Annotated in this window: 107 protein-coding genes, 1 tRNA gene and 1 other annotated feature (2 of these 109 cut by a window edge); of the genes, 67 read left to right on the top strand and 41 right to left on the bottom strand. The window is 66.1% G+C overall.

The annotated features are described in order from the left end of the window. From WFK98_RS09685 to WFK98_RS09650, 8 genes are all read left to right on the top strand, one after another. Nucleotides 1–547 carry the final stretch of an ABC transporter ATP-binding protein gene (locus WFK98_RS09685; RefSeq protein ID WP_266337797.1) on the top strand. It extends 569 nt beyond the left edge of the window, so the window shows 547 of its 1,116 coding nt (coding positions 570–1,116); the start codon falls outside the window, past its left edge; it ends in the stop codon at nt 545–547. Between the two features lie 99 nt (nt 548–646). Beyond that, nucleotides 647–871 (top strand): twin-arginine translocase TatA/TatE family subunit, encoded by a 225-nt coding sequence (locus WFK98_RS09680; protein WP_266337796.1) that lies wholly within the window; start codon nt 647–649, stop codon nt 869–871. 81 nt (nt 872–952) lie between these two features. Continuing rightward, complete coding sequence (gene tatB, locus WFK98_RS09675) at nt 953–1,603, top strand: Sec-independent protein translocase protein TatB (RefSeq protein ID WP_336800067.1); 651 nt, start codon at nt 953–955, stop codon at nt 1,601–1,603. Further along, nucleotides 1,600–2,412: a twin-arginine translocase subunit TatC gene (gene tatC, locus WFK98_RS09670; protein WP_266337794.1), complete on the top strand. Its 813-nt coding sequence runs from the start codon at nt 1,600–1,602 to the stop codon at nt 2,410–2,412. Before tatB ends, tatC begins: the two co-directional genes overlap by 4 nt. Nucleotides 2,413–2,634: 222 nt before the next feature. After that, nucleotides 2,635–3,945, top strand: a complete 1,311-nt coding sequence (serS, locus tag WFK98_RS09665) for a serine--tRNA ligase (RefSeq protein WP_336800066.1) — start codon at nt 2,635–2,637, stop codon at nt 3,943–3,945. A gap of 78 nt (nt 3,946–4,023) precedes the next feature. After that, nucleotides 4,024–4,782, top strand: coding sequence for a 5'/3'-nucleotidase SurE (surE, locus tag WFK98_RS09660; protein ID WP_266337792.1), 759 nt, complete (start codon nt 4,024–4,026; stop codon nt 4,780–4,782). Nucleotides 4,783–4,936: 154 nt separating this feature from the next. Then, nucleotides 4,937–5,629 (top strand): protein-L-isoaspartate(D-aspartate) O-methyltransferase, encoded by a 693-nt coding sequence (locus WFK98_RS09655; protein WP_336800065.1) that lies wholly within the window; start codon nt 4,937–4,939, stop codon nt 5,627–5,629. A gap of 441 nt (nt 5,630–6,070) precedes the next feature. After that, nucleotides 6,071–7,498: a peptidoglycan DD-metalloendopeptidase family protein gene (locus WFK98_RS09650; RefSeq protein ID WP_336800064.1), complete on the top strand. Its 1,428-nt coding sequence runs from the start codon at nt 6,071–6,073 to the stop codon at nt 7,496–7,498. 171 nt (nt 7,499–7,669) lie between these two features. On the opposite strand, the gene WFK98_RS09645 is transcribed toward WFK98_RS09650, so the two are convergent. Further along, complete coding sequence (locus tag WFK98_RS09645) at nt 7,670–8,554, bottom strand: ATP-binding protein (RefSeq protein WP_266337789.1); 885 nt, start codon at nt 8,552–8,554, stop codon at nt 7,670–7,672. A 328-nt stretch (nt 8,555–8,882) separates the two neighbouring features. On the opposite strand from WFK98_RS09645, the gene yajC reads away from it, so the two are divergent. From yajC to WFK98_RS09620, 5 genes are all read left to right on the top strand, one after another. Then, the gene (gene yajC, locus WFK98_RS09640) at nt 8,883–9,221 is read left to right on the top strand and encodes a preprotein translocase subunit YajC (protein WP_266337788.1); all 339 of its coding nucleotides are present in this window, start codon (nt 8,883–8,885) and stop codon (nt 9,219–9,221) included. 64 nt (nt 9,222–9,285) lie between these two features. Further along, the gene (gene secD, locus WFK98_RS09635; protein WP_266337787.1) at nt 9,286–10,887 is read left to right on the top strand and encodes a protein translocase subunit SecD; all 1,602 of its coding nucleotides are present in this window, start codon (nt 9,286–9,288) and stop codon (nt 10,885–10,887) included. Between the two features lie 21 nt (nt 10,888–10,908). Further along, entirely contained in the window at nt 10,909–11,847 is a 939-nt protein-coding gene (gene secF, locus WFK98_RS09630) for a protein translocase subunit SecF (RefSeq protein ID WP_266337786.1), read from the top strand. A gap of 6 nt (nt 11,848–11,853) precedes the next feature. Continuing rightward, a complete protein-coding gene (locus tag WFK98_RS09625) occupies nt 11,854–12,252 on the top strand; it encodes an Mth938-like domain-containing protein (RefSeq protein WP_266337785.1) in 399 nt (132 codons plus the stop codon). A 13-nt stretch (nt 12,253–12,265) separates the two neighbouring features. Beyond that, complete coding sequence (locus tag WFK98_RS09620; RefSeq protein ID WP_336800063.1) at nt 12,266–13,108, top strand: phytoene/squalene synthase family protein; 843 nt, start codon at nt 12,266–12,268, stop codon at nt 13,106–13,108. A gap of 302 nt (nt 13,109–13,410) precedes the next feature. On the opposite strand, the gene WFK98_RS09615 is transcribed toward WFK98_RS09620, so the two are convergent. The 3 genes from WFK98_RS09615 to WFK98_RS09605 all read right to left on the bottom strand — a co-directional run bounded on the left by WFK98_RS09615 (nt 13,411) and on the right by WFK98_RS09605 (nt 17,096). Beyond that, on the bottom strand, nt 13,411–15,165 hold the full coding sequence (locus WFK98_RS09615) for a B12-binding domain-containing radical SAM protein (protein ID WP_336800062.1): 1,755 nt from the start codon (nt 15,163–15,165) through the stop codon (nt 13,411–13,413). A gap of 162 nt (nt 15,166–15,327) precedes the next feature. Continuing rightward, on the bottom strand, nt 15,328–16,740 hold the full coding sequence (trmFO, locus tag WFK98_RS09610) for a methylenetetrahydrofolate--tRNA-(uracil(54)-C(5))-methyltransferase (FADH(2)-oxidizing) TrmFO (protein WP_266337782.1): 1,413 nt from the start codon (nt 16,738–16,740) through the stop codon (nt 15,328–15,330). Nucleotides 16,741–16,937: 197 nt separating this feature from the next. Then, nucleotides 16,938–17,096: a DUF1127 domain-containing protein gene (locus WFK98_RS09605; protein WP_277614172.1), complete on the bottom strand. Its 159-nt coding sequence runs from the start codon at nt 17,094–17,096 to the stop codon at nt 16,938–16,940. A 262-nt stretch (nt 17,097–17,358) separates the two neighbouring features. Between WFK98_RS09605 and WFK98_RS09600 the strand changes: the two genes are divergently transcribed. Continuing rightward, nucleotides 17,359–17,949, top strand: coding sequence for a hypothetical protein (locus WFK98_RS09600; protein ID WP_336800061.1), 591 nt, complete (start codon nt 17,359–17,361; stop codon nt 17,947–17,949). A 397-nt stretch (nt 17,950–18,346) separates the two neighbouring features. On the opposite strand, the gene WFK98_RS09595 is transcribed toward WFK98_RS09600, so the two are convergent. After that, nucleotides 18,347–19,093, bottom strand: coding sequence for a DUF2189 domain-containing protein (locus WFK98_RS09595; protein ID WP_266338188.1), 747 nt, complete (start codon nt 19,091–19,093; stop codon nt 18,347–18,349). A 348-nt stretch (nt 19,094–19,441) separates the two neighbouring features. On the opposite strand from WFK98_RS09595, the gene WFK98_RS09590 reads away from it, so the two are divergent. The 3 genes from WFK98_RS09590 to WFK98_RS09580 are packed head-to-tail and all read left to right on the top strand — an operon-like array spanning nt 19,442 to nt 22,037. Next, nucleotides 19,442–20,839: an NfeD family protein gene (locus tag WFK98_RS09590; RefSeq protein WP_336800060.1), complete on the top strand. Its 1,398-nt coding sequence runs from the start codon at nt 19,442–19,444 to the stop codon at nt 20,837–20,839. Next, nucleotides 20,836–21,597, top strand: coding sequence for a slipin family protein (locus WFK98_RS09585; RefSeq protein ID WP_336800059.1), 762 nt, complete (start codon nt 20,836–20,838; stop codon nt 21,595–21,597). Before WFK98_RS09590 ends, WFK98_RS09585 begins: the two co-directional genes overlap by 4 nt. Before the next feature lie 35 nt (nt 21,598–21,632). Beyond that, nucleotides 21,633–22,037: a VOC family protein gene (locus tag WFK98_RS09580; protein WP_336800058.1), complete on the top strand. Its 405-nt coding sequence runs from the start codon at nt 21,633–21,635 to the stop codon at nt 22,035–22,037. A gap of 7 nt (nt 22,038–22,044) precedes the next feature. Here WFK98_RS09580 and WFK98_RS09575 read toward each other — a convergent pair whose 3' ends face one another. Continuing rightward, complete coding sequence (locus tag WFK98_RS09575; RefSeq protein WP_266338186.1) at nt 22,045–22,815, bottom strand: VOC family protein; 771 nt, start codon at nt 22,813–22,815, stop codon at nt 22,045–22,047. Between the two features lie 183 nt (nt 22,816–22,998). Further along, nucleotides 22,999–23,054, top strand: a sequence feature (sul1 is cis-regulatory element that is thought to sense ions involved in sulfur or methionine metabolism; They are found in Alphaproteobacteria). Between the two features lie 75 nt (nt 23,055–23,129). Between WFK98_RS09575 and WFK98_RS09570 the strand changes: the two genes are divergently transcribed. Beyond that, the gene (locus WFK98_RS09570; protein WP_336800057.1) at nt 23,130–24,611 is read left to right on the top strand and encodes a SulP family inorganic anion transporter; all 1,482 of its coding nucleotides are present in this window, start codon (nt 23,130–23,132) and stop codon (nt 24,609–24,611) included. Between the two features lie 134 nt (nt 24,612–24,745). Further along, complete coding sequence (locus WFK98_RS09565) at nt 24,746–25,081, top strand: hypothetical protein (protein ID WP_266337777.1); 336 nt, start codon at nt 24,746–24,748, stop codon at nt 25,079–25,081. Nucleotides 25,082–25,111: 30 nt separating this feature from the next. Here WFK98_RS09565 and WFK98_RS09560 read toward each other — a convergent pair whose 3' ends face one another. The 3 genes from WFK98_RS09560 to WFK98_RS09550 form a co-directional block, all read right to left on the bottom strand. Continuing rightward, complete coding sequence (locus WFK98_RS09560) at nt 25,112–26,230, bottom strand: winged helix DNA-binding domain-containing protein (protein WP_336800056.1); 1,119 nt, start codon at nt 26,228–26,230, stop codon at nt 25,112–25,114. 43 nt (nt 26,231–26,273) lie between these two features. Beyond that, on the bottom strand, nt 26,274–26,900 hold the full coding sequence (locus WFK98_RS09555) for a LysE family translocator (RefSeq protein ID WP_266337775.1): 627 nt from the start codon (nt 26,898–26,900) through the stop codon (nt 26,274–26,276). Between the two features lie 101 nt (nt 26,901–27,001). Beyond that, nucleotides 27,002–27,784 carry a TIGR00730 family Rossman fold protein gene (locus tag WFK98_RS09550; protein WP_266337774.1) on the bottom strand — a complete coding sequence of 261 codons (783 nt, stop codon included), beginning with the start codon at nt 27,782–27,784 and terminating at the stop codon, nt 27,002–27,004. A 131-nt stretch (nt 27,785–27,915) separates the two neighbouring features. Between WFK98_RS09550 and WFK98_RS09545 the strand changes: the two genes are divergently transcribed. From WFK98_RS09545 to WFK98_RS09520, 6 genes are all read left to right on the top strand, one after another. Continuing rightward, nucleotides 27,916–28,749 (top strand): aminoglycoside phosphotransferase family protein, encoded by an 834-nt coding sequence (locus tag WFK98_RS09545; protein WP_336800055.1) that lies wholly within the window; start codon nt 27,916–27,918, stop codon nt 28,747–28,749. A 225-nt stretch (nt 28,750–28,974) separates the two neighbouring features. Continuing rightward, complete coding sequence (locus WFK98_RS09540) at nt 28,975–29,934, top strand: substrate-binding domain-containing protein (RefSeq protein WP_266337771.1); 960 nt, start codon at nt 28,975–28,977, stop codon at nt 29,932–29,934. A gap of 356 nt (nt 29,935–30,290) precedes the next feature. Beyond that, nucleotides 30,291–31,853 carry a sugar ABC transporter ATP-binding protein gene (locus WFK98_RS09535; protein WP_336800054.1) on the top strand — a complete coding sequence of 521 codons (1,563 nt, stop codon included), beginning with the start codon at nt 30,291–30,293 and terminating at the stop codon, nt 31,851–31,853. Nucleotides 31,854–31,872: 19 nt separating this feature from the next. Continuing rightward, the gene (locus tag WFK98_RS09530) at nt 31,873–32,892 is read left to right on the top strand and encodes an ABC transporter permease (RefSeq protein WP_266337769.1); all 1,020 of its coding nucleotides are present in this window, start codon (nt 31,873–31,875) and stop codon (nt 32,890–32,892) included. A gap of 171 nt (nt 32,893–33,063) precedes the next feature. Continuing rightward, nucleotides 33,064–33,951, top strand: a complete 888-nt coding sequence (locus WFK98_RS09525) for a DUF2092 domain-containing protein (RefSeq protein WP_336800053.1) — start codon at nt 33,064–33,066, stop codon at nt 33,949–33,951. Beyond that, nucleotides 33,948–34,274: a hypothetical protein gene (locus tag WFK98_RS09520; RefSeq protein ID WP_336800052.1), complete on the top strand. Its 327-nt coding sequence runs from the start codon at nt 33,948–33,950 to the stop codon at nt 34,272–34,274. Before WFK98_RS09525 ends, WFK98_RS09520 begins: the two co-directional genes overlap by 4 nt. A 257-nt stretch (nt 34,275–34,531) precedes the next feature. Here the strand turns inward: WFK98_RS09520 and uvrA are convergent, their stop codons facing one another. After that, complete coding sequence (gene uvrA, locus WFK98_RS09515; RefSeq protein WP_336800051.1) at nt 34,532–37,459, bottom strand: excinuclease ABC subunit UvrA; 2,928 nt, start codon at nt 37,457–37,459, stop codon at nt 34,532–34,534. Nucleotides 37,460–37,747: 288 nt separating this feature from the next. Between uvrA and WFK98_RS09510 the strand changes: the two genes are divergently transcribed. Continuing rightward, nucleotides 37,748–38,248, top strand: a complete 501-nt coding sequence (locus WFK98_RS09510) for a single-stranded DNA-binding protein (protein WP_266337765.1) — start codon at nt 37,748–37,750, stop codon at nt 38,246–38,248. A gap of 237 nt (nt 38,249–38,485) precedes the next feature. Here WFK98_RS09510 and WFK98_RS09505 read toward each other — a convergent pair whose 3' ends face one another. Then, nucleotides 38,486–39,613, bottom strand: coding sequence for an iron-containing alcohol dehydrogenase (locus WFK98_RS09505; RefSeq protein ID WP_336800050.1), 1,128 nt, complete (start codon nt 39,611–39,613; stop codon nt 38,486–38,488). Nucleotides 39,614–39,751: 138 nt separating this feature from the next. Here WFK98_RS09505 and WFK98_RS09500 point away from each other — a divergent pair, with 138 nt between their 5' ends. From WFK98_RS09500 to WFK98_RS09490, 3 genes are all read left to right on the top strand, one after another. Continuing rightward, complete coding sequence (locus WFK98_RS09500; RefSeq protein WP_266337763.1) at nt 39,752–40,282, top strand: mismatch-specific DNA-glycosylase; 531 nt, start codon at nt 39,752–39,754, stop codon at nt 40,280–40,282. A 63-nt stretch (nt 40,283–40,345) separates the two neighbouring features. Beyond that, nucleotides 40,346–41,113 carry an MOSC domain-containing protein gene (locus WFK98_RS09495; RefSeq protein WP_336800049.1) on the top strand — a complete coding sequence of 256 codons (768 nt, stop codon included), beginning with the start codon at nt 40,346–40,348 and terminating at the stop codon, nt 41,111–41,113. A gap of 13 nt (nt 41,114–41,126) precedes the next feature. Further along, nucleotides 41,127–41,903, top strand: coding sequence for a glycosyltransferase family 25 protein (locus WFK98_RS09490; RefSeq protein WP_336800048.1), 777 nt, complete (start codon nt 41,127–41,129; stop codon nt 41,901–41,903). Between the two features lie 7 nt (nt 41,904–41,910). Here the strand turns inward: WFK98_RS09490 and WFK98_RS09485 are convergent, their stop codons facing one another. The 3 genes from WFK98_RS09485 to WFK98_RS09475 all read right to left on the bottom strand — a co-directional run bounded on the left by WFK98_RS09485 (nt 41,911) and on the right by WFK98_RS09475 (nt 43,995). Beyond that, entirely contained in the window at nt 41,911–42,228 is a 318-nt protein-coding gene (locus WFK98_RS09485; RefSeq protein ID WP_266337760.1) for a hypothetical protein, read from the bottom strand. Between the two features lie 121 nt (nt 42,229–42,349). Beyond that, nucleotides 42,350–43,273: a CHAD domain-containing protein gene (locus WFK98_RS09480; RefSeq protein ID WP_336800047.1), complete on the bottom strand. Its 924-nt coding sequence runs from the start codon at nt 43,271–43,273 to the stop codon at nt 42,350–42,352. 68 nt (nt 43,274–43,341) lie between these two features. Then, entirely contained in the window at nt 43,342–43,995 is a 654-nt protein-coding gene (locus tag WFK98_RS09475; protein ID WP_266337758.1) for a MarC family protein, read from the bottom strand. A 194-nt stretch (nt 43,996–44,189) separates the two neighbouring features. Between WFK98_RS09475 and WFK98_RS09470 the strand changes: the two genes are divergently transcribed. Next, the gene (locus WFK98_RS09470) at nt 44,190–45,059 is read left to right on the top strand and encodes a hypothetical protein (protein ID WP_336800046.1); all 870 of its coding nucleotides are present in this window, start codon (nt 44,190–44,192) and stop codon (nt 45,057–45,059) included. Between the two features lie 179 nt (nt 45,060–45,238). After that, nucleotides 45,239–48,010: a DNA gyrase subunit A gene (gene gyrA, locus WFK98_RS09465; RefSeq protein ID WP_442907393.1), complete on the top strand. Its 2,772-nt coding sequence runs from the start codon at nt 45,239–45,241 to the stop codon at nt 48,008–48,010. A gap of 100 nt (nt 48,011–48,110) precedes the next feature. Here gyrA and WFK98_RS09460 read toward each other — a convergent pair whose 3' ends face one another. Beyond that, complete coding sequence (locus WFK98_RS09460; RefSeq protein ID WP_266337756.1) at nt 48,111–48,341, bottom strand: hypothetical protein; 231 nt, start codon at nt 48,339–48,341, stop codon at nt 48,111–48,113. A gap of 203 nt (nt 48,342–48,544) precedes the next feature. On the opposite strand from WFK98_RS09460, the gene coaD reads away from it, so the two are divergent. The 6 genes from coaD (at nt 48,545) to tgt (ending at nt 53,533) form a co-directional block, all read left to right on the top strand. Continuing rightward, nucleotides 48,545–49,039, top strand: coding sequence for a pantetheine-phosphate adenylyltransferase (gene coaD / locus WFK98_RS09455; protein WP_336800326.1), 495 nt, complete (start codon nt 48,545–48,547; stop codon nt 49,037–49,039). A gap of 73 nt (nt 49,040–49,112) precedes the next feature. Then, nucleotides 49,113–49,631, top strand: a complete 519-nt coding sequence (locus WFK98_RS09450; protein ID WP_442907405.1) for a peptidylprolyl isomerase — start codon at nt 49,113–49,115, stop codon at nt 49,629–49,631. A gap of 54 nt (nt 49,632–49,685) precedes the next feature. After that, entirely contained in the window at nt 49,686–50,159 is a 474-nt protein-coding gene (locus WFK98_RS09445; RefSeq protein ID WP_420909602.1) for a peptidylprolyl isomerase, read from the top strand. Between the two features lie 182 nt (nt 50,160–50,341). Next, complete coding sequence (yddG, locus tag WFK98_RS09440) at nt 50,342–51,250, top strand: aromatic amino acid DMT transporter YddG (RefSeq protein WP_336800045.1); 909 nt, start codon at nt 50,342–50,344, stop codon at nt 51,248–51,250. Between the two features lie 73 nt (nt 51,251–51,323). After that, nucleotides 51,324–52,406 (top strand): tRNA preQ1(34) S-adenosylmethionine ribosyltransferase-isomerase QueA, encoded by a 1,083-nt coding sequence (gene queA / locus WFK98_RS09435; protein ID WP_336800044.1) that lies wholly within the window; start codon nt 51,324–51,326, stop codon nt 52,404–52,406. Next, complete coding sequence (gene tgt, locus WFK98_RS09430; protein ID WP_266337753.1) at nt 52,403–53,533, top strand: tRNA guanosine(34) transglycosylase Tgt; 1,131 nt, start codon at nt 52,403–52,405, stop codon at nt 53,531–53,533. The genes queA and tgt overlap by 4 nt, the downstream gene beginning before the upstream one ends. Before the next feature lie 126 nt (nt 53,534–53,659). On the opposite strand, the gene WFK98_RS09425 is transcribed toward tgt, so the two are convergent. Next, nucleotides 53,660–54,295, bottom strand: coding sequence for a MarC family protein (locus tag WFK98_RS09425; RefSeq protein WP_336800043.1), 636 nt, complete (start codon nt 54,293–54,295; stop codon nt 53,660–53,662). 509 nt (nt 54,296–54,804) lie between these two features. On the opposite strand from WFK98_RS09425, the gene WFK98_RS09420 reads away from it, so the two are divergent. Together WFK98_RS09420 and WFK98_RS09415 are read left to right on the top strand one after the other, a co-directional pair. After that, nucleotides 54,805–55,041: an Lrp/AsnC ligand binding domain-containing protein gene (locus tag WFK98_RS09420; RefSeq protein ID WP_018184528.1), complete on the top strand. Its 237-nt coding sequence runs from the start codon at nt 54,805–54,807 to the stop codon at nt 55,039–55,041. A gap of 138 nt (nt 55,042–55,179) precedes the next feature. Beyond that, complete coding sequence (locus WFK98_RS09415; RefSeq protein WP_336800042.1) at nt 55,180–55,662, top strand: hypothetical protein; 483 nt, start codon at nt 55,180–55,182, stop codon at nt 55,660–55,662. 6 nt (nt 55,663–55,668) lie between these two features. Here WFK98_RS09415 and WFK98_RS09410 read toward each other — a convergent pair whose 3' ends face one another. Next, entirely contained in the window at nt 55,669–55,992 is a 324-nt protein-coding gene (locus tag WFK98_RS09410; protein WP_336800041.1) for a YnfA family protein, read from the bottom strand. A gap of 124 nt (nt 55,993–56,116) precedes the next feature. Then, nucleotides 56,117–56,192: transfer RNA gene (locus WFK98_RS09405), tRNA-Lys, on the bottom strand. A gap of 225 nt (nt 56,193–56,417) precedes the next feature. Between WFK98_RS09405 and WFK98_RS09400 the strand changes: the two genes are divergently transcribed. The 3 genes from WFK98_RS09400 (at nt 56,418) to WFK98_RS09390 (ending at nt 59,089) form a co-directional block, all read left to right on the top strand. Further along, a complete protein-coding gene (locus tag WFK98_RS09400; RefSeq protein WP_266337749.1) occupies nt 56,418–57,761 on the top strand; it encodes a UDP-glucose dehydrogenase family protein in 1,344 nt (447 codons plus the stop codon). Nucleotides 57,762–57,918: 157 nt separating this feature from the next. Then, on the top strand, nt 57,919–58,200 hold the full coding sequence (locus WFK98_RS09395) for a hypothetical protein (protein WP_336800040.1): 282 nt from the start codon (nt 57,919–57,921) through the stop codon (nt 58,198–58,200). A 103-nt stretch (nt 58,201–58,303) separates the two neighbouring features. Then, entirely contained in the window at nt 58,304–59,089 is a 786-nt protein-coding gene (locus WFK98_RS09390) for an endonuclease/exonuclease/phosphatase family protein (RefSeq protein WP_336800039.1), read from the top strand. A gap of 66 nt (nt 59,090–59,155) precedes the next feature. Here the strand turns inward: WFK98_RS09390 and WFK98_RS09385 are convergent, their stop codons facing one another. The 9 genes from WFK98_RS09385 to WFK98_RS09345 form a co-directional block, all read right to left on the bottom strand. Then, a complete protein-coding gene (locus tag WFK98_RS09385) occupies nt 59,156–59,308 on the bottom strand; it encodes a hypothetical protein (protein ID WP_336800038.1) in 153 nt (50 codons plus the stop codon). Nucleotides 59,309–59,561: 253 nt separating this feature from the next. Continuing rightward, nucleotides 59,562–60,776 (bottom strand): molybdopterin molybdotransferase MoeA, encoded by a 1,215-nt coding sequence (locus WFK98_RS09380; RefSeq protein WP_336800037.1) that lies wholly within the window; start codon nt 60,774–60,776, stop codon nt 59,562–59,564. Beyond that, nucleotides 60,776–61,270 carry a cyclic pyranopterin monophosphate synthase MoaC gene (gene moaC, locus WFK98_RS09375; protein ID WP_266337744.1) on the bottom strand — a complete coding sequence of 165 codons (495 nt, stop codon included), beginning with the start codon at nt 61,268–61,270 and terminating at the stop codon, nt 60,776–60,778. The genes WFK98_RS09380 and moaC overlap by 1 nt, the downstream gene beginning before the upstream one ends. Continuing rightward, complete coding sequence (locus WFK98_RS09370; protein ID WP_336800036.1) at nt 61,270–61,518, bottom strand: GNAT family N-acetyltransferase; 249 nt, start codon at nt 61,516–61,518, stop codon at nt 61,270–61,272. Before WFK98_RS09370 ends, moaC begins: the two co-directional genes overlap by 1 nt. 267 nt (nt 61,519–61,785) lie before the next feature. Then, the gene (gene trpC / locus WFK98_RS09365) at nt 61,786–62,586 is read right to left on the bottom strand and encodes an indole-3-glycerol phosphate synthase TrpC (RefSeq protein WP_336800035.1); all 801 of its coding nucleotides are present in this window, start codon (nt 62,584–62,586) and stop codon (nt 61,786–61,788) included. A gap of 4 nt (nt 62,587–62,590) precedes the next feature. Next, a complete protein-coding gene (gene trpD, locus WFK98_RS09360; protein WP_336800034.1) occupies nt 62,591–63,604 on the bottom strand; it encodes an anthranilate phosphoribosyltransferase in 1,014 nt (337 codons plus the stop codon). A 13-nt stretch (nt 63,605–63,617) separates the two neighbouring features. Next, on the bottom strand, nt 63,618–64,229 hold the full coding sequence (locus tag WFK98_RS09355; protein ID WP_266337740.1) for an anthranilate synthase component II: 612 nt from the start codon (nt 64,227–64,229) through the stop codon (nt 63,618–63,620). Nucleotides 64,230–64,252: 23 nt separating this feature from the next. Beyond that, nucleotides 64,253–65,767 carry an anthranilate synthase component I gene (gene trpE, locus WFK98_RS09350; protein WP_336800033.1) on the bottom strand — a complete coding sequence of 505 codons (1,515 nt, stop codon included), beginning with the start codon at nt 65,765–65,767 and terminating at the stop codon, nt 64,253–64,255. 290 nt (nt 65,768–66,057) lie between these two features. Beyond that, on the bottom strand, nt 66,058–67,947 hold the full coding sequence (locus WFK98_RS09345; protein WP_336800032.1) for a SurA N-terminal domain-containing protein: 1,890 nt from the start codon (nt 67,945–67,947) through the stop codon (nt 66,058–66,060). A gap of 243 nt (nt 67,948–68,190) precedes the next feature. Here WFK98_RS09345 and tpiA point away from each other — a divergent pair, with 243 nt between their 5' ends. The 5 genes from tpiA to WFK98_RS09320 all read left to right on the top strand — a co-directional run bounded on the left by tpiA (nt 68,191) and on the right by WFK98_RS09320 (nt 73,879). Further along, on the top strand, nt 68,191–68,961 hold the full coding sequence (gene tpiA, locus WFK98_RS09340; RefSeq protein WP_336800031.1) for a triose-phosphate isomerase: 771 nt from the start codon (nt 68,191–68,193) through the stop codon (nt 68,959–68,961). 119 nt (nt 68,962–69,080) lie between these two features. Then, nucleotides 69,081–69,581 carry a preprotein translocase subunit SecG gene (gene secG, locus WFK98_RS09335; RefSeq protein WP_336800030.1) on the top strand — a complete coding sequence of 167 codons (501 nt, stop codon included), beginning with the start codon at nt 69,081–69,083 and terminating at the stop codon, nt 69,579–69,581. 162 nt (nt 69,582–69,743) lie between these two features. Then, nucleotides 69,744–71,372 (top strand): CTP synthase, encoded by a 1,629-nt coding sequence (locus tag WFK98_RS09330; RefSeq protein WP_266337735.1) that lies wholly within the window; start codon nt 69,744–69,746, stop codon nt 71,370–71,372. A 247-nt stretch (nt 71,373–71,619) separates the two neighbouring features. After that, complete coding sequence (kdsA, locus tag WFK98_RS09325; RefSeq protein WP_336800029.1) at nt 71,620–72,453, top strand: 3-deoxy-8-phosphooctulonate synthase; 834 nt, start codon at nt 71,620–71,622, stop codon at nt 72,451–72,453. Nucleotides 72,454–72,874: 421 nt separating this feature from the next. Further along, entirely contained in the window at nt 72,875–73,879 is a 1,005-nt protein-coding gene (locus WFK98_RS09320) for a hypothetical protein (protein WP_336800028.1), read from the top strand. A gap of 15 nt (nt 73,880–73,894) precedes the next feature. Here WFK98_RS09320 and queF read toward each other — a convergent pair whose 3' ends face one another. Together queF and WFK98_RS09310 are read right to left on the bottom strand one after the other, a co-directional pair. Continuing rightward, entirely contained in the window at nt 73,895–74,347 is a 453-nt protein-coding gene (gene queF, locus WFK98_RS09315) for a preQ(1) synthase (RefSeq protein WP_336800027.1), read from the bottom strand. Between the two features lie 27 nt (nt 74,348–74,374). Further along, nucleotides 74,375–75,349, bottom strand: coding sequence for a hypothetical protein (locus WFK98_RS09310; protein WP_336800026.1), 975 nt, complete (start codon nt 75,347–75,349; stop codon nt 74,375–74,377). Nucleotides 75,350–75,536: 187 nt separating this feature from the next. Here WFK98_RS09310 and eno point away from each other — a divergent pair, with 187 nt between their 5' ends. Continuing rightward, nucleotides 75,537–76,814 (top strand): phosphopyruvate hydratase, encoded by a 1,278-nt coding sequence (eno, locus tag WFK98_RS09305; protein ID WP_336800025.1) that lies wholly within the window; start codon nt 75,537–75,539, stop codon nt 76,812–76,814. Between the two features lie 85 nt (nt 76,815–76,899). Here eno and aguA read toward each other — a convergent pair whose 3' ends face one another. Next, on the bottom strand, nt 76,900–78,003 hold the full coding sequence (gene aguA / locus WFK98_RS09300) for an agmatine deiminase (protein ID WP_336800024.1): 1,104 nt from the start codon (nt 78,001–78,003) through the stop codon (nt 76,900–76,902). Between the two features lie 103 nt (nt 78,004–78,106). Between aguA and WFK98_RS09295 the strand changes: the two genes are divergently transcribed. Then, nucleotides 78,107–78,811, top strand: a complete 705-nt coding sequence (locus WFK98_RS09295; protein WP_336800023.1) for an HAD family hydrolase — start codon at nt 78,107–78,109, stop codon at nt 78,809–78,811. Between the two features lie 11 nt (nt 78,812–78,822). Here WFK98_RS09295 and WFK98_RS09290 read toward each other — a convergent pair whose 3' ends face one another. From WFK98_RS09290 to WFK98_RS09270, 5 genes are all read right to left on the bottom strand, one after another. Then, nucleotides 78,823–79,737, bottom strand: a complete 915-nt coding sequence (locus WFK98_RS09290) for a homocysteine S-methyltransferase family protein (RefSeq protein WP_336800022.1) — start codon at nt 79,735–79,737, stop codon at nt 78,823–78,825. Nucleotides 79,738–79,786: 49 nt separating this feature from the next. Then, on the bottom strand, nt 79,787–80,665 hold the full coding sequence (locus WFK98_RS09285; protein WP_266337726.1) for an amino acid ABC transporter permease: 879 nt from the start codon (nt 80,663–80,665) through the stop codon (nt 79,787–79,789). After that, complete coding sequence (locus WFK98_RS09280) at nt 80,655–81,476, bottom strand: transporter substrate-binding domain-containing protein (RefSeq protein ID WP_336800021.1); 822 nt, start codon at nt 81,474–81,476, stop codon at nt 80,655–80,657. Before WFK98_RS09280 ends, WFK98_RS09285 begins: the two co-directional genes overlap by 11 nt. Before the next feature lie 294 nt (nt 81,477–81,770). Next, a complete protein-coding gene (aguB, locus tag WFK98_RS09275) occupies nt 81,771–82,661 on the bottom strand; it encodes an N-carbamoylputrescine amidase (protein ID WP_336800020.1) in 891 nt (296 codons plus the stop codon). A gap of 4 nt (nt 82,662–82,665) precedes the next feature. Further along, complete coding sequence (locus WFK98_RS09270; RefSeq protein WP_336800019.1) at nt 82,666–83,853, bottom strand: serine hydrolase; 1,188 nt, start codon at nt 83,851–83,853, stop codon at nt 82,666–82,668. A gap of 143 nt (nt 83,854–83,996) precedes the next feature. Between WFK98_RS09270 and WFK98_RS09265 the strand changes: the two genes are divergently transcribed. Then, a complete protein-coding gene (locus WFK98_RS09265; RefSeq protein WP_336800018.1) occupies nt 83,997–85,469 on the top strand; it encodes an NAD-dependent succinate-semialdehyde dehydrogenase in 1,473 nt (490 codons plus the stop codon). Between the two features lie 40 nt (nt 85,470–85,509). Beyond that, nucleotides 85,510–86,055, top strand: coding sequence for a putative glycolipid-binding domain-containing protein (locus WFK98_RS09260; protein WP_336800017.1), 546 nt, complete (start codon nt 85,510–85,512; stop codon nt 86,053–86,055). Between the two features lie 17 nt (nt 86,056–86,072). On the opposite strand, the gene WFK98_RS09255 is transcribed toward WFK98_RS09260, so the two are convergent. The 3 genes from WFK98_RS09255 to WFK98_RS09245 all read right to left on the bottom strand — a co-directional run bounded on the left by WFK98_RS09255 (nt 86,073) and on the right by WFK98_RS09245 (nt 88,017). Then, nucleotides 86,073–86,801, bottom strand: coding sequence for a YbhB/YbcL family Raf kinase inhibitor-like protein (locus WFK98_RS09255; RefSeq protein ID WP_266337720.1), 729 nt, complete (start codon nt 86,799–86,801; stop codon nt 86,073–86,075). 123 nt (nt 86,802–86,924) lie between these two features. Next, nucleotides 86,925–87,344, bottom strand: coding sequence for a VOC family protein (locus tag WFK98_RS09250; protein WP_336800016.1), 420 nt, complete (start codon nt 87,342–87,344; stop codon nt 86,925–86,927). Between the two features lie 28 nt (nt 87,345–87,372). Further along, nucleotides 87,373–88,017 (bottom strand): DsbA family oxidoreductase, encoded by a 645-nt coding sequence (locus WFK98_RS09245; RefSeq protein WP_336800015.1) that lies wholly within the window; start codon nt 88,015–88,017, stop codon nt 87,373–87,375. A 149-nt stretch (nt 88,018–88,166) separates the two neighbouring features. Between WFK98_RS09245 and WFK98_RS09240 the strand changes: the two genes are divergently transcribed. Then, nucleotides 88,167–88,412, top strand: a complete 246-nt coding sequence (locus WFK98_RS09240; RefSeq protein ID WP_266337717.1) for a hypothetical protein — start codon at nt 88,167–88,169, stop codon at nt 88,410–88,412. Between the two features lie 8 nt (nt 88,413–88,420). Here WFK98_RS09240 and WFK98_RS09235 read toward each other — a convergent pair whose 3' ends face one another. Then, entirely contained in the window at nt 88,421–88,924 is a 504-nt protein-coding gene (locus WFK98_RS09235) for a GNAT family N-acetyltransferase (protein WP_336800014.1), read from the bottom strand. A 286-nt stretch (nt 88,925–89,210) separates the two neighbouring features. Between WFK98_RS09235 and WFK98_RS09230 the strand changes: the two genes are divergently transcribed. The 6 genes from WFK98_RS09230 to WFK98_RS09205 all read left to right on the top strand — a co-directional run bounded on the left by WFK98_RS09230 (nt 89,211) and on the right by WFK98_RS09205 (nt 98,173). Next, nucleotides 89,211–90,653 (top strand): DUF6212 domain-containing protein, encoded by a 1,443-nt coding sequence (locus WFK98_RS09230; protein WP_442907404.1) that lies wholly within the window; start codon nt 89,211–89,213, stop codon nt 90,651–90,653. Then, nucleotides 90,643–93,324, top strand: coding sequence for a glycosyltransferase (locus WFK98_RS09225; protein ID WP_266337714.1), 2,682 nt, complete (start codon nt 90,643–90,645; stop codon nt 93,322–93,324). Before WFK98_RS09230 ends, WFK98_RS09225 begins: the two co-directional genes overlap by 11 nt. 32 nt (nt 93,325–93,356) lie before the next feature. After that, nucleotides 93,357–94,532: a polysaccharide pyruvyl transferase family protein gene (locus WFK98_RS09220; RefSeq protein WP_266337713.1), complete on the top strand. Its 1,176-nt coding sequence runs from the start codon at nt 93,357–93,359 to the stop codon at nt 94,530–94,532. An 89-nt stretch (nt 94,533–94,621) separates the two neighbouring features. Next, entirely contained in the window at nt 94,622–95,860 is a 1,239-nt protein-coding gene (locus WFK98_RS09215) for a polysaccharide pyruvyl transferase family protein (RefSeq protein ID WP_336800012.1), read from the top strand. Next, nucleotides 95,847–96,950 (top strand): glycoside hydrolase, encoded by a 1,104-nt coding sequence (locus tag WFK98_RS09210; protein WP_336800011.1) that lies wholly within the window; start codon nt 95,847–95,849, stop codon nt 96,948–96,950. The genes WFK98_RS09215 and WFK98_RS09210 overlap by 14 nt, the downstream gene beginning before the upstream one ends. 41 nt (nt 96,951–96,991) lie before the next feature. Then, nucleotides 96,992–98,173, top strand: coding sequence for an SGNH/GDSL hydrolase family protein (locus WFK98_RS09205; RefSeq protein WP_336800010.1), 1,182 nt, complete (start codon nt 96,992–96,994; stop codon nt 98,171–98,173). On the opposite strand, the gene WFK98_RS09200 is transcribed toward WFK98_RS09205, so the two are convergent. Together WFK98_RS09200 and WFK98_RS09195 are read right to left on the bottom strand one after the other, a co-directional pair. Continuing rightward, nucleotides 98,128–99,369, bottom strand: coding sequence for a glycosyltransferase family 4 protein (locus tag WFK98_RS09200; protein ID WP_266337709.1), 1,242 nt, complete (start codon nt 99,367–99,369; stop codon nt 98,128–98,130). The genes WFK98_RS09205 and WFK98_RS09200 overlap by 46 nt on opposite strands. A 42-nt stretch (nt 99,370–99,411) precedes the next feature. Further along, nucleotides 99,412–99,975: a MarR family transcriptional regulator gene (locus WFK98_RS09195; RefSeq protein ID WP_266337708.1), complete on the bottom strand. Its 564-nt coding sequence runs from the start codon at nt 99,973–99,975 to the stop codon at nt 99,412–99,414. Between the two features lie 308 nt (nt 99,976–100,283). Between WFK98_RS09195 and WFK98_RS09190 the strand changes: the two genes are divergently transcribed. From WFK98_RS09190 to WFK98_RS09150, 9 genes are all read left to right on the top strand, one after another. Then, a complete protein-coding gene (locus WFK98_RS09190) occupies nt 100,284–101,966 on the top strand; it encodes a type I secretion system permease/ATPase (protein ID WP_266337707.1) in 1,683 nt (560 codons plus the stop codon). Then, nucleotides 101,963–103,357, top strand: a complete 1,395-nt coding sequence (locus WFK98_RS09185) for an HlyD family type I secretion periplasmic adaptor subunit (protein ID WP_336800009.1) — start codon at nt 101,963–101,965, stop codon at nt 103,355–103,357. The genes WFK98_RS09190 and WFK98_RS09185 overlap by 4 nt, the downstream gene beginning before the upstream one ends. A 300-nt stretch (nt 103,358–103,657) precedes the next feature. Next, nucleotides 103,658–104,371: a calcium-binding protein gene (locus WFK98_RS09180; protein WP_266337705.1), complete on the top strand. Its 714-nt coding sequence runs from the start codon at nt 103,658–103,660 to the stop codon at nt 104,369–104,371. 93 nt (nt 104,372–104,464) lie between these two features. Continuing rightward, nucleotides 104,465–106,711 (top strand): glycosyltransferase family 2 protein, encoded by a 2,247-nt coding sequence (locus WFK98_RS09175; protein ID WP_336800008.1) that lies wholly within the window; start codon nt 104,465–104,467, stop codon nt 106,709–106,711. Beyond that, nucleotides 106,708–107,544 carry a class I SAM-dependent methyltransferase gene (locus WFK98_RS09170; RefSeq protein WP_266337703.1) on the top strand — a complete coding sequence of 279 codons (837 nt, stop codon included), beginning with the start codon at nt 106,708–106,710 and terminating at the stop codon, nt 107,542–107,544. The genes WFK98_RS09175 and WFK98_RS09170 overlap by 4 nt, the downstream gene beginning before the upstream one ends. Nucleotides 107,545–107,546: 2 nt before the next feature. Next, nucleotides 107,547–108,806 carry a glycosyltransferase family 4 protein gene (locus WFK98_RS09165; RefSeq protein WP_266337702.1) on the top strand — a complete coding sequence of 420 codons (1,260 nt, stop codon included), beginning with the start codon at nt 107,547–107,549 and terminating at the stop codon, nt 108,804–108,806. 11 nt (nt 108,807–108,817) lie between these two features. Continuing rightward, nucleotides 108,818–109,552 carry a hypothetical protein gene (locus WFK98_RS09160; RefSeq protein ID WP_336800007.1) on the top strand — a complete coding sequence of 245 codons (735 nt, stop codon included), beginning with the start codon at nt 108,818–108,820 and terminating at the stop codon, nt 109,550–109,552. Between the two features lie 21 nt (nt 109,553–109,573). After that, on the top strand, nt 109,574–111,847 hold the full coding sequence (locus WFK98_RS09155) for a hypothetical protein (protein WP_336800006.1): 2,274 nt from the start codon (nt 109,574–109,576) through the stop codon (nt 111,845–111,847). Continuing rightward, nucleotides 111,844–113,100, top strand: partial view of a glycosyltransferase family 4 protein gene (locus WFK98_RS09150; protein ID WP_266337699.1) — the 5' portion only. Its footprint extends 57 nt past the window's final position; the window shows 1,257 of its 1,314 coding nt (coding positions 1–1,257); it begins with the start codon at nt 111,844–111,846; the stop codon falls past the right edge of the window. The genes WFK98_RS09155 and WFK98_RS09150 overlap by 4 nt, the downstream gene beginning before the upstream one ends.

The following is a 113,100-nucleotide window of genomic DNA, read 5'->3' as shown; positions in this document are numbered from 1 at the left end:
CAAGCGGCTGCGCGATCATGTGCGCGAGGAGACGATGGCGATCATCCGTGAGACGCGGGCGACCTGCATCATCGTCACGCACGACCCGGAAGAGGCGATGCGCATGGGCGACCGGATCGCACTGATGCGCGGCGGCCAGCTTCTGCAGGTCGGCACGGCGCGGCATCTCTACGAGCATCCCGTCGACCTCTACGCTGCCCGTTTCTTCTCGGAACTGAACGAGTTCGAGGCGACGGCGAGGAACGGCCGCGTCGAGACGCCGCTTGGAACCTTCGGTGCGCGCGGCCATGCCGACGGCTCCCCGCTCTCGATCGGTATCCGGCCGCAGGGCGTGGGCTTCACGCTCGCTGGCGACGGTGTGCCGGGGCGGATCGTCGGGCATCAGTTCCTTGGCGAAGTCGATCTCCTGAGCGTCGCCATCGACGGCATCGACGTGCCGATCCGCATGCGCACCCGCGACAACGCCGAGCCGTTCGTCGTGGGCAGCACGGTCTGGCTGACCATAGATCCACGCGACGTTCTGGTGTTTGCTAAAGCGTCCGGATAACCTTACATGCGGGTCACATGGTTGGTTGCGGCCGCAGGGTCCGTCTGCGATAGTCGCCCCAACCGAACGCATAGCGCGTGAATTTGTGGAGATGAGTTGATGGGTTCTTTCAGCATCTGGCACTGGCTGATCGTGCTGGTGATCGTCCTCCTGCTCTTCGGCAAGGGGAAGATTTCGGATGTGATGGGTGACATGGCGAAGGGCGTCAAGAGCTTCAAGAAGGGGCTCGCCGACGATGACGAACCCGTCGCCAAGCCCGCGATCGACAGCAAGCCTTCCGATGTCGTTTCGTCGTCGACCGACGAGAAGACCCGCGCCAGCTAAGTCCTGAAAAAGGGCCGCGAAGCTGCCTTGGATCCGCGCATTTCTCGCGCGGGTCGGAGGTAGGCTGGTCGGTATGAGAGAATGCTGGATATCGGCTGGAGCGAAATTCTCGTCATCGCCGTGGTGGCGATCGTCGTGGTTGGTCCCAAGGATCTGCCACCCATGTTGCGCGCATTGGGGCGAACCGTCTCCAAGATGCGCAAGATGGCGGGCGAGTTTCAGGGGCAGTTCAACGAGGCGCTCAAGGAAGCCGAACTCGACGACGTCAAGAAGTCGTTCGACGAGCTTCGCGGCCTGAACCCGCTGAACGACATCAAGGACAGCCTCAATCCGCTTTCGGGGCCGATCGCCAAGCCGTCGCCGGCTCCGGTGCCGCCGCCTGCCGATCAGCCGGCGCAGTTGCTGGCGCCGGCCGACGTCGAGCCGGCCAAGCCGCTCGAAGTGCCGGCCGCTGCCGAGCCGGCCGCCGCTGCGAAGCCGAAGGCCAAGCGCAGCCCCGCCAAGAAGGCTGCGGCCGAGGAAGGCGAGGGCGAGGTCAAGCCGAAGCCGCGGGCCAGGGCCAAGCCGGCCAATGGCGCCGAGGCGGCTTCCGGCGAAGCCAAGGCGCCGTCGCGCGCCCGCAAGCCGAAGCCGCCGGTCGACGCCGCATCTTCCGCCGAAGTTCCCGTCGCCAGCGCGCCCGCCGCCGTTGAGCCGGTTGTCGCCAGCGTGACCGAAGAGCCCAAGACATGAGCGAAAAGCCTTCGGCCGAAGACGAGATCGAAGCCAGCCGCATGCCGCTTCTCGATCACCTGATCGAGCTGCGTTCGCGCCTGATCAAGGCCCTGCTGGCGGTTCTCGCCGCCTTCCTGGTCTGCTTCTATTTCGCCGGCACCATCTACAACATCCTGGTCATCCCGTATGAGTGGGCCGTCGGCCCCGCCCAGGACGTGAAGCTGATCTACACCGCGCCGCAGGAATATTTCCTGACGCAGATGAAGCTCGCGCTCTATGGCGCTGTCTTCATCGCGTTCCCGGTGATCGCGATCCAGGTCTACAAGTTTGCTGCGCCCGGCCTCTACAAGCACGAGAAGCGGGCGTTCATTCCCTATCTGATCGCGACGCCGATCCTGTTCCTGCTCGGCGCGGCGCTCGTTTATTTCCTGATCCTGCCGCTGGCGCTGCACTTCTTCCTGTCGTTCCAGCAGACGGGCGGCGAGCACAAGGCGCAGATCGAGGCGCTGTTCAAGGTCAACGAGTATCTCGGTCTGATCATGACCCTGACGCTCGCCTTCGGCATCGTCTTCCAGCTGCCTGTCGTGCTGACCCTGCTCGGCCGGGCCGGGATCGTCACCAGCCAGATGCTGAAGGACAAGCGGCGCTACGCCATCGTCATCGCCTTCGTGGTGGCGGCCGTGCTGACGCCGCCGGACATGGTCAGCCAGATCTCGCTCGCCATTCCGGCGATGCTTCTCTACGAACTGTCCATCTTCTCGGTCCGCATGGTCGAGCGCAAGCGCAGCGAAGCTACCGCCGAGGACGAGGAAGAGGCGGCCGAGTAGCCTGGCCGCCCGTCTTGTCGGTATTCCGGAGCCACGCCATCCCGAGCGGATTGCGTGGCTCCTTTCGTTTCGGCGCTCGCAGCGACCGGATTTGCAGCCTTCCCCCCATGCCGGGCGCGCAGCCGGGTTGATCCGGCGGCTGTCTCACACTATCCGTCATGCGGCGAATGCTTTGCCCTTCCGCGGCCGGAACGCCGGCTGCCTTCTCTTCGAGGCACGATCATGCTCGACATCAAATGGATCCGTGACAACCCTGACGCGCTCGACCGCGCGCTTGCCAGTCGTGGAGCTGAGCCGGTCTCGTCGAAGCTGATCGCCTTGGATGAGGCGCGCCGCGCCCATATCGTCCAGGTCCAGGCCGCGCAGGAGCGCCGCAACGCCGCCTCCAAGGAGATCGGTAAGGCCAAGGGCGCCAAGGACGAGGAGACCGCCCAGCGCCTGATGGCCGAGGTCGCCACGATCAAGGAATTCCTGGCGCATGCCGAGGAAACCGAGCGCCAGCTCAACAGGGAACTGGACGACGCGCTGGCCGTGATTCCGAACGCGCCGCTGGAGGATGTTCCGGTCGGCGCCGACGAGCACGACAACGTTCCCTATTTCGGCCGCAACCAGACCGAAGAGCAGGCCGCCGTGGCGCGTCCGAAGAAGCGCGTGCATCCCTTTGCAGCCAAAGAACATTTCGAGATCGGCGAAGCCCTGAATCTTATGGATTTCGAGGCAGCCGCCAAGCTTTCCGGCAGTCGCTTCGTCGTCCTCAAGGGACAGCTTGCCCGGATGGAGCGGGCCATCGGCCAGTTCATGCTGGACCTGCATACCAACGAGCACGGTTATACCGAGGTGCAGCCGCCGCTCCTGGTCAAGGACGACGCGCTCTACGGCACGGCGCAGCTGCCGAAGTTCGCCGAGGACCTGTTCAAGGCGGGCGAGCAGCACTGGCTGATCCCGACCGCCGAGGTGCCGCTGACCAACCTGGTGCGCGAGTCGATCCTCGACGAAAAGGAGCTGCCGCTCCGCTTCACGGCGCTCACCCCCTGCTTCCGCTCGGAGGCGGGTTCGGCCGGCCGCGATACGCGCGGCATGCTGCGCCAGCACCAGTTCAACAAGGTCGAGCTGGTCTCGATCACGACGCCCGAGACCTCGATCGACGAGCACGAGCGCATGCTCTCCTGCGCGGAGGCCGTGCTGCAGAAGCTCGACCTGCATTACCGCGTCATGACGCTCTGCACCGGCGACATGGGCTTCGGCTCGCGCAAGACCTATGACATCGAGGTCTGGCTGCCGGGCCAGAACACCTATCGCGAGATCTCCTCGGTTTCGGTCTGTGACGATTTCCAGGCGCGGCGCATGAATGCGCGCTATCGCCAGGGCGCCGAGAAGGGCACCCGCTTCGTTCACACGCTGAACGGCTCGGGCACCGCGGTCGGCCGCGCCCTGATCGCCGTCATCGAGAACTACCAGAACGAGGACGGCTCCATCACGGTCCCGGCGGCGCTGAAGCCCTATATGGGCGGACTCGAGAAGGTGGGCGCCTGAGGCGTTCGAACCGGCTTCATGTCTTCGCACGCGGCTACCGCGGCGAAGGCCATCCGACGAGATAGCAAGGCTGACCCAATGCGCATTCTGATCACCAATGACGACGGCATTCATGCTCCCGGCCTCGCCGTGCTGGAGCGCATCGCGCGGACGCTCTCCGACGATGTCTGGGTGGTCGCCCCGGAGACCGATCAGTCGGGCCTTGCGCATTCGCTGACCCTGAACGATCCGCTGCGGCTGCGGCAGGTTTCCGAGCAGACCTTCGCCGTTCGCGGCACGCCGACGGATTGCGTCATCATGGCCGTCCGCAAGGTGATGGATCGCGCGCCGGACCTGATCCTTTCCGGCGTCAATTCCGGCCAGAACGCCGCCGACGACGTCACCTATTCGGGCACGGTCGCCGGCGCCATCGAGGGCACGCTGCTCGGCATTCCGTCGATCGCGCTCAGCCAGGCCTATGACTTCACCGACGGCCGCCGCATCATCCCCTGGGAGACGGTCGAGGCGCATGCGCCTCGCATCCTGAAGAAGCTGGTGGCGCATGGCTGTCCGCGCGGCGTGCTCTACAACCTGAACTTCCCGAACACGGCGCCCGGCCTGGTCGCCGGCGTCGAGGTGACGTCGCAGGGCGTGGTCACGCACGGCCTCAGCGTCGACGAGCGCCATGACGGCCGTGGCAACCCGTATTTCTGGCTGAAGCATCACCGTGTCTCCGAGGAGCACGCCGCCGGAACCGACGTCCATGCCATCCGGCGCGGCGTCATCTCGATCACGCCGCTGCGCATCGACATGACCGCCTATGATCAGGCGCACGAGCTGAACGCGCTCTTCGCTTGAGGCATCGCGACAGCCGCGGGTCGCGCATCTTTCCGGCGCGATCCGCCAATTGCCCCGAAATGACGCAAAATCATCGCCAGCGCTGCGCGCAATAAGACGCCGTTTACCACCTCGGCCGCATGTGTAGGGCTCGGAAGGCGAGGGCGCGTAGCGTATGGCACTCGAGGCGGTTCAGTTTCACCCGATGGACTATGAGGCGTTCGACGATAATCTCGTCCCGATCGCCCAGTTCCTGCTGCGTCTGCGCCAGTTCGGCATCATGGACCGGCGCATGGTCGATGCCTTCGAGGCCATCCCGCGCCAGCCTTTCCAGCCGTTGGACGCAAAGCGCAGCCCGCTGTTCAACGAGCGTCCGCAGCCGATCGATTGCGGCCAGCTCGACACCCCACCGCTGCTCGCCGCCCGCATTATCGAGGCGCTCGCGCCGACGACCCGCTGCCGCGTGCTCGATGTCGGCACCGGCACCGGCTATCTCGCGGCGGTGCTGTCGCGCCTGTCGCGGCGCGTCTACACGGTCGATCGCTTCCGGACCTTGGTTTCGGCGGCGCAGTCGCGCTTCGAGATGCTGCGGATCGCCAATGTCACTTCCGTCTTCGGCGACGGCCTTGACGGCTGGCCGGAGAAGGGGCCGTTCGACCGCATCGTTTCCTCGGCTTCCGCTCCCGCCGTGCCGCCGGCCTTCGTCGAGGCGCTGAGCACCAACGGCACGCTCGTCATGCCGATCGGCCCCGACGAGGGCATCCAGACGTTGACCCGGTTCATCCGCGTCGATCGTCAGCTGGTCGCGACGCCGATTTGCCCGGTTCGCATGGTGCCGCTGATCAAGGGCAGGGCGGCCCGGCTCTGATTCGGCGTGGTGCTGCGCCCCCCTTCATTCTTGGATATTCCTGTAGGCACCCAATCGCGATGCCGGACGCGGGCTTCGCAGAGGCAGGGTTCCGTCCGATGTCTCGCGTCCCGCGTGCGGGCGTTCGGCTTCGCCCGCCTTCATGTTCTGGCCTGAACCGACCGCACCGGGGCCGGCTTTCCGCCTTGTTTTGCCGGACGATTCTCAACCGGGCGGCAGGGCGCCCTAGGGCAGGAAGCGCGGCATCCTGCGGCGGAAAATTCGCGGGATTGTGCAATGCCGACGAAGTTTTGCATCCCGTTTAAGCCTTTATCAACGTTACCGGCGTTTATTAGCCTCATGTGTGGTGTGGCGTTGCGAGTTGGCTCGATGTGCAGAAATGTCTCCTCTTTTCGGTCTCGGACTCTCTCCCAGGTTGCGGTCATCGCGCTCCTTTCGGGCTTGACCGCTGCCTGCAGCGCTGACGGTTCGCGCTACGGCTCGATCTTCACCGGCAGTACCGCCAATCAGCGGCAGATCATCGGTGGTTCGCAGCCGATGCCCGCTCCGGTGGACTACGGCGCCAGCAACAGCGACGTCGTTGCGGTTCCGCCGCCGTCGCGCGCCGTGAGCCGTTCGGACCTGCCGCCGATGCTGCCAGGCACCCAGCAGAACCCGCAGGCCGTGGCGGCAGCCCCTTCCTATGAAACGCCCGCGCCGCGTGGCTATACGCCGCCGGCCGACGCCCAGCCGATGCAGGTTGCGTCCGCTGCCCAGCCGCCGCGCCGCAACGGCGCCTGGTCGACCGAGGGCGGCACCGTCGTGACGCTCGGCCCCGGCGAGACGCTCTCTTCCGTGTCGCGTCGCTATGGCGTTCCGATCAAGGAACTGGCCCGCGTCAACAATATCGGCAATCCCTCGCAGGTCGGCGCCGGCACGCGCCTGACGATCCCGACCTATGGCCAGGGCGGCGGCGCCGCCGTCGCCGAGGCGCCCGCCGCCTCGTCGCCGCAGAGCCGTGACAGCACCCAGCTGGTTACCGGTCCCGCGCCGGCCGGCGAGCGCAAGCCGGTCGCCTCCGCCGAGGGCTCGTTGAACGGTGTGCACACGGTTTCGCCCGGTCAGACGCTGTCCTCGATCGCCCGTCTCTATGGTGTCAGCGCCAAGGACCTTGCGGCCGCCAACAGCCTGTCCTCGACGAACCAGCTAAAGTCCGGCCAGAAGCTCCGCATTCCCGGTAACAACGGCAATCCGCAGGCCGTCGCGCTTCGCACCGATCCGTCGCGCCGCGAGGAGAAGCCGCAGGGCGAGGATCCGAACGCCAAGCCGGTCGCCGCAAACGCGCCGCAGAAGTCGGTGGAGGAGCCGGCAACGACGGCCAGCGTCGCCAAGCCGGTCGAGACGGCTTCGATCGCCAAGCCCGCGACGCCGAACCAGCCGGTGGCCTATGCGCCGCCGACCGAGGACGCGCCGGCCGCGACCAACGCCAGCGCCGATCCGGGTTCCGCCAACGGCACCACGTTCCGCTGGCCGGTGCGCGGCCGCATCATCACCGGCTTCGGCGCTTCGGCGACGGGCGAAAAGAACGACGGCATCAACCTTGCTGTTCCGGAAGGCACCTCGATCAAGGCCGCCGAGGCCGGCACCGTGATCTATGCCGGCAATGAACTCGAGGGCTACGGCAACCTGGTCCTCGTCCGTCACGCCGACGGCTGGGTCTCGGCCTACGCCCACAACAGCAAGATTCTGGTCAAGCGCGGCGATTCCGTGCGGCGCGGCCAGATCATCTCGCAGGCGGGCGCGTCCGGCTCGGTGAATGCGCCCCAGCTTCATTTCGAGCTTCGCAGGGGCTCGAAGCCGGTCAACCCGCTGGACTACCTGCAGGGCTGATCGACCAAGGCCGTTCATCGTTTCTGGTAAACGCTGAACGGCTTTAGTCCCTTGTCTGATCGCGTTTTCTTCACGCGAACCGGTATCCACTTCGCTTGAAAACGCTCTAGTCCTGGCCGGTACGACCTCGTCTCGTGGGTGTTAGCCGGTCATCATTCTGGCGGGGCGGCTTCAGCCCGTAAGAGCGACCCCAAGTCGTCCCGCCAGATCCTGCACATATTGCCAGGCGACGCGGCCAGACCGCGCGCCGCGCGTCGTCGACCATTCGAGGGCCTCGGCGCGCAGGACCTCCGGGGCCACATCCAGCTTGAAGTGCTCGGCATAGCCGTTGACCATGGCGAGATAATCGTCCTGGCTGCACTTGTGGAAGCCGAGCCAGAGACCGAAACGGTCCGAAAGCGAAACCTTCTCCTCGACCGCCTCGCCGGGATTGATCGCCGTCGAGCGCTCGTTCTCCATCATGTCGCGCGGCAGCAGGTGGCGCCGGTTCGACGTGGCGTAGAACACGACGTTCTCGGGCCGGCCCTCGACGCCGCCGTCCAGCGCCGCCTTCAGCGACTTGTAGGACGTGTCGTCGTTGTCGAAGGAAAGATCGTCGCAGAACAGGATGAAGCGGCGGTCGAGCCCGCGCACCAGCGTCATCAGCTCGGGCAGGCTGTCTATGTCCTCGCGGTGGATCTCGACCAGCTTCATCGGATGGCCGCCCGGCAGCTTGGACGGGTCGCTGTTGATCGTCGCATGCGCCGCCTTCACCAGTGAGCTCTTGCCCATGCCGCGCGCGCCCCAGAGCAGGACGTTGTTGGCCGGCAGGCCGCGTGCGAAGCGATCGGTGTTGTCGACCAGGATGTCGCGCACGCGGTCGACGCCCTTCAGAAGCACCATCTCGACGCGATTGACCTTCGGCACCGGCTGCAGCGTGCCGGTCGAGGCCTGCCAGACGAAGGCATCGGCGGCGTCGGGGTCGAAGGCAGGGCGTGCCGGCGGTACGGCGCGCTCGATCAGGGCGATCAGCCGGTCGAGACGATCGGCGACGGATTTCAGGGTATCTTCTGTCACAGTGCATTTCCTCGGGCCCGTCCCTACCTCTCGTTCTGTCGAGGGGGCGCGGACCTGCCGGCGGGTGGGGTGAATGGCGTCCCGGACGAAGGCGAAACGCCGCATCCGGCCCTCCGGGCGATCTCTTCCCGCATGCAAGCGAGGGTTCCGGACGACAATCGCCACTATCATGCCGGTGCGGCCATTTGCAAAGGCCTGCCGCGTCGTTATATTCCGCGCCGTTTCGCGTACCGCTGTCTCTCCCTATGTGAAGGTCGGCGCAAACCACGCGTCTTGATCCGACGGGCCGCCAGCGGACCCGCCAACGCTACAGGGAGCATCCATTTCCATGTTCATTACCCCCGCCTTCGCTCAGGCCGCCGGCGCACCCGCTGGTGGTGCCGACCTGCTCATCCAGTTCGTGCCGTTCATCTTCGTCTTCGCCATCATGTGGTTCCTGATGATTCGGCCGCAGCGGCAGAAGCAGAAGGCGCATCAGGAGATGATCAAGGGTGCGCGCCGCGGCGACACGGTCGTGATGTCAGGCGGCCTGATCGGCAAGATCAACAAGGTCGTCGATGATTCCGAAGTCCTGCTGGAAGTGGCCGAGGGCGTCCGCGTTCGCGTCTCGCGCTCTGCCATCGCCGACGTGCGCGCCAAGGGCGAGCCGGCCAAGGACGGCGAATAAGCCACCGCTTAGCTCCCCCTGATACAACGGCCCCTCGGGGCCGAGATCGACTGGAACGGTTTCCATGCTGCACTTTACACGCTGGAAGATGATTGCGATCCTGGCCGTCGTGGTGGTCGGGCTCCTCGCGGCGCTTCCCAATCTCTTCTCGAAGGAAACCGTTCAATCCTGGCCGAGCTGGGTGCCGAAACGGCAAATGGTCCTCGGCCTGGATCTCCAGGGGGGCGCCTATCTCCTCTATGAGGTGGATCGGCAGGATTACGTGCAGAAGCGCCTGCGTTCGCTCGTGGGCGACATCCGCAAGGCGATGCTGCAGGAGCCGCGCATCGGCTATTCGGGCCTCGGCGTCCAGGGGCAGGGCGTGCAGCTCCGCGTCCGGGACCTGTCGCAGCTCGACGAGGTGCGCAAGCGCCTCGAGCCGTTGCGCAACCAGCTTTCCACGTCCGCGCTCGGTGGCACGGCCGTCAACGAATTCGACCTGAACGTCGGCAGCGACGGCCTGGTCCAGATGTCCTATTCGGAAGCCGGCCTTGAGCAGCGCATCCGCCAGATCGTCGATCAGTCGATCGAGGTCATCGGCCGCCGTATCGACCAGCTTGGCACCGTCGAGCCGTCGATCCAGCGTCAGGGCTCGGACCGCATCCTCGTCGAGGCGCCCGGCCTCGACGATCCCGAGCGCCTGAAGACGCTCGTCGGCCAGACCGCGCAGCTGACCTTCCACCTCGTCGACACCGGCGTTTCGCCGACGGCCGACACGCGCAAGCCGGGCACCATCGTCCTGAACTCGAACGACAACCCGCCGGTTCCCTACGTGCTCGAGGAAGCGCCGCTCCTCACCGGCGAGGACCTGACCGACGCGCAGGCCACCTTCGACCAGCGCACCAACGAGCCGGTCGTGTCGTTCCGCCTTTCGAGCTCCGGCGCGCGCGTCTTCGGCGACGTCACCGCTAAGAACGTCAACCGGCCCTTCGCCATCGTCCTCGACGACAAGGTGATCTCGGCCCCGGTCATCCGCGAGCCCATTCTCGGCGGTTCCGGCCAGATCTCCGGCAATTTCTCGATCCAGTCGGCCAATGACCTCGCCATCCTGCTGCGCGCCGGCTCGCTGCCCGCCAAGCTGACGATCGTCGAGGAGCGCAATGTCGGCCCGGGTCTCGGCGCCGACTCGATCCGCTCCGGCAAGATCGCCGCCATCATCGGCACCGCCGCGGTCTGCGCCTTCATGGTGATGACCTATGGCGTGCTGGGCTGGATCGCCAATATCGCGGTGATCGTGAACGTCATCCTGATCTTCTCCATCGTGACGATCCTGGGCGCGACGCTGTCGCTACCCGGCATCGCCGGCGTGATCATCACGGTCGGCACCGCGGTGGACTCCAACGTTCTGATCTATGAGCGCATACGCGAGGAATATCGCGCAGGGCGATCGGCGATCGCGTCCATCGACGCCGGCTTCCACAAGGCGCTCGGCACCATTCTCGACGCGAACGTGACCACCCTGATCGCAGCCCTCGTGCTCTTCTACATGGGGTCGGGCCCGATCCGCGGCTTCGCCGTCACGCACGCCATCGGCGTCGCGACGACGATGTTCACGGCGTTCACCTTCACCCGCCTCCTGGTCGCGATGTGGGTGCGTTGGCGCCGTCCGACCAAGATCACGCTCTGAACCGAAGCGAGGACAGAAACCATGGCTCATCTTCGCATCGTTCCTGACAACACCAGCATCCCGTTCATGCGGATGCGGAAGTGGACGTTTCCACTCGCCGCCTTCCTGTCGGTGATGTCGGTGATCCTGTTCTTCGCCGTCGGCCCCAACTACGGCATCGACTTCCTCGGCGGCACCGTCATCGAGATCCAGACCAAAGACGACCATCCGGATCTCGGCGGCCTGCGTTCGAACCTGAACGGCCTCGGTCTCGGCGACGTCCAGGTGCAGACGATCGGCGCCGAGAATTCGATCCTGATCCGCATCGGCCAGCAGACCGGCGGCGAGGAGGCCCAGCAGGCCGCCATCGCCAAGATCCGCACGGCACTCGCCGATCAGGCGGAGTTCCGCCGGACCGAAATCGTCGGCCCGCGCGTTTCGGGCGAACTGGCCTACAAGGGCACCATGGCGATGCTGGTGACCTTCGCCGCTATCGCCATCTATGTGTGGTTCCGCTTCGAATGGCAGTTCGCCGTCGGCTCGATCATCTCGGCCGCCAACGTCGTGGTGATGACCTTCGGCTTCTATGTCGTCACGCAGCACGAGTTCAATCTGACCTCGCTCGCTGCCATCCTGACGACGATCGGCTATTCGCTGAACGACACGGTCGTGGTCTATGACCGAATTCGCGAAACGCTGCGAAAGTACAAGAAGATCCCGCTCGGCGACCTGATCGACCGCGCCATCAACGACATGCTCGGCCGTACCGTCATCACGACGGTGACGACGTTGATCGCGCTGTTCTCGCTCTACCTGTTCGGTGGCGAGGTCATCCAGGCGTTCACGCTCGCCATGATCTTCGGCGTGCTCGCGGCGATCTTCTCGTCGGTCTGCGTGGCCGCGCCGATCCTGATCTATTTCGGCGTGCGCTCGGACCAGATGACGAAGAAGGAAGACGTGGAGGCGGCCGGCAAGGCCTGATCCGGCATGGCGCTCTTCACGCGGCCATCCAAATCGCTGCGCCCCCAGCACTTTCCTGGACAGGCGCCGATCGACGTCTACGGCGAAGGGGTTTTCCGCTTCGCCGAGATGTCGCACTCCGGCTCGCTTCTCTGCCTGCCGAGCGGCATCTATGGATGGCCGGTCGCCGGCGCCGCCGAGATCACCGCCGAGACGCTCTCGGACGTGTTCGCCGAGGCGGCCGACGTCGCGCTGCTGGTGATCGGTTGCGGCCGCGATATCGCGGTGGTGCCGAAGGAACTGCGCGAGCAGCTCAAGGCGGCCGGCATCGGCGTCGAGGTGATGGCCACGGGCCCGGCGGTGCGCACCTACAACATCCTGCTCGCCGAGGGCCGCCCCGTCGCGGCGGCGCTCGTCGTCGTCTGATTGGTTTCGTTTGATGGACGTCTTCGCCCTTTGCGCCGATGAAGTGCGCGCGCATGACCGCGATCGGTATCTCGCCGATCTGTTCGCCCCGGAAGCGAAGCGGCGCTATCTCTTCGCGCTCCACGCCTTCAACCTCGAGATCGTGCGGGTGCGGGAGCTCGTCAGCGATCCGATGCCGGGCGAGATCCGCCTGCAATGGTGGCGTGATGTCCTGGCCGGCGAGGCGAGGGGCGAGGTGGCGGGACACCCGGTCGCCGCCGCCCTGCTCGAAACCATCGGCCTGCACCATCTCCCGCGCGCCGCCTTCGACAACCTGATCGAGGCGCACATCTTCGATCTCTACAACGATCCGATGCCGACGCTCGGCGATCTCGAAGGCTATGCCGGCGAGACGGTCTCCGTGCTGATCCAGCTGGCCGCGCTCGTGCTCGCCGGCGGCGAGGATCCGCATACGGCGGATGCGGCCGGCCATGCCGGCGTCGCGCAGGCGCTGACCGGGCTGATGCGCGCACTGCCGTTCCACGCCCGCCGGCAGCAATTGTTCCTGCCGGCCGACCTCATGGACCGTCACGGCGTCAGGGCCGATGACATCTTTGCCGGCCGGACGACGCCGGAACTGCTGGCGCTCTTGGCCGACCTGCGCGCCACCGCCCGCCGTCATCTCGAAGCCGGTCGCGTCGCGCTATCGCATGCCGACCGCGTGGCGTTGCCGGCGTTCCAGCCGATCGCGCTCGTCGAGCCGATGCTGAAGCTGATGGACCGGGCCGATTATGATCCGTTCAAGACAGCGATCGACCCGCCGCAATGGAAGCGGCAGCTTTGGCTGTGGCGCGCGGCGCGTCGGGGCCGGTTCTAGGCCTGGCTCTGTCGGCTGCGGCTGCCGCGTGGCGAGGCTGGAGGCAATCTCACCCTCGACCGTCATCCCTGCGAAAGCAGGGATCCATGCTTCGGCAATTCCCGCACCCGGCGAGCGTGCTGGTTAGTCGCCCAATCAAGCGGCCCAGCCACCTGCGCGACGGCCAAATGGATCCCGGATCTCCGCTTCGCTGCGTCCGGGACGACGGCGAGCGGGTGGTGAGCTGGAAGGTGCCATTTCACAGAGCGCCGCTTTGAGTGAATGCCCCTGGCCCTCGCCTGAAGCCCAGGGCGCGATGCCCGTCACGTCGCCCCGTGCGTCAGTATGTCGATGTTGTGGGCATGGCGGACGGCGCCGCGCGCGGCCTCGCTCTGGTTGAAGATCTCCAGCGTCTCGGTCTCGTCCTCGCCGACGGGCATCAGCGCGGCGTCCATGTAGCGCGCCTTGTCGGGACTGGCCTCGATGCGGCGGCGCTTCCATTCGAGCTTGCCGAGCAGCCACAGTAGCCTGGCGCTTTTTGCGACCGTCTCGAGCGCCTCGCGCGGATAGAAGCGCCAGGCGGGCTCGATCGGCATCCCGGGGCGGCGGTCGAGCCGGTCCTTGAAGCGAAGGACGCCGCCCTGCAGCGGATGGACGTGCTCGACGTCGACGGAGGTCGAGAACCACATCAAGAGCTTCATGATGCTGGTCGTCCTCACCCCGGTGGCGGCGGCGCGGCGCAGGATCGTCACCATGTGCTCCGGCGAATAGAACAGCCGCCAGGCGTCGCGATAGATGCCTTCCCATTCCTGCTGCGACATGCGCTCATGGCCAGTCACGGCATGTTCGAGATCGTATTTGTTGAGGTCGCCGTCCATCGCGATGCCCTTGCGATGCAGCGACTGGTGGTCCTCCGAGCCGGGGAGCGGCGTCAGGAAGAAGAACTCCAGGATATCGAGCGGCAGCTCGCGCTGGATGATGCCGATGTCGCGGCGGATGCTCTCCGGCGTGTCGTTCGGAAAGCCGAGGATGTAGCCGGCATAGGTGATGATGCCCTGCCGCTTCCAGTCGAGCAGCATCCGTCGATATTCGGTGATCTTGTTCTGGCGCTTCTTCGCCGCCATCAGGTTGTCCGGATTGATGTTCTCCAGCCCGATGAAGACGCGGGTGACGCCGGCCCGTTTGCACTTCGCGATGAAGTTGGGGATCTTGTGGCAGAGCGTGTCGACCTGGATCATCAGGCCGATGCGCATTCCCTCCCGCTCGCGCAGGGCGATGATGCGGTCGAGGATGATCTCCCAGTCCTTGTTGCGGGCGAAATTGTCGTCTGTGATGAAGTAGTTGTGGATGCCCTGCGCCAGGTTTTCGCGGATCAGCTTCTCGACGTCATCCGGCGAGCGGCGGCGGGACTTGCGGCCCTGGACGTTGATGATGGTGCAGAACGAGCACTGGAACGGGCAGCCGCGGCCGGCGTCGAAGGAGGTGTTGCCGCCGAGCGTGCGGGCGACGTAGCCGGCCGGCAGGAAGGGCGGCGGCGTGCCCTCGACGCTCGGCAGGTCCTTCATGTAGTTGTAGATCGGCTGCAGCGTGCCGGCGGCGGCGTCGAGCAGCACGCGGTCGAGCCGCTCCTCCGCCTCGCCGGCGAACAGGCTGACGCCCATGTCGAGCGCCTGCTGCAGGTCGACATGCAGGTCCGGCAGCATGGCGAAGCAGCCCGAGACGTGGAAGCCGCCCATCGCCACCGGGATGCCGGCTTCCCGCAGCGGTCGCGCGAGATCGAGCGCATGCGGATACTGGTTCGACTGGACGCCGACCAGCCCGACCAGGCCGAAATTGCCGTTCTGGCGGAATTCCTCGATCAGTCGTTCCAGCCGGACGCGCGTATTGGTTTCGTCGATGGCGCGGATGTCGAGGATGACATCGTCGCCCAGAACCTTGCGCGCGTCGCAATCGGCGGCGAGGCCATAGAGGCTGGCGAGCGAGTTGGAGGGGATCGATGAGCGGAACCAGCGGATCACATAGCCGTCGTCGTCGTAGTGCGAGGGCTTGATCAGGACCAGGAGAAAGGGGCGCTTCATGGCAGCGCCCCGCAATGCACGTCGGACTGCATGTCTGGCTTCCCCCTTGCGGTGGCATTAGCGCATGCGAATTCTCGGACTGGGCATCAAATCAGATCGTGCAGTGACTTTACGGAAGGCCGGCGCGTTCGGCAATGCCGCGCGCCGGCCCTTCTGGCGGGTCTACTCGGCGGCGGCGGCGACCGAGGCCGGGCCGTTCAGCCAGGCCGAGGCATCGGCGCGGGCGCGGGCGGTGAGCGCCTTCTTCTTGGCAATCGCCTTGTCGTTGCCGCGCAGCTTTACGCCGGGCTCGCGCGGGATCTCGACCGGCGGGAACAGGCCGAAATTGACGTTCATCGGCTGGAACGAGCGGCTGCCAGCGTCCTCGTCGACGAGATGGCCGCCGGTGATGTGGCCGAGCAGGGCGCCGAACGCGGTCGTGACCGGCGGCGTCACCGGCACCTCGCCGAGGCGCTCGGCGGCGGCGAAGCGGCCGGCCAGCAGGCCGATCGAGGCGGATTCGACATAGCCCTCGCAGCCGGTGATCTGGCCGGCGAAGCGCAGGCGCGGCTGCGCCCTGAGGCGAAGCAGCGGATCGAGCAGCTTGGGCGAGTTCAGGAAGGTGTTGCGATGCAGGCCGCCGAGACGGGCGAACTGCGCGTTCTCCAGGCCCGGGATCATGCGCAGCACGTCGGTCTGGGCGCCATATTTCAGCTTCGTCTGGAAGCCGACCATGTTGTAGAGCGTGCCGAGCGCATTGTCCTGGCGCAGCTGCACGATCGCGTGCGGCTTGACGGTCGGGTTGCGCGGATTGGTGAGGCCGACCGGCTTCATCGGGCCGAAGCGCAGCGTCTCGCGGCCGCGGTTCGCCATGATCTCGATCGGCAGGCAGCCGTCGAAATAGGGCGTCGAGGCTTCCCAGTCCTTGAAGTCGGTGGTGTCGCCGGCGATCAGCGCGTCGAGGAAGGCGTTGTACTGTGCCTCGTCCATCGGGCAGTTGATGTAGTCGGCGCCGTTGCCGCCGGGGCCGACCTTGTCGTAGCGCGACTGGAACCAGGCGACGTCCATGTCGATCGAATCGAAATAGACGATCGGCGCGATGGCGTCGAAGAAGGCGAGCGCGTCGGCGCCGGTCAGGCCGCGGATCGCGTCGGAGAGGTCCGGCGAGGTCAGGGGGCCGGTGGCGACGATGACATTGTCCCACTCGGCTGGCGGCAGGCCGGCGATCTCGTTGCGGTCGATGGTGACGAGGGGGTGCTCCTCGAGCGCCTTGGTGACGGCCTGCGAGAAACCCTCGCGGTCGACGGCGAGCGCGCCGCCGGCGGGCACCTGGTTGGCATCGCCCATGCGCATGATCAGCGAGTTCGCCATGCGCATTTCCGCGTGCAGCAGACCGACCGCATTGGTGTCTGCATCGTCGGAACGGAACGAGTTGGAGCAGACGAGCTCGGCAAGGCCGTCCGTCTTGTGGGCGTCCGTCGCACGGACCGGGCGCATCTCGTGCAGGACGACGGGAATGCCGCGATTGACGATCTGCCAGGCCGCTTCAGAGCCGGCCAGGCCACCGCCGATGATGTGAATGGGATCTGTTTTCATGGCGCGGAGATTATTGCGCCGGGGCCATTCGGACAACCGCGCAGTTCGCGATTGGGGCCGGACAAAAGAAAACGCCCGTCGGGGAGGAGGTCGACGGGCGTTCTCTTTGGGTGGCGCTTCGCGAGGGAGGAGGTTCGCTGGCGCCTTATCGCGGGAACGAGGGAGGAGGTTCGTTCCCGTCGAATTCCGTATTCGGCTCAGTAACCGGCCGTCTGCTTGGCGATCTGGGTGATGTCGCCGCGGTTGATGCCAAGATCATTGAGCTCGCGATTGGTCAGGCGCATCAGCTCACCGTAGGTCTCACGGTACTTGCGCCAGTTCTTGTAGGAAGCGAGGATGTTCACGGCCACGGTCATATTCCTTCGGACAAACGGATCTTTTCGGTCGGGCGGCTCAATCTGTTTCGTCTGCCGTCCTTGTTGATCTCAATGTAGGGGAAGACGACTGGCAGGAGCACTGCGTAAATGCGCATGGCTGCGCTGCAGATGATGCAGAGCAGCATGTGAAAGTGACTAAATGTTGCGCTGCAATATTGCCTAAAGAGGCAGCGGCCGACACGATGAGACGCTTGGGGAATCGCGGAGCGGCCGCTCGTTGCTCCGCAAAGGGGGATGCCGCATGTCACGGAAGCGCGCCTTTGCCGGATGGATGGCCTTGCCGTTGTTGCTGGGCCTGGCGGGGCCGGCCTTCGCCGACGCGTTTCAGCCGGTGACGATCCGCTATTGCCACGGCTATGGCTGCAAGATGCGATCGCCGGTGACCTTCTCCCGCGCCGATCTCGCCAATCTGAAGCGCATCCTCGATAGCGGCAAGGCTAGCCCGGCGGCCGAGCGCGCCGCGATTTCGCGCGCCGACCAGTGGTACGAGCGCAAGGCGGGCGCCGCGACCGGCACGTCGAATGACGGCGCCAAGGACACCTATGAGCTTTTCACGCCGCTGTCGGAGATCGACTGCGTCGACGAGACCGTCAACACCACCACGTTGCTGGAACTCGTCGACAGCCGGGGATGGCTGCGCCACCACAAGGCGGGCCGCCCGGCCAATCGGGGCTTCCTGATCGACGGACGCTATCCGCACAACACCGCGACGATCGTCGAGAAGGCCGGTGGCAAGCGGTGGGTGGTCGACAGCTGGGTGCGCGCCAATGCCGAGCCGCCCGACATCAAGCCGCTGGATGTCTGGAAGCGGGAGGGCGGGCGGCGCGGCTGAGGGAGCTACAGCCGGGTGCCCATCCGCCGCGACGGTAGCGGCTCCGCTGCGCCGCGCCCGTTCGCAACAAGACATGTCCGCCCGCCGACCGGCGCACCTGTCTTGTCTTGGTCGCATGTCCTTGGTCGTCTTGTCGTCGCAAGTCCTGCCCTGATGCTCCCCACCAGGACATCTCCCTGCTTCGGCGAAGAAGCAGGGAAGCCGGATATGTTGTTGCTGGATCACGGCTTCCTCGAGTGAGGATCCACCCGATGCGTCCCAGACCCGATATTCCCTTGGGACGCTGCCCGCATCCCGTCCTCGCCATGCCGTCGCGATGGCGAGGAATTCCATTTCCGACGCGCGGCCATGGTCGCGCGCCTGAAATCCCGATGGATCCTGTCCCTAAGCTGGTCGGCTAGACCACCAGCTTCCTATAGAGATGCCACGTCGTGTGGCCGAGCACCGGCATCACCACCGCGAGCCCGAAGAACAGCGGGATCGAGCCGATCGCCAGTGACACGGCGACGATCAGGCCCCAGAGCGCCATGACGCCCGGATTCGTCATCACGGCGCGGATCGAGGTCAGGATGGCCGGGGCGAGGCCGACATCGCGGTCCAGCAGTAGCGGAAACGACACCACGCTGACCGTCAGCACCATCAGCGCGAACAGGAAGCCGACGCCGTTGCCGACCAAGATCAGCGTCCACCCCGCCCGCGTCGTCAGTACCCGGTGCAGGAAGTCGGGGATCGATGCCGCCGGCGCATAGCCGAAATTGGCGACATAGATGGCGTTTGCGACGGCGATCCACACGAAGAAGATCACCATCAGGCCGACGCCGAGCATCAGGATCGCGCCCATCGACGGCGAATGCCGCGCTTCGAGGATCTTCGGCAGCGAAACGTCGAGGCCCTGCTCGCGCCGGCGCGACAATTCATAGAGGCCGAGCGCGGCGAACGGCCCGAGCAGCGCGAAGCCTGCCATCAGCGGAAAGAGGAGGGGCAGGATATCCGCCCCGAACACGGCGCGGCCGATGAGCAGGCCGACCACCGGATAGATCACGACCAGGAAGATCGCGTGGGTCGGCATGGCGGAGAAATCCTCCCAGCCGAGCCGGATGGCGTCTCTAAGGTCGGCGACGGTGATCCGCCGCACGACGGGCATCGCGGTCTCGGGTGAGGTCGAGCCGGTGATGAGATGGGAATGGGTGGAGTAGTCGCTCATATGCGTCGCCATGACGTGCGCTCCCAGTCTGCCCCCGCAGAGCGTTCGTAAGGCCCGCCATGAATCGCAGTCGATCGCAGGCGCCAGCACCACGATACACCCCGCTTCAGAATAGCGCAGAAGCGGGCCAAGGGCGATCACGATTTCGGGTCCGGCGCCGTCGATCGCCTGTCGGTCCCAGAGGACGGCGGATGCGGTTCGCAGCCGTTTTCGCATTGATGCTGTGGAAGCGCGGCGCCGGGGCACCCATATGTTGTGGAAGGAGCTTTGGGCGTGAAACCTGCGCGCGTGGCCCTTCTCGCAGCCGTCTCGGCTGTGATCTTGACGTCGCTGGCGGCGGCCTCCTCTCCGCCGGCACCCTCGACGAGTGCGCCGTCTTCGCCTCTCGCCCTGATGGTCGAGATCGACGGCGCGATCGGCCCGGCGACCGAGCGGGCGGTGCAGGAGGGGCTGGCGGAGGCCGCGGTGCGACGGGCCGAGATCGTGATCCTGCGTTTGAATACGCCCGGCGGCCTCGCCTCCAGCATGCGCGCCATCAGCAGCGCCATCGTTGCCTCGCCCGTGCCGGTCGTCGGCTATGTCGCGCCTCCGGGCGCGCACGCGGCGAGCGCCGGCACCTATATCCTCTACGCCACCCACATCGCCGCCATGGCGCCCGGCACCAATCTTGGCGCCGCGACGCCGGTTGAACTCGGCGCGCCGATCCCCGGCCTGCCGGGCGGCGGCGAAGGCGGAGAGCCGTCGAAAGGTCCGGCGCCAAATGCGGGTGGCGACGCGATGACGGCGAAGGCGATCAACGACGCCGTCGCGCTCATTCGCAGCCTGGCCGAGCTGCGCGGCCGCAATGCCGACTGGGGCGAGAAGGCCGTGCGCGAGGCGGCCAGCCTCTCCGCCAATGCCGCGCTCGAGGCGCGGGTGATCGACCTGATCGCCCGGGACGTTCCGGACCTGACCGGCCGGATCGACGGCCGCAAGGTCGAGCTGGCCGATGGTTCGCAGCGGACGCTGGCCACGCGCGGCATCGCGGTCGAGACCTTCGATCCGGGCTGGCTGATCGGCCTGCTCTCTGTCATCACCGATCCGAACATCGCCGTCCTGCTGATGCTCGCCGGCGTCTATGGCCTGCTGTTCGAGTTCATGAGCCCGGGCCTGGTGGCCCCCGGCGTCGTCGGCACGATCTGCCTGCTGCTCGGCTTCTATGCGCTGAACCTGTTGCCGATCGACTATGCCGGGCTCGCGCTGATGCTGCTCGGTCTCACCTTCCTCGCCGTCGAGGCGTTCAATCCGACCGTGGTGCTCGGTCTGGGCGGGCTCGCCGCCTTCCTGCTCGGCTCCGCGATGCTGCTGCGCGCCGAGCAGCCCGGCTTCACCCTGTCGCGCACGGTGATCGGTGGTGTCGCCATCCTCGTCGTCGGCCTCTCGCTGCTTACCGCCCGCGCGCTCTGGCGCATCCGTCGCCATCCGGCCCGGGTCGGCGGCGAGGCGATGCGGGGCGCCACGGCCGAGGTCATCGACTGGCGCGGCGACGAGGGGCACGTCTTCACCCAGGGCGAGTGCTGGCAGGCGAGGGGCGCGGAAGGCTGCCTTCCCGGCGAGGCGGTCGAGGTGGCGGCGATCGACGACCTCACCCTGACCGTGCGGCGCCCGCCCGCAAAGCGCGCCGAACCCGATGGAGAACGTCCATGATCCTTGTGCCCTATCTGGTTGTGCTGCTCATCCTGATCATCTTCCTGCTGGCGGCGATCCGGGTGCTGCGCGAATACGAGCGCGGCGTCGTCTTCACGCTCGGCCGCTTCACCGGCGTGAAGGGGCCGGGCCTGATCCTCCTGATCCCGTTCGCGCAACAGATGGTGCGGGTCGATCTCCGCGTCATTGTCGACAACGTGCCGCCGCAGGACGTGATTTCGCGCGACAACGTGCCGGTGAAGGTCAATGCGGTGCTGTATTTCCGGGTGATCGATCCCGAGCGCGCCATCATCCGAGTCGAGGATTTCATGGTCGCGACCAGCCAGCTGGCGCAGACGACGCTGCGCTCGGTTCTCGGCAAGCACGAACTGGACGAGATGCTGGTCGAGCGCGACCGTCTCAATGCCGATATCCAGTCGATCCTCGACAAGCAGACTGATACCTGGGGCATCAAGGTCGCCAATGTCGAGATCAAGGATATCGACCTCAACGACAACATGGTGCGCGCCATCGCCAAGCAGGCCGAGGCGGAGCGGTTGCGCCGCGCCAAGGTGATCAATGCCGAGGGCGAGCATCAGGCGGCGGAGAAGTTGGTCGAGGCCGGCCGCATCCTGGCGCTGGAGCCGCAGGCGATGCAGCTTCGCTATTTCGCCGCGCTGCACGACGTCGCCAGCGAACGGACCTCGACCATCGTGTTTCCGCTGCCGACGGAACTCCTGGATCTGTTCAGGCGTCTTCCGCCCGTGCCCGGGGCGTGAGACGCTGCGGCGACGAGCGAACCGAGGGGACGGCCATGATCACGATCGATCGCCTGGATCATCTGGTGCTTACGGTGGCGGATATCGCCAGCACCTGTGCCTTCTACGAGAAGGCGCTCGGCATGACCGTCGAGATCTTCGATACCGGCCGGGTGGCGCTGCGCTTCGGTCGGCAGAAGATCAATCTGCATCTGGCCGGGCATGAGTTCGAGCCGAAGGCGCGGCTCGCGACGGCCGGATCCGCCGATCTCTGCTTCCTGACCAGCACGCCGCTGGAGGACGTCGAGGCGCATCTGGCGCGCGCGGGCGTCGCCGTCGAAGTCGGGCCGGTCTCGCGGACGGGCGCGATGGGTGCGATCCTTTCCGTCTATGTCCGCGATCCCGATGGCAACCTGATCGAGATCTCGAATGCCAGCCGCGCTTCCGGCGCGGCCGGCTGAGCGGGGATCAGGCGGCGCGCTTGCCCACGAGCGCGAACATGGCGCCCTGCGGATCCTTGCATTGCACGATCCAGTCGCCGCCGGGCACCTGCATCGGCCCGTTCAGCAGCTTGCCGCCGCCGCTCTCGACCCGCCCCAGCGCCGCGTCGATGTCGTCGACATTGAAATAGAACAGCCAGAACGGAGTCGGCATGGAACGCGGCTTGTTGAACATGCCGCCAATGGCGGGGCCGCCCGCCGTGAACAGCTGATACACGCCCATCTCGCCCATGTCGAACGGATCGCCCTTCTGCCAGCCGAACATCGTCGAGTAGAAGTCGAACGCCTTCTGCCAGTCGACCGCATAGAGCTCGTGCCAGCCGATATGGCCGGCGGTTCCGGGGGCTGGATCGTCCGGCGCGGCTTGGCCGGGCAGGGGGCGGAACAGCACGAAGGCGGCCTGCTGCGGATCGGCGACGACCGCGAAGCGGCCGACTTCCGGAATGTCGGTCGGCGGCACGAACTCCTGGCCGCCGAGGCTCTTGACCTTCATTGCCGCCGCATCGACGTCCGCGACCGAGATGTAGCCGATCCAGCTCGATGGCGCGCCCATGCGGCGGGCCTGTTCCGGCAGATCCATCAAGCCGCCGACCGGCCGCTCGCCGATCGTGAAGAGCGTATAGGCCATCTGCGGCATCGAGGCGTCGCGCGTTCCCCAGCCCACGACCGAGCCATAGAAGAGCCGCGCGCTCGCCGTGTCGGTCGTCATCAGCTCGTACCAGACGAAGCGGCTTGCCAGATCGGTCATTCCAGACTCCTTCCGTTAGGGAATTTCACCCTACACGAGATGTCGCCATGGCGGAATTTCACGACGACGTGTCCCGAATAGTGCCCTCGACGCAACAGCGTCGTGTCGGGACAATGTTTGAGCGCCGATGCTGTTGCATGGCGCGGATGACTGGGGGTAAGAGGGAAGTATTCGACTGGACCCGGTGAAAATCCGGGTGGCTCTTCCGGCCGCCGATCCGCCGGACAACGCAGATTGAAGCAACGGATGGTTCCCGCCGCGAAAGCGCTGCGTACCTCCGCATCTGCCGCGAAGCACCCCACATCATGATCAGCTTTTCCTCCATCCGTCGCGAATGGTTCTCCAACCTGCGCGGCGACATCCTTTCCGGCATGGTCGTCGCGCTCGCCCTGATCCCCGAGGCGATCGGCTTTTCGGTGATCGCCGGCGTCGATCCGAAGATCGGGCTCTATGCCTCCGTCGTGATCGCCTGCGTCATCGCCTTCACCGGCGGCCGGCCCGCCATGATTTCCGCCGCCACGGCGGCGACCGCCGTGCTGATGAGCGGGCTCGTCCGCGATCACGGCATCCAGTATCTCTTCGCCGCGACCATCCTGATGGGCGTGTTCCAGATTCTCGCTGCGCTGCTCCGGCTCGGCCGGCTGATGCGCTTCGTGTCGCAATCGGTGATGACCGGCTTCGTCAATGCGCTCGCGGTCCTGATCTTCATGGCGCAGCTGCCGGAACTCGTGAACGTGCCCAAGGCCACCTATGGGCTGATCGCGCTCGGCCTCGCCATCATCTACCTGCTGCCGCGCGTGACGCGGGCCGTTCCGTCGCCGTTGGTGGCGATCGTCGTCGTCACCGCGGTCGCCGCCGTCTTCAAGATCGACGTGCGCACGGTCGCTCATCTCGGCGAACTGCCGACCGCGCTGCCGAGCTTCGGCATCCCGGACGTGCCGTTCACGCTGGAGACGTTGCGCATCCTGATGCCGGTGTCGCTGACGCTCGGCGCCGTCGGCCTGCTGGAATCGCTGCTGACGGCGCAGCTTCTCGACGACATGACCGACACGCGCAGCAACAAGAACCGCGAATGCGCTGGCCAGGGCCTCGCCAACATGGCGTCGGCGCTGTTCGGCGGCATGGGCGGCTGCGCGATGATCGGCCAGTCGGTGATCAACGTCTCGTCCGGCGCTCGCGGTCGCCTGTCGACGCTGGTCGCCGGCTCGTTCCTGCTGGTGCTGCTGGTCGCGCTGCAGGACCTGCTGGCCATCGTGCCGGTCGCGGCGCTCACCGCCGTCATGATCATGGTGTCGATCAACACCTTCAACTGGCGCTCGGTCGTCAAGCTCAGGAGCAATCCGTGGCAGTCCTCCGTCGTCATGCTGGCGACGGTCGCGACGGTGTTCGCGACCCACGACCTCGCCAAGGGCGTGCTGGTCGGCGTGCTGCTGTCCGGCGTCTTCTTCGCCGGCAAGGTGGCGCGCCTGAGCCGGGTCACGTCCAGTCTTTCCGAAGACGGGAAGACGCGGACCTATGTCGTCGAGGGCCAGGTGTTCTTCGCCTCCGCCGGCACCTTCGCCGACTCGATCGACCTGCAGGAAGAGGTCGAGCGCATCGTCTTCGACGTGCATGCCGCCCATTTCTGGGACATCTCGGCCGTGGCGGCGCTCGACAAGGTCGTGCTGAAGGCGCGGTCGCGCGGGCGTATCGTCGAGGTGATCGGTCTCAACGAGGCCAGTTCCACCATGGTCGAGCGCTTCGGCAAGCACGACAAGGAGGGAACTGTGGCGGTTTCGGCTCATTGACCCGATGAACGCCGCCCTGCGCGGGGTTGATCGGTCGCATCTTCGTCACAATCCTGCTAAGCTTCGCCGTCCTTGCAACGTCGCGTCCGGCGTGGGCACCCGAACGAAACGCTTTGAACAGAGAACTCTCCCCCATGAATCATAGAATCCCCGCATTGGTCGCCGTGCTGGCTGCTGTCGCGCTGGCTGGCTGCGTGTCGCGGCCCGTTCAGGTTGCGCCGCCTCCGGGACTTTCGACGCCGTCTTCCGAGCCGCTGACCTGGGTGCGCAAGGACGGCCAGAGCGGCCGGGCCAATCCGGCGCTCGCCGACCAGTTCGCCGCCGACCGCGCCGATTGCGTCCGCGCTCCCGGCGACAACGCAGCGCTCCGCGAAGCCGAGGCCTGCATGGGCAATCGCGGCTACGCGCTGGTGCCGGCGTCGCAGGCAGCGGCCCGCGCCGCGCAGTATCGCCGCGCGGCCGGCTACTAAGCCTGTCCGGATCGTCTTCGCCGGCGGCGTTCAGGTTCCGTCGGCGAAGATGACTTCGCGCGTCCTGGCGTTCGGTTCCTGGAACGCCAGCAAAGCTTCGGCTTCGCGCAACAGGGCCTGCCGGTCCCGGCTGTTCAGCCGGATCAGCGGCGTGATCGTGAGCGTCGCCCGGCCGCGCTCCCGGTCGATCCGCCAGCTTCCGCCGGCGAAGCCGTCGATCAGGAACGCCGGTATCATGCCGTTTTCCTTCTTGAAGTGATCGCGGTGGTCGTCATGGACGATCCGGCTGCGTTCGGCGTGGCCGAGCACGACATTGTCGTAGTCCGGCAGCAGCCGCGGCGGCGCGGGCGTGTCCTCCGGCGGTCGCGGCGCGTCGGGCAGGTCGAACAGAACCCTGCCGCCCTCGTCGCGAAACTCCAGCAGCTCTTGCCGCAGCCCCGCGACCGCGTCGCCGAGCCGGGTCAGGCCGGACCAGGCCTGCAGGTCCGCCACAGACGCCGGGCCGAAGGCGGCGAGGTAGCGGCGGATCATCGTATCCGGCGTCTCGTCCGCCGAGATCGTCCGGCCCGTCCAGCTGTCGAGCGTCGTCGACATCGCCAGGCCGCCCTGCTGCCAGAGGCCGCGCGGCGTCACCTGCACCAGCGGCAGCAGCGCCCGCACCGCATGGGACAAGGCATGGCCATGCCTACCGGGAAATTGTGGTGCAAGTTCCGCCTCCAACTCTTTGTTGGTGAGGGGCTTTTCGCGAAGCAGCCTTTCGCCTGCCGCGATCAGTTCCGCCATATCGATCCCGGCCAGTGCGCGTCCGTAGGCGCTGCCCGGCGTCATCGTGTGCTCAAAGACCTTCTGCACGACGGGCCGGAGCGCCACCGCATCGGCGACGGTGACCAGATGAAGCGTGCCGCGCATCAGAGCGATCCGAACCAGTTTTCGAGATGCCGTCAGCTCCGAGACGTCCTCGGGGCGGAAGCCCTCGAGCCGGGACCAGAGCGCGGTGTAGGGATTGGCGGGGATCTGCGATTGCAGCCCGACCAGATGCTCGATCGCGGTTTCGGCGGGCATCCCCACGCGCTTCAGCAGCATCTGTCGTGCGAGCAGGGCGCGGTTCAGCGCCCTTGTCGAGAGGATCGGAGCGGCGTCGGCGGTCATTCTGTCTGGCCGGCCTCCCTGTTGGCCTCCCGCCTCCAGTTCGTCAGCCCGCCTCGAGGATCAGGCGGATGCCGAGCGCGCCGATGACGGCGCCGGCGAAGCGGTCGATCCAGCTTTTGGCGCCGAGATAGACGGCGCGGGGGCGGGCGGACGAGAAGGCGAAGGCGACCAACGCATACCAGGCCGTTTCCTGGATGAAGATCAGCACGGGCAAGGTCAGGTCGAGCCAGAGCGGCGGATCGGCCGGCAGCAGGGCGGCGAATACCGCGCCGAAGACGGCGACGATCTTCGGATTGCTCAATTGGGTGGCGAGTGCCAGGCCGAAGGAACGGCCGAGGCTGGTGCGGCCGCTGGCACCGTCGCGAGCGACTTCGACCGGTTCGCTGGCGCCGCGCCAGATTCGATAGGCGAGGTAGACCAGATAGAGGCCGCCGGCAATCTTCAGGATGAGATAGAGGCCGGCCGCCTCGTTCATCAGCGTCCGTAGCCCGAGCAGGGCGAGCGCGCCGAACAACGCCGCGCCGACACCCATGCCGAGGGCGGCCGCGAGCCCATCGGCGCGCGATCGGGCGACGGCTGTGCGCACGACGAAGACGAAGCTCGGGCCGGGGCTGATCGCGCCGATGAGGAGGGCGCCGAGAATGGCGAATAGCGCGGCAAGCGGCGTCATGATGGGTTCCGATTGCGAAAACGCGCGGATCCGGCCGCGCCTGGCGACACTAAGCCGGCAGCCGGCGGCCCGACAAGATACGTGCCGCCGGCCATGCCGGGCTAACGACCGGCGCCGCTCTGCTCGCCCTCGTGCAGACCGACGCCCGCCTTGGTCAGCTTCTGCCAGACTTCGTCGGCGCTCTCGGCGAATTCGAAGAGATCGAGATCCTTGCGGGCAATCATCCCTTCCTCGACCAGCGCATCGAAATTGATCACCCGCTTCCAGTAGGCGCTGTCGAACAGCACGATCGGGATCGCCGGCGACTTGCCGGTCTGGCGCAGCGTCAGCAGCTCGAACATCTCGTCGAAGGTGCCGAAGCCGCCGGGAAAGACGATGAGCGCGTTGGCGCGCATGGCGAGATGCATCTTGCGCATGGCGAAATAGTGGAAGCGGAAAGTCAGTTCCGGTGTCGAATAGGGGTTCGGCTCCTGCTCATGCGGGAGCGTGATGTTGAAGCCGATCGAGGGCGCGCCGACATCGGCGGCGCCGCGGTTGGCGGCCGCCATGATGCCGGGGCCGCCGCCGGTTGCGATGACATTGTCGCGGAAGGTGCCGTTGGAGACCAGCGCACCGCCGCGCTCGGAGACGATGCGGCCGACGGCCCGCGCCTCGTCATACCAATGCGCGTGATGGCCCCCGCCATTCTCGCCGATCCGGGCGCTGCCGAAGACGACGATGGTGGAACGGACGCCCCACTTGCGCAGCGCCATCTCGGCCTTGGCATATTCCAGCAGGAACCGCACGCCGCGCATCGAATCGCTGAGCAGGAAATCCTGGTCGAGCGCCGGCAGGCGATAGGATGGGGAGGCCATCTGCGGGGAATTGGGCTTGGTATCGGTCATGAACGCCATCGTTTTCTGAATCGAGGCCGGATTATGCAGCGCGACGATGGCATCGGGTAGCTTGCGGGGTGCGTAGGGTCGTCGCGGGCCTCGTCTCGTGGCAGAACCTGAGCAGCAGGAGGCAGGGCAGAATGGACCGGGTCGACGCCGAGGCGGGACGGCTGGACGATTTCGCGTCGTATCTGCGGCGCTGGTCACTCGTGGTGGACGGCGCGCCGATGACAACGCATACCAGCCGCCTGCTTCCGGTCCGGCGCGACGGGGCCCTGCTGATGCTGAAGCTCTCGCACGCGGCGGAGGAACGCTATGGCGGGCAGTTGATGCTGTGGTGGAACGGCGATGGCGCCGTGCGCGTGCTCGAGCATGACGACGAAGCGATGCTGATGGAGCGCGCTGCGGGACCGCGTTCGCTCGCCGACATGGCGCGTTCCGGCGAGGACGATGCGGCGAGCGGGATACTCTGCGACGTCGCCAGTCGGCTGCATGCGCCGCGCGGCAGCCCCGAGCCGGAAGCGATACCGCTCGAACTCTGGTTCCGTGACCTCCCGCCGGCGGCGGCCCGGCATAGCGGCGTGCTGGTCGCCGCTGCCGCGACAGCGCGAAATCTGCTCGACGATCCCCGCGACGTTCGCATCCTGCATGGCGACCTTCATCACGGCAATGTCCTCGACGGCGGGCCGCGTGGCTTCCTCGCCATCGATCCGAAGCGCCTGCGTGGCGAGCGGGCATTCGACTTCGCCAACATCTTCTGCAATCCGGACGCGGCGGTCGCGCTTGCGCCCGGGCGGCTCGCGCGTCAAGCTCATATGGTGGCGGAGGCGGCCGGTCTCGACCGTTCGCGGCTACTGCGATGGATCCTCGCCTATGCCGGGCTTTCCGCCGCCTGGCACCTCGCTGGCGACGGCGATCCGGCCCTGGCGCTCGCCGTCGCCGAGCTCGCGGCGGCCGAGATTACGGTCGGATGACGCCGCCGCTCTGACGTAGCGTTCAACGAAATGGAACGGCCTTTGTCGAAGAAGGCGAGCCGGATGGACTGTCGGCCGGGGCGGGGTTGCCTGCCTTGACGCAGCTGACGTTGCACATTTTATGGACGACGCGTGCAAAGTTCATAATTCCGTTTGAATGACGGAGCGACCTGCGGCATGCTCCGCTCCAGCCCCATCTTAAAGAGGGCATGGGAGGGAACTGAAATGTCGAATATCGCAAGGTCTGTCCTTGCTGCCGGCGCGCTTGCGCTTGCGGCCATGTCCACGGCGCCCGCTCCGGCCGTCGCCGACGAAAAGATCGAGATCCTGACCTCGGTCCCGGGTCTGACTTTCCCGTTCTTCGTGCACATGATGAACGCCTTCAAGGCCGAGGCCGAGAAGCAGGGCGTCACCGCGATCGAGAGCGACGGCCAGGTTTCGTCGCCGAAGCAGACCGCTGACGTCGAAGCCGCCATCGCCCGCGGCGTGAAGGGCATCGTCATCAGCCCGAACGAAGTCGACGCCATGGCGCCGGCTCTGGCGCAGGCCGTCGAGGCCGGCATCCCGGTCGTCACCGTCGACCGTCGCGTCGCGCAGGTCGAGGGCATCCTCGCCCATATCGGCGCCGATAACGTCAAGGGCGGCGAGGCCCAGGCCGAGCTGATCCAGAAGCTCTATCCCGATGGCGCGACCATCGTGAACCTGCAGGGCCAGTCGGGCGCTTCGCCGGCGATCGACCGCAACAAGGGCCTGCACAACATCCTCGACAAGGCCGCCGACAAGTACAAGATCGTGTTCGAGCAGACCGCCGGCTTCGACCGCGCCAAGGGCCTTTCGGTGACGGAAGCCGCTCTCGCCGCTCTGCCGGAAGCTCCGAAGGTGATTGTCGCCGCGAACGACGATATGGCGCTCGGCGCGATGGAAGCGGTGAAGGCCCGCAATCTGTCGGGCATCGCCATCATCGGCTTCGACGCCCTGCCGGAAGCACTTGGCCAGGTTCGTGACGGCGGCTTGACCGCCACGATCGAGCAGTTCCCGGGCAAGCAGAGCGCCATGGGCGTCGACACGCTGGTCGCCTTCATCAAGGACGGCAAGAAGCCGGCCGAGGCGGTCACCCTGCTGACTCCGGTGGCGATCACCAAGGACAACCTCAACATCGCCGAGCGTCTCGGCGAGCTGAAGTAGTCTGAAACTCCGGGCAAGGCGTTCCGTGCCATTGGCGCGGAACGCCTTCGCCGTCTCCGGCCTCTCTGAGATCCCGAAACGGGACGCACCCTTGCCGACGCGGCATCCCGGTCGATCGTCGCGGCCGGATGGCTGCCTCTGTCCAAGCAACTCGACGTAGCGAATTCTTGGACTTCGAGCCGGCAGGAAAGGCGTGCGCCCGCCGAGGGCTCCGGTCCCTGGTTCGACGCGCAGCCGATCCCGGTCTTGGGGCCGAGGATCCCGAATGGACGGGAAAGGTCCGGCCGCTGGCGCTCCTTTTCCCGCCGATCTATCCGTTTCGTCCTCACCCGTTGTCGGCGAGGGCGGATGCTCCCGTGCTCCATCGCAAGCGAACACCGATGAACGATCCGCATCCCCTTCTGAAGATGACCGGCATCGCCAAGAGCTTTCCCGGCGTCAAGGCGCTCGACGGCGTCGATCTCGAGGTCGCACCGGCCGAGATCCATGCGCTGCTCGGCGAGAACGGGGCCGGCAAGTCGACCCTGCTGAAGATCCTGGCTGGCGCGCAGTCGCCCGACCGCGGCACCATCGCGATCGATGGCCGTGAAGTGACGCTCGCGACGCCGCAGGACGCGCAGAAGCTCGGCATCGTCACGATCTACCAGGAATTCACCCTCGCCCCCGACATGACGATCGCCGAGAACGTCTTCATCGGCCGCGAGCCGGGCCCGCGCTTCTTCGTCAACTGGGCGAAGATGGAGGCGGAGACGCTGAAGCTGATCCGCCGCATCGGCCTGGAGCGCAGCCCCATGACGCTGGTGCGCGATCTCTCGGTCGCCGAGCAGCAGATGGTCGAGATCGCCCGCGCGCTTTCCATGCAATCGCGCATCATCATCATGGACGAGCCAACCTCGGCACTCAGCCTCGCCGAGGTGGAAAAGCTGTTCCGCATCGTCCGCCAGCTCAAGGCGGAAGGCATTTCGATCATCTTCGTGACGCACCGTCTCGAGGAGGTCGTCGAGATCTGCGATCGGCTCACCGTGCTGCGCGACGGACGCAATGTCGGCGCCGGCAAGGTCAATGAGACGACGATCGACGGCATCATCCGCCTTATGGTCGGCCGCGAGGTCAATGCACTGTTCTCGCACCGCGAGGCGAGCGATGCTGGCGCGGTGGCGCTGGCGGTCGAGGGGCTGACGCGCCGCCGCTCGGCGCATGATCCTCACGCGACAGAATTGCAGGACGTCACCCTGAATGTCCGGCGTGGCGAGATCCTCGGCATCGCCGGTCTGGTCGGCGCAGGGCGGACCGAGACGGCGCGAGCGATCTTCGGCGCCGACCCGTTCGATTCCGGCCGCGTGCTGGTGGACGGCCAGCCCGTCGACATCCGTTCGCCGCGCGACGCCATCAAATACGGGATCGGGCTGGTGCCGGAGGATCGTAAGCAGCAGGCGCTGTTCCTGGCCCAGGCGATCCGCACCAATCTTTCGATCGCGGCGCTCGACAGAATCGACCGCCTCGGCCTGTTCGTGGACGAGCGCAAGGAGCGCGACCTCGTCGAGGAATACCGCAAGCTGCTCAATATCCGCATGGCGAGCCCGGACCAGGCCGTCGGCAACCTCTCCGGCGGCAACCAGCAGAAAGTCGTTCTGGCGCGCTGGCTGGCGCTGCGGCCCAAGGTGCTGATCGTCGACGAGCCGACCCGCGGCATCGACATCGGCGCCAAGGTCGAGGTCCACAATCTTCTGTTCGAGATGGCCCGGTCCGGGATCGCCGTGATCGCCATTTCCTCTGAGCTTCCCGAGGTTCTCGCGGTCGCCGACCGGATCGTCACGATGCGCGAAGGGCGCGTCACCGGCGAGACGATGCGCGCCGACGCGACCCAGGAAAAACTGATGACGATGATGACGCTCAGCGCCGCCGGCCGAGCTGCGTGACCAGACAAGGGATACGGTAATGACGGACGTGAGACGAGAAGCGGCGGAGGAGAAGGGGTTCGACCTGTTCGGCACCCTGGCCCGGTTTGCGCCGCTGATATTCCTGATCGCGCTGATGATCATATTCGCGGTGCTCGAGCCGCGCTTCATGTCGTCGATCAATCTGTTCAACGTGATGCGGCAGGTCTCGATCACCGGCCTGCTCGCCATCGGCATGACCTTCGTCATCCTGACGGCCGGCATTGACCTTTCGGTCGGCTCGCTGCTCGCCTTTGCCGGCCTCGTCGCCGCCGCTGTCGCCAAGGGCGGCATGCAGGACCGCTTCACGGTGGGCGAGGGGGCGATCGGCTACGGCTGGGAACTCGCGGCTCTGGCGGCGATCGCCGTCGGCGTCTGCGGCGGCCTGCTGCAGGGCCTCGCCATCACCCGCCTTAAGGTGCCGCCCTTCGTGGTGACGCTCGGCGGCATGTCGGTGTTCCGCGGCGCGGCGCTGCTGTTCGCAGCCGGCGGCCCGATCTCCGGCTTTCAGCCCGACTTCACCTGGTGGGGCCAGGGCAAGATTGGCCCGGTGCCGGTTCCGGTCATCATCTTCCTGGTCGCGGCGCTGCTGGCCCATATCGCGCTTCGCTACATGCGCTACGGAAGGCAGGTCTACGCAGTCGGCGGCAATCCGGAGGCGGCGCGACTATCCGGCCTGAACGTCAACTGGGTGATCTGCAGCGTCTATGTGATCATGGGCTTCTTCGCCGGCCTCGGCGCCTTCGTGCTGTCGGCGCGGCTGAACTCGGCCGAGGCCGTTGCGGGCACGGGCTATGAGCTCACCGTCATCGCCTCGGTCGTCATCGGCGGCACGTCGCTGTTCGGCGGCGTCGGCACGATCTTCGGCACGGTGATCGGCTCGTTCCTGATCGGCGTGCTGCTGAACGGCCTCGTGCTGATGAACGTGTCGTCCTACATCCAGCAGATCATCATCGGCGTGATCATCGTGCTGGCGGTGGCCTTCGACACCTTCGCCAAGTCGCGTCGCCGCAAGGCCTGATCGCCCTGGACCGAACCGGCAAGATGGCCGCGCCTCGCGCGGCCATTTTCATTTGGCCATCCGGGATCGGTGCTCGCCTCTCCGCATCACGGGATCGCGAACGGGGCGCCGGCGGGGCCCGTGGTAGCATCCGCGCGCTTCAGGCACTTCATCGGTCGAGAGGAGGACGCGATGCGGATGCATGCATTGAGCCCGTCGGCGCGGGCGGGATGGCGTCGGGCGGGCGTCCTGGTGGTCGGCGTCGCGACGGCGCTGGCCTTCGGCGAGCCCGCCCGGGCGCAGGACGCCAGCGCGGCCGCCGAGCAGAATCGGCAGGACGCGATCGAGATCGTCAAGGGGATGGCGCGCTATGTCGGCGGCCAGACCGATATCACGCTCGCCTTCGACAGCGAGCTCGAAGTCGTCACGCCGCAGATGGAAAAGCTGCAGTTCAACAGCTCCGGCAAGGCGCAGATCCACCGGCCGGACGAGTTCCGCGTCAGCCGCACCGGCGGCTATGCCGATGTCGAACTGCTCTATGACGGCAAGAGCGTCACGGTCTACGACAAGAGCGCCAAGACCTATGCGAGCGAGCCGATGAGCGGCTCGATGGACAGCGTCGTCGACAAGCTGCGCGGCGACCTGATGCTCGACATGCCGGCCGCCGACCTGATGATCGCCGACTCGTTCAACGCGCTGATGGCCGATGTCGTCGAGGCCAAGCATATCGGCCGCGGCGTCATCAACGGCATCGCCTGCGAGCATGTCGCGTTTCGCAATCACGACACCGACTGGCAGCTCTGGGTCGAGGTCGGCGAGCAGCCGATCCCCTGCAAGATGGTGATCACGAGCAAGACCGTTGGTGGCGCGCCGCAATATACGATCCGCTTCACCGACTGGCACAGCGGCACGCAGTTCCCGGCCGACACCTTCGCCTTCAAGCCGCCAGAGGGCGCCAGGAAGGTCGATTTCTCGCAACTGGCCGACATCGACGAGATTCCGGCGGCGGGCGCCATGCCCAATGACGTGAAATCCGCCAGCGGCGCCTCGGCTACGCCCGCGTCAGGAGACAGCAAATGATCCCGACTCTTTCGCATCCGCCGCGCCGCGCCGCCATCCGGCTCGCGGCCGTCATTCTGGGACTTGGCGCGCTCTCCCTTTCGGAGACGCCGGCGCCGCAGATGTCGGGCTTTAGCCTGTTCAGCCGCGCCGAGGCAATCATCGGCCGGCCGCTGACGCCGCTCAGCTATGCGGGCGTTGCGCGCCGGACCACGCGCCGCGCCGTCGTCGGCGGGGCCTATGTCGGTGGCGCCTATGTCGCCGCGCCCTATGCGGTGGCGCCCCGCGCCGGCTGCGTCCGCGTCGTCGATGCCTATGGCCGGGTCTACTGGCGCTGCGTGTAGGGGGCGATCCGGCTGGCGCGCTTGCATGCCAGACGTGGTGGTCCGAGAAAGACCCTCACCCCAACCCTCTCCCGCTCGCGGGAGAGGGGGAGCGCAGCGTCTGTCCCATGGAACTCGCCATCGATGCCGGCAAAGCACGGGGCTCCCGATCAATGCCGGCCGAAACCCTCGCCCGCTTGCGGCAGAGGGTAGGGTGAGGGCCTTGCTTCCCGGCATATCAGCCTGAAACAGCCCTCGCCGCGGAAGCAGGCAGTCTACTATTCGGCCGCGACGGCCTTGCGCTTGCGGCCGGTGGCACGGGCCTTCTCCAGCACGGGCTTCAGGAACTGGCCGGTATAGCTGCGCGGCTCCTTCGCGATGTGCTCCGGGGTGCCGACCGCGACGATCTCGCCGCCGCCATCGCCGCCTTCCGGGCCGATGTCGATGATCCAGTCGGCCGTCTTGATCACCTCGAGATTGTGCTCGATGACGACGACTGTGTTGCCCTGGTCGACCAGCGAGTGCAGCACTTCCATCAGCTTGGCGACGTCGTGGAAATGCAGGCCGGTCGTCGGCTCGTCGAGGATATAGAGCGTCTTGCCGGTGGCGCGGCGCGACAGTTCCTTGGCGAGCTTGACGCGCTGCGCCTCGCCGCCGGAGAGCGTCGTCGCCTGCTGGCCGACCTTGACGTAGCCAAGGCCGACTTCCTCCAGCGTCGCCATCTTGTCGCGAATGCCGGGCACGGCCTGGAAGAACTCCTTCGCCTCCTCGACCGTCATGTCGAGCACGTCGGCGATCGACTTGCCCTTGAACTTCACGTCCAGCGTCTCGCGGCTGTAGCGCTTGCCCTTGCAGACCTCGCAGGTCACGTAGACGTCGGGCAGGAAGTGCATCTCGATCTTGATGACGCCGTCGCCCTGGCAGGCCTCGCAGCGGCCTCCCTTGACGTTGAACGAGAAGCGGCCGGGACCGTAGCCGCGCACCTTCGCCTCCGGCAGGCCGGCGAACCATTCGCGGATCGGCGTGAATGCGCCGGTATAAGTGGCCGGGTTGGAACGCGGCGTGCGCCCGATCGGCGACTGGTCGATGTCGATGATTTTGTCGATCAGCTCCAGCCCCTCGATCCGGTCATGCGGGGCGGGATGGAGATGGGCGCCGTTCAGCCGCCGCGCCACGGCGGCATAGAGCGTATCGATCAGGAAGGTCGACTTGCCGCCGCCGGAAACGCCGGTCACGCAGGTGAAGGTGCCGAGCGGGATATCGGCAGAAACGTTCTTCAGATTGTTGCCGCGGGCGCCGACGACGCTGATCTTTCGCGTTTTCGAGATGGCGCGGCGGGTCTCCGGCATCTCGACCGAGAGTTCGCCGGTCAGATACTTGCCTGTCAGCGAGTTCGGATTGGCCATCACCTCGGCAGGCGTCCCCTTGGCGATGATCTGGCCGCCATGCACGCCCGCTTCCGGCCCGACGTCGACGACATAGTCGGCGGTCATGATCGCGTCCTCGTCATGCTCGACGACGAGGACGGTGTTGCCGATGTCGCGCAAGTGGCGCAGCGTCTCGAGCAAGCGTTCATTGTCGCGCTGATGCAGGCCGATCGACGGCTCGTCCAGCACGTAGAGCACGCCGGTCAGGCCGGAGCCGATCTGCGAGGCGAGGCGGATGCGCTGGCTCTCGCCGCCCGAAAGCGTGCCGGAATTGCGCGACAGCATCAGGTAGTCGAGGCCGACATCGACCAGGAAGGAAAGCCGCTCGCGGATCTCCTTCAGGATGCGGACGGCGATTTCGTTCTGCTTCTCGTTCAACTGGGCCGGCAGGCCCTCGAACCACGTCGCCGCGTTGCGGATCGACATCTGCGAGACCTGGGCGATGTGGTTGCCGGCGATCTTGACCGCCAGCGCTTCCGGCTTCAGGCGCGCGCCGCCGCAGGCCTTGCATGGCGTCGAGGCCTGGTAGCGCTCGATTTCCTCGCGGGCCCAGTTCGATTCCGTCTCGCGCCAGCGCCGCTCCAGATTGGTGACGACGCCCTCGAAGCTCTTCTGCGTGCGATAGGAGCGGGTGCCGTCATTGTAGACGAACTCGATCTCGCCCTTGCCGGTGCCGAACAGGATGGCGTTCTGCGCCGCCTCCGGGATCTTGTCCCAGGGCTCGTTCATCGAGAAGTCGTAGTGGCGGGCGATCGCTTCCAGCGTCTGCGCGTAATAGGGCGAGGACGACTTGGCCCAGGGCGCCACCGCGCCCTGCTTGAGCGAGACGGAGCCGTCCGGCACGACCAGATCCGGGTCGATCTTCTTTTCCGAGCCGAGGCCGTCGCATTCCGGGCAGGCGCCGAACGGGTTGTTGAACGAGAACAGGCGCGGCTCGATCTCGGCGATGGTGAAGCCGGAGACGGGGCAGGCGAACTTCTCCGAGAACAGGATCCGCCGCTCGTTGCCCTTCTCGTCCTTCTCGTCGGCAAATTCCGCGACGGCGATGCCGTCCGCGAGTTCGAGCGCTGTCTGGAAACTGTCGGCAAGACGCGAGGTGATGTCGCCGCGGACGACGATGCGATCGATCACCACGTCGATGTCGTGCTTCAGCTTCTTGTCGAGAACGGGGGCTTCCGAGATCTCGAAGAAAACGCCGTCGAGCTTGATGCGCTGGAAGCCCTTCTTCTGGAGCTCGGCCAGCTCCTTCTTGTACTCGCCCTTGCGGCCGCGGATCATCGGCGCCAGCAGATAGAGCCGGGTGCCCTCCGGCAGCGCCATGACGCGGTCGACCATCTGGCTCACCGTCTGGCTCTCGATCGGCAGGCCCGTCGCCGGCGAATAGGGGACACCGACGCGCGCGAACAGCAGGCGCATGTAGTCGTAGATCTCGGTGACGGTGCCGACCGTCGAGCGCGGGTTCTTCGAGGTCGTCTTCTGCTCGATCGAGATGGCGGGCGACAGGCCGTCGATCTGGTCGACGTCCGGCTTCTGCATCATCTCCAGGAACTGGCGCGCATAGGCGGACAGGCTCTCGACATAGCGGCGCTGTCCCTCGGCATAGATGGTGTCGAAGGCGAGCGACGACTTGCCCGAGCCGGAAAGGCCGGTCAGCACCACGAGCTTGTCGCGCGGGATGTCGATATCGATATTCTTCAGATTATGCTCGCGCGCGCCCCGCACCGAAATGAACTTGCCGGCGGTCGCGCCGGAAAGCCGCGCGTCATCATGCTGAGCCATGTGTCGTCTGTCCAAATGGAAGGGGCTGGCGTCCGGAGACACCAAGGCCCAAATTTAGGCTATCGGCCTCTCCATACAAGGAGCAGGCTGGGATTGTCGCGGTCTTCGGCTGATTCACCTGACGGGATCTTGCCAGTTCGGCCGGAATTGTCTAGAACAAAAAGAGAACGCTGGGGATCCGGATGGCCCCGGCTGGATTGTTCTGGTGGACAAGGCCTGATTGTCGCGCGCGGGCCGTGTCATTTCGGGATAGTTTGGGGCCAGCAAAGAGGCAAGAAGGAACAGACCATGGCCGGAAGCGTCAACAAGGTCATTCTCGTCGGCAATCTCGGGCGCGACCCGGAAGTGCGGCGCATGAATTCAGGCGAGTCGGTCGTCAATCTGAACATCGCCACGTCGGAGACCTGGCGCGACAAGCAGAGCGGCGAGCGCAAGGAAAAGACCGAGTGGCACCGCGTGGTGATCTTCAACGAGAACCTCGCCAAGGTCGCCGAGCAGTATCTGAAGAAGGGCTCGAAGGTCTATGTCGAGGGCCAGCTGCAGACCCGCAAGTGGACCGACCAGTCGGGCGCCGAGAAGTTCACGACCGAAGTCGTGCTGCAGCGTTTCCGCGGTGAGCTGACCCTGCTCGACGGTCGCGCCGGTGGCAGCGAACAGTCGGACTACCAGGGCGGCGGCGATTTCGGCCGTTCGAGCCCGCTGGAAGCGCCGCGCGGCGGCGGAATGTCGCGCCAGCCGGCCGCTTCGTCCTCCTACGCGGCCGACCTCGACGACGACATCCCGTTCTAGGATTTTGGATCGTCCGGCGCACTTCACCTCTCCCGTGGGGAGAGGTCGACGGCCGAAGGCCGGCGGGTGAGGGCGCAGGGAACCATCCGGTGAGGTCGTAAACCCTCACCCGGCTCTTCGAGCCGACCTCTCCCTCAGGGAGAGGTGAAGAGCCCAGATCGTCTTGGATGAGAAATGGAAAGACCCGGGAAGCGGCCGCTTCCCGGGTTTTATGTTTCGGCGCCGGGATGGCGCCGATCAGACCATCACGCCGTCGAGGATGGCGCGGAATTCCTCCGCCGTCGCGGCGCGCGGGTTGGTGGCGTAGGAATGGTCGGCGAGCGCCCGCTCCACCACCCACGGCAACACCTCCTCGGCGACGCCGAGCGTCTTCAGGCCGGCCGGGATGCCGAGACGGCGGTTCAGCGCATCGAGCTCGTCGGCGAGATCGGCCGAAGCGGGCAGTCCCATGGCGGCGGTCAGGCGATCGATCTTGGCCGGCACCGTCTCGCGGTTGAAGCGCAGGATCGACGGCATCAGGATGGCGTTGAGCGTGCCGTGATGCAGGCTCGGGCTCTTGAGGCCGCCGAGCGCGTGGCTCAACGCATGCACGGCGCCGAGGCCCTTCTGGAAGGCGAGGCCGCCCTGCAGTGCGCCCATCATCATCTCGCTGCGCGCTTCGAGGTCGCTGCCATCGTTGAAGGCGCGTTCGAGATGGTCCCAGATCCGGCGCGCGCCATCGAGGCCGATCGCGTCGGCGACGGGGTTCACGCGCGGCGACAGGAAGGTCTCGATGCAATGCGACAGGCCATCGAGCCCGGTCGCAGCGGTGAGCCCGCGCGGCAGGCCGAGGGTCAGTTCGGGATCGCAGATCGCGCGCTTCGGAATCAGGTGCGGGCTGATGAAGCCGAGCTTGCGGCCGTCGTTCAGCGTCAGCAGCGCGGCGCGGCCGACCTCGGCGCCCGTGCCGGCCGTGGTCGGCACGGCGATGATCGGCGCGACCCTGGCGCTGATGCGGGCGATGCCGCCGAGGATGGCGGCGTAGGGTTCGAGCGGGCCTTCATGCGTCGCAAGCAGCGCGACGCCCTTGGCGAGGTCGATCGGCGAGCCGCCGCCGACGGCGACGACACCGTCGCAGCCCTCGGCCTTGTAGGCTTCCAGCGCCGCGAGCACGGCGGCCTCTGTCGGGTTGGTCGGAATCTCCAGGAAGACCGGTGCGCCGGCGGGAAGGAGGGCGGTGACGCGGCCGAGCAGTCCGGAGGCCTGCAATCCGCGATCGCTGACGACGAGCGGCTTTGTCACGCCGAGCGCGGCGAGGGCGCCAGGCAGCTCCGAAACGACGCCGGCTCCGAATTCGATTTGCGTCAGGTAGTTTATCGTACTCATCCGTCTCTCTTCCCGTATGGTCGCGCGGGCCGGCGGCCCGGCGGGAGAGTGGCAGGTCTGGCCGGCGAGCGACAGATGGTTTTTGCCGGCCGGGTGCATTCACCGTCCGCCGCCCGTGCGTGAAAGGGGATCCGATCGATGCCGATCTTGCCGGATGTGCTGGCGCCCGGGCTGGATATCGTCTTCTGCGGCACCGGCGCCGGCGCCTGGTCGGCGCGAGTGGGCGCCTATTACGCCAATCCGGGCAACAAGTTCTGGCCGACGCTTCACGCCGTCGGGCTGACGCCACGCCGGATCTCGCCGGCCGATTTTCAGGACGTGCTGGCCTTCGGCATCGGCCTGACCGACGTCGCCAAGGAGCATGTCGGCCAGGATACCGAGATCGACCTCGAACGGGTCGATGCGGCGGCCCTGCGCGACAAGATCGAGCGGTTCCAGCCGCGCCATTTCGCCTTCACCAGCAAGCGTGCGGCGAGCCTGTTCCTCGGCCTCCCGACCGCTCACCTTCCCTATGGCGAGCAGGCGTCGCCGATCGGGTTGACGCGGTTGCATGTGCTGACGTCGCCTTCCGGCCAGGCCGGTCCGCACTGGTCGATCGAGCCGTGGCGGGCGCTCGCCCGGGCCGCCGGCCGGGACGCTGGACAAGCGGCCGGTTTCGCCGCTCAATAGCCGGGAACGCCGAGGGCGGCGCCGGCCGGGGTGGCGCGGCGAGACGACGGCGAGGGAACTTCCATGGCGTCGATCGCCTCGCTCTATCGCTATCCGGTCAAGGGATTCTCCGCCGAGGCGCTTGGCGGCACGGCGCTTCATCCGCATCGCCGCTTCGACGCCGACCGCATCTATGCCGTCGAGAACGGCCCATCCGGCTTCGATCCGGCCGCACCGAGCTATCAGCCCAAGGCCAAGTTCCTCTGTCTCATGAAGAATGCACGGCTGGCGGGGCTTGAGACCCGCTTCGATCCGGCGACGCATGTGTGGTCGATCGACGGGCATGGAGCGCCATTTGCCGCCGACCTCTCCGACCCGGCAGGCCGGGCGGCGACGGAGGCGTTCCTGACAGGCTTCATGGGCGACGAACGGCGCGGGCCACTCAAGGTGCTCTCGGCGCCGGGACACGCCTTCACCGATGTCGGCAAGCCCTACATCTCCTTCATCAACCTTTCCTCTGTGGCGGCGGTCGCCGACCTGGTGGGCGAGGATGTCGATCCCCTGCGGTTTCGCGCCAACCTCTATCTGGACGGGTTGGAGCCCTGGCAGGAGTTCGAACTCGTCGGCAGGGAAGCGACGCTAGGCGGCGCGCGGGTGCGTTTCGCCAAGCGCACCCAGCGCTGCGCCGCGACCAATGTGAATCCCGCGACGGCGGCGCGGGACCTCGACATTCCCGGCACGCTGCTGCGCAACCTCGACCACATGGATTGCGGCATCTATGCCGAGGTTATTGCCGGTGGCGACGTCGCCATCGGGGACACGCTGCATCTGCACGAAATCGAGACCGGCTGATCGGGGGGGCGAAATGCGCGTCGTCGTCATCAACCTCGATCGTTCGCCCGAGCGCCTGGCGACCTTTCGCGTCGAGGCGGAGCGGATCGGTCTCGCATTTGAGCGGCTGGTGGCGGTGGAGACGCAGGCGAACGCCGCGCGGCATGGTCGGCTGACAGCCGGCGAGGTCGGCTGTTTCGAGAGCCACCGTGCGGCCTGGCGATACCTGGTGGAGAGCGGCGATCCGTGGCTTGCGGTGTTTGAGGACGATGTCGTGCTCGCGGCTGCCGTCACCGGCTTCCTCGCGGCGCCGGGGCGGTTTCCGGCCAGGGCGGACCTGATCAAGCTGGAGGCCTTTCCGGATACGGTCACCATCGCGCCGCGCGCGCTGGCGTTCGACGGCTTCGCGCTGCACAGGATGCGGTCGCGGCACCGGGGATCGGCGGGTTATGTCATCTCGCGCCGCGCGGCCATTCGTCTCCTGCAGCGGACGGAAGGGTTCAGGCGGCCGATCGACGTGGTGGTGTTCGATCCCCGCGACGAAGCTGTCCGTGGCCTGCGCATTCACCAGGCGGTGCCGGCGCTCTGCATCCAGGAGCATCTGCTGGCGGCGCGCGCCGGTAGCGCGCCCCTGCATCCGAGCCTGATCGAGCATTCGTCGGCTCTGATTCGGCCGCCGCCGGCAACGCAGCGACAGAGGCTTTCGCGCGAGATCCTGCGCGTGGGACGGCAGATCGCCGGGCGGGTGAACGCGTCGCGGGAGGCCATCCTGCGCTCTCGCCGGCTGGTGGTGCCGTTCCTCGAGGCTTGAGCGCTTCCTACATCGGCACGACGCGCAGGATGCTCCAGCGCGAGGTGCCGGAAACGACGTGCGGCTCCAGCTTCTTACCCCATTCGACATGGGCGGGGATTTTCGAGATCGCCTCGAACAGTCGTTCCAGCTCCGCCAGGTTCTCGACCGTAAGATTGTTCTCGATCGTGGCCTCCAGCGCGCCGATCGAACCGGTGACGACGGACGAGCGGCCCGGATCCACGCCGACCTTGGCGCCGATTTCCCGCTCCCATTCCTTCATCAGTTCGAGGGCTTCCTGCTTGTGTCCGAAGCGAGCGTCGATCTGCCAGCGTGCTATGAACATGACCGGTCCTCCGAAGCGGAAATCGCCGTCCGCCATGACGGCAACCCGAGGTTACCATGCGGAAGGAGGGGCCGAACTTCACGTCTGTGTGGCGCGGCCAGCGCGACTACCGGACGCGCGACTACCAGAATCGCTTGGCGTTTCGAAAGTCGCGCCAGCGCGCGTCGAGGGCGGCAAGGCGGTCGATCTTGTCGCGCGCCGCCCAGCCGGTCATGGCGCCGGCGGCGCGCTGCACCCCCGGCGAAATATCGTCGGCGGCGACATGCTCCAGCAGGCGCTGCGTCGTGGCCATAATGGCGAGTTCGTCGAGTTCCGCCCGTAGGCCAAGGACCCGGTCGCGATAGCGTTTCAGGCGGGCCGAACGTGGCCAGAGCGGCGCCAGGCATTCGAGCGCATGGGCGAACTGCCGCACGGCCCGGTCCACCTCGCGTCGCTCCTCGTCCGAAAGGCGCGATAGCCGCTTGCCGCTCCCGCGCAGGCGACGGTCCGCGCGGGCGATCTCGCGGCGCGCGCGTCCGTCGATCCGGGCGGCAAGGCGCTTCGGCATGCGGCCGTCGGCTTCGCGCCAGGGCGTTTGGGACAGCAGCAAGGCGACGCCGAGCAGCACCTTCTGCGGCAGCGGCCCGGCGAGCAGGTCGCCGGTCCGTCGATAGCTCTCATGGCGTGCGGCGGCCGCGCCTTCGGTGAGCGCCGCGATATCGGCCGTACCGGCCAGTTCCTCGATCCGCCGGGCCAGGGTTTCGGAGATGAAGATGTCCCAGTTGCGGGCTTCGCCGAGGCCGTCGGAGAGGGCGCGCGCATCGCGGCGCGCCGTCTCGAACGGAGCTTCCGCCGCGAAGCCGGCGCAGAGCTCCAGCCCGGCGCCGAGCCGCTGCAGCGCCATTCGGAGCGCGTGCACCGTGTCCGGTCGCGGCCGGTCGAGCGCCGCGCGCACCGCCGTCACCAGCTCCGCCTGGCCCGTCGTCAGGATCGCGGCGATGGCCGCGTCGGCAGTCATGCCGGCGGCGAGCAGGGCGTTACCCTCGGGGGATTTGCGTTTCGGCATGGCGGGCGTCCGGCGGAACGGGATTTCCGGGTCTCTCTAGACCGTTCCGGCGCGGGCCGGAAGGGACCTCAGCTGCCGATTGCTGCGCGGGCGATGGCGGTGACGCCATCCGCGACGAACTGCACGGCCAGCGCCGAGAGCAGCACGCCGAGAAGGCGGGTCAGCACGATCCGCCCCGTATTGCCCAGCATGCGATCGAGCGGGCCGGCGAGCAGAAAGACGAGCAGACAGCATCCGATCAGCATGGCGATGATCACCAGCAGCCCGAGCAGCCCGATGGTGCTCGGCGCCGAGGCGGAGATCAGGATCGTCGCCGAAATCGCGCCCGGCCCCGCCATAAGCGGAATGGCGAGCGGGAACACGGCGAGATGGTGCACGTCGGTGGGGTCGTGCTGCTGCTCCTCCTCAATGGCGCGGGTCGCGTTGGCGAGCTTGCGCTGGTCGCGCCGCTCGAACACCATTTCGAAGCCGATCCAGAACAGCAGCAGTCCGCCTGCGATGCGGAAGGCCGCGAGCGAGATGCCGAGGAAATTGAGCAGGCCTTCGCCGACGAGCGCGAAGGCGTAGAGAATGGCGATGGCGGTGAGGGTGGCGCGGACGGCCGTCTGCCGGCGCTGGCCGGACGTCATGCCGCGCGTCAGCCCGACGAAGATCGGCGCGAGGCCGATCGGGTCGATCGTGACGAACAGGGTGACAAGCGCGTTGAGAAGGTAGTCGAGCACGTTTCTACGCCCCGCCAAGCTGATCTGGTCATAGCAGCGTATGCCGGTGGCTGTCATCCGGCCCGCCGCTCGTTCCCTCGGGGCAGTCGCCGGCCGCGTGCGACAGATGCGGCGTCGGCGGCCTTGGGTTGTTGACGCCGGCTCGCCACGACGCCAGCTTGTCGCCGACTTTGGACTTCCGGGGGAATCAAACCTTGAATTCGTCGCATTCGGGCCGCCGCCTGCGCCATGCTGTGGCGACCGCCGTCCTGCTCGCCATCGTCGCTGCGTCCGGCGCTTCTGCCTCGGCCGCGGATCTTGGCGTGTCGCAGGAGACGGCGCCGGCGCGCCAGAGCGATTGGTCGGTGATCGTCAGCCCCTATCTCTGGGCCGCGTCGTTGCAGGGCGAGGGCGCGCTGCGCGGTATTCCGGTCAATGTCGACGTGCCCTTCAGCGAGACCTTCAAGAATCTCGACATCGGCCTGATGGGCGTCGTCGAGGTAACGAACGGCGCGTTCGGCGTCTTCGTCAACGGCGAGTATGTCGACGTCACCAGCGAGAAGACGTTCCGTCCCAAGCTTCCCGTCATCGGCCAGACCGAAGTGAATGTGGGGGCGGGCACGACGACCACCATCGTCTCCGCCGGCGCCTATTACCGGGCCTTCGAAGCGCCGCTCGGCGGCGACAACGCATTCGGCGGGGCACGCGTCCTTGGCATCTCGCCGCTCGCCGGCCTGCGCTGGACCCGGCTCGAAGGCAACCTCAGCGTGGAGGTGCCGGACGTGGCCTCTCGCGAAGTTTCCGACAGCGTGCAGTGGGTCGATCCGTTCGTCGGTGCGCGCGTCGACATCGACCTGACCCCGCGCTGGAACCTGGCGATCGAAGGCGATGTCGGCGGCTTCGACATCGGCTCGCGCATCAGCCTCAATGGGCAGGCCTATCTCGGCTATCGCACCCAGATCCTGGGCCACGAGACGATGTGGCGGATCGGCTATCGCGCGCTCTATCAGGACTACACCAAGGGCGGATTCGACTGGGACGTCACCCAGCACGGCCCAGTCATCGGCGCGTCGGTTCGCTTCTAGCCCGGCGCTGCCGCAGCGCACTCTGGCGGGGCCGGCGGGTCGCCTTTTGCCGGCGTCGCGCATTGCCGATCCCGACCACGCCGAAATGCAGGGAAATCCGGCATTTCGGCGCGATTCCTTGAGTCTGCCACAGGCGGCCTCTATGATGTCCGCAATCGAAACTGATTCCGGAAAATAACTTGTCCGATACCCACGAGCCGCCAAGCCCCGACGAGCCGGGTGATGGCCGCCCTTCCGACTTCGAAACGATCTCGATCACCGATGAGATGAAGCGGAGCTATCTCGATTACGCGATGAGCGTGATCGTGAGCCGCGCGCTTCCGGATGCGCGCGACGGCCTCAAGCCGGTGCACCGCCGCATCCTCTATTCGATGAACGAGAACGGCTACGACTGGAACAAGTCGTATCGCAAGTCGGCGCGTATCGTCGGCGACGTGATCGGTAAGTACCATCCCCATGGCGATCAGTCCGTGTACATGGCGCTGGTGCGCATGGCGCAGGACTTCTCGATGCGCGTCATGCTGGCCGACGGCCAGGGCAATTTCGGCTCGGTCGACGGCGACAGCCCGGCCGCCATGCGTTACACCGAGGTCCGCCTCGCCAAGCCGGCGCATTCGCTGCTGGAGGACATCGACAAGGATACGGTCGACTTCCAGGACAACTACGACAATTCGGAGCGCGAGCCGGTCGTCCTGCCGGCGCGCTTCCCGAACCTGCTCGTCAATGGCGCCGGCGGCATCGCCGTCGGCATGGCGACCAACATCCCGTCGCACAATCTCAGCGAAGTCATCGACGGCTGCGTCGCCTATCTCGAAAACCCCGGCATCAGCATCGATGAGCTGATGGAGATCATTCCGGGTCCGGATTTCCCGACCGCCGGCCTGATCATCGGCCGAGCCGGCATCCGTGCCGCCTATCACGAAGGCCGCGGCTCCGTGCTGATGCGCGGCCGCGTGACGGTCGAGACGATCCGCAAGGAACGCGAGGCTCTCATCATCCATGAGATCCCGTACCAGGTGAACAAGGCTACGATGATCGAGAAGATCGCCGAACTCGTCCGCGACAAGCGGATCGAGGGCATCTCCGACATCCGCGACGAGTCTGATCGCCAGGGCATGCGCGTCGTCATCGAGCTGAAGCGCGATGCCGTCGCCGACGTCGTGCTAAACCAAGTCTACCGCTATTCGCCGCTCCAGACGTCCTTCGGCGTCAACATGGTGGCGCTTACGGGCGGCAAGCCGCAGCTGATGAATCTGAAGGACCTGATCCAGGCCTTCGTCGTCTTCCGCGAGGAAGTGGTCGCGCGGCGCACGCGCTTCCTGCTCGCCAAGGCGCGTGACCGCGCGCATATCTTGGTCGGCCTCGGCATCGCTGTCGCCAATATCGACGAGGTCATCCACCTGATCCGCACCGCGCCCGATCCGTCGACGGCGCGCGAGCGGCTGATGGAGCGGCACTGGCCGGCGGCCGACATCGCGCCGCTGGTCGCGCTGATCGACGATCCGCGCCACAAGCTCGCGGACGACAGCACCTACCAGCTGTCGGAAGCGCAGGCCCGCGCCATCCTCGACCTGCGCCTGCAGCGCCTGACAGCCCTCGGTCGCGACGAAATCGCCGACGAGCTGAACAAGTTGGGCGCCGAGATCGCCGACTACCTCGACATCCTGCGCTCGCGCGCCCGCATCGTCGCGATCGTCCGCGAGGAACTGATCGCCGTTCGCGACGAGTTCGGCACCCCGCGCAAGACCGAGATCCTCGACGGCGGCGTCGACTTCGAAGATGAAGACCTGATCCAGCGCGAGGACATGGTCGTCACCGTCAGCCACGAGGGCTACATCAAGCGCGTGCCGCTGGTGACCTACCGGGCCCAGCATCGCGGCGGCAAGGGTCGCGCCGGCATGGCGACGAAGGACGAGGATTTCGTTACCCGCCTGTTCGTCACCAATACGCACACACCCGTCGTGTTCTTCTCCTCGCGCGGCATCGCCTACAAGATGAAGGTCTGGCGCCTGCCGCTCGCGGCGCCCCAGGCTCGCGGCAAGTTCCTGAACAACCTGCTGCCGTTGCAGGACGGCGAGCGCATCACCTCGATCCTGCTGCTGCCGGAGGACGAGGACAGCTGGTCGACGCTCGACGTGATGTTCGCGACGACGCGCGGCACGGTCCGCCGCAACAAGCTGTCCGACTTCGTCCAGGTGAACCGCAATGGCAAGATCGCCATGAAGTTCGACGAAGAGGGCGACGCGATCGTCGACGTCCAGCTCTGCTCCGAGCATGACGACGTCTTGCTGACGACAGCCAAGGGCCAGTGCATCCGCTTCGCCGTCACCGATGTCCGCGTCTTCAAGGGGCGTGACTCGACCGGCGTGCGCGGCATCTCGCTGGCCGAAGGCGACCGCATCATCTCGATGGCGATCCTGCATCACTTCGACGCCAATGGCGACGAGCGCGCGGCCTATCTGAAGATGAGCCGCGCCGTGCGCGGCGAGGTCGAGGACGCGACGGTCATCGAGCACGATGCCGACGAGACGCCGGGCAGCGCCACGCTGCCGCAGGCGCGCTACGCCGAGATGAGCGCCGCCGAGCAGTTCGTCCTCACCATCTCCGAGAACGGTTACGGCAAGCGGACCTCGTCCTTCGAGTACCGCATCACCGGTCGCGGCGGTAAGGGCATCGTCGCCATGGCCGTCAACGAGCGGAACGGCGATCTGATCGCCTCGTTCCCGGTCGAGGATGCGGACCAGATCATGCTGGTCACCGATGGCGGCCAGATGATCCGCATGCCGGTCGGCGGCGACAAGCCGATCCGCATCGTCGGCCGCGGTTCGCAGGGTGTCATCGTCTTCAACACCAATGACACGGAGAAGGTCGTTTCGGTCGACCGCCTCACCGATGTCGAGGAAGACGGTCCGGAAGCGGAATCCGCGCCGCAGGCGCCGACGGAAGGCTAGCCGGTTCTCCAAATGAGTGACGCCGGCCTCAGGGGGTCAGGCCGGCGTCATTTCGGGGGAGGCTAGGTTTTGGAGGTCGTCAGGGTGTGAGGGGAAACCCTCAGTTCGCGCCCGGGAGGGGAACGCGAGTGATAACGGAGTAGCCCTCCTGCCGCTCGACGACGGCGATCATCGGGGCTCCGGCATTGTCCATGGCCGAGACGGAAAGGCGATCGCCCTTCTTGGCTGCGGGAACGTCCCGGTCGGAATAGGCGGCTGCGCTGGCGAAACCAACCGCAATGGTGGCTGCGGCGCAAGTTGCGAGAATGGCGGTGTGGAACCACGATGTCATGGCTTGCCCTCCGTGTGCTGTTGCGCCGATATGTGGACGCAACCTGCTCTTCTGCCTATGAACCGCATCACAACTGGCTGTTCATTGACTATTCATCTGGGGAAGCAATGCGGGTTTGTGAAGTTGGTTCCTTGATGAAGTCTTTCTTTCCTTCGTAAACCTTGCGTGAGAATCCGGTGTCATTCCGGGAGCGGGACGTGAACATGGCGCGTGTTGGACTGTATCCGGGCTCCTTCGATCCGCCGACCAACGGCCATCTCGACATGCTGCGCGCGGCGCTGGTGGTGGTCGATCGGCTGGTGGTGGCTATCGGCGTCCATCCCGGCAAGACGCCGCTCTTTTCTTTCGATGAGCGCGTGGCGCTGATCCGCGAGCTGGCGGACCAGATCGAGGGCGGGGCGGGGCGAATCGAGGTGATGTCCTTCGATGGGCTGACCATTGATGCGGCGCGCGATTGCGGCGCTTCGGTGATGATCCGCGGGCTTCGCGACGGCACCGATCTCGATTATGAGATGCAGCTCGCGGGCATGAATGACGGCATGGCAGCCGATATCCAGACTGTTTTCCTGCCGGCAACGTCCGCGACGCGTCATATAACGGCGACGCTGGTGCGCCAGATTGCGAAGATGGGCGGCGACGTTTCTGCCTTCGTTCCGGCGGCCGTTGCCCGAAAGCTGACACAAAAATTCAGTTCCTGACGTCGCCGCAAAGGGCGGTACCGTCCACCGACCGGAGGTCTCTGTGACCCGTTTCCTTGGCCTGTTCGCGGCGATCGCCGCTGCGTTTCTCTTCATTGCCGCGCCCGCCCAGGCCGCGAGCGAGAAGCTCGACCCCGAGAACACGATCTATCTCGACCTGAAGGATGGTCGCGTCGTGATCAAGCTGCGCCCGGACCTGGCGCCGAACCATGTCGCGCAGATCAAGAAGCTGACGCGCGAGGGCTTCTACAACGGCATCGTCTTCCACCGCGTGATCGACGGCTTCATGGCGCAGACCGGCGACCCGACCGGCACCGGCATGGGCGGCTCGAAGGAGCCCGACCTCAAGGCCGAGTTCTCGAAGGCGCATTTCGCCCGCGGCACGCTCGGCATGGCGCGCGCGCAGAACCCGGATTCGGCCAACTCGCAGTTCTTCATCATGTTCGCCGATGGTGGCTTCCTCGACGGCCAGTACACCGTCTGGGGTGAAGTCGTCGACGGCATGCAGTATGTGGACAACATCGCGAAGGGTGAGCCGCCGGCAAACCCCGACAAGATCGTCAAGATGCAGATCGCCGCCGACGCCAAGTAAGTCGGCACGTTCGCTGCGCCGTCTTCCGGCGCGGCCCTACAGAAGGAGATAACCGTGGCCGAAATCAAGGACCCGGAGAACACCCTCATCCTCGAGACCACCCAGGGCACGGCGATCATCGCTCTGCGTCCGGACCTCGCTCCCAACCACGTCGCGCGCATCAAGGAACTGGCCCGCGAGGGCTTTTATGACGGCATCGTCTTCCATCGCGTGATCGACGGCTTCATGGCGCAGACCGGCGATCCGACCGGCACCGGCATGGGCGGCTCCGGCAAGAAGCTGAAGGCCGAGTTCTCGCGTGAGCCGCATGTCCGAGGCACCGCCTCGATGGCCCGCGCCCAGAACCCGGATTCGGGCGATAGCCAGTTCTTCCTCTGCTTCGGCGATGCGCGCTTCCTCGACGGCCAGTACACCGTCTGGGGCCAGGTGATCGAGGGCATGGAGAACATCGACAAGATCAAGCGCGGCGAGCCCGTCCAGAACCCGGACAAGATCGTCTCGATGAAGGTTGCCGCCGACGCGGCGTAAGCCGTCGCGGTTCGCGGCTGGTCTTTCCGGCCGCCCAGGTTGAAATGCAGCGCGTCCCGGCCATCGCCGGGGCGCGCTTTCTTGTAGTCGGGGGCCATGCCGCGTGCCTTCCTGACCTTGTTGCGGCGCAACCGTCTGGCCGACCATCCCTCGCGCCAAGCTGAATTTCACAGGAACGGATCATGCTCGGCGTCTCGGTGGCGGGCTTTCCTCGTGCGCGGATCGAGCCGCCCACGCTCATCGGTATCAGCGCGGTGTTGATGTGGAGCGCCACGATCGGCCTCTATCGCAACATCTCGGAGACCTTCGGCGCCGTCGGCGGCTCCGCCCTGATCTTCACCTTCAGCGGCATCGTCGCGACGCTCTATGGCGGCCGCGCCGCCTTTCGGGGCCACTCGCGTCTCTACCTGCTCTTTGGCGGCGCGATGTTCGTCACCTACGAGATCGCGCTGGCGCTTGCCGTCGGCCTCGCCCAGGACCGGACCCAGACGGTCGAAGTGGGCATGATCAACTATCTCTGGCCGTGCTTCACCATCGCGCTCGCCGTCATGGTCGGGCAGGCGAGGGCGGATCTTCTGCTGGTGCCGGGGGTGATGCTCTCGCTCGCCGGCGTGCTGCTGGCGTCGTCCGGCTCCGGCTTTTCGCTGCATTCGATGCTCGACAACGTCGCCGGCAACCCGCTGCCCTATTTCCTGGCGCTCGTCGCCGCGATCACCTGGCCGCTCTACACGATCTTCACCCGGCGCCTGTCGGGCGGAAAGAGCGCCGTGCCGCCTTTCCTGCTGATGACGGCGGCGCTGCTGTGGATCTACTATTTCACCAGCGACCAACCGCCGCTGCATTTCGACCTGCGCGGCCTCACCATGACACTCCTGTTCGGCGTGCTGACGACGCTCGCCTATTCCGCCTGGACCCATGGCGTCTCCCACGGCAACCTCACCCTTATGGCGACGGCCTCCTACTTCACGCCGCTGCTGTCGGTGATGCTGTCCAGCATCCTGCTCGACATGATGCCGGGCATGAATTTCTGGGGCGGCGCGCTGCTCGTCACCGGCGGCTCGCTCGTCTGCTGGTTCGCCTCGCGGCAATAAGCCTTGCCGGCGAAGGTTGAGATCGGGGCCTTCGCCCGTTAGGAAGGGCGCGCATACGCAGCGGAACGAGAGAATGCGCGTCGACCTATTCGATTTTGAGCTCCCCGAGGAGAATATCGCCCTGCGGCCTGCCCGGCCGCGCGACGCCGCCCGGCTGCTCGTCGTCCGACAGGGAGAGCCCCTTGAGGACCGCATCGTGCGCGAGCTGCCGGACATGCTCCGCCCGGGCGATGCGCTCGTGTTCAACGACACCAAGGTGATCCCGGCCCAGCTCTTTGGCGAGCGGGTGCGTGACGGCGTCGCGGCGCGGATCGGCGTGACGCTGCACATGCGCGAGGCGGCGGACCGCTGGCGGGCTTTCGTGCGTCCGGCCAAGAAGCTGCAGCTCGGCGATCGCATCCAGTTCGGCGAGAGCGCCGATCGCGCCTGCCTGCTTGCGGGCCTCGCCGCGACCGTCGCCGAAAAGGGCGATGCGGGCGAAGTCGTGCTCGCCTTCGACCTCAGCGGTCCGGCGCTCGATGAGGCGATCGCTTCCGTCGGCCATATCCCGCTGCCGCCCTACATCGCCTCGAAGCGCCACGAGGACGACGAGGACCGGCAGGACTACCAGACGATCTATGCCCGCGAGGAGGGCGCCGTCGCCGCGCCGACCGCCGGCCTGCATTTCACGCCGGACCTGTTCGCGCGTCTCGACGCGCTGGGCGTCGAGCGGCATTTCGTGACGCTGCATGTCGGCGCCGGCACCTTCCTGCCGGTCAAGGCCGACGATACTGAAGAGCACAAGATGCACGCCGAGATCGGCGAGGTCTCGGCCGCGACGGCGGATGCGCTCAATGCGGTGCGGGCGCGCGGCAACCGCGTCATCGCCGTCGGTACGACGTCCCTGCGACTGCTCGAGAGCGCCGCCGGCGAAGACAAGATCATCCGGCCGTTCCATGGCCCGACCAGTATCTTCATTACGCCGGGCTACCGCTTCCGCGCGATCGATCTCTTGATGACCAATTTCCACCTGCCGCGCTCGACCCTGTTCATGCTCGTCTCGGCCTTTGCCGGGCTGGAGACGATGCGGGCGGCCTATGAGCACGCGATCGCCACCGGCTACCGCTTCTATTCCTACGGCGATGCGTCGCTGCTTTTCCCGAACGAGACACCATGACCGAGCAATTCACCTTCAAGCTGCTCGCCAAGGACGGCATGGCGCGACGCGGCGAGATCTCCATGCCGCGCGGGACCATCCGCACACCAGCCTTCATGCCGGTCGGCACGGCCGGCACCGTCAAGGCGATGTATCCGGGCCAGGTGCGCGACCTCGGGGCCGACGTGATCCTCGGCAACACCTATCACCTGATGCTGCGCCCCGGCGCGGAACGGGTGGCGAAGCTCGGCGGCCTGCACACCTTCGCGCAGTGGCCGCACCCGATCCTGACCGATTCCGGCGGTTTCCAGGTGATGTCGCTCTCCAAGCTGCGCAAGCTGAACGAGAAGGGCGTCACCTTCCAGAGCCATGTCGACGGCCGCCGCTATGAGCTGACGCCCGAACGCTCGGTCGAGATCCAGGGCCTGCTCGGTAGCGACATCCAGATGCAGCTCGACGAATGCGTCGGCCTGCCGACGACCGAGAAGGAAATCGAGCGCGCGATGAACCTGTCGCTGCGCTGGGCCGAGCGCTCCAAGGCCGCCTTCGGCGACCAGCCGGGCAAGGCGATCTTCGGCATCGTCCAGGGCGGCGACAATCCGCGTCTGCGGATCGAGAGCGCCAGGGCGCTCGCCGCCATGGATTTCAAGGGCTATTCGGTCGGCGGCCTCGCCGTCGGCGAACCGCAGGAAGTGATGCTCGACATCCTGTCGATCACCACGCCGGAAATGCCGGAGTTGAAGCCGCGCTACCTGATGGGCGTCGGCACGCCGGACGATATCCTCGAATCGGTGGCGCGCGGCATCGACATGTTCGACTGCGTGATGCCGACGCGCGCCGGCCGGCACGGCCTCGCCTTCACCCGCTTCGGCAAGGTGAACCTCAAGAACGCCCGCCATGCGGAAGATCATCGTCCGCTCGACGAGGCGTCGGACTGCCCGGCGAGCCGCGATTATTCGCGCGCCTACCTGCATCACCTCTTCAAGTCGGGCGAGACGCTGGCGTCGATGCTGCTGACCTGGAACAACCTCGCCTATTACCAGAGCCTGATGGCCGGCATCCGCGCGGCGATCGACGAGGGACGGTTCGAGGAATTCCGCCTGGCGACCAAGGAAGGCTGGGCGCGGGGCGACATCCCCGCGCTCTGAGGGCTTCTTCTCGCCGCGGTCGCGGGCGCGCTCTTTAAATGGTCTTTGATCCTGCCCCCGCAGCTTCGATCGACCCGCTCCCTCCGCCGGGCGGAGGGAGGAGAAGCGCTCCGGCTGTCGGCGCCGTCAGTGGGTCCAGCCCGGGAACAGCGCCGTCAGACTCGTGACCATCATTTCCACGCCGATCGCGGCGAGGATCATCCCCATGAGGCGCTTGGTCACGCTCATGACCGTCGGCGAAACGACGCGTCCGATGAACGGGGCCGCTATCATCATTGCGGCGAGGACGACGAGGAAAGCGGCGAGGCCGATCCAGAACGCCATCTCCTGGCCGGTCGATCTTCCCTCGTGGGCATAGACCACCAGGGTTGCGATGGAACCCGGGCCAAGCAGGAGCGGAATGCTCATCGGATAGAACGCGACATTGCTTGCGGTCTTGTAGGTCTTTTGTTCCGCAGCCGATCCGGCATGTGCGGGGCTGTCCTCGCCGTTGAGCAGGGATAGGGCCAGCAGGAGGACGACGAGGCCTCCGGCGAGGCGGAAATTATTCACCGTCAGACCGAAGAATTCCAGAATCGCGGTTCCGGCAAGCGCGGAAACGACGCTGCCGATTGCGACGGTAATCGTGACGAGGATGGCGGTCCGGCGCTGCTCACCCGGGGCCATGCCCGCTGTCAGCGAGAGGAATATGGGTACACCCGCGATCGGGTTGATGATCGCAAACAATGCCGAAAAAATCTTGATCGCAAATGTGACGTCCATTGGCCCCCGGTCTCCTGTGCATCCGCTTGTTGCGGTGCATCCTTTCCTTCGCTTCAGGGTTGGTCAAGAGGATCACCGCCTATTCAGGCGTGCCGTCCCGTCGCATGCCGAGACTGCATTCCGATGACGCTGTTTTCGACCGGCTGGACGGGGAGGGAGGCTGGGAGGACTATGGAAACAGTCGGATCGCCTTGGTGCTGTCGGCAGCCGATTCCGCGGCGATGGCGGCGGTCGAAAACAGCGAGGCGGCCAGCAGGAAGACGATCGTCGTGAAGGCAATGCGGGACATCATGCACTCCGGCAACGCGTCGGATCTCGTGGATCCATCGCTTGAACTAGCCGCCCGCGGCAGAATGGCAAGGTTTTGCGCCTGCCTGGCGCTTCCGGCGAGGTTCGCGCGCGGCCGGAGGGACGGCCAGGCGCCGATGCCGCCGGAGCGGAGTGGATTGCCGGGAGGGGGACGGACCTGATATCCCCATCCATCACATGACGCCCTGCCGGAGGCCCTGATGCGAGCCCTTTTCGTCCAGATCAAATGCCATCTCGGGCGTGCCTATGAGGTGGCGAATGCCATCGCCGACGCGGAGATCGCCTCGGAGATCTATTCGACCGCTGGCGAATTCGACCTCCTGGTGAAGTTCTACCTGCCGGACGACGCCGATCCCGGCCATTTCGTCACCGAATCGGTGCAGCGTTTCGACGGCATCCGCGATACGCGCACGATCATGACCTTCCGGGCCTTCTAGGGTCACCCCAGCCAGATCATCAGGTGCTGTGCAAATCAGCCGGGCCCGCGTAAGGAGAGTCGCATCCATCTTTCGCCTGCTTCTTGCCTCAGGAAGGAGCGGGTAGTCCTGACGCGAGACGAGCTGAAGCGAGACGACATGACGACGATGATGAAGACGAGCCTGATCGCATCCGCACTCATGCTGGCGCCGCTGGCGGCGCAGGCGCAGAACAAGCCGGTCGCGCCGCCGCTGATGGTCAGCGCCGGCAAGTGCGACAAGCTCGTCGTCGCCGGCAAGGACGCCACGAAGCAGTGCCGCAACGAGGTGGCAAGCCAGCCCATGCCGGGCGGCGCCGTCATGTTCATCTTCACGCAGGGCAAGACGCTGATCGGTTTCACCGGCGACGCGACCAAGCTTTCGGGCGACAAGAAGACGGGCATTGCCGGATTGCCGGTGGTCGACGTCAATATCCGCTCCGGCAAGGAGCCGAAGATCCTTCACGCGACCGAGGGGCTCTGCAAGTTCAGCGATCCCTATTCCGGCAAGCCGGCGATCGTCACCTGCACGGCCAAGACGGCGGAAGGCACCTTCACGGGCTCGTTCAAGTCGAACGGCAAGCCGCCCAAGGCGCAGCAATAAGCGGCTTCAGCCGCGCGGCGCGAACAGGATGACCGACGCGCCGGCGATGCAGATGGCGGCGCCGGCGAAATCCCAGCGATCGGGCCGGGCGCCCTCGACGATCCAGAGCCACAGGATCGACAGCGCGATATAGATGCCGCCATAGGCCGCATAGGCGCGGCCGGCGGCAGCGCTGTCGATCCATGTCAGCAGATAGGCGAAGAGGGCGAGCGACAGGGCGCCTGGCACGAGCCACAAGGGGGAGTGATCGAGCTTCAGCCACGCCCAGAAGGCGAAGCAACCGGCGATTTCCGCCAGCCCGGCGGCGACGTAGATCGCGATCGAAACCATGGCAGCCCCGTATGGATCATTTCGGCGCGACCGCCGACATGTGGGCGGATCCCATCCGCTCGGCCCTCGCAAGGCGGGATCGCCTTGGGTGGTCAGTCTTGTCGAATGGGACGAAGCAGGGGAGTGGTGAGCCCGTCGGGATTCGAACCCGAGACCCCATGATTAAAAGTCACGTGCTCTACCGGCTGAGCTACGGGCTCATCGAGGCAGTGCCTCGAATTGGGGCGGAACCTAGTCGTCGCGGGCGGATGGGTCAATAGTCCCACTGGCCGAGTATGGCCAACGGTCCACGGATTTCGTCGATCGTCGGCCGGCGCCTGCATGTTTGCGGGCGATTGCTGCGCCGGGATAGGGTATCAAGCCGCCATATTCGTCCGTTACAATGGTTCCAGGTTCGGGATCACGGCAAAAGTGAAGGCGTCAGCATGCGCATAGCGATGATCGGTTCTGGTTATGTCGGCCTCGTCTCCGGCGCATGTCTCGCGGATTTCGGCCACGACGTCACCTGCATCGACAAGGACGCGGCCAAGATCGAGGCTCTGAAGCAGAACCATATCCCGATCTTCGAGCCCGGGCTCGAAGCGCTGGTCGCTTCCAACGTCCGGGCAGGCCGCCTCTCCTTCACCACCGAACTGGCGGGCCCTGTCGGCGAGGCGGATGTCGTCTTCATCGCGGTCGGCACGCCGTCGCGGCGCGGCGATGGCCATGCCGATCTCTCCTACGTCTATGCGGCGGCGCGCGAGATCGCCCAGGCGGTCAAGGGCTTCACCGTCGTCGTCACCAAGTCGACTGTGCCTGTCGGCACCGGCGACGAGGTAGAGCGGATCATCCGCGAGACCAATCCGGATGCGGACGTGGCGGTGGTATCCAATCCCGAGTTCCTGCGCGAGGGCGCGGCGATCGCCGATTTCAAGCGGCCCGACCGAATCGTCGTCGGCGTCGAAGGCGAGCGCGGCAAGGATGTGATGGCGGGCGTGTATCGGCCGCTCTACCTGAACCAGGCGCCGATCCTGTTCACGTCGCGCCGCTCCTCCGAACTGATCAAGTACGCCGCCAACGCCTTCCTGGCGATGAAGATCACCTTCATCAACGAGATGGCCGATCTCTGCGAGAGCGTCGGCGCCGACGTCCAGGCGGTGTCGCGCGGCATCGGCCTCGACAACCGCATCGGTTCGAAATTCCTGCATGCCGGCCCCGGCTATGGCGGTTCGTGCTTCCCAAAGGACACGCTGGCCCTCGTCAAGACGGCTCAGGACCAGGGAACGCCGCTACGGCTGATCGAAACCACCGTCTCGATCAACGACCAGCGCAAGCGTGCCATGGCGCGCAAGGTGATCCAGGCCTCGGGGGGCGAGATCCGCGGCAAGAAGGTCGCCGTCCTCGGCCTGACCTTCAAGCCGAATACCGACGACATGCGCGAAGCGCCGTCGCTGTCGATCATCCAGGCGCTGCAGGATGCGGGCGCGCGGGTTTCGGCCTTCGACCCCGAAGGCATCGAGCCGGCGCGGCAGGTCCTTGCCGACGTCCACTACGCCACGGATGCCTATGACGCTGCACAGGATGCCGATGTCCTCGTCATCGTGACGGAATGGGATATCTTCCGGGCGCTCGACCTGAAGCGGCTGAAGGCGACTATGCGCACGCCGTTGATGGTCGACCTGCGCAACATCTATCGTCGCGAGGATGTCGTTCGCGAAGGCTTTCGCTATTTCAGCGTTGGCCGTCCCGGCGACGATGCCGCGTTCCACCTTGACGTCGCCGCCGAATAGCGCCGCCGGCTCTCCGGACCGATCGCCTAGCGTCATGCCGGCGCGCCCGGCATGGCGGGCGCACGCAGATGTGCACTTGATTGAGAATGGTGCGGCCCTTGATGGCGGGCTGCTTGCGATGGATAAGGGGCCATCACAAGCAGTGGGTATGGGTCACATGGACGTTCTCGAGCTTTTGGGCGCATTGCACAATGCCCTTCAACCCGGCGCCTCGGTCGAGGATACCGAGAGCTGGATGCAGGCATTCACCGTCATTCGCCGCGAGATGGAAGCCGATCCCAAGACCGACAAGTACGACATCGAGACGCTGGACGTGCTGGCCGGCAAGCTGGCCACGCTGATCGCCGAGCTCGAGGCCGGGCAGCGCGAGCCGGATTTCAAGCCCGCTCGCACCTGGGTGGCGGCTCTCGGCGCCTCGGTCCACCGCCGTCGCTCCTGAGCCGAGCCGGTGGTCGCAGGCCGGGCGAGGGAACTCGCGGGATGTCTACGGATTTGGACTAAGTTGAATTGTGTTCCCGACGGCCTTCGCTAACTTGGTTCTCATGAGCACCGCCCGCATCCTCTCCTACAACGTCCATGCCTGCGTCGGGATCGACAAGAAGTTGTCGCCGGAGCGCATCGCCCACGTCATCCAGGCCTGCGCGCCGGATATCGTAGCGCTGCAGGAGATCGACGTCGGCAGGCCGCGGAGCGGGCGGGTCGACCAGGCTCAGGTGCTGGCCGAAATGCTCGGGATGGAGGTGCGCTTCCATCCTTCGACGCGGATCGGCCCGGACGAGCATTATGGCGACGCGATCCTCACCCGGCTGCCCTATTCGATGAAGAAGATGGGCGTGCTGCCGGGCTTCCACGACCGCATCAAGGTCGAGCCGCGCGGCGCGCTCTGGGCCGCCGTGCAGGTCGGCGGGGTCGAGGTGCAGGTGGTGAACACGCATCTCGGCGTCTGGCCGCATGAGCAGATGCTGCAGCTTTCCACGCTCCTCGGGCCGGAATGGCTCGGTCATCCCGAGTGCCGAGAGCCGGTCGTCTTTCTCGGTGATTTCAACGCGCCTCCCGGACTTTCGCCATATCGTCGGCTCGCGTCGGAGTTTGTCGATGTGCAGAAGGTCTGGGGCGAGCGGAAGGCGAAGCCGACCTTTCCGGGACGACTGCCGACGCTCCGGATCGACCATGTGTGGCTGCGCGGCCGGGCGGCGGTCAAGAACGTCGAGGTCGTGCGCACGCCGCTTGCCCGTGTCGCCTCGGATCACCTGCCACTGGTGGTCGACCTCGATTTTCGCGCGCACGCCAAGCCCGCCGCGCCGCATGCCGCCATGGGCGCTGCCTGACGCTATCGCGAAGAGCGAGCCGATCGAATAAGAGCCCGGCTTCCGGTGTTTCTGAGTTCGCGACTTCTACTTGCCGGCCGCTAGCGTCCAGATCGTCCAGCGCGTGCGCCTCTTGTCCACGGGCGCCTTGCGATGATGCGACGACCCGCTTGTCGATGTCGGCAGGCAGCAGAGGTCGGTGACGAGGTCGTCGTAGCGGGACAGCTCGGATCGATTCATGCGACAGCATCATGGCGCCTGCGGCGAAGCTCGAGCCGAACTGCAGCGTACGCTTGCTCAAGGGCAGCTTCATGATCGAGTTGGCCATAGAACACCTCCCACGGCCCTAACCGCTCCAGTGCAACTATTGCACCGGCGCGTGGTTCCTCGGCCGAGGATGGAACGGCGACATATTAGAGCAGAATTCGGCCGTGTGAAGAAAGAGTCTTGACCTTTTGCGAAAAAATTCGGCGATTTGTCGAATCGCCGAATTTCAGGGCAATCGCAGGATCCGGCAGGGCGCTCCCTTGGCCGCCTCTGGCGCGAAAGGTGGGCGGATGATCAAGCAAAGGGCCTGCGCGAAGGTCGACAGCATCGAACTGTCCTGGCGCGGCAATGGCGTCGCGACGTGCCGGCCGTCCGGCAGGTCGACCAGGCTGGCGCGGACATAGTCCTGGCGGCGATCGTTGGCGCCGACCGGTCCGCCAAGTTCAGCCTGCTCGGTTTCATCGACGAGCGGCAGCCCGAGCAGTCGCTGGATCAGCGGCTTCAGGAACAGCAGTCCGCAGACCAGGCTGGAGACCGGATTGCCGGGCAGGCCCAGCACACGCATGGGGCCGAGCCGGCCGAACATCAGCGGCTTGCCGGGGCGCATGGCGATCTTCCAGAAATCGAGCTTCATGCCACGTTCGACCAGCACCTCGCGCACGAAGTCGTGCTCGCCGACCGAGGCGCCGCCCAGCGTCACCAGGATGTCGGCTCCGCTATCCATGGCGCGATCGATGGTGTCGGCAAGTGCCGCGCGATCGTCCGGCACGATGCCGAGATCGATGGCCGTGCCACCCAGAAGCTCGACCAAAGCCGCAATGCCGAAACTGTTGGAGGCCACGATCTGGTGCGGGCCGAGTTCAGAGCCGGGCGAAACCAGTTCGTCGCCGGTGGCGATGATGGCGACGCGCGGGCGGCGGCGGACGGGAACCGCGCCATGGTTGAGCGCGGCGGCGAGCGTCAGTTGGCGCATGCCGAGCCGGGCGCCAGGCGGGAGCAGGATATCGCCCTCGACGAAATCGAGGCCTTTGGCGCGGATATGCTGACGCGGACGAACTGTTTCTGTCGCGCGGATGCGGCCATCCGCTTCGACGACGGCATCTTCCTGCAGCAGGATGGCGTCGGCGCCGTCGGGAACCGGCGCGCCGGTGAAGATGCGCACCGTCTGGTCCGGGCCGACCGTGCCGGCGAAGGCGTGGCCGGCCGGCGCCGCGCCGATCTGGGTCAGCAAAACGGGCAGGGCGGCGACGTCGGCGGCGCGCACGGCATAGCCATCCATCGCGGAGACATCGAACGGTGGCTGCGTGCGCCTTGCGGCCAGGGGCTCCGCCAGGACACGGTTCAGCGCCGCGCCCAGGGGCACGGTCTCGGCCGAGGTCGGTTCGACGTCCTGCGTGACGCGGGCAATCGCGTCCCCGACCGGGAGAAGATCACCCGCCATCAGCCGGCGCTTTCGGATTCTGCGGTCCAGTCGCCGGACCGACCGCCCGTCTTTTCGATCAGGCGGATGCCGCCGATCGTCATGCCACGGTCGACGGCCTTGGCCATGTCGTAGATGGTGAGGCAGGCGACGGAAACGGCGGTCAGCGCCTCCATCTCGACGCCGGTGCGCTCGGCCACCTTGGTCGTCGCGCGGATGCGAAGGCCTGGCAGCGTGTCCTCGAACTCGATCTCGATCTTCACCTTCGACAGCATGATCGGATGGCAGAGCGGGATCAGCTCATGCGTCTTCTTCGCCGCCATGATGCCGGCGATCCGGGCGGTCGCGATGACATCGCCCTTGGCGGCCGTGCCGGAGCGGATGAGGTCGAGCGTCGCCGGCTGCATCGTCACTGTGCCTTCGGCGACCGCCGTGCGCTCAGTGATCGCCTTGGCCGAGACATCGACCATGTGCGCGGCGCCGGTCTCGTCCAGATGAGTGAGGCGAGGGGGCATCAGCCAAGCTCCTTGCGCATGAACAGGCGGTTTTCGAGCGGCAGACCCGAGAGTTCCTCGCCAGCATGCAACAGAAAGAAAGCCGGCGTCCAATCGTCCGGCAGCACTTCGAGGAAGCCGCGCCGCTCGTAGAAGGGACGGTTCCACGGCACGTCGCGGAAGGTGGCGAGCGTCAGCCGCGACAGGTCGCGCCGGCGGGCTTCGTGCTCGGCAGCGGCCAGCAGCGCCGCCGACGCCCTGGCCGCCATAAGCGGTAGCGACGGAGAGCTCGTAGATGTGCAGCGCGTCGTCGAGCCGGCCGGCCAGCAGGAAGCCGACCGGCGCATCGTCGCCCTCGGCCGCGCACAACACGACGCCATGCGCGAAAAGCGAGCGCAGGAAGGCTTCGCTGGTGGTGTCGCTGTCGGCGACCGCTGCGAGGCCGACCTCGCGAAAGCGCTGGCCGGCGTCGCGTTCGACCGTACGCAGCGACGGGCATTCGTCCGGGTGGGCCGGACGGATGGAGATGGTCATGATCAGGCCGATGCGCGGCCCAGAAGATGCGCGGTGGCCGCCGCCACATCCTCCTGCCGCATCAGGCTTTCGCCGACGAGATAGGTGCCGATGCGCGCCCGGCGCATGCGCGCGATGTCGTCCGGCGTGAATATGCCGCTCTCGCCGACAAGAATGCGGTCGTCCGGCACCAGCGGCGCCAGCCGTTCCGAGGTCTCTAGCGATACTTCGAAGGTGCGCAGGTTGCGGTTGTTGATGCCGAGCAGCGGCGAGGCGAGCTTCAGCGCCCGTTCCAGCTCGTCCTGGTCATGGGCCTCGAGCAGGACGTCCATGCCGAGCGACAGCGCCGTATCCTCGAGTGATTTCGCGACATCGTCCGAGACGCCGGCGAGGATGATCAGGATGCAGTCGGCGCCCCAGGCCCGCGCCTCGTAGACCTGATAGTCCTCGTAGAGGAAATCCTTGCGCAGCGCCGGCAGATCGACCGCCTCGCGGGCTGCGACAAGATAATCCGGCGAACCCTGGAAATAGGGCATGTCTGTCAGGACCGACAGGCAGGCGGCGCCGCCTGCCTTGTAGGCGCGCGCCAGCGACGGCGGGTCGAAATCCGGCCGGATCAGGCCCTTGGAGGGGCTGGCCTTCTTGATTTCGGCGATCAGCGCCGGCTCGCTGGCGGCGAGCTTTCTGCGGATGGCGTCGGCGAAGCCGCGCGCCGGCGGCTGGTCCTTGGCGCGGGCGACGATCTCGGCCATCGGCACCGCCGCCTTGGCGGCGGCGATCTCTTCGCGCTTGGTCGCTTCGATCTTCTGCAGGATATCGGTCATCGGCTTATCCGTTGGTGATCGCGACCAGGCGATCGAGGCGTTCGTGGGCGCGGCCCTCGTCGATCGAGGCGGCGGCGAGCGCCACCCCATCGGCCAGCGAGGCGGCGCGGCCGGCGACGATCAGCGCCGCGCCGGCATTCATCAGCACCGTGTCGCGATAGGCGCCGGGCTCGCCTTCGAGCAGGGCGCGCAGCGCCGCCGCGTTATGTTCGGCGTCGCCGCCGCGGATCGCCTCAACGGGCGAGACGGGAAGGCCGACCGAGCCAGGCTCGACCGTGAAGGTCTCCACCTTGCCGTTCTTGAGCGCGGCGACCTTCGTCGCGCCGGCCGTCGTGATCTCGTCGACGCCGCCGGCGCCATGTACCACCCAGGCGCTTTCCGATCCGAGCGCCGCCAGCACCTGCGCCACCGGTTCAACCCATTCTTCCGAATAGACGCCGACCAGCTGCCGCTTGACGCCGCCGGGATTGGAGAGCGGCCCGAGCAGGTTGAAGATTGTCCGCGTGCCGAGTTCGACACGGGCAGGGCCGACATGCTTCATCGCCGAATGATGCATCGGTGCGAACATGAAGCCGATGCCGGCCTCGCGGATGGCTCGGCCGATCTTCTCCGGCTGGATGTCAACGTTCACGCCGAGCGCCGCCAGCACGTCGGCGGCGCCGGATTTCGACGAGACAGCCCGGTTGCCATGCTTGGCGACCGGCACGCCCGCGCCCGCCACGACAAAAGCCGAGGCGGTCGAGATATTGTAGGTATGAGCTCCGTCGCCGCCCGTGCCGACGATGTCGATCGCGTCGGCCGGCGCGTCAACCGGCAGCATCTTGGATCGCATGGTCGCGACCGCGCCGGCGATCTCGTCGACGGTCTCGCCGCGTACGCGCAGCCCGATCAGGAAGCCGCCGATCTGCGCTGGCGTCGCCGACCCGGACATGATCACGTCGAAGGCCGATTCCGCCTCGGCCCGCTCGAGCGACTTGCCCGCGGCGATCTTGGCGATAAGGGATTTGAGGTCGGTCATTCTGCGATCTACCTCACGCGACCGACCGGGGAGTGCGGTTCTTCGCATTCCACTCGGCCGCCATGTCGAGGAAGTTCTTCAGCATCAGGTGCCCATGTTCGGAGGCGATGCTCTCCGGATGGAACTGCACGCCGTGCATCGGCAGGGTCTTGTGCATGGCGCCCATGACGACGCCGTCTTCCGACTCTGCCGTGATCTCCAGCACCGCCGGCATGGTCTCGCGCTTCACCGTCAGCGAGTGGTAGCGGGTGGCCTTGAACGGACCGTTGATGCCCCGGAACACGCTCTTGCCAGTGTGAGTGATGGTCGAGATCTTGCCGTGCATCTGGCTTGGCGCGCGGATGACATCGCCACCCATCGCCTGGCCGATCGCCTGGTGCCCGAGGCAGACGCCGAAGATCGGAATGGTGTCGCCGACCCGCTCGATCAGGTCGAGGCAGATGCCGGCCTCGTTTGGCGTGCAGGGGCCGGGTGAAAGCACGATCCCCTCGGGATCGAGGGCGATCACTTCCTCGACGGTGATCTTGTCGTTGCGCTTGATGATCAGCTTCGCGCCAAGCTCCCCCAGATAGTGGACGAGGTTGTAGGTGAAGCTGTCGTAGTTATCGATGACGAGAAAGGCCATGATGTCGTGTCCCTCCGCTTCGACTACTGTCCGCGACCAGCCTGAGAAGCGAACTTTACCGCTTCCTCAGCCGCACGGAAGAGCGCGCTCGCCTTGGCGACGCATTCCTGGTGTTCGCTCTCGGGCACCGAGTCCGCCACGATGCCCGCGCCAGCCTGCGCGTACATCTTGCCGTCCTTGACGATCGAGGTCCTGAGCACGATGCAGGTGTCCATCGCGCCGTCGGCGGAGAAATAGCCGACGCAGCCGGCATAGATGCCGCGCTTCTCGCCCTCGAGCTCGTCGATGATCTGCATGGCGCGGACCTTCGGCGCTCCCGAGACGGTGCCGGCCGGGAAGCCGGCCGCGAGCGCGTCCAGCATGTCGTATTCGGACGATAGCCGGCCGATCACATTCGAGACGATGTGCATGACCTGGCTGTAATATTCGAGGAAGAACTTGTCGGTGACCTTCACCGTGCCGATCTCGGCGACGCGGCCGACATCGTTACGGCCGAGGTCGAGCAGCATCAGGTGCTCGGCAAGCTCCTTCGGGTCGGCGAGGAGTTCCGCCGCCAGCGCCTTGTCGGCCTCCGGAGTGGCGCCGCGACGGCGCGTGCCCGCGATCGGGCGGATGGTGACCTCGCCATCTCGCACGCGGACGAGGATCTCCGGGCTCGATCCGGCGACCGCGAAGCCGCCGAAATCGAGGAAATACAGGAAGGGCGACGGGTTGGTCCGGCGCAACGCGCGGTAGAGCGCGAAGGGCGGCAGGCTGAACGGCGCCTCGAAGCGTTGCGACAGCACGACCTGGAAGATGTCGCCGGCGGCAATGTACTCCTTAGCCTTGGCGACCATCTCCAGATAGCGCTCATGCGTCGTGTTGGAGACGACCGGCACGTCGAGATCGATGTCCGAATGGGAGGCGCCGCGATTGAGCGGCCCTTCCAGCGTGTCGACCGCCGCCGTCAGCCGCTCGATCGCCCGGGCATGAGCCTGGGCGGCGGTGACGCCGGCCGCCGGCCGGATCGGGGTGACGAGGGTGATCTCGTCCTTGATCGCGTCGAAGATCACCATGACCGTCGGGCGCATCATGATCGCGTCGGGAACGCCGAGCGCGTCGGGATTGGGTGCGCCGAGCTCTTCCATCTGGCGGACCATGTCGTAGCCGAGATAGCCGAAGATGCCGGCCGACATCGGCGGCAGCGTCTTCGGAAGGTCGATATGCGACCGGGCGATCAGGTCGCGCAGCGCGTCGAGCGAGCGGCCTTCCAGCGGTGCGTATGCCTCTGGATCGGCGGCCGGCGTGACGTTGATTTCGGCGCGGTCACCGAAGGCGCGGAAGAGCAGGTCCGGCTCGATGCCGATCATCGAGTAACGGCCGCGGACGGCGCCGCCCTCGACCGATTCGAGCAGGAAGGTGTTCGACCTTCCGGCCGAGAGCTTGAGCATGGCGGAGACCGGGGTCTCCAAATCGGCAACCATTCGGGTCCAGACGACCTGCGCGCGCCCTTGTTCGTAGGCAGGCGAAATCGTCTCCAGCGACGGCTCGATCAACATGGTTTCAGTCCATCAGTTCGGGAAGGCTCCTGGAGCCTTGATTGGTGCGCGACGCGGTCGCGGCGATGACATTCCTCGTCCCGGCGTCAGCCGGAGGCGATCAACGCCATCGCCAGGTTTGCGTGCGCCGCCACCATGTCGCCGCGGCCTCATTTCCCGAGGACGGCCAGACGCGGGCCCCGGCGAGGGCCTGCGTTCCGTCGAAAGCGGCGCCGGCGGCCTGCGCAGGGCAGGGCCGACGGAACTGCGTATCGGGCAAATGGCTTGGCGACATTGTTTCCAATCAACCCTCAGATGGCGCTTGTGATCTGTTGCAGGACGCTCTGATTGACCGTCACGCCGAGCTGGCGCTGCAACTCGGCTACATATTGCTGCAGAAGATCGTTCTGCATGGCGTCGGCAAGCTGCTGCGTGATCTGGCCGCTGTCGCCACTGCCCTCAGTGTACGGGGTTTCGGTGACGTCCGCGACCTGCAACACGATCTGTTCGCCGTCCTGGGCGCCCGGAGCGACGTCGGCCGAGCCCTTCGGGCCGGCGAACGCGGCCTTGAGCGCTTCGGTCGAGAAGCTGTCGGCCGGACGCGAACTGCGGGTCTGCTTGTCGAGCGTCTGCACGGGCAGGTTCAGCGAGGTGGCGATCTGGTCGAGAGTCTCGCCCTTGCCGAGGCGATCCTTGGTGTCCTTGGCCTTGGCGATCAGCTTGTCGGTCGTGGCCTGCTTCTTCCAGGCCTCGATTACCTTATCCTTGACCTCGTCGAGCGGGCGGTCATGCGCTTCGTTGATGTCGGTGACGCTGAACCAGACATAGCCGCCATCCTCAGTCGGGATCGCGGCGTTGTCGATGCCCACATCGCTGGCGAAGGCATCCTTCAGCAGCTGCGCCTGTGCCGGGATGTCGGCGACCGCGTTGCCAGTGGCGTCCTTGCCGGTCTGGTCGACGGCGATCTTCTTCACCGTCAGTTTGTTGTTGGTGGCGATCTCGTCGAGCGAAGCTCCGCCAGCCCGGGCATCCTCAATCGAATCGCGCAGGCCGTTGATGTCCGCCTTGGCGGCATTCAGGGCCAGTTCCTTCTTCAGATCTGCCTTGACCTCGTCAAACGCCTTAACCGTCGCCGGAACGATGTCCGAGACATGGATGACGACCGGGCCGAAGCTGCCCTTGACGACGTCGCTGGAACCGTTCGCCGGAAGCGAGAAGGCGGCCTCGGCGACCTTGGGGTCGATCAGCTTGTCGCGGGTGATGACGCCGAGATCGCTGTCGCCAAGCTTCTTGCCGATGCCTTCGAGCATTGATTCGAACGATTCGCCGGCCTTGAGCTGGTCGGCCGCAGTCTGGGCGCTGCTCTCGTCCGCGAACACCGCCTGGAAGACATGGCGGGTTTCAGGCGTCGTGAAGCGCGCCTTTTCGGCGTCATAGGCCTTCTGGGCGTCGGCATCGGTGATGTCGTCCGGCCGCGCGACCTCGTCGGGACCGAGCTTGATCAGCGAGATCGAGCGCACTTCCGGCGCGCGCCAGTCCGCCTTGTTGTCATTGTAATAGCTGGTGAGCTCGTCGGCGTTCGGCGCCGGGATCTCGCCGACCAAAGAGGCGGGGAGAACGAGGTAGCGGATGTCCCGCTGCTCGGTCTGGTATTCGTGCAGGGCCTTGGCGAGCGCTTCCGGCGCGGTGGCGCCGCCCGAGATCGACTCGGCGATCTGCTGGCGCTTCTCCTGCGCGCGGCGCTCCAGGACGTAGGCGTCCTCGGTCATGCCGTTGTTGCGCAGCAGAGAGACGAAATAGTTGCGGTCGAAGGTGCCGCCGGCGCCCTTGAAGGCGGGGTCCTGGGCGATCTCGCGGATCAGCATGTCACGCGAAACGCCGATCGACAGGTCCTTGGCCTGGTCGTCGAGCGAAGCCTCGGTGACGAGGCGGCCGAGCACCTGGTTCGGAATGCCGAGCATCTTGGCCTGGTCCGGCGTGATCTGCTGGCCGACGCGCTGGCTCATCGCCTGCAGCTCGCGGCGATAGGCGCGATCGAAATTAACCGACGAGATATCCGTGCCGCCGACGCGGGCGACGGAATGCTTGCTGACACCATTGAAGACATCAGCGATGCCCCAGACAGCGAAACTCAGCACGAGCAGGCCGAGCAAGATCTGCGCTACCCAGCCGGCAGCGTATTTGCGCATCGTATTGAGCATCGACGTCCTCTAACGCGCGGGGGCTTTACCGGCCCCGCTTCGGGCGCGCGATCATAGAAAGGACCCCTCGCCGGGGCAAGGCGCGCGGTGACGGAACATCGAGCATACCTTCCGTCCGGGATTCCGCGGCCCCCGACAGCCGTCTGACCGCGGGTGCGATTCGGGCAGGTCCTTGACTTCGGCGCGCCGTCGCTATGCAAAAGAGCCAACAAGAATCCAAACACCGGAAATCAGGAAGCGTTCATGTCCAGCACCCAATCCCCGCGTCCGAAGCCGCTGATCGCCGGCAATTGGAAGATGAATGGACTGAAGGCCTCGGCGAGCGAGTTCGGCAATATCGTCGCGGGCTATGGTGCGGAGCTTCGGGGCAAGGTCGATCTGGCCATCTGCCCGCCCGCGACGCAGCTTGTGCCTTTCGCGGTCGTCGCGCTCGGAAGCCGCATCTCGATCGGCGGGCAGGATTGCCACGTCAAGGCGAGCGGAGCGCATACCGGCGACATCTCGGCCGAGATGATCGCCGATACCGGCGCGACCCATGTGATCGTCGGTCATTCGGAGCGCCGGACGGACCATTCCGAGACGGACGCGATCGTCCGTTCCAAGACGGAAGCCGCCTGGCGGGCCGATCTGGTGGCGATCCTCTGCATCGGAGAGACCGAAGCCGAGCGGCGCGGCGGCACCACGCTCGCCGTGGTCGACACGCAGCTCGCCGGGTCGATTCCCGACGGTGCGACGGCCGCCAATCTGGTTATCGCCTATGAGCCGGTCTGGGCCATCGGCACGGGTCTCACGCCGTCCAATGCCGACATCGCCGAGGTGCACGGCCATATCCGCCTGCGTCTCGTAGCGCGCTTTGGCGCTGAAGGCGCGCGCGTCCGCATTCTCTATGGCGGTTCGGTAAAGCCTTCCAACGCCGGCGAAATACTCAAGATTGCCGATGTCGACGGCGCGCTCGTCGGCGGCGCCAGCCTGAAGGCCGCTGACTTTCTCGGCATCGCCGCGGCCTATGCGTGACACGGCGTGCGGCTTGTCTCCGGCGTTCCGCTCTCCATATCAGGGGCGCGGCACTGGAAACCGCCAAAACGATCGTGTACAAGGCCGCCAGCTTTTTTGAATTCTGATCAGAGACATCGATGCAGACAGTCATCATCGTGATCCACCTCATGGTGGTCGTCGCGCTCGTCGCCGTTGTTTTGCTGCAGCGCTCCGAAGGCGGCGCGCTCGGTATCGGCGGCGGCGGCGGCTTCATGACGGCGCGCGGCTCGGCCAACGTGCTGACCCGTACGACGGCCATCCTGGCGGCGATCTTCTTCGTCACGTCGATGGGCCTTGCCCTGCTCAGCCGCTATGGTGAGCGGCCGGCCTCGATCCTCGACCAGATCCAGGGTCAGTCGACCTCGGCGCCGGCCGTTCCGGGCGGCTCGGGTCAGGGCATCCTGGATCAGCTGCCCGGCCAGAAGCCGGCGGCGACGCCTGCGGCTTCGACGCCGGCTCCGGCAACGGCTCCTGCTGGCGAGGCCGCTCCGGCCGGCGCTGCGGCACCGGCCGCGACGGAAGCCGCTCCGGCAACCCCGGCCCCGGCTGCACCGGCTCCGGCCGAGCCTGCCGCTCCGGCGGTGCCGAGTTCGCAGTAAAGCGCGTAAAGGCCCTTTTCCTTCGCGTCGCCGCGCGGTCCCGTGCGGCGACGTTTTATTTGGGGAAGGGGAGTTTGGTGAATGGAGGCTGGGTCGTCGTTCTGGCGCGACGGCTAGCCTTTGTCGTATGAAACGTTCGATCGGAAACTGAGGTAGAGGCCCATGGCGCGGTACGTATTCATAACCGGCGGTGTGGTTTCCTCGCTTGGCAAGGGCATCGCGTCCGCGGCGCTCGGAGCAATGCTCCAGTCGCGTGGATACAAGGTCCGCCTGAGGAAACTCGATCCCTACCTGAACGTCGATCCGGGCACGATGAGTCCGTATCAGCACGGTGAAGTCTTCGTCACCGACGACGGCGCCGAGACGGATCTCGACCTCGGCCACTATGAGCGCTTCACCGGGCGCCCGGCCTCGAAGGCCGATTCGGTCACCACCGGCAAGATCTACCAGGAGATCATCGCCAAGGAGCGCCGTGGCGATTATCTCGGCGGCACCGTGCAGGTGATTCCGCACGTCACCGACGCGATCAAGTCGTTCGTGCTCTCCGGCAACGACGATGTCGACTTCGTGCTCTGCGAGATCGGCGGCACGGTCGGCGACATCGAGGCGATGCCGTTCCTCGAGGCGATCCGGCAGCTCGGCAACGACCTACCGCGCGGCAATGTCGTCTATATCCACCTGACGCTGATGCCCTACATCCCGAGCGCGGGCGAGCTGAAGACCAAGCCGACGCAGCACTCGGTCAAGGAACTCCGCTCGATCGGCATCCAGCCCGACATCCTGCTCTGCCGTAGCGACCGCCCGATCCCCAAGGAAGAGCGCCGCAAGCTGTCGCTGTTCTGCAATGTGCGCGAATCGGCCGTCATCCAGGCGCTCGACGTCGCCCACATCTACGACGTGCCGACGAGCTACCATGCCGAAGGCCTCGACGACGAAGTGCTGGCCGCGTTCGGCATCACCGACGCGCAGCCGCCCGTCCTCGACAAGTGGAAGGCGTTGACCAACAAGATCCGCCATCCCGAGGGTGAGGTCACGATCGCGGTCGTCGGCAAGTACACGGGCCTCAAGGACGCCTACAAGTCGCTGATCGAGGCGCTACAGCACGGCGGCATCGCCAACACGGTCAAGGTCAACATCGACTGGATCGAGAGCGAGATCTTCGAGAAGGAAGATCCCGCGCCTTATCTGGAGCGCGTCAACGGCATCCTGGTGCCCGGCGGATTCGGCGAGCGCGGCTCGGAAGGCAAGATCAAGGCTGCCGGTTTCGCCCGTCGTCGCAACGTGCCCTATTTCGGCATCTGCTTCGGCATGCAGATGGCCGTCATCGAGGCGGCGCGGAGCCTGGCCGGCGTCCAGAAGGCGAGCTCGACCGAGTTCGGCCCGACCGACGAGCCGGTTGTCGGCCTGATGACCGAATGGCTCAAGGGCAACATGCTCGAGAAGCGCCATTCGGCCGGCGATCTCGGCGGTACGATGCGCCTCGGCGCCTATGAGGCGCATTTCGAGCCCGGTTCGAAGATTGCCGGCATCTATGGCGACACGACCGTGTTCGAGCGGCATCGCCACCGCTACGAGGTCAATATCGACTACAAGGACCGGCTCGAGGCCTGCGGCATGCATTTCGCCGGCATGTCGCCGGATGGCGTGCTGCCGGAGACGGTCGAACTGCGCGATCACCCGTGGTTCATCGGCGTTCAGTATCATCCCGAGCTGAAGTCGCGGCCGCTCGATCCGCATCCGCTGTTCGCCTCGTTCATTGCGGCGGCCATCGAACAGTCGCGCCTCGTCTGAGGCCGATTCCGGGTCGCCGGGGACGGCGACCCGTTTCGCCCCTCAGAATTGCCGTTCGGCTTCCGTGCGATGGCCTTGGATCCGCCGCGATCTCGGCGTGTCTTCTCGCCTGGCAGGTCGCGATCCCGCGTTGTCCGGCTAAGCGTCCTCGAAGGTCGCTCGACGCTGGCGGATCAAGGGTCGCATCGCCGACGCTTACGTTGTAAGGGTCTGGCCGCGCACGCCAGACCTCCAGGCACGGTGAAGAATGACGACTGAAACCAATTCGCATGTCTCCGCCGGCAAGGCGACCTTCGGCAATGACTTGCCGCTGACGCTGATCGCCGGCCCCTGCCAGCTGGAAAGCCGGCAGCATGCCTTCGACATGGCCGGCCGTCTCAAGGAGATGACCACCAGACTCGGTATTGGCTTCGTCTACAAGTCGTCTTTCGACAAGGCGAATCGCACCAGCATTTCCGGAAAGCGCGGCGCCGGCCTCGATGCGGCGCTGCCGATCTTCGCCGATATCAAGAAGGAATTCGACGTTCCCGTGCTGACCGATATCCATGAGCGCGAACAGTGCGCCGTGGTCGCCGAAGTCGTCGACATCCTGCAGATCCCGGCCTTCCTGTCCCGCCAGACCGACCTTCTCGTCGCGGCGGCCGAGACGGGCCGGGTGATCAACGTCAAGAAGGGCCAGTTTCTGGCGCCCTGGGACATGAAGAATGTCCTTGCCAAGCTGGTCGACAGCGGCAATCCGAACGTGCTCCTGACCGAGCGCGGTGCCAGCTTCGGTTACAACACGCTCGTCAGCGACATGCGTTCGCTGCCGATCATGGCGGCCATGGGCGCGCCGGTCGTCTTTGATGCCACCCATTCGGTGCAGCAGCCGGGCGGGCAGGGCTCGTCCTCGGGCGGCCAGCGCGAATTTGTCTCGGTTCTGGCGCGCGCCGCCGTCGCGGTCGGTGTCGCCGGCGTTTTCATCGAGACCCACCAGGATCCGGACAACGCACCGTCCGACGGCCCGAACATGATCCAGATCGACGACCTGCCGGCGCTGCTGGAGCGCCTGATGGCCTTTGACCGGCTTGCGAAGGGATAGGGCTCGCCCCGTCGTTTCGAAGCGACTTGCGGGATGATGTGAAACGAACGCAGGATGTTCTCCTGCGCCCACTCTGGAAGAGCCCAGCCCGATGGACCCGAACGAACTCGTAGTCATTCTCGATCGGGCGATCTCCAACCTTCCGGATCCGTCCGCCGATGGGCGTCGACGCGTCTATGAGAGGGTCGAGCGCACGATCCGAGCCACTTGCACGCCCGAGGGCGGCGAGATGGACATGGAGCGCTATCAGGCGCTTCGGCGGGATCTCGGCGCCGCGATCGCTATCATAGAGCAGCAGCGGCGTAGCCCCTCGCTCAAGCGACCGCCGACGCCGTCGACCGCTCCAGCGAGCGTCGTCCCTCCTGCTGCTGCGGCTGCGCCGCCGCCACCGTCGTCCGGTTCCACCGCGCCGGCAAGATCAATGGCACCGGCAAATCCGGCCGCTCCGGACCGTTCCGCTGCCGCGAAGCCAGCTCCGGCCGAGGCGCGTCCGGCTCCGGCTTCGGCGCCCCGCGCGGCCGCCAGCCACCCGGCTGCAAGCCTCAGCCATGAGGTCTCCATTTCCGTCGCTCCGGCACCGCCCGAAGAACTGGTCGAGCCCGATGCCGAGGACGACGGCGCTTCGCCGCGCTGGCTGAAGCGGATCGGCATTGGCGCAGCCGTGACTGCGGTTGCGCTCGGCGTCGTGATCGCCGCCTTGCCGGGTGGACCGCTGCGCAGCCTGCTATCGAGCACCAGTTCCAGCGCACCGCCTGCCGCAAACGAGCCGACTCCGGCGCCTGCCGCCAGCGAGCCTCCGGCCGATCCCTTTGCCGGAGCGCCGGCACCGCAGCCGCCCGTGGTCGCCGAGGATCGTCCGGCGCCGAGCGAGCCGGCGCCCGGATCCGACAGTCCGCCGACCGACAACACCACCGCTTTCGCGCCCATGCCTGCGCAACCCGGCGTTCCGCGCGTGACCGACGTCAAGGTCTCGATCATGAACGGCGCCTCGGAATGGCGGACCGAGCGGCTGACAGGCTACGAGGACAAGCCGAGCGGGCCGCAGATGATGGCGATCGCGCAGGACCGCGACAAGCCGCTGATGGTGTCGGTCTATTGCGATACGCCGGAACTCACCGTGTTCCGCGTCGCCTATGGCACCGATACGGGCACGCTCCGGCAGGAGATCGGCGAGCGCGGCAGCATGGACGGCATCCAGCGCCAGCGGATCCAGGTCAAGACGGATCGCAATGAAGGCTTCGCCGGCGACTTCCTGGCCCTGACGAACCACACATGGGGCATTCGCCTCGCGCCGGAGAATGTCGAGACGCTGCGCTCCGGCAAGGAGATCGAGATCTCGATCGGCGATTCGGTTGCCGGCACGGTGTCGCTGAGCGGCGCGAGCCCGGCGATCGACGAGGCGCTCCACGGCGGCGCCTGCATCTGACGCCTCGGCCGCGCGTCAGCCGCGGCCGCGATAGGGCGCGACGCCCTGGTCCGGTAGCCAGATGTTCGCCGGCACCGGGCCGCTCTGCCAGAAGACGTCGATCGGGATGCCGCCGCGCGGATACCAGTAGCCGCCGATGCGCAGCCAGTGCGGGTCGAGCAGATCGACGAGGCGCTTGGCGATGTCGATCGTGCAGCCTTCATGGAAGGCGCCGTGATTGCGGAAGGCGTGCAGATAGAGCTTCAGCGACTTCGATTCGACCAGCCAGTCCTTCGGCACGTAGTCGATGACGAGGTGCGCGAAATCGGGCTGGCCGGTAACCGGGCAGAGCGAGGTGAATTCGGGCGCGGTGAAGCGAGCGACATAGAGCGTGTCCGGATGCGGATTGGGCACGCGGTCGAGGACCGCTTTTTCCGGGGTTGCCGCCGCGCCGACGCTTCGGCCGAGTTGCAGTTCCTGTTCGGTCATCATCATCTCTCCAGACCGGGCCTGGCGTCAGCAGGGCGCCAGAAGCTCGCGCGTGTCGCGGTTGAAGCGCCAGGCGGAGAAGCCGCTCATCTCCGTGCCGCCCCACCAGCGCCTGATGCCATTGGTCGATATATGGTCCTGCTCGCCGGAAAGGATGTCCTCGCCGACCAGGGTCAGCCGCAGCGGCGCGGTGACATATTCGGCGTGTATTTCCGAATCGGCGTGCGAATAAGGCGCGTGCAGCCCTTCGATCAGCGGGAAGTCGCAGAAGGCGAGTGAATCGATCACCGCGTAGAACGGCCACGTTCCCATGAAGGCAGCTTCCTCGGCTGTTCGCGCCTGGTGGAACAGGGCTGCGGCCGACATGTCTTCGAGCCCGAGCGAATCGAGCAGGCGCATTTCGGTGCGGTTGAGGCCGGTCTTCGGCTGCGGCAGTTCCTCGAGGAAGCGCGCCAGCGCCTGCTGCAGAAACGGGAAGCCCTTGATCGGCCGCAATGCCCGCTTGGCGATCAACTCCGGCGTTGGCGCCGTCAGCTCGCTCCAGACGGTCGCCGCCATGTCCAGCATCGCCTGGTTGACGCGCACGCCGTCGATCGCGAAGCGCATTACCGTATCGGGCCGCTCCATCGCGAAGAAGCTGTCGGCCTGGACGATGACGATCCCCTGCGTGCGCCCTTCCTTGGCGAAGAAATCGAGGATCTGCAGCAATTGCAGCTGATCGTAGAGGTCGTGCTCGAACCAGAGCTCGACGCGGTCGAATTCGGCATGGCGGCGCATGACGGCGTCTCGCTCGGCGAATGTCGCGGCCACCGTCTCGGGATCGAAGTTGAACGCTTCGGCAAGATGCTCGGCCCGGACGGCAGAGACGGCTTCCAGCGTATCGAGCGGCGGGATCGGACCGTCATGCAGCGCATCGCGCCACGGCATGATGATGGCGCGGCTGCCGGCGGCGGTGAGGAGGTCGACGGTCTGGTCGCCGTCGGTGATGAGAAGCGTCGTCATTCCGTCTTCATCATCCGATGCGAGACGGAAGGCAATCGAAACTGCGCGGTCCGCGCGCTTTCGCGGCTCGACCGCGCACTTCCGCATCGGAACTCGACAGTTTCGCGCACTTCCTCTTCCGCCTTCATGCGCGGCAGGCTAGAAGCTGCGAGACCTTCGCGTCCCGTCCGAGAACAAGGATTTCCGCATGACCGCCATCATCGATATCACTGCCCGCCAGATCCTCGACAGCCGTGGCAATCCGACGGTCGAAGTCGACGTTTTGCTGGAGGATGGCTCGCTTGGCCGCGCCGCGGTTCCCTCGGGCGCCTCGACCGGCGCGCATGAGGCCGTCGAGCTGCGCGACGGCGACAAGTCCAAGTATCAGGGCAAGGGCGTGCTGAAGGCGGTCGAGGCCGTCAACGGCGAGATCTTCGACGCGATCGGCGGCATGGAAGCCGAAGACCAGGCGATAATCGACGGCACGATGATCGAGCTCGACGGCACGCCGAACAAGGCCCGCCTCGGCGCCAACGCCATCCTCGGCGTTTCGCTGGCGCTCGCCAAGGCGGCGGCCTCCGCTGCCGACCAGCCGCTCTATCGCTATGTCGGCGGCGTCAACGCCAAGGTCCTGCCAGTGCCGATGATGAACATCATCAATGGCGGCGCCCATGCCGACAATCCGATCGATTTCCAGGAATTCATGATTCTGCCGGTCGGCGCGCCGACGCTGGCCGAGGCCGTCCGTTGGGGCTCGGAAGTGTTCCACACGCTGAAGAAGGCGCTCAAGGACGCTGGCCACAACACCAATGTCGGCGACGAGGGCGGCTTCGCCCCGAACCTGCCTTCGGCGACGGCTGCGCTCGATTTCGTCGCCAAGTCGATCGAGAAGGCCGGTTTCCGCCTCGGTGAGGACATCTATCTCGGCCTCGATTGCGCCGCGACCGAGTTCTTCAAGGACGGCAAGTACAACTATGAGGGTGAGGGCGTCGTCCGCACCATCGAGCAGCAGATCGACTACCTGGCCGATCTCGCCTCCAAGTTCCCGATCATCTCGATCGAGGACGGCATGAGCGAGGACGACTGGGCTGGCTGGAAGGGCCTGACCGACAAGATCGGCAACAAGGTGCAGCTCGTCGGTGACGACCTCTTCGTCACCAACACCAAGCGCCTGTCGCAGGGCATCAAGTCCGGCACCGCCAACTCGATCCTCGTCAAGGTCAACCAGATCGGCTCGCTGACCGAGACGCTCGACGCCGTGTCGATGGCGCACCGCGCCGGCTACACCGCAGTGATGTCGCATCGTTCGGGCGAGACCGAGGATTCGACCATTGCCGATCTCGCGGTCGCCACCAACTGCGGCCAGATCAAGACCGGCTCGCTGGCCCGTTCGGACCGGACCGCCAAGTACAACCAGCTGATCCGCATCGAGGAGCAGCTCGGCGTGCAGGCCGAATATGCTGGCCGCAGCATCCTGAAGGGCTGACGAACTCTTCTCGCCCGCGCTATGCGCAGGCGTATTTATCGGGCTCCCGGCGCAGGACATGCGCCGGGAGCTTTTGTTTGCCGTCTCAGCCCGGCCGGCCGACCGGCTGCTGCTGCGTGATGCAGTGGATGTTGCCGCCGCCGAGCAGGATTTCGCGGGCTTCGATGCCGACGATGCGGCGGTCGGGATGCAGCGCGGCGATGATTTCCATCGCGGCCTGATCCGTCTTCGGGTCGAGCAACGGCATCACCACCAGGCCGTTGGCGATGTAATAATTGGCGTAGGATGCCGCGAGACGCGCCCCGCCACGCCGCTCGGCGCTGCCTTCGGAAACGTCTATACCGGCAGCCTCCGCGTCGGTCATGTGGAGCGGTCCCGGCATCGGCAGCTTGACGATCTGCAGCCTGCGCCCCTGCGCGTCCGTGGCGGCGGCAAGCCGCTCATGGGCGTCGTGCGAGATCGCGTATTGCGGATCGTCTGGATCCTCGCACCAGGTCAGCGCCACGACGCCGGGCCGGACGAAGCATGCGAGGTTGTCGATATGGCCGTCGGTCTCGTCGTGGAAGAGGCCGGGACCGAGCCAGATGGTCTTGCTGACGCCGAGGCGGGCGGCGAGATGCTCCTCGATCTCGCTGCGGTCGAGATAGGGATTGCGATTGGGGTTCAGCAGGCATTCCTGCGTCGTCAGCAGCGTGCCCTCGCCATCGACATGGATCGCGCCGCCCTCGAGGACGAAGGGGGCGCGATAGCGCGGCGCGCCTTCGATTTCGAGGATCTTGGCGGCAGCGCGGTCGTCCTGGTCCCAGGGCGAATAGAGGCCGCCATTGAAGCCGCCCCAGGCGTTGAAGCGCCAGTCATTGCCGCGTAGGCGGCCGTCGGCGCTGACGACGAAGCTCGGGCCGGTATCGCGGCACCAGGCGTCGTTGGTCGTGGCCTCGACCAGCCGGACATGGGCGGGCAGGCGCTGGCGCGCGTTTTCCCACTGGCCGGCCGAGACCAGCATGGTCACCGGCTCCGCTTCGGCGATGGCGGTCGCCACCGCCGCGAAGGCCTGTTGCGCCGGCTTGCCGCCCAGCCGCCAGTTGTCCGGCCGCTCGGGCCAGATCATCCAGGTGCCGGCATGCGGCTCCCATTCGGCCGGCATGCGGAAACCGTCGTCGCGGGGGAGGCTCTGGAGCGTTGCGGACATGGTGCTCGTTCGCTGATCGTCGGGGTCTGTGATCGAAGCGGGAATGCCAGGCGAAGGCAAGCGTGCTAGAGCAAGCCATCGACGACTTCCAACGGATTACGCCATGCAGCTGCGCGCGCTCCTGTTCGACAAGGACGGGACCTTTCTCGATTTCGCCAAGACCTGGGACGCCGCGACGGGCTCGGTCATCAACACGCTGGCCGAAGGCGACGGGGTGCTGGCGGAGCGGCTGGCCGAGATCGTCCACTACGATCTCGAGGCGCGCGTGCTGCTGCCGACGTCGCCCTTCATCGCCAGCTCTGTCGGCGAGCTGATCCCGCTCTGGGCCGAAGCGCTGGGTCGGCCCGGCGATGCGACATTCGAGCAGATCCTGCGCGACCTATTCCATGACGCGACGCTCGACGCCGCGACGCCGATCGGCGAGCCGGCGGCGGTGTTCGAGACCCTGCAGCAGGCCGGCTACCGGCTTGGCGTCGTCACCAATGATTCCGAGCGCGGCGCGCGGTCGCAATGCGAGCGGCTTGGTCTTGTCTCGTGGTTCGACGCCATCTTCGGCTATGATTCAGGTCATGGCCGCAAGCCCGAGGCCGGACAGATCCGCGCCTTTCTGGATCAGTTCGGCTTCCAGCCGGGCGAGGCGGCGATGATCGGCGACACGCTGCACGATCTGCATGCCGCGCGCGCCGCCGGTGTGGTCGCCATTGGTGTCGAGAGCGGCTTCATGTCGGCCGAGCAGCTTGCGCCGGAGGCAGATTATATCATAAGCGATATCAGCAAGTTGTCTGATCTTCTTCAGAAGATGAACTAGCCGGATTCCGCTCACTTCGAGTCGAAGTGCTGGCGGATTTCGGTGATGTGCTCCGGGCCGATGCCGCAGCAGCCGCCGACGATCGAGGCGCCGGCATCGATCCAGCGCTCGGCCCAGACCAGATAGCGCGCCGGCGTGATGTCGGCGCGGATATCGGAGATGCCGGCATAGGGCTCGTCGCTCTCTTCCTCGGCGGCGAAGGCATTGGCATAGACGCCGATGCTCACGTCGGGGCGTCCGGCCGCGTCGAGGGTGGCGCGTGCCTCGCGGATCGCCGCTTCCATCACCTCCGGCTGGCTGCAGTTGAACAGGATCGAGACGGCGCCGGCCTCGACCGCCTTTTCGACGCCGGTGGCGACCGTCTCGCCGGAGCGGAGTTCCGGCGGCCCGGTGCGGCCCGCCTCGTCCTTCAACGTGTAGGAGACCCAGATTGGCTTCGGGTGTTGCGCCGCGGCGGCAATCGCCGCCAGTGCCTCGACGGTGGAGCTCTGGGTTTCGATCAGCCAGAGGTCGACATGCGGCGCGAGGCCCTCGACCAGGACCCGGAAGATTTCCGGCGCCCGGGCGGCGTCGAAGAGCTCCGGCCGGTAGGATTCGAATACGGGCGGCAGCGATCCGGCGACCTTGACGGGGCGCCCGGCCTGATCCGCCGCCGCGCGCGCGACCTGGCCGGCGAGGCCGGCGAGCCGCAGGCCATCCGCCTCGAAACGCTCGGCGCCGATCTGGTGCGGCTTGATCGCGTAGGTATTGGTGGTGACGATCTCCGCGCCGCTCTCGATGAACTGCTCATGCGCCTTCTGCACCAGATGCGGCGTCTCGATCAGGGCGAGCGCCGACCATTCCGGCAAGCGGAATGGCGCGCCGATGCGCTCGAGCTGCCGGCCCATGCCGCCGTCGAGCAGCGTCACGTGTGGATGCGTCGTCATGATGGATCTTCCTTGTCGTGCTTGGATCCGCGGCCGCCATGGGCGCTGTTCAGGACCGGTTTGCGTTTGTCTGTACGCCGGGGTAGCCGCGCCCGAAGCGCCGCTCGAGCTTGGCCTGGCAGAATTCGAGGATGATCGACATCACCCAGTAGATGGCCGCCGCCGTGGTCAGCATTTCCATGTATTTGTAGGTAGAGCGCCCGTAGGACTGCGCCAGGAAGTTCAGTTCCCAGACGCCCATCAGCGAAACCAGCGCAGAATCCTTCAGCATCGACACAACCTGCGTGCCGGCGGGGGGGATGATGACGCGCAGTGCCTGCGGTGCGATGACCTTCCACGCGATCCGCCAGCGCGGCAGGCCGAGCGACATCGCCGCCTCCCACTGGCCGGCCGGAACCGAGCGGACGCCGCTGCGGACGATCTCGGCATTATAGGCGCCATAGTTGAGCGACAACGCCAGGATGCCGGAGGTGAGGGGGCCGAGGATGATGCCGATCTGGGGCAGCGCCAGGTAGATCAGCAGGACTTGAATCAGCAGCGGCGTGCCGCGAAACAATGATCCGTAGAAGGTGGCGATGGCGAAGCAGAACGGGTTGGACGACATCCGCCCCATGGCTGTCACGACACCCAGAAACGCCGCGAAGCCGACCGAACTCGCCGTGACGAACAGGGTCATCGCGGCGCCCTGGATCATGCCCGTCGGGGTCAGGCGGATGCCGAGCATGAAGGGAAGCCGTTCGGCGATGGCGCCGCCGTCGAGGCCGAACTGAACGAAACCGACCAGCAACACGGCGAAAAGGCCGGCCCAGACCAGGCCGACCTTGATGCCGAACAGGCGCGCTTCCGAGAGCCGCGACGGCCGCGCCGCCACGACTGGACGGAGATCGCGGCCGAGCCGGACCGACTCGCTTCTGAGCTCAAACGTCATTGCGCGTGATGTCGGTGCCGAGCCATTTCTCCGAGATCGCCTTCAGCGTTCCGTCGGCACGCAGGCCCTCGATGATTTCGACGATCTTGGCATTCCATTCGGCGTCGCCCTTGTCGACCGCGATCCAGTTCGGCTCGCCGAACAGCGGCTGGCCGACCACCTTGAGCGGGGCGCCCGCATCGATATGCCCCTTGGCGGTGGCGATGTTGGCGACGATGGCGTCGAGCCGGACGCCAGCGCCGAGCGCCAGGTTCTGGAAGTTGACGGTCTCGTCCGAGGGCACCTTCACCGGATTCTCGAACGGGAAGGCGATGGCCTTCTCGCCCGGGATCTGGATCGTCTTGTCGAGATAGGCCTCGTAGCTCGAGCCGGTGCCGACGCCGACGCGCTTGCCGGAAATGTCGGCGATCGAATGGATGGATGTCTCGTCCTTGTTGACCACGAGCACCGCCGGCGAGCTGTAGTACTGGACGATGAAGTCGAGCACGGTGGCGCGGTCGGTCGTCGGCGTGATCGAGCAGATGCAGATATCCCATCGTCCCGCCCAGCGGCCGGCCGTGATCACCTCCCAGCCCGGCACCGAGTTGACGGCCTTGACGCCGAGCTTGTCGGCGACGGCCTGCGCGACGTCGATGTCGAAGCCCGCGAGCTTGTTGTCCTTGTCGATGAAGGTGAAGGGCGGATAGTCGTCGACGACGACGTTGTTGAGCACCTTGATGGACAACACCCGGTCCAGCGTCTCGCCGGCCTGGGCGAAATTGGGCGCAAGCAGAAGGGTCGCCGCCAAGGCGAGCGCAGGACGAAGCTTCATTCTGTTGGAACTCCGGTGTGACCGCGAAGGTCATGGATCTATTAAGTCTGCGCCTGGAGCAAATCTCGACGAAGCCGCGACCGTACACTTGGCGCGGCCCCGGCTTTTTCTTTCGACCCAGAAGAACGGAGGAAGCTATCCGTTGTTTCGAGCCGAGGGAGACAGGTCAGGCATCAATATTCTCTGCAAAATATTGAACATCCCTGCCTGCAAGTTAAGCAACGCCATGCCATTTCGATGCGGTCGAGCGAAATGCCGTCCTGCGAAGGTACGCTGCCGGATGACGCGGTCGGTTCAGCCGCGCGCGGCGTGCGGATTGCGACCGTCCAGCGTGGTCAGGGCGCCATAGAGCTCCGGCCGCCGGTCGCGGAAGACGCCCCAGGAGCGGCGCTGATGCGCGATCGCGTCGAGGTCGAAGGTCGCGGTCAGCACGCTTTCGCTGATCCTGTCCGCCTCGACCAGCTTGGCGCCGGTCTGGTCGGCAATGAAGGACGAGCCGTAGAAGGTGATCTCGGTGGCGTTGAGGCCGCGCTCCAGCCCGATGCGGTTGGAGGCGACCAGCGGCATCAGATTTGCGCCGGCATGTCCCTGCATCACGCGCTGCCAGTGGGCGGCGGAATCGAGCGAGGGATCCTGCGGCTCGGAGCCGATCGCCGTCGGATAGAAAAGGATCTCGGCGCCGGCCAGCGCCATGGCGCGCGCCGTCTCCGGGAACCACTGGTCCCAGCAGATGCCGACACCGATGGTGCCGAAGCGGGTCGGCCACACCCGGAAGCCGGTGTCGCCGGGCGAGAAATAGAACTTCTCGGTGTAGCCCGGCCCGTCCGGAATATGGCTCTTGCGATAGTTGCCGAGCACGCTGCCGTCGGCATCGACGATGGCGATGCTGTTATAGGCGGTCTGGCCGGCGCGCTCGAAATAGCTGACGGGCAGCACGACGGAGAGTTCGGCCGCGAGCGCCGCGAAATGCGCGATCAGCGGATTGCCCTCGAAGGGCTGGGCCAGGTTGAAATGATCGTGGAACTGGTCCTGACAGAAATACGGCGTCTCGAACAATTCCTGGATCAGGACGATGTTGGCGCCATCGGCCGCCGCTTGCCGCACCAGTCGTTCGGCCCGCGCGACATTGCCGGCGCGATCCCAGTCGCACTCCATCTGCGTGGCCGCGACGGTGACTTGGCGCATCGTTCTACTCCCGCTCGGCAAGGCGATTGAGGATGCCTCGATAGGGCGCGATCAATCTTTGGTCGTCAAGCGCTGCATCATGGTTCCAGCTTGCGACGACGCAATGAACGCGGCCGTCATGGCCGACGACGCGGGTGGAGAGGTTGAGGACGCCCAGCTCCGAGCCGCCCTTGTAGGCGACGGATTTCCATCGCTCGCGTTCGGCGACGCCCGGATTGATGCCGACGCTGCCGAGGTCGGCGGTGGCGTCGAGCAGACGGCAGATTTCGCGGGCCGACAGGAACCACTCGACCGCGTGCGTGGCGGCGGCGCTGAGGTCGGTGATTTTTGGCAGCGGCCTGTCCGCGATCTCTGCCAGGAGGGTGCGTCGCGCACCCGCGTCGCCCTCGATCCATGCGGTCCGCAATGGCGCGTTCTCGTTTGCCTTCAGCGTGAAGAGCTCGCGCGTCGTGAGAAACGGGGTATTGGCGGGCGCGACCGCCTCGACCGCCTCCCGGCCGACGAGGCGGATCAGGGCGTCGGTCGCGGTGTTGTCGCTGACCGAAATCATCAGATTGGCGAGGGTCGCGATCGTCAGCGGCGTGCCGTCCGGCCAGTCCTGCAATTGGCCGGATGGCAGGGATCTCCATGACGGGGCGAGCGGTACGACCTGGTCCCAGGCGAGGCGCCCGGCCGCGACGGCGTCGCGTAGCGCCACGAGGACGGCAAGCTTCGCGGCGGAGCCGATGGCCAGCGGCCGGTCGGCATCCTGCGCGATCACGTCCTTGCCGTCGCTGACGACGAGGAGCGCCGTCGAGCCGGGCAGGGCTTGGATTGCGGCCGCCAGGCTTTCGATCGAGCCGAGGGGCTCCGCCGGGCCGAACCACAGGCCGATGATCCGGCCTTCGCCGTCGAGGGCGATCGTTGTCGGGACGGTTGCGTCGGCGAAGTGGAGGCGGAAGCTGGAGCTGACGCGATCGACGTCCTCAAGCGGGCCGTTCGCCTGGCGGATGCCGGCAAGGATGGGCTGGAGCTGCGGGAGCGGCAGCGCGGCCAGGAAGGCGGCGCCGAAATGCTCCGGTCCCAACCCTTCCGGGCTCATCAGGGCTTCCAGCGTGGCTTCCGGAGTCATGGCTTCAGCCCTCGCCGGCATCGCGGTGAACAGGACGGCGGTCAGCATGGCGGCCGTCACGGCAAATCGGATCGAAGGCAATGGCCCCTCCGTCTCGCTCCCGCATCCTTCCCGCGGGGGCGACAGTTCCATGGCGGTCCCGGCTCCGCCGCGCTATCGTCGCAACGCGGATGGAACGGTTGCCGGCCGTGGTCATTGGCAAAACGTCGTAAGGGAGTAGCACCATGGACAAGTCGACCGTCAAGACCTTGAAGCTGATCGATCCGACGCTCGTGAAGGACCAGTGCTATGTCGATGGGGCTTGGATCGGCGAGCCGTCGATCGAGGTCACCAACCCCGCCACCGGCGCCGTGATCGGCCATGTGCCGCGCTTCGGCGCCGAGGAGACGACGAAGGCCGTCGATGCCGCCGCCGTGGCGTTCAAGAGCTGGGCCGCGAAGACCGCCAAGGAGCGGTCCAAGCTGATCCGACAATGGTTCGAGCGCATCCGGGCCCATCAGGACGATCTGGCTATGATCCTGACCTCGGAGCAGGGCAAGCCGCTCGCCGAGGCCAAGGGCGAGATCGAATACGCCAATTCCTACATCGAGTTTTACGCCGAGGAGGCGAAGCGCATCGCCGGCGAGACGCTGCCGAGCCATCGCGCTGATGCGCGCATCCTCGTGCTGCGCCAGCCGACCGGCGTCGTTGCCGCGATCACGCCGTGGAATTTCCCTGCCGCGATGATCACGCGCAAGGTGGCGCCGGCATTGGCGGCCGGCTGCACCGTGGTGTTGAAGCCGGCTGGCGAGACGCCGCTGACGGCGCTGGCGCTGGCCGAGCTCGCCGATCGCGCCGGCATCCCGCCGGGCGTCATCAACGTCGTCACCGGCAGCGCGTCGGAAATCGGTGGCGTGCTGACTTCCCACCAGGCGATCCGGCTGGTGAACTTCACCGGCTCGACCGAGGTCGGCAAGCTGCTGATGCGGCAGGCGTCGACCACCGTGAAGAAGATGGCGCTGGAGCTTGGCGGCAACGCGCCCTTCATCGTCTTCGACGATGCCGATCTCGATGCGGCGGTCGAGGGCGCGATGGTGTCGAAGTTCCGCAACATGGGCCAGACCTGCGTCTGCGCCAATCGCATCTATGCACAGGCGGGCATCCACGACGCCTTCGTCGAGAAGCTGACGGCCGCCGTCGACAAGCTCAAGGTCGGCAACGGCGTCGAGGCCGGCGTCTCGCAGGGGCCGCTGATCAACGACAAGGCGATCCTCAAGGTCGAGGAGCACCTGAAGGACGCGACGGGGAAGGGCGCCAGGATCGTGCTCGGCGGCCATCGGCACGCGCTCGGCGGCTCGTTCTTCGAGCCCACCGTGCTGACCGGGGCGACCCGCGACATGCAGCTTTCGCGCGAGGAGACGTTCGGACCGATCGCGCCGGTGTTCAAGTTCGAGACCGAAGAAGAGGTCATCAGGGCCGCAAACGACACCGAGTTCGGCCTCGCCGCCTATTTCTATTCCCGCGACATCGGCCGCATCTTCCGGGTCGGCGAGGGGCTGGAATACGGGATGGTCGGCATCAACTCCGGCCTGATCTCGACCGAGCTGGCACCCTTCGGCGGCGTCAAGGAAAGCGGCAATGGCCGCGAGGGCTCGCATCACGGCATCGATGAATTCGTCGAGAAGAAGTATCTTCTCGTGGCCGGCATCGACCGGTAGGCCAAACCAAGGCGCGGAATAGCGCGATAGGCAGGGCAATATGTCGAAGGCGGTTCGCTGGCAGAGCTGGGACGGCGAGGGGCTGGAGCACATGGTCTTCAGTGATCGGCCGAAAGGGGCAGTGGCGGAGGGCGCCCTGCTCTCGGGCGGCGATGCGCGTTTCGCCGCGCGCTATGAACTGACCTGTCATCCGGACGGACGTGTCGCCGAAGCGCATGTGGCCGTGGTCGGCGGTCCGTCGATCACCCTGCAATCGGATGGCGACGGCCTCTGGCGCAACAGCGACGGCAAGCGGGTCCCGGCCCTGGTCGGCGCCAGCGACGTCGATCTCTCGGCGAGCCCGGTCACCAACATGCTGGCGATCCGGCGCCTGAATCTTGCGGAAGGACAATCGCAGGAGATCACCGCCGTCTATGTTCGCTTCCCGGACCTGGAAATCACCCTCGACCGCCAGCGCTACACCTGTTTGCAGGCCGGGCGCCGCTATCTCTATGAGGCGGTCGACGGCACCTTCCGCGCCGAGATCGAGACGGAGGAGGGCGGGCTCGTCGCCCTCTATCCCGGTCTCTTCCGCCGCGTGCCCTGAGCCTGCCGGGAGGCGCCCTACTCGGCGACCGCCTTGCGCAGCGCCGGATTGAGGCTGTAGTGGCCGACGGCTTCGCCCTTGGCCAGTACATGTCCTTCGATCGCCTTCTGCACATCCGGTCCGTCCATCAGCGGCTTGGCGGCCAGGTGGTCGATGTCGAGCGCGTAGATGGTGATCGTATAGCCATGCGGCTTCAGGTCGTTCTCCGGCGGGCAGGGGCCGTCATAGCCGGCATACGTTCCCTTCAGTCGGGGATTGCCGGCCATCAGCCAGGTATTGGCGTTGACGCCGCGCTGTCCCCATTGGGTCCTGGTCGCCGGCTTGCCGTGCGGGGAGAAGCCGTCGCCGTCGGCGCCCGCCGGCAGGGAGGTCGTCGTCGCCGGTATGTCGTAGAGCACCCAGTGATAGTGGGTGTCGCGTGCCGCTTCGACGGGTATGGGGCGCGGTCCGCGCAGCAGCGTCACGTCGAGCGGAACGTCCGGATCGGTCATGATCAGGACAAAGGATCTGGTCTCCGCCGGTGCGTTCGACCATTCGACGGCCGGGCTCCGGTCGCGGCCCCGTACCGGCAGCCCGTTGACGGCCGGGAGACAGAGTGCCGCGTCGTCCGGCAGGTCGCCGTCGGCGTCGAGATCGTGGATCGTTACCTTCAGGAATACCGGGTTGACCGCGTGGGCCAAGGGGAGGCCGGTTGTCACCAGGGTTGCTGCAAAAAGGACGGATGGCAGTCGCGTGTACGAAGTCATGCTGATCTCCTTTTGCCTGTCAGGCCGGAGGGCACGAAATTCAGTCATGTCTTCGAAATAGGAGCCGGCTACCCCGGCGACGAGCCCCGCCGGGTCTTTTGAACGGAGTAATTCCGTCGCCGATCAGGCGTCCGCCACCTTGCCGTCCACGCCGAGCGGATCGTAGGTGCCGAACGACCACTCATAGCCTTCGGTATCGCGGCAGGAATACTCCCGCGAACCATACTCCATGTCTTCGAGCGGGCGGGTGATCTTGGCGCCGGCGGCGACGGCCATGTCGTGATGGCCGTCGACGAAGCGGACCGAGACATAGACGGCGCCGGTGCCGCCGCTTGCGGTGCGGCCGCTGGCGACGAGCTCCGGGCTGAAGCCGCCCAGCATGATCAGGTTCTGGCCGAGACGAAGTTCGGCATGGACCACCTCGCCATCCGCTCCCTCGTGCAGGGCGAAGACCTCGAAGCCGAAGCCCTTGACCAGGAAGGCGATCGCCGCCCTGGGATCGCGATAGCGCAGGACGGGGAAGATGTGGGACGTGCGGACCATGCGAGCCTCTTCGGTATGGCGGGTTCGCTCAGGCGTCGGCCGCGGCGCTCGCGCCGGTCGCCTGGGCGAGCGCCTGCTCGAACACATCCTCCGGCTGGCAGCCCGACAGCGCAAGCCGGCGGTTGAAGACGAAGAAGGGCACGCCGCTGATGCCGCCCTCGGCCGCGGCGGCCGCTTCCTGGCGGGTGATCTCCAACTCGGACGGGTCGGTGGCGATCTGACGCGCTTCATCGACGGAGAAACCGTGCGACGCGGCGATCTCGGCGAGGACGTCCGGGTCGGCGACGTTGAGGGCGTGGATGAAATGCGCCTCGAACAGGGCCGTCGCCAGGGCATCCTGCGTTCCCTTTTCGAGGGCGTGGCGGATGAGCGTGTGCGCCGCGCCGGTCGGGCGCTGGCGTGGCTGCTTGGAAAGGTCGAGGGCGATGCCGCTCTTGCGGGCTTCCGCCTCGACCCGGGCGAACATCGCGGACGGGTCGCCGCCGAATCGCTTGCGCAGCTTTTCCGCGACGTCGATGCCTTCCGGGGGCACGCTCGGATCCAGGAAGAAGGGATGATGCACCACCCGCGCCGTGATTCCGTTTTCGGCCAACACCTTGTGCAGTCGGACGACTCCGATGAAGCACCAGGGGCAGACGATGTCGGTGACGACGTCAATCTGGATCTCGGACATGGACAAACTCCCGTCGCGCGTAAAGGTCGCGTCAACCAATCGGAAATGAACGTCAGCTATAACAAGACTGCGTGACTGAGGACACAGGCACGGCCCCGGAATGGTGCTAATCCCTCCCGGCGAATTGATTCCAGTTTCAGGACAAAACCATGCGTATCGCATTCGCGGCCTTTTTCGGCCTGATCTTCGGCGGCATCGTCGGGGTCGGCACCGGTGTGGGCATCGGCATGTTGCTGCAGAGGATCGTCAATGTCGGCTGCAGCGATGGCGGGTGTGCCTATTTCGTGATCTTCTGGGCCGGTCTCGGTCTGGTGATCTGTGCGCTGCTCGGCGCCATCCTCGCCGGTGTCCTGACCCGCGAGGACATGCGCGCCAGCCTGCCGCGTCATCAGTAGTCGAATCCTCAGACGTCGTCGAAGGCCGTGTGATAGCGGACCTCGCCCTCTGGCGCTGCCCTGCCGGTCGCCAGCGGGAGCGCCATGAAATATTCGGGCGGCGGGCCTGAGAGCTTCAACCGCGGATCAGCGCGAAAGCCGAACCGCTGGTAGAATTCGGGCTCGCCGAGCAGCACGCATCCGCCAGCACCCAGGGATCGGATCCGTTCCAGTCCCGCTTCGATCAGGGCCCGGCCCAGGCCGCGCCCCTGCAGGGCAGGCAGCACCGCGACAGGTCCCAGCCCGTACCAGCCTTCATTGACCCCGTTGATCGTGACCGGGGAGAAGGCGATGTGGCCAACTACCTTTCCGTCTTCCTCCGCCACCAGCGAAACCGCAAGTGCCCCCGCGGCGCGCAAGGCATCGACCAGATCGCCTTCGCGCTGACTGCTGTGTGCTGCGCTGCAAAATGCGATCGCGATCACCTCACGGATCACCTTCTGATCTCCGGTCGTCTCATCCCGTATCGTCATGTCGCTATTGTGCAGGCATTTGCCCCGGAAAAGGCATGAAATTCTATTCGAATTTTGAAACAATACTTCTCAAGAATAGAATTGAATATTTATTTACATCACGGTTGTGCGCCGCAAAATGAGCCGGTACTAATCTCTATAGCTGAAGAACAAGCAAGCTTGTCTGATCGTATTTAGAACGATTCCGACCGGATTGCTCTGCATGAGCGGACGCTGCGACGTGAACAAACCTATCAAGAGCCAGTTCGAGCCGGCCTTCTCCACGCAGGCCAAGGCTACCCTGCGGATGGTGCTGGCGGGTGCCAGCGATCGGGCCGAACTGGCCGCCGGTCCGCTGGTCCATCTCGTCACTTTCACGGACGAGCTCTTCCGCAGCGACGGGACGATGCGGGACGTCTATCCGGTGCTCGCGGTCGTCGCGTCGCCGGCCGGCGCGGCCGAGATCGAGGTGGCCTCGGCGGCTCTCGCCAAGATGGCGACCATTCCCGCTCCGCCGGTCATTCGCATCGACCGCGATGTCGATGGCGTCGCTTCGCTGGTGCGGACAGTGCTCGAATCCGGCCTCGGCCGCATTTCGAGCTATGCCCAGACCATGGCGTCGGAACTCGTCATGCTGCGGCGCGAGCGAGAAACGCTGTTCGAGAATTTCCGCGTGCTGGAAGATGCGTTCCGCGCCCGCAACTGGGAAGCGGCGAGCGAGATCTTCGCCCATGACGTCTTCGTCGATCCGAAGGACGAGGGCGTCAGCAGGCTGATGCGCGAGGGGTGGGTCGAGCAATTGTTCCCCGTCTCCAGCTTCGGCGTCAGCGGCTTTGCCCTGCATTTCCGCCATCAGGCCGCCGGCAGCGGCGAAGTCATCGTCACGCTCGACTATATCGAGAATGGCGAGGGCGTCGCCGAGTGGGTAGTGCCGTTCTCGGCGCTCGCGGCGGACTGGAACTACTTCTCGCTGCCGAAGGCCTGCGATGGCAGCCCCCGCACGTTGCGGCTGCGCATTTCGGCCAATGGCGCCGAGCCGCCGGCGCCGTCGCTGGGGCATCCGATCGCCAGCCGCCGCTATGCCGCACGCGCTCGCTCGCCGCATGGCGATCTCGATCACCGGCCGCTGGCGCTCAAGATCTATTCCGGCGTACCGGGCGTCCGCCCGACGGCGCTGCCGAACTCGATCGCGCCGAGTGCGCTGATCGGTGGGCGGCGGATCGAGGACTATCGCCTGCCGCTCGACGCATTGCGCGCCGTCGCCGACGTTTCGGCCAGCCCGATCGTGCCGGATTTCCAGACCATCCGCTTCCTCGAGCACGAGGATGCGATCGTCTGCCACCCGTTGCCGGCGGGAATCTCGGCAGGCGCGGTCGCGAATGTCGTGGCCCCGGGAACGGTTCGCTTCTCCGCGCGGGCGGTCATCGACCATGCCGAGGGCAAGCCAGCCTTCGTCGGCTTCCTGCTGGCACCGAGCGCCGCCAATCTGCGATCCGAGATCGCGGTCCTCGAACGCGAGGGGGCGGCGCGCCGCTCGGCCTATTTCAGCGGCTGGCGCGATGTTTCGGCCGGCGAGCCGGTCAGCATCAACATCATGCTCGACAGCCCGACGCAGCGGATGATGAACCTCGTCATCCTGAGCCGCGCCAAGGGCGACTCGGTCGATTTCTCCTGGCTGAAGGTGTTCGACTTCCGGCTGGTCCGTCATTTCGACGTCGAGGCGCGCGGGGAGGCTGCCCATGCGCAGTGAGGCCGCGGATCTCGTCGTCATCGCGATGCCGCTCTACGGTCACGCGGCGCTCGCCGTCGAGGCTCTCGAAACCGCGTTCGCCTCGACCACCGAATGCCGCGTCGAGGTGGTGGTCTCCGTCGATGGCGATCCCCGCCGCGAGGTGTTCGATGCGCTGACCCTCTATGCGGCGACGCGTCCGGAGCTGCACGTCATCTTCGGGCCGAACGCCGGCCCGGGCGGGGCGCGCAACCGCGCGATCGACTTCATCGTCGAGAACCTGCCGGATGCGAAGGCGGTCTACTTCCTCGACGCCGACAACCGGGTTCTGCCGACCACGATCGAGACGCTCTATGCCCGCCTGAAGGCGGAGCAGTGCGGCTGGGTCTACACCAACATCGACACCTTTTCGGTGCGCTGGGGCGCCCACTACGGCGACGGCTATTCGCGGCTGACGCACTGCGTCTCCGACAATATCTGCGACACCGGCTCGATGATCTCGATCGACGTATTCCATGCCGGCGTGCGCTTCGACGCCGATCGGCAGAACGGCTTCGAGGATTGGGAGTTCTGGCTGTCCTGCATCGAGGCGGGTTTCGTCGGCGTGCCGTGCCACGATACGGCGTTCGAATATCGCCTCAGGGCCGAAAGCCGGTTCAAGGAAGCGAACCGCGACCGCGCCGCCTCCCTGAGCTTCCTGCGCCGCCGCCACAAGACTTTGTTCCGCCGTTCGACGCTCGTCGATTTCGAGCATGAGGAAGCCCCGCGCTATGCCATGCTGCGCACGGGCGACGGCACCATCGCCTGCTTCACCGATCCGACGATGGAGCCGACCAAGCTCGATTTCGACGAGGCGATCCGCGCCTTCTGGGGCAGCGCCGCCGAGCCGGACAATTTCCATTTCCCGCCCTTCCTGGCGGCCGGCAGCGTCGAGACGTTGAAGCTTCTCAAGCAGTCGCGGCTCTGGCCCAACCTGCTCATGCATCTGGAGCGGGCGACCGAGGCGGCGAATGTCTGCTTCGTGCAGATCCGCAACGTCGCCGCCGAGCGCGGCATCGACATCGAGATCCAGCCTTCCGGCCATGTCCGCAAGGGACGCGCCGACCTGGTGTTCATGTCCTCCGCCATCGTTCGCGATGCCATCCGCAACAACGCTCTCGAATGGCTCGGTTCGATCGCGGCCGACCAGGTCTGGCCAACGGTAGCGGTGGTGAAGGTACGCTTCCCGTTCCCGGCCGAGGCGCCGAAGCGCGCCTCCGCAACGCCGGAGCAGTCGCTGATCAACCTCGTCCACACGATCGCCACCAGCCCGCTGCAGGCGGTCGCGGCGAAGCGCTGGACCTGGCGCGGCTCGCGGCTGCCGGCGCTGTCGGAGCTCTACAAGCAGCTTCGCACCGAGGTGGGGGGCTCGCCCGTGCTGCCGCTCGGTCACGCGCAGTCTAGCAAGCGTACCCTGGCGCTGCTGGTGCCCAATGCCTCGTTTGGCGGCGCCGAGAAGGTCGCCTTCGCGGCAGCGCGCGAGCTCAAGGCCGAAGGCTTCGAAACGCATCTGTTCGTGCTCGGCAATGCCCGCATGGACGTGCTCGACGAGTTCGATGACTCGTTCGACTTCATCCATTTCTGGAAGAACGGCATCCCTGCCTGGGGCGGCACCAACCGCTTTCTTGGCCAGGACTTCATCGCCGAATATCACGACGTCGACTGGAACGCGCTCAAGGGCCAGCTCTCGGGCTTTGACCTGATCATTAACAATCACGTCATGGCAGTGCATCCGCTGATGGCGCGGCTGCGCTCGGAGGGCGCGCGCACCGCATGTTACCTGCATGTCGTTGACGAGACGCCGCTGCGCCGTCCGGCCGGCCAGCCCTTCGCCGCCATCGCGCACGAGCATTGCTACGACGCCTTCCTGACCTGCTCCGAGCAGCTCAAGGTCTACCTGCACAGCTATGGCGTGCCGCTGGAAAAGATCTTCGCGGTCGCCAACGCCCCGAGCATCTCGGTCAAGCCGAAGGCCCTGACCGAGATCGTCGAAAGCCGGCTGGCGCGCCCCGCCGATGCGCCTCTCCGTATCCTCTACATGGGTCGCTTCGAGCCGCAGAAGGGTATCGACCGCATCCATGCGGCGCTGCAGGACCTGCGCTCGCGCAATATCCCGTTCGAGGCGCTGGCGGTCGGTGGCGAGATCCTCGCCGAGCAGCCAAGTTCATGGACCGGCAAGCTGCGCGAACTCGGCGTCACCGTCCGTCCGCCGATCTTCGGCGGTCGCGAGATCGCGGCGATCCTCGCCTGGGGTGACATCCTTATCATGCCGTCGCGCTGGGAAGGCGCACCGCTGATGATCGCGGAGGCGCAACTGGTCGGCTGCGTGCCGGTGGCGACCGCCGTCGGCGCCGTCGACGAGCTCGTCACCAACGGCCGCGACGGCTTGCTCATCGAGGGCGAGGCGGACCTGAAAATCGTCGCCGACCTCGCCGCCGCCGTGGAATCTCTGGCGCGCGATCGCACGCGCCTCGCCCGCCTGCGCGAAGGCGGCCTGTTCACCGCTTCCGGGCGTTCCTGGGCGGCTTCCTTCGGTCCGTTCGTCGAATGGTGCGACCGGACCGTTTCGTCTACCCCCCGGATCGAAGCGCGTGCGCCGCGCCGTCCGGTCGATCAACCCATCGTCGAGATTGACGTTCCGGCCGTCGCCTGACAGCTCCGGAATCTGAGGAAAGGTACGTCTGCATGCGTTCGAGAATCCTGATCACAGGCATTCCCGGTCACTATACGAGGCTCGTCCGGAGCGCGAAGGGCGCGACCGTCAACTACGGCGAGCAGCAGCTTCAGCCCGAGAGCAAGGAAGCTTTCCTCCGCGAACTGAGCAACATCTCCAACACCGGCAACTATCTGATCGGTGAGGGCGCTCTGCGCGCCATGCCGTCGAGCGCCACGCAGGTTCCGTTCTGGCATCTGCATAATGCCTGCGTGAACGGCACTGGCCTCGACGAGATCAACTCCAATTTCGACATCTGCGTCTTCACCTGCGCCAACCTGCTGCGCAAGGGGCTGTCGGCCGACGCCGAGGCGCTCGTGCTGAAGAACCTCAACATGCCGATCGTCATGCTCGGCATCGGAATCCAGAACCGCGCCGATCTCGAGTCCGGCCTGCCCGCCGGCACCCAGCAATTGCTCGACGTGCTGAAGGGCAAGGAGCACTACTTCCTGACGCGCGGCTATGAGACGGCCGAGTTCCTGAAGTCGCGCGGCTTCTCGTTCGTTCGTCCGACCGGCTGTCCGTCGGTCTACTTCCTTCCGGACAACATGCGCACGGCGCTGAAGCGGCTGCCGGAGGTCAAGGTCGGCAGCGGCCGTACCGTCTTCTCGGGCTATCTCGGCGCGACGGAAGAAGCCGTCCGCGACGTCAACATGCTGAGCAAGCCGGAGAGCGAGAACTTCTATGTGGTGCAGGACGAGTTCCTGCATTTCGACATGAAGGTCGAGCCCAACAAGGACGGTCGTGTCTTTGACTCGACCTCGGGCCGGATGATTGGCGACCTCAGCTACAAGCATTCCGACCAGCTGCAGCGCAAGCTGAAGCTGCACACCTTCTTCGACACCAATCAGTGGCGCGCCTGGACCTCGTCGATGGACTTCTCCATCGGTCGCCGGTTCCACGGCAACATCATAGCGCTGCAGTCCGGCGTGCCCGGCCTGATGGTCGCCGTCGATGACCGCATGCGCGAGATGCTCAATTTCACCGGGCTGCCGGCGGTCGAGGCGTCTGCGCTCGAAGCCGCCAACGACCGCGCCGAATTCGTGTCCGATCACCTGGCGGATCTGAACGTTCCGCAGGTAGTGGAGAAGTACAACGACCGGGAAAGCAACTTCCGGACGGCGCTTCGCGATATCGGCCTGAACTAGTTCGCACGCTTCCCGCCCGCCCGCGCCCATCCGGGCCGGGCAGGGCGGCGCCCCGTTTCGGATACGCAATCATTCAGAGGACGAGCGTCATGCGCATCTTGCTGACCGGCATCCCTTCCTACCTGCAGAGAACCGTGGCCGGCGTGACCGGCGCGACGGTGCGCCACCGGCCCTATTTCGACGACATCCGCTCCAAGAAGGACGTCATCGACCAGGTCAAGAAGATCGCCAACACCGGCAACTACCTGATCGGCGAGGGCGCCGGTCACGCGCTCCGGGGTCATGACGTCGTCTACATGCCGTTCTGGCACCTCGCCAATAGCCTGGCCTCGCAGGAGGTCTATGACGAGATCAGCCGGTCCTTCGACATCTGCGTGTTCGCCTCGGCCAATCTGCTCCGACCCGGCTATTCGGCCGATCTGGAAGCGCAGGTGTTCGAGAAGCTGAAGATGCCGGTCGTCGTCATGGGCATCGGCATCCAGCGCAAGGCCAATCTGCGCGACGACCTGCCGGCCGGCACGCAGAAGTTCCTCGAGGTGCTGCGCGCCAAGGAGAGCTACTTCCTGACCCGCGGCTACTTCACCTCCGGGTTCCTGAAGGAACAAGGGATGAAGTTCGTGCGGCCGACCGGCTGCCCGTCGCTCTATTTCAATCCGGATGGCATGCGCCAGGCGCTCAACGGAATTGCCAATCCCGGCCTAGTCGAATCCCAGAAGATCGCCTTCGGCGGCTATCTTGGCAGCGTGGCCGACACCATCGTCGACGCGCATGTGCTGCTGAAGCCCGACAGCACCGCGCACTACGTCATCCAGGACGAAGTCGTCGTCTACAACATGAACATCGTCGGCGACGACACCACGGCCGCCTATGACGCGCCCTCGGGCCGCATCGTCGCACCGCTCGAATACAAGCACCAGGAGAAGTGGCAGCGGAAGAACGAGCTGCACGTCTTCTTCGACACCAATCGCTGGCGCACCTGGGCGTCGCAGCTGGATCTTTCCTTCGGTCGCCGCTTCCACGGCTGCATCATCACCATGCAGGCCGGCATCCCGTCGCTGATGATCGCCGTCGACGATCGCATGCGCGAGATGCTGGAATTCATCGGCTTCCCGCATATCGAGGCAGGGATCTGGAACCGCGAGCCGCAGAAGAAGGCGTATCTGAAGGAGTTCCTGTCGACCATCGACGCGCCGGCGGTAATCGACCGATACAACGCCTGCGAGACCAATTTCCGCACCGCGCTGAACGATATCGGCATCAAGCAGGCGCCGGCGTCGCTCGTCGCCAAGCCCCCGGTCGCGGCGGTCCGCGCGCATGAGCCGGCCTGATCCACGTCCTCTGTCGCGCATCGCTCCGGCCTTTGCCGGGGCGATGGCGTGGCTCGGCGCGGTTCTCGGTGTCCCGGCCGATGCTGCCGAACTCGGCTTCAACCGGGTCAATCTCGGCTGGGCAAAGCCGGCCGAGCGGCAGGCGATCATCGACGCGATGAAGAAGAGCGATGTCGTTTCGGTGCGCCTGTCGCTGAGCGCGCCGGTCGATCCGAGCCTGGATGCGGTCCGCATCGCGCATGCGGCCGGACTGCGCATCCTGCTCGAAATCTCGCTGAACAATCCCGATTTCTATCCCGAGGGCACCAAGCGCCGCTCGGCCATGGGCCGCAGCCATGATGCCTACCGGCTGTCCGATCTCGATCCCGAGCGCTATCGCGTCGTGATCCGCGATGCCTTGGCCAAGCTGGATGCCATGGGCATTCCAGTCGTCGCGGTGGAGCCCGGCAACGAGATCAACTGGGCCGGCTACAACGGCGATCTTACCGTGCGAAAGCCGAAATCCGAATCCGCCATCACGCCGGGCGACCCGGCCAAGGTCGCGCAGGGCATCGACCGCTATGTCGCGATCGTCCGCGTGACCGGCGAGGAGATGCGGGCATCGAAGCTGAACCGCGATGCGAAGCTGATCTCGGCCGGTCTTTCGGACATGCCGCTACCATTTTCGCGGCGCGTCGGGCTGGAGATCATCCCGCCGGCGGAATGGACGGCCCGCATGCAGGCGAGCGGCCTCGACACGCTCGTCGACGCCTATGGCATCCACGTCTATCCCGGCAGCGGCGGCACGCGGGCGCGCCGCGATGCGCTCGTGCGCGATGCGCTTTCTTTCTGCGGCGTCGACCGGGCCGGCAAGCCGTGCTGGATCACCGAATGGGGTGTCGCGAACACCTCGCCAACTTGTCCGATCTCCGACGAGAAGCGCGCCGTCCTGGTCGACCAGCTGCGCGCCATCATCGACCGGGATATCACGGCCGGCCGGGTCGAGGCCGCCTATTATTTCGATTGGGACAGCAAGACGCCCTACAGCGTCTGGCGCTGCGGAGGGCTGTCTTCGGCCGGCCGCGCCGCCGTAAGGCCGGTGACGGACTGAGGTCCTCGTCGCGTTTGGAAGTTGCAGGGAGGAATGCGCGCATGGCGCTCCGGACTATCGTTATCGGCGGCTCAAACACGGTCATGCAGCCCGGCTATTGGCCGACGCTGCTGGCGCGGATGGCGCATCGCGGCCTGCCGCTTGATGTCATCGCCGATCTCTCCGTCGGCGGCACGACCTCCGGCTTCGGCCTGTTCCAGCTGAAGGCGAACGAGCATCATCTCGCCAATGCCGAGGTTCTGATCATCGAATATGCGCTGAACGACGCCTTCGTCTATGGCGACGAGCGCCGGCCGTTCCGGCACTGGGCCCGCTTCTACGAGGGCGTCATCCGCCATGCGCTGTCGATCAATCCCGACCTGCGCATCGTATCGCTGGTGTTCGGCCAGCGCGGCGGTTCCTATATCAGCTCGGTTCCGTCGATCGACGCGGGCATGCACTACCTCTCCGACTGGTATGACACCGCGATCGTCAACGTGTCGCGTCACCTGATGCGCCGCTTCGGCCGCGAGGTCGTGACCGATCCGAGCTTCTATGCCGATCAGGGGCACTATTCCCGGCCGATCGCCACGACGATCGTTGCCGACATCATCGCCGATGATCTCGAGCGGATCCTTGCGGCGCCGTTCCGGCCGCGCGGCATGCCATTGCCGGTCGATCCCTATCATTTCGCCGATGCCCGGATCATCGACGCCAAGACGCTGATCGAGAGCTGCGGCCTGCCGCCCCGCGTCTACAGCAACCGCCGTTTCGCCGCGACAACCGCTGATCTCGGCGACTTCCGCCTCAAGCTGACCTTCGACAAGGGGCGGCCGCTCGCCCTGTCCTATGTCTGCGCTCCGGACATCTCGCCGCTGGAAATCGCCATGGCGAGCGATACCGTCGAGGCGGCCATGCTGAAGGGCGGCGTCCGCGACGGCGCCTTCAAGTTCCTGCTGTCGATGCTGAGCTGCGACTTCCTGTATCCCGGTCCGGCGCTGCTGCAGGAACCGGCGAGTTTCACCTGCTCCCTGCAGGCCTCGCAGAACGTGCCGGGCGTGACCAGGCATGTGCCGAAGGACAATGTCGCCCATGCCGACGGGGACGGTTCCCGGCCGCGCGTGATGCCGCTGCTCGGTATGCTCTATACGGGTACGCTGAAATCCTGCGTCGCCGAGCCGGTCGCCGATCTCCGGCCTCAGCCGGCCGCGGCTACCGAGCGCATCGAAGCCCCCAGCAACTGAGCCATCAGCGAGCGCTGCCGCGTCAGGCACTTGTCGAGCGCATAGCGCTCGATGATGGTTTGGCGCGCATTGCGTCGGAGGTCTACGAAGGCCTTCGGCCGCGCCAGTACGTCCAGAATCGTCTCGGCGAGCGCTTCGGGTTCGAAGAACGGCACCAGCAGGCCGTTCTGCCCGTGGCGGATCACCTCCTGCACGGGTGGAGTCGCCGAGCCGATCACCAGCGCGCCGCAGGACATCGCCTCCAGCACCGACCAGGACAGGACGAACGGATAGGTGAGATAGATGTGCGCCGTCGAGATCTGGAATAGACGCGTCAATATTGCGTGCGGAACCTGACCTGGAAAGAATACACGCTGTGGATCGAGCGGCGTTTCTTCCAGGATCGCGTCTTTCCAGGTTTTTCCGTCACGGCGGGAGGCGCCGTAGCTGTTGGAATTGCCGCCGACGAAGACGAAGATGGCGTCCTTGTTGCGCTCCAGTACCCGCGCCGCCGCCTTCACGGCCTGCGGGAAGCCGCGATAGGGCTCGAGGTCGCGCGCCGCGAAGGTGACGATCGGATCGCCGGCCTTGATGACGCGTCCGTCCGGGAGGGCGATGCCGCGCCCGGTGTCGGGGCGGAACCGGCGCACGTCGATGCCGTCATGGCAGATCGCGATCCGGCGCTGGGTGCTTTCGGGATAGCGGCTGCGCTGCCAGCCGGTCGGGCTCAGTCCCGCCTCGATCGCGTCGAGGGTGACGAGCTGGGCCGCGTTGCGCAGGCGAAGCCGCTGGCGGACGTCGAGATCGATGACGTCGGCCGGGTCGAACCCCACATCGGCGCCCTCGGCGCTGTAGAAGAATTCGCAGTAGCCGAGCGCCGGGCTGCGGGGCACGACGTCTTTTACGAACATCATGCTGCCCCAGCCTATGTGGCCGAGGATGATGTCGGGTGCACCCTCGGCGCGCACCAGCGCTTCGAGGGTCTCCGCGACACGCATGCCGATGCGCACGTGGTGTTCGGTCGTCGCCAGCGGGCTGCTCTGCACGACCCCGGGCCTCGGCGGCGGCTCGGCCCGGTGCCGCACGATCCGTACGCCCGGCAGGCGACGGTCGACACTCTCGGTGATCAGGGTCACCTCGCTGCCGCTGGCGGCGAGGTTGGCGGCGAGGTGTTCGAACTGCCCCACGCCGCGCCGGTGAATGAACAGCACCCTCACGCCGGGAGGCCTCGTGGCGAACGCATCGATCGACGCCGACCGTCAGGCGCCGTAGCGGGTGGCATTCGTCCAGACCAGCTCCAGCTTCTGGAGAAGGCGATACGCGTTGTCGAGCTCGCGCGATTCGTCCTCATCGCGAACAAGCAGGCGGTGATAGGTGTCGTCCGCCGTGCGAAGCGCGTTGCAGAGGTCGTGGCCCTTCTGCGACAGGCTGATACGCGCGGAGCGCCGGTCGCGCTGCGAGGCGGCGCGGTCGATATAGCCAAGGTCGACGAGTTGCTTCAGGTAGTAGGAGACGTTCGAGCCGAGATAGTGGCCCTTATCGAGCAGATCGCGCACCGAGAGCTCACCATTGCCGATGGTGAACAGCACCATGACCTGGGCAGGACCGATGTCGCCGACGCCGAGCTTGCCCATTTCGATCCGGAGCAGGTCGGTGAAGCGGCGGTTTACCCGCTCGATCGTCCTTGCCAGTTCGAAATGCGTGACATGGCCCCGATCATGCTCGGTGACCACGGTGATCACGCTGGAGGCCGGATTGCCGGATGAGTAGCTGCCCTCCGACTCTTCAACTTCTACCGCCGCTTGCAGAAGCTCTCGCGTCATTATGACCCCGCATTGCTGAATTTAGTTCAAAATTCCAACTATTCTAGATTGCCGCATCATCGGATTGGAATCTCCCACCCTTATAGACGATACCGAATCAAGAACTCAGTAAGTTTGTCCGAAAATTCGACTAAATGTATGTTCTGGACACCCTTGAAGCTGAACGATAAAGTTCGGAAATGACAATTTCAAGGCAATACAATATTATGCCGAAAATTGAAGCAACGTCGCCAAATGTTTCGGCGGCGAAGGTGTCGGGGAAGGCAACTGTTCCCCAGGCTGTGGCTATAGAAGCACGGCGCTCCTTCATGGCGGGATTGGGTTATGCTGCAATCCTGAGTGCATTCATCAATGTTCTGCAACTTACTGTCCCGCTCTACATGCTTCAGGTGCACGACCGCGTCCTGAACAGTCGTAGCATGGACACGCTGGCGATGCTGTCGGTTCTGGCGGGCGGCGCGCTGCTTCTCTACGGAATTCTCGATTTCATCCGCTCGCAGGTCTTCCTCGTGATGGGCGGAAGGCTGGTGCGCCGCCTGAACGAGCCGGTGCTGACGGCGTCTATCCGAGCCTCGGCGCGGGAAGGGGCCGGCAAGGCCGCGCAGGCGCTTCGGGATCTCTCCGACATCCGCAACTTCCTGACCAGTCATGCGGTCAGCGCGCCGCTCGAGGCGGCGTGGAGCCCGATCTTCCTCACCGTGCTGTTCATGCTGCATCCCGGTTTCGGCATCGCCGGAATCGTTTCCGTGCTCATCCTGATCATATCCAGCGTGGCGATGGACATCTTCACGCGCGGTCTGCTGAGCGAGGCAAACAAGGCGAATGTGGAGGCGATCACCAACATCGCCGGCCAGATCCGTCACGCCGAGGCGATCGAGAGCATGGGCATGTTGTCGGCCCTGGCTTCGAAGTGGCGTATGGCCCAACTGAGCGCCCTCCAGCTTCTCGAGACGGGCAACCGGCGCGGCAAGATCATTTCGACCGTGACGCGCACCTTGCGATACGGAATGCAACTCTTTGTGCTGGCGCTTGGTTGCATCCTGGCGATCCGGCAGGAGATCACGAGCGGCGCGATGATCGCCGCGACGATCGTCATGGGCCGCCTGCTGCTGCCCTTCGACAGCGTCGTCGAGAACAGCCGCCAATGGATCATGGCGAGCGGCGCCTGGAAGCGGGTGCGCGAACTGCTTGAAAGCGAGGGTTCAGAACGCCAGACCATGCCTACCACGGTCGCCGAGGGCGACCTCGTTGTCGATCGCCTCATCTACGCGGCGCAGGGACAGGATGTCCCCATCATCAAGGGCATCTCCTTCAGCCTGTCGCCCGGCGAGGTGCTGGGCGTGATCGGGCCTTCCGCTGCGGGCAAGTCGACGCTCGCGCGCCTGCTCGTCGGCATCATCAAGCCGACCGCCGGCGGCGTCTATCTCGACGGCAACAGCGTCTATCTCTGGGAGCGGTCCTCGTTCGGCCAGCTGGTCGGCTACCTGCCGCAATCGGTTTCGCTGCTGGACGGTACGATCCGCGAGAACATCGCCCGCATGGACGAGGGCGATCCGCGTGCCGTGATCGAGGCCGCCCGCATCGCCGATGTGCATGAGATGATCGGGCGCCTGCCTCTCGGCTACGACACGCCGGTCGGTGACGCACGCCTGACGCTTTCGGGCGGCCAGCGCCAGCGCGTGGCCCTGGCGCGCTGCCTTTATGGCCACCCGCGTCTCATCGTGCTGGACGAGCCGAACGCCAATCTCGACGCCACCGGCGAGGCGGCGCTGATCCGCGCCATCCGCACGGCCAAGGCGGACGGCGCGATCGTCATCATGATCGCACATCGTCCCGCCATCATGGAGGTGGCCGACAAGCTGCTCGTTCTCGAGAACGGCCGGGTTTCCCAGTATGGCCCGCGCACGGATATCGTCGCGCCGATGACTGGCGAGCGCCCGGCGCCGCCCAAGTCTAGCCCGGCTATCGCGCAAGGCGGAGATCGTCGATGACATTGCCCAAGCAGACCAGAACCGAGCTCGAACGGGCGCGGCGCGAAGCCGTTCCGGCGATCGTCTATCCCTCGACGATCCGCCAGGCGCGCACCGAGATGCTGGAAAAGGAGCCGAACTTCCGGATGCCGGTCATCGCCGGCGTCGCGGCGGTGCTGATCGGCTTTGGCGGCTTCGCCGGCTGGGCCTATTCCGCCAATCTCGACAGCGCCTCCGTCTCCTCCGGTTCCGTCATCGTCGACACCAAGCGCAAGACGGTCAGTCACTACGAGGGCGGCATACTGAAGAAGCTGCTGGTGCGGGAAGGGGACGTGGTCAAGGTCGGCCAGCCCCTGATCCTGCTCGACGACACGCGCGCCCGCTCCGAGCTGCAGCAGCTGACCGCGCGCCGCTTCGCCCTCATCGCGAAGCTGGCGCGGCTGCGCAGTGAGCAGGCAGATGCCGACCAAGTCGATTTCCCGCGTGAACTGCTCGATTCGACGGACCCGGCCGCCCGCGATGCGGTCGAGGCGGAGCGGAAATTCTTCATGACCCGCAGCGCCGCCAAGGCCGGCCGCCTCGATGTCCAGCGCAAGGCGATCGAGCAGCATGACGCCGAGACGGCCGCGTTGACGGCTCAGATCGTGGCGACCAAGCGTCAGAGTGAGCTGCTGCAGGAGCAGCGCGACACGATCGCGGGGCTCGTGGCCAAGGGGCTGTCGAAGCGTTCGCAACTCCTGGAGATCGATTCGCGCGCCAGTCAGCTCGTCGGCAACAGCGGCGAGCTCGTTGCGAACAAGGCAAAGGCCGAGCAGGCCAAGGCCGGCGCCAAGCTGGAGCTGCTGGCGCTGGCCTCGGACTGGCTGCAGCAGGTGTCGGGGGATATCGCCACGACGCGTGGCGAGCTGGCCGATGTCGACGAGAAGATCGTCGCCTCGCGCGACGTGCTCCGCCGCCTGGAGGTGCGCTCGCCGGAGGCCGGCGTAATCGTCAACGCGCAGGTGCGCACGATCGGCGCCGCCATCAGTGCCGGAGCGCCGCTGATGGACATCGTGCCCGAGAACGAGCCGCTCATCATCGAGACGCGTGTGAGCCCGACCGATATCGACACGATCCGCGTTGGTGCGCCGGTCCGCATCCGCCTTACAGCCTATAACCAGCGCAACCACGCCCCGCTGGAGGGGAAGCTGACCTATATCGCCGCCGATCATGAGGTCGATGAGCGGACGAACTCCGCCTATTTCGTCGCGCGCGCCGAGGTCCTGCCGGAATCGCTCGCCTCGGCCCCCGATGTGCGGCTCTATCCCGGCATGCCGGCGGACATGATGATCATCAACAAGCCGCGCCGCGCCATCGACTACCTGCTGTCGCCGATCACCGACAGCCTGAACAGCGCCTTCCACGAGGAGTGAGACTGTGCCGCAATGCTGCGGCGCAGCAATTTGGCGTTGAATATAGTTCAAATTTAGAATCAAATTATTTCTATAGACATACAAGTAAACGTGCAAATAAACGGCTATAAGACCTTAATTGCGCTAGTTTAATTGCGATCTAAAGAGTAGAATCCTTGTCTTTGGCGTTGAATGTCTCTACCGTTCGCTTATAGTGCAGTGCGTCATATCTTTCGGGACTCGAAGCGGTCGCGGCAGATATGACGGCCGCGGAGATACTTCGATCTGGGCGGCGAGATGCGACTGACATAGGAGACCTCAATGGCCACACTAGAAGGCGGGGCGTATGACGACGTCCTATTCGGCTCGCGCTTCAGCGACATCATCTTCGCTCATGCCGGTGACGACTTCGTATTCGGCGGCGACGGCGATGATACGATCTTCGGTGAAGCGGGTGATGACACGCTCTACGGCGATGCCGGCAACGATCTGCTGTTCGGCGGCAATGGCAACGACACGCTCTTCGGCGGCGAAGGCCATGACCAGCTGTTCGGCGGCAACGGCAACGATCAGCTCTACGGCGGCGAGGGCAATGACATCCTCGACGGCGGCAACGGCAACGACATCCTCGATGGCGGCGCCGGCAACGACATCCTGCTTGGCGGCAACGGCAACGACGTCCTTTCGGGCGGCGATGGCGCCGACATCCTGGATGGCGGCAATGGCAACGACATCCTGATCGGCGGCGCCGGCAACGACATCCTGACCGGCGGTAATGGCCAGGACGTGTTCGTATTCACCGGTGGTGGCGGCAACGACGTCGTTCTCGACTTCCAGGCCGGTGAAGATATTCTTCAGATCCAGAAGAACATCAACGGCACCGACATCACGTCCGCAGATGATCTGGCCGCTCGCGCGACCCAGGTCGGCACGAGCACTGTCATTGATCTTGGCCACGGCGACTCGATCACGCTGGCCAACGTTGATGTCCACGACGTCCAGAACCATCCGAGCAGCTATTTCGTCATCGGCTGACACTAGTCGGCCGATCGCCTGCGGCGTCCGGTTCCCTCCCACCGGACGCCGTAGGAGTGTTCCCCTGCGTTTTGCGATATCGAGGTGCCCGGCATGCTGGAAATCGTCCCGCTGTCGCCTTCCGGTGGTCATGCCGACGCGATCCGCAGCATCAAGCTGGCCTCGGACGTGTCGCTGATAGTTTGGGACATTCCTGGACCCTGTTCGGTTCCGCCACGCTGCGTCCGGCAGGATGGCGAGATCATCGCGCCGCTCGCCAGCCTTCGGCTGGGCCGCGTCGATGGTGGCACCCGCATCCTCTGGGCGCTGCGCGCCCGCGCGCCCCTGAGGCTGATCGTTTCCGCCGGCACGCTGGGTCCGTCCGACACGATCGACGTCGATCCCGCGGATCCGTTCATCGGATCGGACATCGCCGCCCTTATCGACGATCTCGATGGTCGCGCCCGCGTTTCCCTGCTGACAGCCTTGCTAACGTCCTGGTGCGGCGCTTTCCGCCTGTCGCGCTCGCCGGCCTTTGCCGAGGCCGTGCAGTTCGTGACGCAGGAACTGCAGCCGGGCAACGCTCCGGCGGCGCTCGCCTGCATGCCGACGCGCGACACCGCCCTGGTCGAGTTCAGCACGAGCGCCGATCTAGGCGCGATCTCGTCGGCTCATCTCGTGACCGAGCATGGCGTCCGCCGCCTGGCCTGCGAGGTCTATGCCCGCAAGCCCGACCGCAGCGGCCGGCTCGGCCTGACGCTGCTCGTCGAGGGCAACGAGACCACGCTCGCATCCGGCACGCTGGTTCTCGTCGGCGAAAACGGCACCGCGATCCGTGCCCTCGCCAAGGCGGGGACGCGACCGACCAATTTCCTTCGCTGGTGGGGGACGCGGCGCAATGACGGCGCTCTCACCGAATTTCTCGTCCGTTCGCTGTCGCTGAAATCGGAAGAGGCACGGCTTGCAGTCATCGACATGCAGGCGCGTGCCGCGCTGCCGCCCAAGGCGGTGGAACTGGCGCCATTTCAGCCGGGCGCCGAAGTCGATCTCGCCCTTTCGCTGGATGGTGGCCTGCTCGTCGGCGGCTGGTTTCGCGATCCCCAGGCGCTGATCGCCGGCATCGACCATGTGACCGCCGAGGCAACGCGTCCGCTCGACGCGGTCTGGCATAAATTTCCCGGCCGGGTCGGCACGGCGGAAGGTGCCGGCCGCGACGACGCGACGGGCTTCATCGCCTATCTGCCGCATGACAAGCCGGCCGGTCCGATCCTGCAGCCGCGTTTCCGCATGCGGTTGCGCTCCGGCACCGAAACCAAGCTCATTCCGAAGCCGCAGCCGATCGACGCCGCCACGATGCGGGCAGGGGCGCTCCGCTCGGTTCCGCTGCAGCATGCGACCGGTGACCTGCTGGCGACGACGCTGGGCCCGGCGTTGGCCGAAATCCAGCGCCGCGTCGTGAAGTCCGCGGCGATCGCCAAGGTCGAGCACTTTGGTCCGGTGCTCGCCGAGCCCGTCTTCTCGATCGTGATCCCGCTCTATCGCGTGCTCGATTACCTGCGCTTCCAGATTGCGGCATTCGCCACAGACCCTGGCCTGCGCGACCAGGCCGAGATCATCTTCGTGCTCGATTCGCCCGAGCAGGCCGACGATGTCAGTCACCTGCTCGGCGGGCTCTACCGGCTCTACAAGATGCCGATGACGCTGGCGGTCATGAATGCCAATGCCGGCTATGCCCGCGCCAACAATGCCGGAGTGGAACTCACACGCGGGCTGGTGGTGAATCTCCTGAACTCCGACGTGATACCTACCGACGGCAACTGGCTCGCCCGTCTTGCGGACAGGCTCGGCGGCTCTGCCCGCATCGGCGCGGTCGGTCCGAAGCTCCTGTTCGAGGACGGCTCACTGCAGCATGCAGGCCTCTATTTCCAGCGCGACGCGCGCGGGACCTGGCTCAACCATCATTTCTTCAAGGGAATGCCTGGCGCCCATGCGCCGGCCAACCGATCCCGCCTGGTTCCGGCCGTGACGGGGGCTTGCCTCGTCATGATGCGGGAGACCTTCGTCGAGGCTGGTGGCTTCACCGAGGACTATGTGATCGGCGACTACGAGGACAGCGACATCTGCCTGAAGATCCGGGCCTCCGGCCAGAACATCGCCTATGAGCCGGGCGTCGCGCTCTACCATCTGGAGCGCCGTTCGATGCGTCGCAATGGCGACTACATGCGCGGCATCGCCTCGCGCTACAATTCCTGGCTCCACACCCAGCGCTGGGACGCTGTCATTGGTGCGCTGATGGGCGAGGCGGGTGCTTCGCCGGAAGGCGCGGAAGCGGCGTTCGCCGGACGCAGGAGCGCCGCATGACCGCCGCCGTGACCGTGTTGAAATCCGTCGGCGACGCTCCCCTGCGGCCGGATTTCGACGAGACCCGGCTTGCCTGGCTGATGCAGGGCGTCCAGGCAAACCGCTTTCTGCCGGAACCGACCATCGACAGCATTTTCGTCGGCGATGGCGACTACCGGGCGATCGGGTCCGAATTCCTGGGCCATCTCGTGCGGCTCGGCGGTCTCCTGCCGGACGATCGCGTGCTCGATATCGGCAGCGGCATCGGCCGCATCGCCGTGCCGCTGACGCAATACCTGACGCCGGCGGGCGCCTATTGGGGCGTGGATCCGGTCGCCGACGGCGTCGCGTGGTGCAAGCAGCACATCACGCCCGTCTACGACAATTTCCGCTTCGATCACATCGATGTCGCCCATCACATCTACAACCCCAAGGGCGCCATCAAGGGCGAGGCCCTGCGCCTCTCCTTCGAGCCGGAGAGCTTCGAGTTCATCTTCATGGTCTCGGTGGCGACCCATCTGCCGCCTCGCGAGATCGCCGCCTATATCCGCGAGGCGCGCCGCCTGCTGGTGCCGGGCGGCCGTCTTTTCATCACCGCCTTCATCCTCGACGAGGTGGCGCAGCGCGCGTTGCCGCAGCGCGATCCGCGCCTTGCTTTCAAGCGTGAGGGCGAGGGGCCGGCCTGGCTGGTGGACCGGACCGCGCCACTTTCCGCGGTCGGCTTCGATGATGGCTTCTTCGAGCGGGTTATCCAGGGCCTGGGCCTTTCGCTCTGCCTGAAGAGCCTTGGGCATTGGCGCGGCCAGAAGGCGGCCCACTACCAGGACATCCTCGTGGTCGAGAAGAAGGGGTGAGCATGGCCGAACGCATTCTGGTCGTCGCGCACAACCATCCCGACCTGCATCCGGGCGGCACGGAGATCTTCGCGCACGACCTGTTCCGCGCCTATCAGCGCGCGGGGCACGAGGCTCTCTTTCTCGGCGCCACAAACCGGATCCATCGTGACGAGAAGCCGGGCACCAGCTTCCAGGGCATCGGCAGCGGTGCCGACGAGATGCTGCTCTGGGCGGGACATTTCGACCGCTTCTTCATGAGCCAGGTCGATCTCTACGGCGTGATTCCCGACCTTGAGGAACTTCTGCGCGAGTTCCGGCCCGACGTTGTGCATATCCATCATTTGCTGCTGATCGGCGCGGAGTTCCCGGCACTCGTGCGCCGGGTCCTGCCGGAAGCACAAATCGTCATGACGTTGCACGATTATTACCTGATCTGCGCCCATGATGGGTTGATGATGCGTACCACCGGGCGCGAGCGCTGCCATGGCGCGTCGCCCGACCGCTGCCATGGCTGTTTTCCCGAGGTCGCCGCCGATCAGTTCCTGCTGCGCGAGCGCTACCTGAAGACGCTGCTGACGACGGTCGACCGCTTTGTCTCGCCGAGCGCCTTCCTGCGGGATCGCTTCATCGCCTGGGGCCTGGACGCAGACAAGATCGACGTCATTTCAAACGGCCAGCCGGACGGTGGCAGGGTGCCGTCGCTGCGCGAGGACGGTGCTCCTCGCAACATCTTCGGCTATTTCGGCAATCTCAACCCGTGGAAGGGCGGCACTGTGCTGCTCGACGCGGCAGAGAGGCTGATCGGGTCGGGCACGGATTTCGAGCTCCGTATCCATGGCGGTACGCCGTTCCAGGCCGATGCGTTCAAGACCGAGCTCGACGAGCGCTTCGCGCGGACGTCGTCGCATGTGGTGCGGCGCGGTCCCTATCGCCGGCAGGACGTACCGAGCCTGATGGCGGCCGTGGACTGGGTCGTTGTGCCGTCGATCTGGTGGGAAAACGCCCCGCTCGTCATCCAGGAGGCGCAGCAGCAGGGGCGGCCGGTCATCGTCAGCGGCATCGGCGGCATGGCCGAGATGATAAAGCATGGCGTCAACGGCCTGACCGTTGCGCCCGATGATCCGATCGACCTCGCGCGGACCCTGCGCCAGGCGGCCGCTGATCCCGATCTCTGGCGGCGGCTCTCCGCCAACGCCGTGTCGCCGCCAACCGTCGATGACGTCGCGCGCGACTATCTCACCCTCTTCGGCGCGCTCTCGCACGCCAACATCCCGGCTTGAAGGAGCTCACCATGCCATCCGCCGCGGAAGCCATTCCCCTGCAGCAGAAACCGAAGGCCACCGAGGTTCCGGTCGGCCTGACAGGCCGGGTCGATGCGATCGACAATGGCCGCCTTTATGGCTGGGCGTTCGATCGCAGCCAGCCGAGCGCGCGGATGCAGATCGTTGTCTCGCTCGGCTCCGAGAAGCTCGTGGAGGCGACTGCCGACAAGCTGCGCTCCGACCTGCGCCGCAACGGCGTCGGCGACGGCCAGCATGCCTTCGACATTCCGTTGCCCGAAGGCGTCATCAACCGCCAGCGCGACCTCTCGATCGTGGCGATCTCGCCCACGGGCGAGGAGCGCATCCTCTACGCGCCGACGCTGGATGAGCAGGCGGCGGAGGCGTTGATCGCGGCGCCGCTGACGCGCGTGCTGGAAAAGCTCGAAGTGCTGATGGCGGCTCAGCGCCAGCTTCAGCTCAACCAGCGCGGCATCCAGCGCAATGCCGAGGGCGCCGCGACAGGCGAGGCCCCGCCCGCCCAGCTCGAGCACATCGAGACCACGCAGACCGAGATCGTCAGCCGCCTCTCCGAGTTGGAGGTGTTTCTGATGCGCTTCGACGGCATCGTCGCCGGCCTGGAGGGGCGTATCGACGCGCTGGCGCGGCGGGGCCGTGGCGAAGCCAAGCCGCTGCTGCTGCTGCTCGCGGGATTGATCGGGGCGGCGGTGGGCGCAGGCGTGGCGCTGATCGCCTTTCTCAACTGACACGACCAGGACCGGAAGCGAATGATCTATCGCGGCGATGAAGAACCTGGCTCGGTGGAGGCAACTCCCAAGGAGCCGGGCGCCACGACCAAGGGGACGCCGGGCGGATCGCACCGCCGGGAGGCGACCGCCCAGCCGAAGGTCGAGACCGCGATCGCATGCCCGATCAACGAGACGCTCGTCCTCATCCTTGGCTCCGGCCCGTCGTTGAGCGGCGCGCAGCCGATCATGCTCAACGCCGATCCGACTCTGCCGGGCAAGGCGCCGGTCGTGAGCTGGCCTCTCGTCGACAGCAAGGGGCGGGCCTCGCATGGTTTCGTGGCGCTCGTCTTCACCGGTCCGCTGAAGGGGCAGCGGCTGAACGCCGTGACGTTTCGCGGGCAGGGGCGCGCCCTTTCCTACCGCGTGCTGCCGGACCTGATGCGGCCGGCCGCGCTCGCTGCCACCATCGGCGATCTTGCCGGACCCGGCACGCCGGCGGTGGTCGATGCCATCGTCGGCATGCTGAGTCAGGGGCCGATAAGCCGGCGCAAACTTGCGGCGATGACCGCGCTCGTCGAGGCCGGCGCCAAGGCGGACGGCTTCATCGAGATCATCGGCGCTTTCGAGGATGGCGACGTCTATCTGCAGGGATGGTCGCAGGAGATGATGCCGGGCGTCAGCCGCGTGCTGATCGGCGGAGCCACGCCGCAGATCGCCGAGTGCACCGCCGCCGCCTTTGACCGCCAGGATCTGAACAATAGCGGCAAGGGCTTCGCGGCCGTGCTGGTCGCGCCTGAGCCGATCGATCCCTTCGGCATGCAGCGCGTCTATGTGCGCAGCCGCGACGGCTGGCGCTATGCCGATGTCTATGAACAGCGGCTTCTGGCTTCGCCCCGCGATACGCCCGGCTACGCCCGCGCCATCCTGCCAAAACTGCGCGGTCCGGCCGAGGTCATCGGCCGTTTGCGGGATGCGGCCTATCGTTACGAAGGCCTCGACACGGTTTCCTCTCTCGCCCTTCCTGTGAGGATGGCGATCGATCACGCGCTGCGCATCGAACAGGGCGGCCTGCTGATCAGCGGCTGGCTGCTCGATCCCGACCATCGCGTCGGTGCGATCAGGCTGCGCCGCCGGCAGGCTTCCGTCGACCTGAAGCCGGTCTGGAGCCGGACGGATCGGCCGGATGTCACGCGCGCTTTCGATGGCAAGGCGCCCTTCCTGTCGCAGCTCGACCCCGATCGGCACGGTCATGGCTTCGTGGCGTTCGTGCCGGATTTCGATCCCGACGGCAGCGCTCCCGTTTACATCGAGTTCGTCATTCCGCACGCGCCGCCGGCCTACCTGCCGGTCGTACCGAAGCGGGTTTCCTATCGCGAAGCTGTCACCCGCCAGCTGAAGTCGATCAGCGCCCGCGCCATCTCCGTCTCGGAGATCGTCGAGCGGCAGCTCATTCCGTTGGTGGCGTCGGCGGCGACTAAACCGGCCGGAGTCGAGGGCATCGAGCATGTCGGCGTGCCGAGCCCGGGCGGCGCGGATACGACGCTGGTGATCGGGCTCGACGGACAAACGGCGGATGCCACGACGCTGATCGCCCTGATGGCGCTCGACCCACAGATCCGGACGGCGCCAATCGTGCTCGCCGGTCCCGAGCAGACGATCGCCGAACTGCGCGGCGAAATCCGCCGGCTCGCTGACTTCTACGGCCTGTCGATCGACCTGGTTGGGGTCAGCGCCTTCTCGGATGTATTCGATGCCCTGATCGTCGGCGCCGATGTCGCCAGGACCGATCGCGTGGTGCTGTTCTCGGCCGCCCTGGTGCCGGCCGAGCGCGGCTGGCTCGGACGTCTGCGCGCCGCGCATCTGGAGCAGGACGCCCTCTCGATCATCTCGCCCGCCCTGATCTACGAGGACGACTCCATCCGCTGGGCCGGCTATCGGCTGTCAAGCGAGGAGGGCGGCCTCGCCGAGAACTATGTCGGCTACCCCGCCGCGACGCTCGACGCGATCACCCCCGCCGCGACGCCGGCCGCCAATCTCGAATGCTGCATCCTGTCGAAGGCGGCGATGGCGAGCCTCGGCCAGGAGGGCTACGGCTATCTCGGCAATCGCGAGAAGGGCCTCGATCTCGCACTGCGCCTCGCCAAGGCCGGGCTGAAGGCCTGGTGGCTGCCCGGCGTGCGCGTGCTGGGCGCCGAGGCGCCGGCCGACAGCGTCAATCCCTGGGAGATGCATGCCCGTAGCGTCGACAGGGCTGTCTTCAATGCCCGCTGGGCGGAAACTCTCACCGCCATGGCGCATGCGGAGGCCGCATGACCGAGAATCTTCGTGTCCTTGTCATCAGCCACGGTCATCCGAGCCTGTCGCTCGGTGGCGGCGAGATCGCCTCGCATAACCTGCACAAGGGCCTGAACGCGCTGGCGGGGGTCAAATCCGTCTATCTTGCGCGGGTCGGTTCACCCACGCCGCGCCATTCCGGCACGGCGCTGATGAGCCTGCGCCAAAGCGCGTCGGACATCCTGTTCCACAGCGACGATTTCGATCATTTCTATCTGTCGAACCGCAACACCGATGATATCCGTCGCGACCTCGTGCGTTTCGTTCGCGACATAAATCCGCACGTTGTGCATTTCCACCACATCCTCGGGCTCGGCCTCGAAGCGCTCTATGCGGTGCGCGAGGCGCTTCCCGATGCGGCGATTATCGTCACCTTCCATGAGTTCCTGTCGATCTGCCACCATCACGGCCAGATGGTGAAGACCAGGAGCAACCAGCTCTGCCGGCGCGCGTCGCCGACCGATTGCCACAGCTGCTTTCCGGACATCGCGCCGGCCGGCTTCCTGAAGCGAGAGCGCTTCGTGCGCTCGATGCTTGAGCTTGCAGATGTCTATGTCTCGCCGAGCCGCTTTCTCGCCGAGCGCTACGCCGCCTGGGGCCTGTCGCCGGACAAGCTCTTCGTCATCGAGAATGGCCTGGCCATGACCGAGCCGGCGCCGCCGCGGGTCCTGCCCGGCGCGGAGCAGCGCCGCAGCCGTTTCGCGTTCTTCGGCCAGATGACGCCATTCAAGGGCGTCGACGTGCTGATCGACGCGGTCGCGCGCGTGCCGGAACGGGTTTGGGGCGAGGATTCCCGCCTGATGATTTTCGGCGCCAACCTCGAATTCCAGCCGCCCGAGTTCCAGGCGCGCATGCGGAAGCTGATCGAGGACGCCGGCAGCCGGGTTCGCTTCTACGGCTCCTACCAGAACAGCGAGCTCCCCGAGTTGATGCAGACGGTCGACTGGGTCGTCGTGCCGTCGATCTGGTGGGAGAACTCGCCGGTCGTCATCCAGGAGGCGCTGTTCCACGGCCGCCCGCTGCTCTGCAGCAACATCGGCGGCATGGCCGAGAAGGTGCGGAACGGGCAGGACGGACTGCACTTCCGCGTCGGCTCGCCCGAGGACCTCGCCGATCGGTTCGTCGACGTGCTGTCAAACGGTCAGGTGTGGGAGAGCCTGCGCGGCACGATGCGTCGCCCGCTCGGCCATGTCGATTGCGCCGAGCAGCATCTCGCTCTCTATCGCGCCGTT

Origin of the sequence: Kaistia sp. MMO-174, assembly GCF_037147815.1 — a bacterium.
GTDB lineage: Bacteria > Pseudomonadota > Alphaproteobacteria > Rhizobiales > Kaistiaceae > Kaistia > Kaistia nematophila.
Note: the sequence above shows the minus strand (reverse complement) of the source record. Positions and strands in the feature narration are given on the sequence as shown.

Coding starts and splice junctions, on each gene's coding strand:
- WFK98_RS09680 (WP_266337796.1), top strand. CDS start 647: ATGGGTTCTTTCAGCATCTGGCACTGGCTGATCGTGCTGGTGATCGTC.
- tatB (WP_336800067.1), top strand. CDS start 953: ATGCTGGATATCGGCTGGAGCGAAATTCTCGTCATCGCCGTGGTGGCG.
- tatC (WP_266337794.1), top strand. CDS start 1,600: ATGAGCGAAAAGCCTTCGGCCGAAGACGAGATCGAAGCCAGCCGCATG.
- serS (WP_336800066.1), top strand. CDS start 2,635: ATGCTCGACATCAAATGGATCCGTGACAACCCTGACGCGCTCGACCGC.
- surE (WP_266337792.1), top strand. CDS start 4,024: ATGCGCATTCTGATCACCAATGACGACGGCATTCATGCTCCCGGCCTC.
- WFK98_RS09655 (WP_336800065.1), top strand. CDS start 4,937: ATGGCACTCGAGGCGGTTCAGTTTCACCCGATGGACTATGAGGCGTTC.
- yajC (WP_266337788.1), top strand. CDS start 8,883: ATGTTCATTACCCCCGCCTTCGCTCAGGCCGCCGGCGCACCCGCTGGT.
- secD (WP_266337787.1), top strand. CDS start 9,286: ATGCTGCACTTTACACGCTGGAAGATGATTGCGATCCTGGCCGTCGTG.
- secF (WP_266337786.1), top strand. CDS start 10,909: ATGGCTCATCTTCGCATCGTTCCTGACAACACCAGCATCCCGTTCATG.
- WFK98_RS09625 (WP_266337785.1), top strand. CDS start 11,854: ATGGCGCTCTTCACGCGGCCATCCAAATCGCTGCGCCCCCAGCACTTT.
- WFK98_RS09620 (WP_336800063.1), top strand. CDS start 12,266: ATGGACGTCTTCGCCCTTTGCGCCGATGAAGTGCGCGCGCATGACCGC.
- WFK98_RS09615 (WP_336800062.1), bottom strand. CDS start 15,165: ATGAAGCGCCCCTTTCTCCTGGTCCTGATCAAGCCCTCGCACTACGAC.
- trmFO (WP_266337782.1), bottom strand. CDS start 16,740: ATGAAAACAGATCCCATTCACATCATCGGCGGTGGCCTGGCCGGCTCT.
- WFK98_RS09605 (WP_277614172.1), bottom strand. CDS start 17,096: ATGACCGTGGCCGTGAACATCCTCGCTTCCTACAAGAACTGGCGCAAG.
- WFK98_RS09600 (WP_336800061.1), top strand. CDS start 17,359: ATGTCACGGAAGCGCGCCTTTGCCGGATGGATGGCCTTGCCGTTGTTG.
- WFK98_RS09595 (WP_266338188.1), bottom strand. CDS start 19,093: ATGCCCGTCGTGCGGCGGATCACCGTCGCCGACCTTAGAGACGCCATC.
- WFK98_RS09585 (WP_336800059.1), top strand. CDS start 20,836: ATGATCCTTGTGCCCTATCTGGTTGTGCTGCTCATCCTGATCATCTTC.
- WFK98_RS09580 (WP_336800058.1), top strand. CDS start 21,633: ATGATCACGATCGATCGCCTGGATCATCTGGTGCTTACGGTGGCGGAT.
- WFK98_RS09570 (WP_336800057.1), top strand. CDS start 23,130: ATGATCAGCTTTTCCTCCATCCGTCGCGAATGGTTCTCCAACCTGCGC.
- WFK98_RS09565 (WP_266337777.1), top strand. CDS start 24,746: ATGAATCATAGAATCCCCGCATTGGTCGCCGTGCTGGCTGCTGTCGCG.
- WFK98_RS09560 (WP_336800056.1), bottom strand. CDS start 26,230: ATGACCGCCGACGCCGCTCCGATCCTCTCGACAAGGGCGCTGAACCGC.
- WFK98_RS09555 (WP_266337775.1), bottom strand. CDS start 26,900: ATGACGCCGCTTGCCGCGCTATTCGCCATTCTCGGCGCCCTCCTCATC.
- WFK98_RS09550 (WP_266337774.1), bottom strand. CDS start 27,784: ATGACCGATACCAAGCCCAATTCCCCGCAGATGGCCTCCCCATCCTAT.
- WFK98_RS09545 (WP_336800055.1), top strand. CDS start 27,916: ATGGACCGGGTCGACGCCGAGGCGGGACGGCTGGACGATTTCGCGTCG.
- WFK98_RS09540 (WP_266337771.1), top strand. CDS start 28,975: ATGTCGAATATCGCAAGGTCTGTCCTTGCTGCCGGCGCGCTTGCGCTT.
- WFK98_RS09530 (WP_266337769.1), top strand. CDS start 31,873: ATGACGGACGTGAGACGAGAAGCGGCGGAGGAGAAGGGGTTCGACCTG.
- WFK98_RS09525 (WP_336800053.1), top strand. CDS start 33,064: ATGCGGATGCATGCATTGAGCCCGTCGGCGCGGGCGGGATGGCGTCGG.
- WFK98_RS09520 (WP_336800052.1), top strand. CDS start 33,948: ATGATCCCGACTCTTTCGCATCCGCCGCGCCGCGCCGCCATCCGGCTC.
- uvrA (WP_336800051.1), bottom strand. CDS start 37,459: ATGGCTCAGCATGATGACGCGCGGCTTTCCGGCGCGACCGCCGGCAAG.
- WFK98_RS09510 (WP_266337765.1), top strand. CDS start 37,748: ATGGCCGGAAGCGTCAACAAGGTCATTCTCGTCGGCAATCTCGGGCGC.
- WFK98_RS09505 (WP_336800050.1), bottom strand. CDS start 39,613: ATGAGTACGATAAACTACCTGACGCAAATCGAATTCGGAGCCGGCGTC.
- WFK98_RS09500 (WP_266337763.1), top strand. CDS start 39,752: ATGCCGATCTTGCCGGATGTGCTGGCGCCCGGGCTGGATATCGTCTTC.
- WFK98_RS09495 (WP_336800049.1), top strand. CDS start 40,346: ATGGCGTCGATCGCCTCGCTCTATCGCTATCCGGTCAAGGGATTCTCC.
- WFK98_RS09490 (WP_336800048.1), top strand. CDS start 41,127: ATGCGCGTCGTCGTCATCAACCTCGATCGTTCGCCCGAGCGCCTGGCG.
- WFK98_RS09485 (WP_266337760.1), bottom strand. CDS start 42,228: ATGTTCATAGCACGCTGGCAGATCGACGCTCGCTTCGGACACAAGCAG.
- WFK98_RS09480 (WP_336800047.1), bottom strand. CDS start 43,273: ATGCCGAAACGCAAATCCCCCGAGGGTAACGCCCTGCTCGCCGCCGGC.
- WFK98_RS09460 (WP_266337756.1), bottom strand. CDS start 48,341: ATGACATCGTGGTTCCACACCGCCATTCTCGCAACTTGCGCCGCAGCC.
- coaD (WP_336800326.1), top strand. CDS start 48,545: ATGGCGCGTGTTGGACTGTATCCGGGCTCCTTCGATCCGCCGACCAAC.
- yddG (WP_336800045.1), top strand. CDS start 50,342: ATGCTCGGCGTCTCGGTGGCGGGCTTTCCTCGTGCGCGGATCGAGCCG.
- queA (WP_336800044.1), top strand. CDS start 51,324: ATGCGCGTCGACCTATTCGATTTTGAGCTCCCCGAGGAGAATATCGCC.
- tgt (WP_266337753.1), top strand. CDS start 52,403: ATGACCGAGCAATTCACCTTCAAGCTGCTCGCCAAGGACGGCATGGCG.
- WFK98_RS09425 (WP_336800043.1), bottom strand. CDS start 54,295: ATGGACGTCACATTTGCGATCAAGATTTTTTCGGCATTGTTTGCGATC.
- WFK98_RS09420 (WP_018184528.1), top strand. CDS start 54,805: ATGCGAGCCCTTTTCGTCCAGATCAAATGCCATCTCGGGCGTGCCTAT.
- WFK98_RS09415 (WP_336800042.1), top strand. CDS start 55,180: ATGACGACGATGATGAAGACGAGCCTGATCGCATCCGCACTCATGCTG.
- WFK98_RS09410 (WP_336800041.1), bottom strand. CDS start 55,992: ATGGTTTCGATCGCGATCTACGTCGCCGCCGGGCTGGCGGAAATCGCC.
- WFK98_RS09400 (WP_266337749.1), top strand. CDS start 56,418: ATGCGCATAGCGATGATCGGTTCTGGTTATGTCGGCCTCGTCTCCGGC.
- WFK98_RS09395 (WP_336800040.1), top strand. CDS start 57,919: ATGGACGTTCTCGAGCTTTTGGGCGCATTGCACAATGCCCTTCAACCC.
- WFK98_RS09390 (WP_336800039.1), top strand. CDS start 58,304: ATGAGCACCGCCCGCATCCTCTCCTACAACGTCCATGCCTGCGTCGGG.
- WFK98_RS09385 (WP_336800038.1), bottom strand. CDS start 59,308: ATGAATCGATCCGAGCTGTCCCGCTACGACGACCTCGTCACCGACCTC.
- WFK98_RS09380 (WP_336800037.1), bottom strand. CDS start 60,776: ATGGCGGGTGATCTTCTCCCGGTCGGGGACGCGATTGCCCGCGTCACG.
- moaC (WP_266337744.1), bottom strand. CDS start 61,270: ATGCCCCCTCGCCTCACTCATCTGGACGAGACCGGCGCCGCGCACATG.
- WFK98_RS09370 (WP_336800036.1), bottom strand. CDS start 61,518: ATGGCGGCCAGGGCGTCGGCGGCGCTGCTGGCCGCTGCCGAGCACGAA.
- trpC (WP_336800035.1), bottom strand. CDS start 62,586: ATGACCGATATCCTGCAGAAGATCGAAGCGACCAAGCGCGAAGAGATC.
- trpD (WP_336800034.1), bottom strand. CDS start 63,604: ATGACCGACCTCAAATCCCTTATCGCCAAGATCGCCGCGGGCAAGTCG.
- WFK98_RS09355 (WP_266337740.1), bottom strand. CDS start 64,229: ATGGCCTTTCTCGTCATCGATAACTACGACAGCTTCACCTACAACCTC.
- trpE (WP_336800033.1), bottom strand. CDS start 65,767: ATGTTGATCGAGCCGTCGCTGGAGACGATTTCGCCTGCCTACGAACAA.
- WFK98_RS09345 (WP_336800032.1), bottom strand. CDS start 67,947: ATGCTCAATACGATGCGCAAATACGCTGCCGGCTGGGTAGCGCAGATC.
- tpiA (WP_336800031.1), top strand. CDS start 68,191: ATGTCCAGCACCCAATCCCCGCGTCCGAAGCCGCTGATCGCCGGCAAT.
- secG (WP_336800030.1), top strand. CDS start 69,081: ATGCAGACAGTCATCATCGTGATCCACCTCATGGTGGTCGTCGCGCTC.
- WFK98_RS09330 (WP_266337735.1), top strand. CDS start 69,744: ATGGCGCGGTACGTATTCATAACCGGCGGTGTGGTTTCCTCGCTTGGC.
- kdsA (WP_336800029.1), top strand. CDS start 71,620: ATGACGACTGAAACCAATTCGCATGTCTCCGCCGGCAAGGCGACCTTC.
- WFK98_RS09320 (WP_336800028.1), top strand. CDS start 72,875: ATGGCACCGGCAAATCCGGCCGCTCCGGACCGTTCCGCTGCCGCGAAG.
- queF (WP_336800027.1), bottom strand. CDS start 74,347: ATGACCGAACAGGAACTGCAACTCGGCCGAAGCGTCGGCGCGGCGGCA.
- WFK98_RS09310 (WP_336800026.1), bottom strand. CDS start 75,349: ATGACGACGCTTCTCATCACCGACGGCGACCAGACCGTCGACCTCCTC.
- eno (WP_336800025.1), top strand. CDS start 75,537: ATGACCGCCATCATCGATATCACTGCCCGCCAGATCCTCGACAGCCGT.
- aguA (WP_336800024.1), bottom strand. CDS start 78,003: ATGTCCGCAACGCTCCAGAGCCTCCCCCGCGACGACGGTTTCCGCATG.
- WFK98_RS09295 (WP_336800023.1), top strand. CDS start 78,107: ATGCAGCTGCGCGCGCTCCTGTTCGACAAGGACGGGACCTTTCTCGAT.
- WFK98_RS09290 (WP_336800022.1), bottom strand. CDS start 79,737: ATGACGACGCATCCACACGTGACGCTGCTCGACGGCGGCATGGGCCGG.
- WFK98_RS09285 (WP_266337726.1), bottom strand. CDS start 80,665: ATGACGTTTGAGCTCAGAAGCGAGTCGGTCCGGCTCGGCCGCGATCTC.
- WFK98_RS09280 (WP_336800021.1), bottom strand. CDS start 81,476: ATGAAGCTTCGTCCTGCGCTCGCCTTGGCGGCGACCCTTCTGCTTGCG.
- aguB (WP_336800020.1), bottom strand. CDS start 82,661: ATGCGCCAAGTCACCGTCGCGGCCACGCAGATGGAGTGCGACTGGGAT.
- WFK98_RS09265 (WP_336800018.1), top strand. CDS start 83,997: ATGGACAAGTCGACCGTCAAGACCTTGAAGCTGATCGATCCGACGCTC.
- WFK98_RS09260 (WP_336800017.1), top strand. CDS start 85,510: ATGTCGAAGGCGGTTCGCTGGCAGAGCTGGGACGGCGAGGGGCTGGAG.
- WFK98_RS09255 (WP_266337720.1), bottom strand. CDS start 86,801: ATGACTTCGTACACGCGACTGCCATCCGTCCTTTTTGCAGCAACCCTG.
- WFK98_RS09250 (WP_336800016.1), bottom strand. CDS start 87,344: ATGGTCCGCACGTCCCACATCTTCCCCGTCCTGCGCTATCGCGATCCC.
- WFK98_RS09245 (WP_336800015.1), bottom strand. CDS start 88,017: ATGTCCGAGATCCAGATTGACGTCGTCACCGACATCGTCTGCCCCTGG.
- WFK98_RS09240 (WP_266337717.1), top strand. CDS start 88,167: ATGCGTATCGCATTCGCGGCCTTTTTCGGCCTGATCTTCGGCGGCATC.
- WFK98_RS09235 (WP_336800014.1), bottom strand. CDS start 88,924: ATGACGATACGGGATGAGACGACCGGAGATCAGAAGGTGATCCGTGAG.
- WFK98_RS09230 (WP_442907404.1), top strand. CDS start 89,211: ATGGTGCTGGCGGGTGCCAGCGATCGGGCCGAACTGGCCGCCGGTCCG.
- WFK98_RS09225 (WP_266337714.1), top strand. CDS start 90,643: ATGCGCAGTGAGGCCGCGGATCTCGTCGTCATCGCGATGCCGCTCTAC.
- WFK98_RS09220 (WP_266337713.1), top strand. CDS start 93,357: ATGCGTTCGAGAATCCTGATCACAGGCATTCCCGGTCACTATACGAGG.
- WFK98_RS09215 (WP_336800012.1), top strand. CDS start 94,622: ATGCGCATCTTGCTGACCGGCATCCCTTCCTACCTGCAGAGAACCGTG.
- WFK98_RS09210 (WP_336800011.1), top strand. CDS start 95,847: ATGAGCCGGCCTGATCCACGTCCTCTGTCGCGCATCGCTCCGGCCTTT.
- WFK98_RS09205 (WP_336800010.1), top strand. CDS start 96,992: ATGGCGCTCCGGACTATCGTTATCGGCGGCTCAAACACGGTCATGCAG.
- WFK98_RS09195 (WP_266337708.1), bottom strand. CDS start 99,975: ATGACGCGAGAGCTTCTGCAAGCGGCGGTAGAAGTTGAAGAGTCGGAG.
- WFK98_RS09190 (WP_266337707.1), top strand. CDS start 100,284: ATGGCGGGATTGGGTTATGCTGCAATCCTGAGTGCATTCATCAATGTT.
- WFK98_RS09185 (WP_336800009.1), top strand. CDS start 101,963: ATGACATTGCCCAAGCAGACCAGAACCGAGCTCGAACGGGCGCGGCGC.
- WFK98_RS09180 (WP_266337705.1), top strand. CDS start 103,658: ATGGCCACACTAGAAGGCGGGGCGTATGACGACGTCCTATTCGGCTCG.
- WFK98_RS09175 (WP_336800008.1), top strand. CDS start 104,465: ATGCTGGAAATCGTCCCGCTGTCGCCTTCCGGTGGTCATGCCGACGCG.
- WFK98_RS09170 (WP_266337703.1), top strand. CDS start 106,708: ATGACCGCCGCCGTGACCGTGTTGAAATCCGTCGGCGACGCTCCCCTG.
- WFK98_RS09165 (WP_266337702.1), top strand. CDS start 107,547: ATGGCCGAACGCATTCTGGTCGTCGCGCACAACCATCCCGACCTGCAT.
- WFK98_RS09160 (WP_336800007.1), top strand. CDS start 108,818: ATGCCATCCGCCGCGGAAGCCATTCCCCTGCAGCAGAAACCGAAGGCC.
- WFK98_RS09155 (WP_336800006.1), top strand. CDS start 109,574: ATGATCTATCGCGGCGATGAAGAACCTGGCTCGGTGGAGGCAACTCCC.